General features: G+C 71.0%; 116 protein-coding genes (2 of these 116 cut by a window edge). 31 read left to right on the top strand and 85 right to left on the bottom strand.

The window, feature by feature from the left end:
* The 3 genes in view from AB0927_RS13045 to AB0927_RS13055 are tightly spaced (at most 54 nt apart) and all read right to left on the bottom strand, a layout consistent with a single transcriptional unit that may run on beyond the window.
* On the bottom strand, positions 1-756 hold the beginning of the coding sequence (locus tag AB0927_RS13045) for a succinic semialdehyde dehydrogenase (protein WP_366667649.1). Its footprint begins 858 nt before the window's first position; 756 of the gene's 1,614 nt are visible here — the first part of the coding sequence; it begins with the start codon at positions 754-756; the stop codon falls past the left edge of the window.
* 54 nt (positions 757-810) lie between these two features.
* Positions 811-1,797: a serine/threonine-protein kinase gene (locus AB0927_RS13050; protein ID WP_366667650.1), complete on the bottom strand. Its 987-nt coding sequence runs from the start codon at positions 1,795-1,797 to the stop codon at positions 811-813.
* A gap of 46 nt (positions 1,798-1,843) precedes the next feature.
* Positions 1,844-2,749: an MBL fold metallo-hydrolase gene (locus AB0927_RS13055; protein WP_366667651.1), complete on the bottom strand. Its 906-nt coding sequence runs from the start codon at positions 2,747-2,749 to the stop codon at positions 1,844-1,846.
* 103 nt (positions 2,750-2,852) lie between these two features.
* On the opposite strand from AB0927_RS13055, the gene AB0927_RS13060 reads away from it, so the two are divergent.
* Entirely contained in the window at positions 2,853-3,695 is an 843-nt protein-coding gene (locus AB0927_RS13060) for an AraC family transcriptional regulator (protein ID WP_366667652.1), read from the top strand.
* An 8-nt stretch (positions 3,696-3,703) separates the two neighbouring features.
* Here the strand turns inward: AB0927_RS13060 and AB0927_RS13065 are convergent, their stop codons facing one another.
* The 5 genes from AB0927_RS13065 to AB0927_RS13085 all read right to left on the bottom strand — a co-directional run bounded on the left by AB0927_RS13065 (position 3,704) and on the right by AB0927_RS13085 (position 14,042).
* Positions 3,704-5,371, bottom strand: a complete 1,668-nt coding sequence (locus AB0927_RS13065; protein ID WP_366667653.1) for a serine/threonine-protein kinase — start codon at positions 5,369-5,371, stop codon at positions 3,704-3,706.
* Between the two features lie 121 nt (positions 5,372-5,492).
* Positions 5,493-7,235, bottom strand: coding sequence for a serine/threonine-protein kinase (locus AB0927_RS13070; protein WP_366667654.1), 1,743 nt, complete (start codon positions 7,233-7,235; stop codon positions 5,493-5,495).
* A gap of 163 nt (positions 7,236-7,398) precedes the next feature.
* Complete coding sequence (locus AB0927_RS13075; RefSeq protein ID WP_366667655.1) at positions 7,399-9,933, bottom strand: protein kinase; 2,535 nt, start codon at positions 9,931-9,933, stop codon at positions 7,399-7,401.
* A gap of 197 nt (positions 9,934-10,130) precedes the next feature.
* Positions 10,131-12,101: a serine/threonine-protein kinase gene (locus AB0927_RS13080; RefSeq protein ID WP_366667656.1), complete on the bottom strand. Its 1,971-nt coding sequence runs from the start codon at positions 12,099-12,101 to the stop codon at positions 10,131-10,133.
* 231 nt (positions 12,102-12,332) lie between these two features.
* A complete protein-coding gene (locus AB0927_RS13085) occupies positions 12,333-14,042 on the bottom strand; it encodes a glycerol-3-phosphate dehydrogenase/oxidase (protein ID WP_366667657.1) in 1,710 nt (569 codons plus the stop codon).
* A gap of 281 nt (positions 14,043-14,323) precedes the next feature.
* Between AB0927_RS13085 and AB0927_RS13090 the strand changes: the two genes are divergently transcribed.
* The gene (locus tag AB0927_RS13090) at positions 14,324-15,532 is read left to right on the top strand and encodes a nucleotide sugar dehydrogenase (protein ID WP_366667658.1); all 1,209 of its coding nucleotides are present in this window, start codon (positions 14,324-14,326) and stop codon (positions 15,530-15,532) included.
* 159 nt (positions 15,533-15,691) lie between these two features.
* Positions 15,692-16,237 carry a hypothetical protein gene (locus AB0927_RS13095; protein ID WP_366667659.1) on the top strand — a complete coding sequence of 182 codons (546 nt, stop codon included), beginning with the start codon at positions 15,692-15,694 and terminating at the stop codon, positions 16,235-16,237.
* Positions 16,238-16,339: 102 nt separating this feature from the next.
* Here the strand turns inward: AB0927_RS13095 and AB0927_RS13100 are convergent, their stop codons facing one another.
* The 4 genes from AB0927_RS13100 to AB0927_RS13115 form a co-directional block, all read right to left on the bottom strand.
* Positions 16,340-17,464 (bottom strand): GuaB3 family IMP dehydrogenase-related protein, encoded by a 1,125-nt coding sequence (locus AB0927_RS13100; protein ID WP_366667661.1) that lies wholly within the window; start codon positions 17,462-17,464, stop codon positions 16,340-16,342.
* A gap of 107 nt (positions 17,465-17,571) precedes the next feature.
* Positions 17,572-19,074, bottom strand: a complete 1,503-nt coding sequence (gene guaB, locus AB0927_RS13105) for an IMP dehydrogenase (RefSeq protein ID WP_366667663.1) — start codon at positions 19,072-19,074, stop codon at positions 17,572-17,574.
* A gap of 139 nt (positions 19,075-19,213) precedes the next feature.
* Positions 19,214-19,801 carry a sigma-70 family RNA polymerase sigma factor gene (locus AB0927_RS13110; protein WP_037657637.1) on the bottom strand — a complete coding sequence of 196 codons (588 nt, stop codon included), beginning with the start codon at positions 19,799-19,801 and terminating at the stop codon, positions 19,214-19,216.
* A gap of 463 nt (positions 19,802-20,264) precedes the next feature.
* Entirely contained in the window at positions 20,265-20,876 is a 612-nt protein-coding gene (locus AB0927_RS13115; protein ID WP_003948568.1) for a response regulator transcription factor, read from the bottom strand.
* A 380-nt stretch (positions 20,877-21,256) separates the two neighbouring features.
* On the opposite strand from AB0927_RS13115, the gene AB0927_RS13120 reads away from it, so the two are divergent.
* The gene (locus tag AB0927_RS13120) at positions 21,257-21,586 is read left to right on the top strand and encodes a WhiB family transcriptional regulator (protein WP_366667664.1); all 330 of its coding nucleotides are present in this window, start codon (positions 21,257-21,259) and stop codon (positions 21,584-21,586) included.
* Between the two features lie 203 nt (positions 21,587-21,789).
* Here the strand turns inward: AB0927_RS13120 and AB0927_RS13125 are convergent, their stop codons facing one another.
* Entirely contained in the window at positions 21,790-22,695 is a 906-nt protein-coding gene (locus AB0927_RS13125) for a LysR family transcriptional regulator (RefSeq protein WP_366667665.1), read from the bottom strand.
* Between the two features lie 81 nt (positions 22,696-22,776).
* Between AB0927_RS13125 and AB0927_RS13130 the strand changes: the two genes are divergently transcribed.
* The 4 genes from AB0927_RS13130 (at position 22,777) to AB0927_RS13145 (ending at position 25,786) form a co-directional block, all read left to right on the top strand.
* Positions 22,777-23,445: an MOSC domain-containing protein gene (locus AB0927_RS13130; protein WP_366667666.1), complete on the top strand. Its 669-nt coding sequence runs from the start codon at positions 22,777-22,779 to the stop codon at positions 23,443-23,445.
* A 63-nt stretch (positions 23,446-23,508) separates the two neighbouring features.
* Positions 23,509-24,282 (top strand): SDR family oxidoreductase, encoded by a 774-nt coding sequence (locus AB0927_RS13135; RefSeq protein ID WP_366667667.1) that lies wholly within the window; start codon positions 23,509-23,511, stop codon positions 24,280-24,282.
* Positions 24,283-24,458: 176 nt separating this feature from the next.
* Entirely contained in the window at positions 24,459-25,166 is a 708-nt protein-coding gene (locus tag AB0927_RS13140) for an ester cyclase (RefSeq protein ID WP_366667668.1), read from the top strand.
* A gap of 89 nt (positions 25,167-25,255) precedes the next feature.
* A complete protein-coding gene (locus AB0927_RS13145) occupies positions 25,256-25,786 on the top strand; it encodes a DUF3293 domain-containing protein (RefSeq protein WP_366667798.1) in 531 nt (176 codons plus the stop codon).
* Here the strand turns inward: AB0927_RS13145 and AB0927_RS13150 are convergent.
* The 5 genes from AB0927_RS13150 to AB0927_RS13170 form a co-directional block, all read right to left on the bottom strand.
* On the bottom strand, positions 25,704-26,126 hold the full coding sequence (locus AB0927_RS13150; protein ID WP_366667799.1) for a VanZ family protein: 423 nt from the start codon (positions 26,124-26,126) through the stop codon (positions 25,704-25,706). The two genes, AB0927_RS13145 and AB0927_RS13150, sit on opposite strands and share 83 nt — an antisense overlap.
* Positions 26,127-26,478: 352 nt before the next feature.
* On the bottom strand, positions 26,479-28,101 hold the full coding sequence (gene groL, locus AB0927_RS13155) for a chaperonin GroEL (RefSeq protein ID WP_366667669.1): 1,623 nt from the start codon (positions 28,099-28,101) through the stop codon (positions 26,479-26,481).
* 121 nt (positions 28,102-28,222) lie between these two features.
* Complete coding sequence (gene groES, locus AB0927_RS13160; protein WP_039652762.1) at positions 28,223-28,531, bottom strand: co-chaperone GroES; 309 nt, start codon at positions 28,529-28,531, stop codon at positions 28,223-28,225.
* A 242-nt stretch (positions 28,532-28,773) separates the two neighbouring features.
* On the bottom strand, positions 28,774-29,394 hold the full coding sequence (locus AB0927_RS13165) for a hypothetical protein (RefSeq protein ID WP_366667670.1): 621 nt from the start codon (positions 29,392-29,394) through the stop codon (positions 28,774-28,776).
* Positions 29,395-29,592: 198 nt separating this feature from the next.
* A complete protein-coding gene (locus AB0927_RS13170; RefSeq protein ID WP_366667671.1) occupies positions 29,593-30,531 on the bottom strand; it encodes a polysaccharide deacetylase family protein in 939 nt (312 codons plus the stop codon).
* Positions 30,532-30,622: 91 nt separating this feature from the next.
* Between AB0927_RS13170 and AB0927_RS13175 the strand changes: the two genes are divergently transcribed.
* Positions 30,623-31,804: a methyltransferase domain-containing protein gene (locus AB0927_RS13175; RefSeq protein WP_366667800.1), complete on the top strand. Its 1,182-nt coding sequence runs from the start codon at positions 30,623-30,625 to the stop codon at positions 31,802-31,804.
* A gap of 13 nt (positions 31,805-31,817) precedes the next feature.
* Here AB0927_RS13175 and AB0927_RS13180 read toward each other — a convergent pair whose 3' ends face one another.
* Positions 31,818-32,819 (bottom strand): LCP family protein, encoded by a 1,002-nt coding sequence (locus tag AB0927_RS13180; RefSeq protein ID WP_366667801.1) that lies wholly within the window; start codon positions 32,817-32,819, stop codon positions 31,818-31,820.
* A gap of 150 nt (positions 32,820-32,969) precedes the next feature.
* Entirely contained in the window at positions 32,970-34,007 is a 1,038-nt protein-coding gene (locus AB0927_RS13185; protein ID WP_366667672.1) for a LacI family DNA-binding transcriptional regulator, read from the bottom strand.
* Positions 34,008-34,110: 103 nt separating this feature from the next.
* On the opposite strand from AB0927_RS13185, the gene AB0927_RS13190 reads away from it, so the two are divergent.
* From AB0927_RS13190 to AB0927_RS13210, 5 genes are all read left to right on the top strand, one after another.
* Positions 34,111-35,448 carry an extracellular solute-binding protein gene (locus tag AB0927_RS13190; RefSeq protein WP_366667673.1) on the top strand — a complete coding sequence of 446 codons (1,338 nt, stop codon included), beginning with the start codon at positions 34,111-34,113 and terminating at the stop codon, positions 35,446-35,448.
* 2 nt (positions 35,449-35,450) lie between these two features.
* Complete coding sequence (locus AB0927_RS13195) at positions 35,451-36,359, top strand: sugar ABC transporter permease (protein WP_366667802.1); 909 nt, start codon at positions 35,451-35,453, stop codon at positions 36,357-36,359.
* A 19-nt stretch (positions 36,360-36,378) separates the two neighbouring features.
* Positions 36,379-37,266 (top strand): carbohydrate ABC transporter permease, encoded by an 888-nt coding sequence (locus tag AB0927_RS13200; RefSeq protein ID WP_366667803.1) that lies wholly within the window; start codon positions 36,379-36,381, stop codon positions 37,264-37,266.
* Positions 37,267-37,300: 34 nt separating this feature from the next.
* Complete coding sequence (locus AB0927_RS13205) at positions 37,301-39,604, top strand: glycoside hydrolase family 3 N-terminal domain-containing protein (protein ID WP_366667674.1); 2,304 nt, start codon at positions 37,301-37,303, stop codon at positions 39,602-39,604.
* A 136-nt stretch (positions 39,605-39,740) separates the two neighbouring features.
* Complete coding sequence (locus AB0927_RS13210; protein WP_366667675.1) at positions 39,741-40,571, top strand: hypothetical protein; 831 nt, start codon at positions 39,741-39,743, stop codon at positions 40,569-40,571.
* A 190-nt stretch (positions 40,572-40,761) separates the two neighbouring features.
* On the opposite strand, the gene AB0927_RS13215 is transcribed toward AB0927_RS13210, so the two are convergent.
* Genes AB0927_RS13215 through tsaB form a run of 4 tightly spaced genes read right to left on the bottom strand, consistent with a single transcriptional unit; the run spans position 40,762 to position 43,247 of the window.
* Positions 40,762-41,019, bottom strand: a complete 258-nt coding sequence (locus AB0927_RS13215; protein WP_366667676.1) for a hypothetical protein — start codon at positions 41,017-41,019, stop codon at positions 40,762-40,764.
* A complete protein-coding gene (gene tsaD, locus AB0927_RS13220; RefSeq protein ID WP_366667677.1) occupies positions 41,016-42,104 on the bottom strand; it encodes a tRNA (adenosine(37)-N6)-threonylcarbamoyltransferase complex transferase subunit TsaD in 1,089 nt (362 codons plus the stop codon). Before tsaD ends, AB0927_RS13215 begins: the two co-directional genes overlap by 4 nt.
* Positions 42,097-42,573, bottom strand: coding sequence for a ribosomal protein S18-alanine N-acetyltransferase (rimI, locus tag AB0927_RS13225; RefSeq protein WP_366667804.1), 477 nt, complete (start codon positions 42,571-42,573; stop codon positions 42,097-42,099). The genes tsaD and rimI overlap by 8 nt, the downstream gene beginning before the upstream one ends.
* Positions 42,574-42,590: 17 nt before the next feature.
* Complete coding sequence (gene tsaB / locus AB0927_RS13230; RefSeq protein WP_366667678.1) at positions 42,591-43,247, bottom strand: tRNA (adenosine(37)-N6)-threonylcarbamoyltransferase complex dimerization subunit type 1 TsaB; 657 nt, start codon at positions 43,245-43,247, stop codon at positions 42,591-42,593.
* Between the two features lie 113 nt (positions 43,248-43,360).
* On the opposite strand from tsaB, the gene AB0927_RS13235 reads away from it, so the two are divergent.
* Positions 43,361-43,921 carry a hypothetical protein gene (locus tag AB0927_RS13235; protein ID WP_366667679.1) on the top strand — a complete coding sequence of 187 codons (561 nt, stop codon included), beginning with the start codon at positions 43,361-43,363 and terminating at the stop codon, positions 43,919-43,921.
* 26 nt (positions 43,922-43,947) lie between these two features.
* On the opposite strand, the gene AB0927_RS13240 is transcribed toward AB0927_RS13235, so the two are convergent.
* The 6 genes from AB0927_RS13240 to AB0927_RS13265 all read right to left on the bottom strand — a co-directional run bounded on the left by AB0927_RS13240 (position 43,948) and on the right by AB0927_RS13265 (position 49,259).
* On the bottom strand, positions 43,948-44,100 hold the full coding sequence (locus AB0927_RS13240) for a hypothetical protein (RefSeq protein ID WP_366667680.1): 153 nt from the start codon (positions 44,098-44,100) through the stop codon (positions 43,948-43,950).
* A 127-nt stretch (positions 44,101-44,227) separates the two neighbouring features.
* Entirely contained in the window at positions 44,228-44,773 is a 546-nt protein-coding gene (gene tsaE, locus AB0927_RS13245; RefSeq protein WP_366667681.1) for a tRNA (adenosine(37)-N6)-threonylcarbamoyltransferase complex ATPase subunit type 1 TsaE, read from the bottom strand.
* The gene (locus AB0927_RS13250) at positions 44,736-45,998 is read right to left on the bottom strand and encodes an alpha/beta hydrolase (RefSeq protein ID WP_366667682.1); all 1,263 of its coding nucleotides are present in this window, start codon (positions 45,996-45,998) and stop codon (positions 44,736-44,738) included. The genes tsaE and AB0927_RS13250 overlap by 38 nt, the downstream gene beginning before the upstream one ends.
* A gap of 118 nt (positions 45,999-46,116) precedes the next feature.
* The gene (alr, locus tag AB0927_RS13255; RefSeq protein WP_366667683.1) at positions 46,117-47,331 is read right to left on the bottom strand and encodes an alanine racemase; all 1,215 of its coding nucleotides are present in this window, start codon (positions 47,329-47,331) and stop codon (positions 46,117-46,119) included.
* A 74-nt stretch (positions 47,332-47,405) separates the two neighbouring features.
* A complete protein-coding gene (locus AB0927_RS13260) occupies positions 47,406-48,836 on the bottom strand; it encodes an NAD(P)H-hydrate dehydratase (RefSeq protein WP_366667684.1) in 1,431 nt (476 codons plus the stop codon).
* 51 nt (positions 48,837-48,887) lie between these two features.
* Positions 48,888-49,259, bottom strand: coding sequence for a holo-ACP synthase (locus tag AB0927_RS13265; RefSeq protein WP_366667685.1), 372 nt, complete (start codon positions 49,257-49,259; stop codon positions 48,888-48,890).
* 49 nt (positions 49,260-49,308) lie between these two features.
* Here AB0927_RS13265 and AB0927_RS13270 point away from each other — a divergent pair, with 49 nt between their 5' ends.
* The gene (locus tag AB0927_RS13270) at positions 49,309-50,100 is read left to right on the top strand and encodes an SDR family oxidoreductase (protein ID WP_366667686.1); all 792 of its coding nucleotides are present in this window, start codon (positions 49,309-49,311) and stop codon (positions 50,098-50,100) included.
* A gap of 26 nt (positions 50,101-50,126) precedes the next feature.
* On the opposite strand, the gene glmS is transcribed toward AB0927_RS13270, so the two are convergent.
* The gene (gene glmS / locus AB0927_RS13275) at positions 50,127-51,974 is read right to left on the bottom strand and encodes a glutamine--fructose-6-phosphate transaminase (isomerizing) (RefSeq protein ID WP_366667687.1); all 1,848 of its coding nucleotides are present in this window, start codon (positions 51,972-51,974) and stop codon (positions 50,127-50,129) included.
* A 163-nt stretch (positions 51,975-52,137) separates the two neighbouring features.
* Here glmS and AB0927_RS13280 point away from each other — a divergent pair, with 163 nt between their 5' ends.
* The 3 genes from AB0927_RS13280 to AB0927_RS13290 all read left to right on the top strand — a co-directional run bounded on the left by AB0927_RS13280 (position 52,138) and on the right by AB0927_RS13290 (position 55,760).
* Entirely contained in the window at positions 52,138-53,664 is a 1,527-nt protein-coding gene (locus AB0927_RS13280) for an FG-GAP-like repeat-containing protein (protein ID WP_366667688.1), read from the top strand.
* A gap of 142 nt (positions 53,665-53,806) precedes the next feature.
* Positions 53,807-54,775 carry a type I pantothenate kinase gene (gene coaA / locus AB0927_RS13285; RefSeq protein WP_366667805.1) on the top strand — a complete coding sequence of 323 codons (969 nt, stop codon included), beginning with the start codon at positions 53,807-53,809 and terminating at the stop codon, positions 54,773-54,775.
* A 55-nt stretch (positions 54,776-54,830) separates the two neighbouring features.
* On the top strand, positions 54,831-55,760 hold the full coding sequence (locus tag AB0927_RS13290; protein WP_366667689.1) for a DUF389 domain-containing protein: 930 nt from the start codon (positions 54,831-54,833) through the stop codon (positions 55,758-55,760).
* A gap of 37 nt (positions 55,761-55,797) precedes the next feature.
* Here the strand turns inward: AB0927_RS13290 and glmM are convergent, their stop codons facing one another.
* From glmM to rplM, 3 genes are all read right to left on the bottom strand, one after another.
* Entirely contained in the window at positions 55,798-57,156 is a 1,359-nt protein-coding gene (glmM, locus tag AB0927_RS13295; RefSeq protein ID WP_366667690.1) for a phosphoglucosamine mutase, read from the bottom strand.
* Positions 57,157-57,358: 202 nt separating this feature from the next.
* On the bottom strand, positions 57,359-57,871 hold the full coding sequence (gene rpsI / locus AB0927_RS13300) for a 30S ribosomal protein S9 (protein ID WP_010036632.1): 513 nt from the start codon (positions 57,869-57,871) through the stop codon (positions 57,359-57,361).
* Positions 57,872-57,912: 41 nt separating this feature from the next.
* Complete coding sequence (rplM, locus tag AB0927_RS13305; RefSeq protein ID WP_366667691.1) at positions 57,913-58,356, bottom strand: 50S ribosomal protein L13; 444 nt, start codon at positions 58,354-58,356, stop codon at positions 57,913-57,915.
* 276 nt (positions 58,357-58,632) lie between these two features.
* Here rplM and AB0927_RS13310 point away from each other — a divergent pair, with 276 nt between their 5' ends.
* Positions 58,633-59,526 carry a hypothetical protein gene (locus tag AB0927_RS13310; RefSeq protein ID WP_366667692.1) on the top strand — a complete coding sequence of 298 codons (894 nt, stop codon included), beginning with the start codon at positions 58,633-58,635 and terminating at the stop codon, positions 59,524-59,526.
* A 4-nt stretch (positions 59,527-59,530) separates the two neighbouring features.
* Here the strand turns inward: AB0927_RS13310 and truA are convergent, their stop codons facing one another.
* The 35 genes from truA to AB0927_RS13485 form a co-directional block, all read right to left on the bottom strand.
* The gene (gene truA, locus AB0927_RS13315; protein WP_366667693.1) at positions 59,531-60,382 is read right to left on the bottom strand and encodes a tRNA pseudouridine(38-40) synthase TruA; all 852 of its coding nucleotides are present in this window, start codon (positions 60,380-60,382) and stop codon (positions 59,531-59,533) included.
* Positions 60,383-60,457: 75 nt separating this feature from the next.
* Positions 60,458-60,952: a 50S ribosomal protein L17 gene (gene rplQ, locus AB0927_RS13320; protein WP_366667694.1), complete on the bottom strand. Its 495-nt coding sequence runs from the start codon at positions 60,950-60,952 to the stop codon at positions 60,458-60,460.
* A gap of 129 nt (positions 60,953-61,081) precedes the next feature.
* Positions 61,082-62,104 (bottom strand): DNA-directed RNA polymerase subunit alpha, encoded by a 1,023-nt coding sequence (locus AB0927_RS13325; RefSeq protein ID WP_003966937.1) that lies wholly within the window; start codon positions 62,102-62,104, stop codon positions 61,082-61,084.
* A 129-nt stretch (positions 62,105-62,233) separates the two neighbouring features.
* A complete protein-coding gene (gene rpsK / locus AB0927_RS13330; RefSeq protein ID WP_003956432.1) occupies positions 62,234-62,638 on the bottom strand; it encodes a 30S ribosomal protein S11 in 405 nt (134 codons plus the stop codon).
* Between the two features lie 66 nt (positions 62,639-62,704).
* Entirely contained in the window at positions 62,705-63,085 is a 381-nt protein-coding gene (rpsM, locus tag AB0927_RS13335; protein WP_037657579.1) for a 30S ribosomal protein S13, read from the bottom strand.
* Between the two features lie 192 nt (positions 63,086-63,277).
* The gene (gene rpmJ, locus AB0927_RS13340) at positions 63,278-63,391 is read right to left on the bottom strand and encodes a 50S ribosomal protein L36 (RefSeq protein WP_003998809.1); all 114 of its coding nucleotides are present in this window, start codon (positions 63,389-63,391) and stop codon (positions 63,278-63,280) included.
* 60 nt (positions 63,392-63,451) lie between these two features.
* Positions 63,452-63,673 carry a translation initiation factor IF-1 gene (gene infA, locus AB0927_RS13345; RefSeq protein ID WP_004927214.1) on the bottom strand — a complete coding sequence of 74 codons (222 nt, stop codon included), beginning with the start codon at positions 63,671-63,673 and terminating at the stop codon, positions 63,452-63,454.
* A 171-nt stretch (positions 63,674-63,844) separates the two neighbouring features.
* On the bottom strand, positions 63,845-64,681 hold the full coding sequence (map, locus tag AB0927_RS13350) for a type I methionyl aminopeptidase (RefSeq protein ID WP_366667695.1): 837 nt from the start codon (positions 64,679-64,681) through the stop codon (positions 63,845-63,847).
* 103 nt (positions 64,682-64,784) lie between these two features.
* Positions 64,785-65,450, bottom strand: a complete 666-nt coding sequence (locus AB0927_RS13355) for an adenylate kinase (protein WP_366667696.1) — start codon at positions 65,448-65,450, stop codon at positions 64,785-64,787.
* Positions 65,450-66,763 carry a preprotein translocase subunit SecY gene (gene secY / locus AB0927_RS13360; protein WP_366667697.1) on the bottom strand — a complete coding sequence of 438 codons (1,314 nt, stop codon included), beginning with the start codon at positions 66,761-66,763 and terminating at the stop codon, positions 65,450-65,452. The genes AB0927_RS13355 and secY overlap by 1 nt, the downstream gene beginning before the upstream one ends.
* 189 nt (positions 66,764-66,952) lie before the next feature.
* Complete coding sequence (gene rplO, locus AB0927_RS13365; RefSeq protein WP_366667698.1) at positions 66,953-67,408, bottom strand: 50S ribosomal protein L15; 456 nt, start codon at positions 67,406-67,408, stop codon at positions 66,953-66,955.
* A gap of 2 nt (positions 67,409-67,410) precedes the next feature.
* Positions 67,411-67,593: a 50S ribosomal protein L30 gene (rpmD, locus tag AB0927_RS13370; protein ID WP_003974250.1), complete on the bottom strand. Its 183-nt coding sequence runs from the start codon at positions 67,591-67,593 to the stop codon at positions 67,411-67,413.
* Positions 67,594-67,595: 2 nt separating this feature from the next.
* The gene (gene rpsE / locus AB0927_RS13375) at positions 67,596-68,201 is read right to left on the bottom strand and encodes a 30S ribosomal protein S5 (RefSeq protein ID WP_009190144.1); all 606 of its coding nucleotides are present in this window, start codon (positions 68,199-68,201) and stop codon (positions 67,596-67,598) included.
* 43 nt (positions 68,202-68,244) lie between these two features.
* Complete coding sequence (rplR, locus tag AB0927_RS13380; RefSeq protein WP_366667699.1) at positions 68,245-68,628, bottom strand: 50S ribosomal protein L18; 384 nt, start codon at positions 68,626-68,628, stop codon at positions 68,245-68,247.
* Positions 68,629-68,631: 3 nt separating this feature from the next.
* The gene (gene rplF / locus AB0927_RS13385) at positions 68,632-69,171 is read right to left on the bottom strand and encodes a 50S ribosomal protein L6 (protein ID WP_366667700.1); all 540 of its coding nucleotides are present in this window, start codon (positions 69,169-69,171) and stop codon (positions 68,632-68,634) included.
* Positions 69,172-69,195: 24 nt separating this feature from the next.
* Positions 69,196-69,594, bottom strand: coding sequence for a 30S ribosomal protein S8 (rpsH, locus tag AB0927_RS13390; protein ID WP_014674378.1), 399 nt, complete (start codon positions 69,592-69,594; stop codon positions 69,196-69,198).
* Positions 69,595-69,806: 212 nt separating this feature from the next.
* Entirely contained in the window at positions 69,807-69,992 is a 186-nt protein-coding gene (locus AB0927_RS13395; protein WP_003948630.1) for a type Z 30S ribosomal protein S14, read from the bottom strand.
* A 5-nt stretch (positions 69,993-69,997) separates the two neighbouring features.
* A complete protein-coding gene (gene rplE, locus AB0927_RS13400) occupies positions 69,998-70,555 on the bottom strand; it encodes a 50S ribosomal protein L5 (RefSeq protein WP_366667701.1) in 558 nt (185 codons plus the stop codon).
* Positions 70,555-70,878, bottom strand: a complete 324-nt coding sequence (gene rplX / locus AB0927_RS13405) for a 50S ribosomal protein L24 (protein WP_366667702.1) — start codon at positions 70,876-70,878, stop codon at positions 70,555-70,557. Before rplX ends, rplE begins: the two co-directional genes overlap by 1 nt.
* A gap of 2 nt (positions 70,879-70,880) precedes the next feature.
* Positions 70,881-71,249 carry a 50S ribosomal protein L14 gene (gene rplN / locus AB0927_RS13410; RefSeq protein WP_003998823.1) on the bottom strand — a complete coding sequence of 123 codons (369 nt, stop codon included), beginning with the start codon at positions 71,247-71,249 and terminating at the stop codon, positions 70,881-70,883.
* A 99-nt stretch (positions 71,250-71,348) separates the two neighbouring features.
* Positions 71,349-71,633 carry a 30S ribosomal protein S17 gene (rpsQ, locus tag AB0927_RS13415; protein ID WP_018543912.1) on the bottom strand — a complete coding sequence of 95 codons (285 nt, stop codon included), beginning with the start codon at positions 71,631-71,633 and terminating at the stop codon, positions 71,349-71,351.
* Positions 71,633-71,857: a 50S ribosomal protein L29 gene (rpmC, locus tag AB0927_RS13420; protein ID WP_007494763.1), complete on the bottom strand. Its 225-nt coding sequence runs from the start codon at positions 71,855-71,857 to the stop codon at positions 71,633-71,635. Before rpmC ends, rpsQ begins: the two co-directional genes overlap by 1 nt.
* The gene (rplP, locus tag AB0927_RS13425; protein ID WP_046418010.1) at positions 71,857-72,276 is read right to left on the bottom strand and encodes a 50S ribosomal protein L16; all 420 of its coding nucleotides are present in this window, start codon (positions 72,274-72,276) and stop codon (positions 71,857-71,859) included. Before rplP ends, rpmC begins: the two co-directional genes overlap by 1 nt.
* A 5-nt stretch (positions 72,277-72,281) precedes the next feature.
* Positions 72,282-73,103 carry a 30S ribosomal protein S3 gene (gene rpsC / locus AB0927_RS13430; protein WP_366667703.1) on the bottom strand — a complete coding sequence of 274 codons (822 nt, stop codon included), beginning with the start codon at positions 73,101-73,103 and terminating at the stop codon, positions 72,282-72,284.
* Entirely contained in the window at positions 73,103-73,450 is a 348-nt protein-coding gene (gene rplV, locus AB0927_RS13435) for a 50S ribosomal protein L22 (protein ID WP_026252021.1), read from the bottom strand. The genes rpsC and rplV overlap by 1 nt, the downstream gene beginning before the upstream one ends.
* Before the next feature lie 45 nt (positions 73,451-73,495).
* On the bottom strand, positions 73,496-73,777 hold the full coding sequence (gene rpsS / locus AB0927_RS13440; protein ID WP_003974263.1) for a 30S ribosomal protein S19: 282 nt from the start codon (positions 73,775-73,777) through the stop codon (positions 73,496-73,498).
* A 12-nt stretch (positions 73,778-73,789) separates the two neighbouring features.
* Positions 73,790-74,626, bottom strand: a complete 837-nt coding sequence (gene rplB, locus AB0927_RS13445) for a 50S ribosomal protein L2 (RefSeq protein ID WP_153539282.1) — start codon at positions 74,624-74,626, stop codon at positions 73,790-73,792.
* A gap of 40 nt (positions 74,627-74,666) precedes the next feature.
* Complete coding sequence (gene rplW / locus AB0927_RS13450) at positions 74,667-75,086, bottom strand: 50S ribosomal protein L23 (protein ID WP_366667704.1); 420 nt, start codon at positions 75,084-75,086, stop codon at positions 74,667-74,669.
* A complete protein-coding gene (gene rplD / locus AB0927_RS13455; protein WP_366667705.1) occupies positions 75,086-75,736 on the bottom strand; it encodes a 50S ribosomal protein L4 in 651 nt (216 codons plus the stop codon). Before rplD ends, rplW begins: the two co-directional genes overlap by 1 nt.
* An 8-nt stretch (positions 75,737-75,744) precedes the next feature.
* Positions 75,745-76,389 (bottom strand): 50S ribosomal protein L3, encoded by a 645-nt coding sequence (gene rplC, locus AB0927_RS13460; protein WP_285561826.1) that lies wholly within the window; start codon positions 76,387-76,389, stop codon positions 75,745-75,747.
* Between the two features lie 16 nt (positions 76,390-76,405).
* A complete protein-coding gene (rpsJ, locus tag AB0927_RS13465) occupies positions 76,406-76,714 on the bottom strand; it encodes a 30S ribosomal protein S10 (protein WP_003948644.1) in 309 nt (102 codons plus the stop codon).
* A gap of 462 nt (positions 76,715-77,176) precedes the next feature.
* On the bottom strand, positions 77,177-78,277 hold the full coding sequence (locus AB0927_RS13470; protein ID WP_366667706.1) for a hypothetical protein: 1,101 nt from the start codon (positions 78,275-78,277) through the stop codon (positions 77,177-77,179).
* A gap of 34 nt (positions 78,278-78,311) precedes the next feature.
* Entirely contained in the window at positions 78,312-80,540 is a 2,229-nt protein-coding gene (locus AB0927_RS13475) for a hypothetical protein (RefSeq protein WP_366667707.1), read from the bottom strand.
* 172 nt (positions 80,541-80,712) lie between these two features.
* Positions 80,713-80,964, bottom strand: coding sequence for a DUF397 domain-containing protein (locus AB0927_RS13480; RefSeq protein WP_366667708.1), 252 nt, complete (start codon positions 80,962-80,964; stop codon positions 80,713-80,715).
* Entirely contained in the window at positions 80,961-81,806 is an 846-nt protein-coding gene (locus tag AB0927_RS13485) for a helix-turn-helix transcriptional regulator (RefSeq protein WP_366667709.1), read from the bottom strand. Before AB0927_RS13485 ends, AB0927_RS13480 begins: the two co-directional genes overlap by 4 nt.
* A 129-nt stretch (positions 81,807-81,935) precedes the next feature.
* On the opposite strand from AB0927_RS13485, the gene AB0927_RS13490 reads away from it, so the two are divergent.
* Positions 81,936-82,400, top strand: a complete 465-nt coding sequence (locus tag AB0927_RS13490) for an ATP-binding protein (protein ID WP_366667806.1) — start codon at positions 81,936-81,938, stop codon at positions 82,398-82,400.
* Positions 82,401-82,448: 48 nt separating this feature from the next.
* On the opposite strand, the gene AB0927_RS13495 is transcribed toward AB0927_RS13490, so the two are convergent.
* Complete coding sequence (locus AB0927_RS13495) at positions 82,449-83,045, bottom strand: DUF3592 domain-containing protein (protein ID WP_366667710.1); 597 nt, start codon at positions 83,043-83,045, stop codon at positions 82,449-82,451.
* Between the two features lie 107 nt (positions 83,046-83,152).
* Here AB0927_RS13495 and AB0927_RS13500 point away from each other — a divergent pair, with 107 nt between their 5' ends.
* Positions 83,153-83,617: a GNAT family N-acetyltransferase gene (locus AB0927_RS13500; RefSeq protein ID WP_366667711.1), complete on the top strand. Its 465-nt coding sequence runs from the start codon at positions 83,153-83,155 to the stop codon at positions 83,615-83,617.
* A 76-nt stretch (positions 83,618-83,693) separates the two neighbouring features.
* On the opposite strand, the gene AB0927_RS13505 is transcribed toward AB0927_RS13500, so the two are convergent.
* Positions 83,694-84,566, bottom strand: a complete 873-nt coding sequence (locus tag AB0927_RS13505) for an aldo/keto reductase family oxidoreductase (RefSeq protein ID WP_366667712.1) — start codon at positions 84,564-84,566, stop codon at positions 83,694-83,696.
* A 128-nt stretch (positions 84,567-84,694) separates the two neighbouring features.
* Between AB0927_RS13505 and AB0927_RS13510 the strand changes: the two genes are divergently transcribed.
* Positions 84,695-85,138, top strand: a complete 444-nt coding sequence (locus AB0927_RS13510; RefSeq protein ID WP_366667713.1) for a helix-turn-helix domain-containing protein — start codon at positions 84,695-84,697, stop codon at positions 85,136-85,138.
* 677 nt (positions 85,139-85,815) lie between these two features.
* Here the strand turns inward: AB0927_RS13510 and AB0927_RS13515 are convergent.
* Genes AB0927_RS13515 through AB0927_RS13530 form a run of 4 tightly spaced genes read right to left on the bottom strand, consistent with a single transcriptional unit; the run spans position 85,816 to position 89,939 of the window.
* Positions 85,816-86,847, bottom strand: a complete 1,032-nt coding sequence (locus AB0927_RS13515) for a UDP-N-acetylmuramate dehydrogenase (protein ID WP_366667714.1) — start codon at positions 86,845-86,847, stop codon at positions 85,816-85,818.
* 10 nt (positions 86,848-86,857) lie between these two features.
* Positions 86,858-87,892, bottom strand: coding sequence for a serine hydrolase domain-containing protein (locus AB0927_RS13520; protein WP_366667715.1), 1,035 nt, complete (start codon positions 87,890-87,892; stop codon positions 86,858-86,860).
* Complete coding sequence (locus tag AB0927_RS13525) at positions 87,883-89,160, bottom strand: UDP-N-acetylglucosamine 1-carboxyvinyltransferase (protein ID WP_366667716.1); 1,278 nt, start codon at positions 89,158-89,160, stop codon at positions 87,883-87,885. The genes AB0927_RS13520 and AB0927_RS13525 overlap by 10 nt, the downstream gene beginning before the upstream one ends.
* Before the next feature lie 47 nt (positions 89,161-89,207).
* Positions 89,208-89,939, bottom strand: a complete 732-nt coding sequence (locus AB0927_RS13530; RefSeq protein WP_366667717.1) for a hypothetical protein — start codon at positions 89,937-89,939, stop codon at positions 89,208-89,210.
* 242 nt (positions 89,940-90,181) lie between these two features.
* Here AB0927_RS13530 and AB0927_RS13535 point away from each other — a divergent pair, with 242 nt between their 5' ends.
* Positions 90,182-91,519, top strand: coding sequence for a helix-turn-helix transcriptional regulator (locus tag AB0927_RS13535; RefSeq protein ID WP_366667718.1), 1,338 nt, complete (start codon positions 90,182-90,184; stop codon positions 91,517-91,519).
* A 49-nt stretch (positions 91,520-91,568) separates the two neighbouring features.
* Here the strand turns inward: AB0927_RS13535 and AB0927_RS13540 are convergent, their stop codons facing one another.
* The 5 genes from AB0927_RS13540 to AB0927_RS13560 all read right to left on the bottom strand — a co-directional run bounded on the left by AB0927_RS13540 (position 91,569) and on the right by AB0927_RS13560 (position 95,810).
* Complete coding sequence (locus tag AB0927_RS13540) at positions 91,569-92,030, bottom strand: hypothetical protein (protein ID WP_366667719.1); 462 nt, start codon at positions 92,028-92,030, stop codon at positions 91,569-91,571.
* A 94-nt stretch (positions 92,031-92,124) separates the two neighbouring features.
* Positions 92,125-93,948: an alpha/beta hydrolase gene (locus AB0927_RS13545; RefSeq protein ID WP_366667720.1), complete on the bottom strand. Its 1,824-nt coding sequence runs from the start codon at positions 93,946-93,948 to the stop codon at positions 92,125-92,127.
* A 7-nt stretch (positions 93,949-93,955) separates the two neighbouring features.
* Complete coding sequence (locus tag AB0927_RS13550) at positions 93,956-94,414, bottom strand: hypothetical protein (RefSeq protein ID WP_366667721.1); 459 nt, start codon at positions 94,412-94,414, stop codon at positions 93,956-93,958.
* A 215-nt stretch (positions 94,415-94,629) separates the two neighbouring features.
* Positions 94,630-95,016, bottom strand: coding sequence for a hypothetical protein (locus AB0927_RS13555; RefSeq protein WP_366667722.1), 387 nt, complete (start codon positions 95,014-95,016; stop codon positions 94,630-94,632).
* Between the two features lie 134 nt (positions 95,017-95,150).
* The gene (locus tag AB0927_RS13560) at positions 95,151-95,810 is read right to left on the bottom strand and encodes a serine/arginine repetitive matrix protein 2 (protein ID WP_366667723.1); all 660 of its coding nucleotides are present in this window, start codon (positions 95,808-95,810) and stop codon (positions 95,151-95,153) included.
* 61 nt (positions 95,811-95,871) lie between these two features.
* On the opposite strand from AB0927_RS13560, the gene AB0927_RS13565 reads away from it, so the two are divergent.
* Entirely contained in the window at positions 95,872-96,828 is a 957-nt protein-coding gene (locus AB0927_RS13565) for a toxin glutamine deamidase domain-containing protein (RefSeq protein WP_366667724.1), read from the top strand.
* Positions 96,829-96,832: 4 nt separating this feature from the next.
* On the opposite strand, the gene AB0927_RS13570 is transcribed toward AB0927_RS13565, so the two are convergent.
* From AB0927_RS13570 to rpsL, 5 genes are all read right to left on the bottom strand, one after another.
* Complete coding sequence (locus tag AB0927_RS13570) at positions 96,833-97,762, bottom strand: hypothetical protein (RefSeq protein WP_366667725.1); 930 nt, start codon at positions 97,760-97,762, stop codon at positions 96,833-96,835.
* A gap of 127 nt (positions 97,763-97,889) precedes the next feature.
* Positions 97,890-99,083, bottom strand: a complete 1,194-nt coding sequence (tuf, locus tag AB0927_RS13575) for an elongation factor Tu (protein WP_366667726.1) — start codon at positions 99,081-99,083, stop codon at positions 97,890-97,892.
* A gap of 155 nt (positions 99,084-99,238) precedes the next feature.
* Positions 99,239-101,365: an elongation factor G gene (gene fusA, locus AB0927_RS13580; RefSeq protein ID WP_366667727.1), complete on the bottom strand. Its 2,127-nt coding sequence runs from the start codon at positions 101,363-101,365 to the stop codon at positions 99,239-99,241.
* A 39-nt stretch (positions 101,366-101,404) separates the two neighbouring features.
* Positions 101,405-101,875 (bottom strand): 30S ribosomal protein S7, encoded by a 471-nt coding sequence (rpsG, locus tag AB0927_RS13585; protein WP_003992340.1) that lies wholly within the window; start codon positions 101,873-101,875, stop codon positions 101,405-101,407.
* 2 nt (positions 101,876-101,877) lie between these two features.
* Positions 101,878-102,249: a 30S ribosomal protein S12 gene (rpsL, locus tag AB0927_RS13590; protein ID WP_003948652.1), complete on the bottom strand. Its 372-nt coding sequence runs from the start codon at positions 102,247-102,249 to the stop codon at positions 101,878-101,880.
* 455 nt (positions 102,250-102,704) lie between these two features.
* Here rpsL and AB0927_RS13595 point away from each other — a divergent pair, with 455 nt between their 5' ends.
* The 6 genes from AB0927_RS13595 to AB0927_RS13620 form a co-directional block, all read left to right on the top strand.
* The gene (locus AB0927_RS13595; RefSeq protein ID WP_366667728.1) at positions 102,705-103,427 is read left to right on the top strand and encodes a Crp/Fnr family transcriptional regulator; all 723 of its coding nucleotides are present in this window, start codon (positions 102,705-102,707) and stop codon (positions 103,425-103,427) included.
* Between the two features lie 169 nt (positions 103,428-103,596).
* On the top strand, positions 103,597-104,451 hold the full coding sequence (locus tag AB0927_RS13600) for a hypothetical protein (RefSeq protein WP_366667729.1): 855 nt from the start codon (positions 103,597-103,599) through the stop codon (positions 104,449-104,451).
* Positions 104,448-106,610 carry a hypothetical protein gene (locus AB0927_RS13605; protein ID WP_366667730.1) on the top strand — a complete coding sequence of 721 codons (2,163 nt, stop codon included), beginning with the start codon at positions 104,448-104,450 and terminating at the stop codon, positions 106,608-106,610. The genes AB0927_RS13600 and AB0927_RS13605 overlap by 4 nt, the downstream gene beginning before the upstream one ends.
* Positions 106,611-106,626: 16 nt before the next feature.
* Positions 106,627-107,805 (top strand): PE-PGRS family protein, encoded by a 1,179-nt coding sequence (locus AB0927_RS13610; protein WP_366667731.1) that lies wholly within the window; start codon positions 106,627-106,629, stop codon positions 107,803-107,805.
* Complete coding sequence (locus tag AB0927_RS13615) at positions 107,802-108,326, top strand: Pycsar system effector family protein (RefSeq protein ID WP_366667732.1); 525 nt, start codon at positions 107,802-107,804, stop codon at positions 108,324-108,326. The genes AB0927_RS13610 and AB0927_RS13615 overlap by 4 nt, the downstream gene beginning before the upstream one ends.
* 459 nt (positions 108,327-108,785) lie before the next feature.
* Positions 108,786-109,753 carry the 5' portion of a M48 family metalloprotease gene (locus AB0927_RS13620; RefSeq protein WP_366667733.1) on the top strand. It continues 37 nt past the right edge of the window, so only the first 968 of its 1,005 coding nucleotides appear in the window; its start codon is at positions 108,786-108,788; its stop codon lies off the right edge, out of view.

Genomic DNA, 109,753 nt, shown 5'->3' on the forward strand with positions numbered 1-109,753 from the left:
GCCGGTGAAGGAGACGTAGTCCGCGTACTTCACCAACTCCGGCCCCACGACCGGGCCTTCGCCGATGACGACCTGGAAGACGCCCGCGGGCAGCCCGGCCTCGATCAGCAGGTCACGGGCCCACAGCGCGGTGAGGCAGGTCTCGGTGTCCGGCTTCATCACCACGGCGTTGCCCGCGACGAAGGCGGGCAGCGCGTCGCCGACGGACAGCTCCAGGGGGTAGTTCCAGGGCGCGATCTGGCCCACGACCCCGCGCGGGTGGCGCAGTTCGGTGACCTTCGTCAGGGTCGGCACGGCGCCGGTGTGCCGCTTCGCCCGCAGGTAGGCGGGGGCCTTGCGGCCGTAGTGGCGGGCCGCGACGGCGACGGCCAGCACCTCCTCGTGCGCGTGCAGCCGGGCCTTGCCGGTCTCCAGTTGCACGAGGTCGAGGACCTCGGCCTGGCGTTCCAGGATCAGGTCGTGGAAGCGGAGCAGGACGGCGGCCCGCTGCCGTACCGGGGTGCGTGCCCAGACGGCCTGCGCGGCACGGGCCGCCTCGAAGGCCCTGGCCACGTCCTCGGGGGTGGACTCGGGTAGGTCGGCCAGCTTCTCGCCGGTGAAGGGCATGTGGTTGGCGGTCCGGCCGGAGCCGGTGACGCCCTTGGTCAGCCGGGCCACCAGTTCCGGGGTGACCACGTCGGCGGCGGTGCGGGCACCCTCGGGAGAGGGCGCGAGAGGGTTGGTACCGGCGATGTCCGGGGCCTGCGTGTCCGTCATGAGGCGCAGGGTATGCCGCGGCGAACACTTTGTGTACCCGTCGGTAACGGGGATTCACCGAGTACTCACACCCTGCCAGTGATCACTGGCAATAAATGGCCTGATCAGCGGGTTGCCGGTTCGAACACCCGCCCGATCAGTCGCCCGCGGGTTTTTTCCCGAGGAAGAGGCCGAGGGCGGTGAAGTGGGTGCGGCGGCGGGGCGCCGGCCGGGGGGGGAAGACCACCCCTCCGGACCCGGCTGCGGCCGTACGTCCGGTACGCCGCCGGAGTGCCGGACGTCGGCCGGTTCCCCTACGTCCGGCACCCCCAGGTACTCCCGGAGCGCCGCCGCCACCTGGTCCGCCCCCGGCCGGGCCCCGGCCCCCTCGGCGCACAGCCGGTCCAGGAGGGCGCCGAGGGGGCCGGGGCCCGGGCCGCCGAGGGCGGTGCGCAGCAGGGCGCCCAGGGACCACAGGTCGGAGGCGGGACCGGCACCGGGACCGGCCGCGCGCTCGGGCGCGGCGAATGGGGCGTCCCCGCCGGGCCCGTCCCCGGTACCGAAGTCGGTGAGCACGACCCGCCCGGTGCCGGACTCCAGCAGGACGTTGGCCGGTTTGAGGTCGCGGTGCACGATGCCGACGGCGTGGGCGGCGCCCAGGGCGCCGAGGACGGCGAGCCCGACGCGGGCGGCCTCGGCGGGCGGCAGCGGCCCGCGGCGCAGCGCCTCGCCCAGGGACTCGCCCGTCACCAGCTCCCGCACGATCCAGGGGACGCCGGCCTCGGTGACGACGTCGTACACGGTGACGGCGGACGGGTGCCGCACCCGGGCGGCGGCGCGGGCCTCCCGGTACAGCCGGTGGGCGAGCCGCCGGCTCTCCTCGTCCTCGGCCGGATCGCCGGGCAGCGACGGCTCCTTGACCGCGACCCGGCCGTACCCTCCGACGCACTCGTCCCGGGCGCGCCAGACGGTTCCGGCGGGGCCGGTGCCGAGGCGGCCGGTCAGCCGGTAGCGGCCGCCGATCAGCCGTGCGCCGGGCGGGAGTTCGCCGTCTTCAGCCATGTCCCATCAGTACCGCGCGCACCGCGCCGGTGTCGAAGCCCCGGGCTCAGACGGCCCGGTCCCGCAGCGCGAACCTCCCTCCTTCCTCGCGCACTTCGACGGCACCGGCACCCGCGAAGTGCGCCGGGATCACCAACGCCCGCTCGTCCGCCGCCTGTTGGAGCACCCGCCGCCTGGTGGCCGCCGCCCCCGACGGGTCGAGGCAGAAGCAACTGCTGCACTCGGGCCGCAGGATCTGCACCGGGCTGTGCAGCAGGTCTCCGACGAACACGGCGTGTTCACCCCGGGAGGAGACCCGCAGCACGGACGATCCCGGGGTGTGCCCGGGTGCGGCCTCCAGCCGGAGATGCTCGTCGACGCGGTACCCGTCCTCCCATACGACGGCCTGCCCGGCCCGGTGCACGGGCGCGACGCTGTCCTCGTACAGCAGCCGGTCGTCCACCCGCGCGCCGCCCGCGTAGCCGCCCTCGGGTCCGAAGTAGCGGTCGTCGGCGGCCGGCAGCAGATAGCGGGCGCGCGGGAAGGTGGGCACCCATTCGCCGTCGACGTCGTGGGTGTTCCAGCCGACGTGGTCGCCGTGGATGTGCGTGTTCACGACGACGTCGACCTCCGCCGGGTCCACCCCGGCCCGCCGCAGCCGCCCCGGCAGATCACCGGGCTGCCGGTGGAACAGCGGATTGCCCGGCCGCTCCCGGTCCCGGCCCACCCCGGTGTCCACGAGCACCGTCCGGCCGCCGCTGCGCACCACCCAGGTCTGCACCGCCAGCATCGCCATGTCCCGCTCCGGCTCCCAGTACCGGGGCGCCAGCTCCCCCGCGTGCTCCCGCCACACCTCCTCCCCGCATTCCGGGACCAGCCGCCGGGCCGGCACGAGGGGCCCCTGCCGCTCGACGATCCGCAGCACCTCGACATCGCCGATCACGAATGTCCGTACGTTCTCCTCGTCCGTCATGACTCCGAGCCTAGGAACGCCGTGTGAGCGTCCCAATGCTCTTCTCGCTCATCAGGATGCGCCGTTGTCTCATGGGGTGCCTCATGGGTGTCTCATGGGTGGCATGGACGTGGTGAGCGACGCGATCGGCGCGGTCCGGGTGGGCAGCCCCTCCTCGGACCGGCTCCGGGTGAGCGGCGAGTGGGCGGTGCGCCTGCCGCCGTACGAGGGGGCGGGCTTCCATGTCGTCCTCGGCGGCACCTGCCGCCTCCTGCGGGACGGCGACGGCGATCCGGTGCTGCTGGGGCCGGGTGACGTGGCGCTGCTGCCGCACGGGGCGGGGCACGCGCTCATGAGCGTGCGGGACGGCGGCGAGGTCGAGCTGCTGTGCGGCAAGTACCGGCTCGACCGCAGCCGGGCGCACCCGCTGATGGCGGAGCTGCCGCAGGTGGTGCATCTGCCCCACCGGATCGGGGAGCAGCCGGAACTGCGCGCCGCCGTCGACCTGCTGGCCCGGGAACTGGAGGAGCAGCGGCCCGGCGGCCCGCTCGCGCTGCCTAGTCTGCTGGATTTGCTGCTGGTCTACATGGTGCGCGCCTGGATGGGCCGGGCGCGCACGGGGGCGTGGCCGGCGGTGCTGAACGACCCGGTGACGACGGCCGCGCTGCGGGCCCTGCACTCCGAGCCGGCGGCGCCCTGGACGGCCGAGCGGCTGGCCGCCGAGGCGGGGGTCTCCCGGGCCACCCTCGCCCGCCGCTTCACCGCCCTGGTCGGCCGGTCGCCGATGGCGTACCTCACCTGGTGGCGGCTGACCCTGGCGGCGGCCCGGCTGCGCGACTCCGACGCACCGCTCGCGACAGTGGCGCGCGAGACGGGGTACGGCAGTCCGTACGCCCTCTCGCACGCCTTCCGCCGGGAGTTCGGGATCACGCCCGGCCGGTACCGGAACCGCCACGCGGCCTCCTGATCCGCCGGTCAGGAGGCCGTCGCCGCGAACGTGTCCAGCGCGACGTCGAAGTACTCCCGCGCCTCCCGCACCTTCCCCACCGGCGCCGACACCCACACGTCGTACAACCGCCCGGACTCCTCCCAGCACAGGTCGTACGTGTGCCGCGGCCCCTCCGCCGCGCTGTACCCGTTCCAGGTGAACTCCCAGAGCGCGGCGGGGTGTCCGGCGTGCGTGGTGCGGGTGACCCGGCCGTCGTGGTAACCGGGGTTCGAGACGGGCCCGTTGGCCGCCTGTCCCCGCATCACCGCCTGCGGGCCACCGGGTTGGGCGGCCGCGACCTTGACGCCGAGGCGGTACGTCCCCTCCGGCGAGAGGTAGAACACCCGCTCCCCCTGCGGACTGCGGGTGAAGTCGTCGGGCACGGCGAGCGAGAACCCGGCCGGGTCCCGGGCCGTGCGGTAACCGGAGGGCGCGCCGCTCGGGCCGGGGACCGGGGAACCCGGCCGGGACGGAGCCGCCGTGGGGGGCGACGGCGCGGGACCCGTGCCGCTCCCGCCCCGGGTCGCCGGCGTCGTCGCCGTGCCCCCCGGGCTCCCGCCGCCCCCGCTCTCGTCCCGGTTGAGCAGCAGCGTCGCGGCCGACCCGACCGCCCCCGCCAGCGCCGCGATCAGCAGCGCCGCCACCAGCACCGCGCGCGTCGAGGACCGTACGGGCGGCACCTCCGCCGTGACCGCGGGCGCGCCAGGCAGCGGCTCGGACCCGCCCGGCGGGGCGGGTGGCTGCGGCACGGCCCGCGCCGGGCGTCCCGCGCCGAGCCGGTGCCCGCGCGCCGTGCCCGGCGCGTCCGGCACCGCGGGGGTCCGCCCGGTCTCCAGATAGGCGCGCAGCATCCGCTCGGCGTCCACCGCGCCGAGCCGCCGGTCCGGGTCGCGCTCCAGCAGTCCCCGTACGACGGGCAGCAGCGGCTCGGCCTCGACGGGCGGCCGGATCTCGGCCGCGACCACGGCGTGCAGGATGCCGCCGAGCGAGTCGCGGCGGAACGGCGACTCGCCGCTGAGCACCGTGCACAGCAGCGCGCCCAGCGACCACAGGTCGGACTCCGGACCGGTGCGCACCCCGGACATCCGCTCCGGCGCGGTGTACTCGGGCGAGCCGACGAAGGAGCCGGTCTCGGTGAGCGTGGTGGCGCCCGCGACCTGCGCGATGCCGAAGTCGGTGAGCACGATCCGCTCGGTGCCGGACTCGACCAGCACGTTCGCGGGCTTGACGTCCCGGTGCAGCACCCCGGCCTCGTGCGCGGTGTCCAGCGCGCCGAGCAGGGCGATGCCGATCCGCGCGGCCTCGGCCGGGGTCACCGGACCGTGCCGGGCGATCCGGTCGGCGAGCGAGCAGCCGTCGATCAACTCCATGACCAAGTAGGGCCGTTCGTCCTGCTCCACCACGTCGTGCACCACGATGATGTGCGGGTGCCGCAGCTGTGCGACCGCGCGCGCCTCCCGGAACGTACGGTCGCGGCGCCGCCGTGCGTCGTCCTCCGGGAGGGAGTCGTCCGCGAGGATCTCCTTGACCGCGACGAGCCGGCCCAGCAGCTCGTCGCTCGCCCGCCACACGACGCCCATACCGCCGCGCCCGATCCGCGTCTGGAGGCGGTAACGGCCGGCGATCACCCGGAAGTCGGCGCCCTCGGTCCCCATGCGCCCATCATGCCGCAACGGACCCATCCGCTCCGGGGCCCCGATCGGCCAAGCCGCGCTGTTCAGTGACTCGTTTTCAGCCGTTTCAGTCGCAAAGCCCATCCGTTCGGCTCAGGGGCCGTCATCTTGTCTGACCGGGCTGCCGCCAGCTCTGGAGCACCCACTTGAACTGTTTGCCGGTCTTCGGCCAGTCGGCGGCGGGCCCGGACATGTAGATGGCGTACTCGGTGCCCTCACGGGAGTAGTACGTCTCCTCGACGGCGTGCCGCGGGCCCGCCACGTACGGCGGATCCTTCGCCAGCGCGTTCCAGGTGTACTCCCACAGCGAGCCGTCGCGGTCGCGGTAGACGTTCTGCCGGAGGGTCACCCGCTGGTAGCCGACCAGTCGCTGGAGCTGCTGTTCCAGGTCCTGCTGGTGGGAGTAGGCGTCGGCGAAGTCCGGTGAGCCGTCGATGGATATGCGCACGAAGTGCTTGCCGCCGTCGGGGGTGTAGTCGATCTGCTTCAGGGGGCCGTCGATGCCGTAGACCTGGCGCTTCCAGCCTTGGGGCAGGGAGATGCTGAAGCCCAGCGGGTCGTGGTGGGTCTCCCAGTTGGCCGGGATGGTGCCGGTGCCGCTGCCGTCCTGGCCGTGGTCGCCGCCGGGGCTCGCCGAGGAGGCCGGGCCGGGGGCCGTGCTGTCGTGCGTCGCGGTGTCGTGCCGGGTGCTGTTCCACTCCTGGAAGCCCACCGCGGCACCGCCGCCGAGCACGGCCGCGACGGCGACGACGAGCGCGAGCGTGCGCAGCTTGCGGCGGGGGCGGGCCGGACGTCCGCCGCCGTGCCCCGGCACCGGCCCCACGGTGGTGGGCCCGACGCCGGAGGGGCCGGTCATGGAGGGGCCTGCCATGGGCGTGCCGGTCATCGACGGCCCGCTGATCGACGGGCCGGTCATCGAGGGGCCGGTCATCGAGGGGCCGGTCATGGCCGGGGCGCCGTAGCCCGCGGTGTCGCCCGGACCGTACAGGCCCGTGCTCTGGGTCGGCACGAACGCCTGGGCCGCGCTGGGCCGGCGGCCCTCCGCGGCCTCGGCGAGCATCTGCTCGGCCTCCTCCGCGCCCGGCCGCCGGTCCGGTTCCTTGCGCAGCAGCGCGCAGATGACCGGACCGAGCGCCCCGGCGCTGCGCGGCTCCTCGGCCTCCTCCTCGACGACCGCCTGCATGGTGCTCAGCGGCGAGGTACGGCGGAACGGCGAGCGCCCCTCGACCGCCGTGTACAGCGTCGCGCCCAGCGCCCACAGGTCGGAGGCGGGACCGGGGTCGTGGCCGCGCACCCGCTCGGGCGCGAGGTAGTCGACCGAGCCGACGACCTCGCCGGTGCGGGTGATGGTCGAGTCGCCCTCGATCTGGGCGATGCCGAAGTCGGTGAGCAGCACCCGCCCGTCACGGCCGAGGAGAACGTTGCCGGGCTTGACGTCGCGGTGCAGTACGCCGGCCGAGTGCGCGGCGCGCAGCGCCCGCAGCACCCACAGGCCGATCCGCGCGGCCTCCCGCGGCTCGATGCGGCCCCGCTCCTTGACCGCGTCGGCCAGCGAGGCGCCCTCCACCAGCTCCATCACGATCCAGGGACGGCCGTCGTGTTCGAGGACGTCGTGCACGGTGACGACGGCGGAGTGGTTGATGCGCGCCGCGGCCCGCGCCTCGGCCCGGGTGCGGGCGAGCAGAACGGCCTGGTCGCTGCCTGAGGCGTAGAGCGCGGCGGTCAACTCCTTGACGGCGACCGCTCGGTGGAGGACTTCGTCGTGCGCGCGCCACACCCGTCCCATGCCGCCGCTGCCGATGGATTCGGCAAGCCGGTAGCGGCCGGCTATGAGCTGGCCCTGCATCTGATTCACGTTGCCCCGCAATGCTCTTGTCAGGGTCAGACTAAGGACCGGCTCGTTCGCAGGGAACAAGCGGGGTCCCAAGGAAACCGCACTGTGACGATGGTCATTTCCGCTCGGAAACGGGAACCGGCGCGCCGGGCAAGGGCCGTTGCGTACGCCGCGCTCAACCGGTGTAGCGGTACGTCGCGGTAGCTTCCTCGTACAGCCGTGTCACCTCGTCCCGGTCGGCGTCCGGGCCGCGGACCTGCAGGATGTGGTACCTCCCGGCCAGCAGGATCGCCATGTTGCGCACGAACAGACCGCGGCCCCGGTCGTCGGTCCAGGTGAACTGCCCCTCGGCCATGGTCCGTCCGCCCACCTCGATGGTGCGCAGCCCGGTGGCGGTGGCCCAGCTGGAGTCCCGGTACGGCTGGAGTTCGCGCTCCTTGTCCCGCTGATAGGCCATCGGATCGCTGCCGTAGCCGGCCGCGCCGTCCCGTCCGGGTACGACCAGCAGCTCGAAGTCGCCGTGGGAGTAGACGACTTCGCCGCTGCCGTTCTTCGGGGTGCGGCTCCAGCCCTTGGCGACGGCGATCTCGAAGCCCTCGGGGTCCTTGCGCAGGGCGAAGCCGTCGGGGACGGCGGAGGTGCCGCCGGCCTGGGTCTCGGAGGCGGAGGGGCTGTGCTGGGTGCGGGAGGGGGCGGGGCTCGTCTGGCCGGTGGAACGGCTCGCGCCGGTCCCGCTCCGATCGTCACGGGCATGCTGTTTCGGCATGAACAGCATCGCGTACGCCACCGCTCCCGCCAGCAGGAGCAGGACCAGCAGAAGCAGGGTCCGGCCGAGGCGGCTCGGTGAACTGCCGCCCTCCCGGCCGCGCTTGTGCCGGGCGTGTGCCTCGGGCAGCCGGGGGCGCCGCCGCCGCACCAGCTCGCCCCGGCGCCTGACGATCGGCAGCCGTCGAGGGTCGGCGGGCGGTACGGGCACCACGCGCGTACCGGCCTCCGGCTCGGGCGCGGACCGCACCAGCGAGCGCAGCCAGCCGCCCAGTTCCTCGAAGTCCGGCCGCTCGGTGGGGTCCTGACGCAGCAGCGACTCCACCACCGGCCGCAGCGGCCCGCACTCCTCGGCGTAGGCGGGCGGCTCCGCGCACACCAACTGCACCAGTTCGGCGGTGGATTCCTCGGGATACGGCGCATGCCCCTGGACCGCGCGGAACAACAACGCGCCCAGCGCCCACAGATCGGTGGCGGGTCCGACCGGTGCCGCAAGCTGCCAGTTCTCGTGCACGGGCCCGGCCTGCTCCGGCGCCCATCGCTCGGTCACCGGCCCCACCACCGCCATCCGCGCCTGCCGTGCCCGCTCGGCGGCGAGCGCCCCGGCGGGCTGCCGCGCACCGGTACTGGGGGCGGCGGCGTCCCAGCCGGCGTGCTGCTGCGGTGGCACGGCGGCGACCGGGGCCGGGGTGTCGTGCCGGGCGGGTTCGAGGCCACGCGGGGCGGGGGCCGGCGCGCCGTGCGCCCCGTAGGGGTCGACGGTCCGGCCGGGCGGGGTGCCGGGACGGGGGGCGGGTACGGGAGGCGGGTACGGCGCCTGTGCGGGCGAGCCCGGCGGGGGCTGGTGGGACGACGGGTCCGCGGGGTGGGGCGACGGCCCCTGGGGGTACGGCGACGGCGCCTGGGGGTGCGGCGACGGCGCCTCGCTCCCGGCGGGCCGGCCGGTGCTCACGTCTCCCTCGGTGGCCCGCCGGGCCCCGGGCAGCGCGGCGCGTTCGCCCTGCTGGGCCTCCTGCACCCGGGCCGCGGCACGGGCCCCCGCCCGGTACGCGGCGATGGCCCCGGCCCGCGCGGCACGGATGTCGGTCCCGCTGTCCACCGCCCGCTGCCCCGCCGCACCGGGCGCCCCGGGCCCGCCGCTCGCCCCCGGCAGCGCGGGGCCGCCGGACGCCCGCGCCTGGATGGCGGCCCGCCGCGCGGCCTCGGGGTCCACGGCATCGGACCCGACGACGCCCGCGGCTCCCCCGGTGCCCGGCACGGCCCCGCCGGTGCTCACCGCACCGGGCGCGAGCTCCACGGCACCACCGACGCCTCCGTCGTCCTCCGCCCCCGGCACCGGGTCGTACCCGCACAGCGCCTCCTCGGCGGCACCGGAGGCGAGGCCGGTCAGCATCACGCGGCCGTCGTCGCAGACGAGGACCGTGCGCGCGGTGACATTGCGGTGGACCCAGCCGTGGGCGTGCAGGACGCGCAGGGCCATGAGGACGTCGGAGGCGACCTCGGCGGCCCGGTAGGGGGTGAGGGGGCGCTCGGCGAGGAACGCGGACAGCGGGCGGGCGGCGACCCACTCGCTGACGATCCACAGCGATCCGCCCTCGGCGAAGACGTCGAAGACCTGGTCCAGGCGCGGATGGTCGGGGATGCCGGCCGCCGCCTGCGCGGCCTCGATGGCGCGCCGCACCACGGGGTCGGCGGGCTGCCGCGTCGCGGCCCGCGCGGCCGGCACCGGACGCGCCCCGCGCCCGCGCGCGGTGAACCCCTCGGGCAGCCCGTCCGCGTCGAGCACCTCGGCCTCGACGACCTCGGGCAGCGGCACCTGACGGACCCGCACCTCCTGGCCGCTGTAGGTGTCGAAGGCGCGGGTCTCGGTCAGCTCGTACTCGTCGGACGGCGGCAGCGGCAGGCGGTAGCGGTCGGCCAGTACCCGGCCCGCGTAGTCGTCCATTCCGCTCCCCACCCCCGGCCGCCCGGTTTGGTCACATCCGTTCGTCTCGCGGCCCGTTTCGCACCCGCATCCGGCTCCGTACGGTCCTCAACCATTCACGATACGTGCCGGAGGCAACCCGCACCGCGCTGATGCCGGATTCCGCCGCCGGGGAACCGCCGCCGGGGAATCGCCGCCGGGGAATCGCCGCCGGGACCCTACGACTTGGGCCGGAACGACGCCGTCAGCGTCCGCCAGGTGTCCTTGCGCAGGTCGTCGTGCCAGTCATCGGCCTTCGCGGTGTACATCAGCGCGTACCCGAGGTGGCTGTTGACCACGAAGCCGCGGTCGATGGTGCGGTAGCCGGTGCCGCCGTCGACGTAGGTGAACTCCCAGTCGGCCGTGTTCCAGCCGCGGTAGCCCACCTTCTCGATACGGATCCGGTGGTACTGCGAGCGCACCATGTAGTGCTCCTGGTTCTTCCAGTCCGCCACCGGGTCGTCCTTGGGCGTGCCGGTCCAGGCGACGAGCAGCTTCTGCCCGTCGGGACCGGTGTAGCGGTCGCCGGCGGAGCTGTGGGTCTGGTACGACCATCCCTTGGGCAGCCCGATCGAGTACCCCTGCCCGCCCGTGCGGGTGGAGACGACCGGCGCGCTCCCGCCGTCGGCGGACGCGCTCGCGCCGGCGTCCGTACCGGTCGCGGTCCCGGTCCCCGTGGCGGTGGCGGTGGGCGTCGGGCTCCCGCCGTCCGTGCGCGTGGCGCCGCCCGGTCCCTTGCTCCGGCCGTCCTCGGCGGAGGCGCTCGCGCCGGCCGTGGTCCGGGCGGCGCCCTTGCCGTCGGTGTCGTCGCCGCCGCCGAGGGCGACGACCAGCACGGTGCCGATCACCGCGAGGGCCACCACCACGGCCGCGATCAGCAGCGTGCGCCGGGGCACCACGTCCGTGACCGAGGCGCGCGGCGCCGGCCGCGGCGGCAGGTCCAGGTCCGGCGGCGGCATGACGGGCCAGCCCGAAGCGGGCTTCGCCTGCCCAGCGGCGCCCGCCCTGTTCCCGGGAGGGTTCCCGGCGGAGTTCGACGCGACGGCCGGCCCCTGGGCCGCACCACCGGCCGCGCCGCCGGACGCCGGCGTGCCACCGCCGCTCTTCGGACCCGCCGAAGCCGCCGCGGCGCCGGACCCGGCACCGGCCGCCCCCGCCGCCTTGCGCACCGAGCGCAGCGCGCCGCGCAGCTTCTCCGCGGCCTCCTCGCCCCGCTTGCCCTCGCCGTCGCCCGGCTGCGCCGGCAGCGGTACGACCCGGGTGGCGTCCAGCGGTTCCGGCTCCCGCGCGTGGATGACCTTGCCGAGCAGCGCCCGCGCCCCGGCGTCGTCGAGCCGCTCGGCCGGGTCCTTGGTGAGCAGGCCGTAGATGACGTCCCGCAGCGGGCCCGCGTTCTTGGGCTCCTCCAGCGGCTCGGTCATCACCGCGGTGAGCGTGGCGATCGCCGAGCCCTTGTCGTACGGCGGCACGCCCTCGACCGCCGCGTACAGCAGCCCGCCGAGCGACCACAGGTCGGCCGCGGGGCCCGGCTTGCGGCCGCGGGCGCGCTCCGGGGCGATGTAGGAGGGGGCGCCGACGAGCATGCCGGTGGAGGTGATGGACGGGTCGCCCTCGACCTGGGCGATGCCGAAGTCGGTGAGGACGACGCGGCCGTCGTCGGCGATGAGCACGTTGGACGGCTTCACGTCCCGGTGCAGGATGCCCTCGCGGTGGGCGGAGCGCAGCACGTCGAGGACGGCGAGGCCCACCTCGGCGGCGCGCTTGGGGGTCAGCACGCCGTCCTCACGGATGACCTCGGCGAGGGACTTGCCCTCCACCAGCTCCATGACGATCCAGGGCCGGTCGTCCTCGTCGACCACGTCGAAGACCGTCACCGCGCTGTTGTTGCGGATCCGGGCGATCGCCTTGGCCTCGCGCAGGGTGCGCGTGATCAGGCGCCGCTTCTCCTCCTCGTCGATGTTCGTCGGGAACCGCAGCTCCTTGACGGCGACGGTGCGGCCGAGGGTCTCGTCCTCGGCACGCCAGACCGTGCCCATGCCGCCGCGGCCCAGCACGTCTCCCAGCCGGTACCGCCCGGCGAGGAGACGCCGTCCGCTCTTGTCCTGCCGAGTCTCCTGACGAGATGTCCCCGCCCGCTCCGCCTCCGACATGCGTCCCCTCATGCAACCCGCCCTGACAGAGCCTTCATTGTCTCTCACCCGACAAGTGCTCGACGCCCTGGGGGCCCTCCCCGGACCCGTCCGTCACGCACCGCGAGCCTCTCCGAAGCCCCCTTCGCCCCGGCGGCATGACGGGCCGTGAGAACCCGGCGACCCGCGGTGCCGACCCTTCGGTCAGACCCGGCCAAACCACTGCACCCGGGGGGCCGGGCCGACGCCCCCTCAGCTCAGCGGCACGATGTCCGGCGCCCCCAGGCGCGCCGCGTCGGCCGTCTGGTCGTCGGGCTGGAGCTGCGACTCCCGTTCGGCCTCCACCCGCTTCTCGTAGTGCGCCACCTCGCGATCGATCCGGTCCTTGTCCCAGCCGAGGACCGGCGCCATCAGTTCGGCGGCCTCGCGGGCGCTGCGGGTGCCGCGGTCGAAGGTCTCGATGGAGATGCGGGTGCGCCGGGTGAGGACGTCGTCCAGGTGCCGGGCGCCCTCGTGCGAGGCGGCGTAGACGACCTCGGCGCGCAGGTAGTCGTCGGCGGCCCGCAGCGGTTGGCCGAGCGCGGGGTCGGCTTCCACGAGTTCGAAGATCTCCTCGGCCATCGAGCCGTACCGGTTCAGCAGGTGTTCCACGCGGACCGTGTGCAGTCCGGTGCGGGCGGCGATGCGGGCCCGCGCGTTCCACAGTGCCTGGTAGCCCTCCGCGCCGAGCAGCGGGGTCTCCTCGGTCACGCAGTCGGCGACGCGCTGGTCCAGGCCGTGCACCGCCTCGTCGACGGCGTCCTTCGCCATCACCCGGTACGTGGTGTACTTGCCGCCCGCCACGACCACCAGGCCCGGCGCCGGATGGGCCACCGTGTGCTCGCGGGACAGCTTGCTGGTGGCGTCGGATTCGCCGGCCAGCAGCGGCCGCAGTCCCGCGTACACCCCCTGCACGTCGTCGCGGCCGAGCGGCACGGCCAGCACCGAGTTGACGTGTTCCAGCAGGTAGTCGATGTCGGCGCTGGATGCGGCCGGGTGGGCCTTGTCGAGGTCCCAGTCGGTGTCGGTGGTGCCGACGATCCAGTGCCGGCCCCACGGGATGACGAAGAGCACGGACTTCTCGGTGCGCAGGATCAGGCCGGTGGTGGAGTGGATGCGGTCCTTGGGCACGACCAGGTGGATGCCCTTGGAGGCGCGGACGTGGAACTGGCCGCGCTCGCCCACCATGCCCTGGGTGTCGTCGGTCCACACCCCGGTGGCGTTGACGATCTGCCGGGCGCGCACCTCGTACTCCCCGCCGCCCTCGACGTCCTGCACCCGGGCGCCGACGACCCGCTCGCCCTCCCGTATGAACCCGGTGACGCGGGCCCGGTTGGCCGCTTTCGCGCCGTACGACGCCGCCGTGCGCACCAGGGTGGCCACGAAGCGGGCGTCGTCCATCTGGGCGTCGTAGTACTGGAGGGCGCCGACGAGGGCGTCCTTGCGCAGGCAGGGGGCCACGCGCAGGGCCTGACCGCGGCTCAGGTGACGGTGCAGCGGCAGGCCTCGGCCGTGGCCGCGGGCCATGGACATCGCGTCGTAGAGCGCGACGCCCGAGCCCGCGTAGAGCCGCTCCCAGCCGCGGTGCTGCAACGGGTAGAGGAAGGGCACCGGTTTGACCAGGTGCGGGGCGAGCCGCTCCAGGAGCAGGCCGCGCTCCTTCAACGCCTCGCGGACGAGCGCGAAGTCGAGCATCTCCAGATAGCGCAGCCCGCCGTGGATGAGCTTGCTGGAGCGGCTGGAGGTGCCGGACGCCCAGTCCCGGGCCTCCACCAGGCCGGTGGACAGTCCGCGGGTGACCGCGTCCAGCGCGGTGCCCGCGCCGACCACTCCGCCGCCGATCACCAGTACGTCCAGTTCGCGTTCGGTCATCGCGGCCAGTGCCGCCGCGCGCTGCACCGGACCCAGAGTCGCTGTCCTCACCGCTGCCTCCCGCTGTCGCTGACCCGCTCGCGTCGGCCGCACCCGGAGGGCGAGGCCCGGTTCACCACCACCTCATGCCCAAATTCTGACCGGCTTGCCCGACTTCAGCCACCACGCGCCCGCGGCCTGTGGATAACCAGCGCACATCCCCCGGGAGACACACGAACAGAATCCCACATCACGGTCATATTTACTCCTAGTGTGACAGTGCGCTCGCTCATCCTGTCCACAGAGGTTGCGCATCCGTTCCGCTTCGGCTACTGGGAAGGACGGCCCACGCCATGCCCGCAGACCTCGCCGTCATCGGACTCGGCCCCTACGGTTTGCCGCTCGCCCAGGCCGCGGTGGCCGCCGGCATCCCCACCCTCGGCTATGCCACCGGACCCGAGGCGGGGCCGCTGAGCCCCGCCGAACTGCGCCGGATGCACGCGTCCGGGTTCCGGCGCGCCACCGACCCGGCCCAGCTCGGCCGGGTGCGCACGGCGGTGATCTGCGCACCCACCCCGCGCGGCGCCGACGGCGCCCCGGACCTCGGCCAGGTCGAGGCCGGCGCCCGCGCCCTGGCCGGACGGCTGCGCCCGAACACCACCGTCATCCTGGAGTCGCCGGTGCCCCCGGGGACGACCGAGGAGTTCCTGCGCCCCCTCCTGGAGGAGGGCTCCGGACTGCGCGCGGGCCGGGACTTCCACCTCGCCTACTCCCCCAGCCGGGTCGACCCCGGCAACCGGGCGCACACCCCGGCCGGCACCCCCAAGGTCATCGGCGGCCTCACCCCCGCCTGCACCGAGTCGGCCGCCGCCTTCTACGGCCGGCTCACCGACAAGGTGGTCCGCGCGCGCGGGCTGCGCGAGGCGGAGGCGGTGCAACTGCTGGAGACCAACTTCAGGCACGTCAACATCGCGTTGGTCAACGAGATGGCCGTGCTCTGCCACGAACTCGGCGTCGACCTGTGGGACGTCATCCGCTGCGCCGAGACCAAGCCGTTCGGCTTCCACGCCTTCCGGCCGGGCCCCGGCGTCGGCGGCCACGCCGTCCCGCAGGACCTCACCGGACACGCGAGCCGCGCGCTGCGCATGGTGGAACTGGCCCAGCAGGTCAACAGCCGGATGCCCGGGTACGTCGTGCAGCGCGCCGCGACCCTGCTCAACGAGCACGGCAAGTCCGCCCGGGGCGCGCGCGTGCTGCTGCTCGGCGTGACCTACAAGGCGGACCTCGCCGACCAGCAGGGTGCCCCGGCCCGGGAGATCGCCGTACGCCTGATGGAACTCGGCGCGTCCGTGAGCTACCACGACCCCTACGTGCCCGCCTGGAGCGTGCTGGACCGCCCGGTCCCGCGCGTGGACACCCTCTACGAGGCCGCCGCGGGCGCCGATCTGACGATCCTGCTCCAGCAGCACCGCACCTACGACCTCCAGGGCCTGTCGGTGAAGGCGCAACTGCTCCTGGACACCCGGGGTGCCACCCCTACGGGGGCGGCGCACCGGCTCTGAGGGACAACCGGCCGAAACCTCGCGCAAGATCACGATAGGAAAACAAACGGGGCGTTGTCGGCCGTGCCTGTTAGTCTCCCCCGGAATTGCCGCACACAGGTGCGAGCAGTCTTCCGTTCACTTCATCCAGTTGTGCCACAGCACGGGGGGATTTCTGTCATGAGCCAGTCAGCACCACCGCCGCAGCCGCAGAGCGGCCCGGCCGACGGCAACCCGTACGCCCAGCAGGCCCAGGCGCCGTACCCGCCGCAGCCGGGCGTCGGCGCCCCCGTGCCGATGGCCCCCGTCGCGCCCGCGCCGGCCGGCGGCAACCTGGCCGTCGGCCTGATCGCCGCGGTCGTCGCCGCCGTGGTCGCCGCCGGGCTCTACGGCCTCATCATCGGCGCCACCAAGCACGAGATCGGCTACGCGGCCGTCGGCGTCGGCTTCGTCGTCGGTCTCGCGGCGGGCAAGGCGGGCGGCCGCAACGCCGTCCTGCCGATCGCCTCCGTGGTCCTGGCGCTGGCCTCGGTGTACTTCGGCCAGCTCGTGGGCGAGGCCATGATCGGCGCCAAGGCGCTCGGCGTGAACTTCACCGAGGTCTTCTTCGGCCACTTCAGCGTGGTGCAGGAGGCCTGGAAGTCGGACGCCGACCCGCTCACCTTCCTGTTCTTCGTGATCGCCGGTTTCGCCGCGTTCTCGGCCGCCAAGAAGGCCGCCCTGTAACCGGCGCCCACGCGCACAGGGGCCCGGCCACCGCATCGGTGGCCGGGCCCCTCGCGTCGTACGAAGCCGTCGTACGAAGCCGTCGTACGAGTGACCGCCGGGTCAGCGCTTGTGCTGGCTGTCCCCGACCGTCACCTCGACCCGCTGGAACTCCTTGAGCTCGCTGTAGCCGGTGGTGGACATGGCGCGGCGCAGGGCGCCGAAGAGGTTCATCGAGCCGTCCGGGGTGTGGGACGGGCCGGTGAGGACCTCCTCGATGGTGCCGACGGTGCCGAGGCCGACCTTCTTGCCGCGCGGCAGCTCCTCGTTGACCGCCTCCATGCCCCAGTGGTGGCCCTTGCCGGGGGCGTCCGTGGCGCGGGCCAGCGGGGAGCCCATCATCACCGCGTCGGCGCCGCAGGCGATCGCCTTGGGCAGGTCGCCGGACCAGCCGACGCCGCCGTCCGCGATCACGTGCACGTAGCGGCCGCCGGACTCGTCCATGTAGTCGCGGCGGGCCGCGGCCACGTCGGCGACGGCGGTGGCCATCGGGACCTGGATGCCCAGCACGTTGCGCGTGGTGTGCGCGGCGCCGCCGCCGAAGCCGACCAGCACGCCGGCCGCGCCGGTGCGCATCAGGTGCAGCGCGGCCGTGTAGGTGGCGCAGCCTCCGACGATCACCGGGACGTCCAGCTCGTAGATGAACTGCTTCAGGTTCAGCGGCTCGTGCGAGGACGACACGTGCTCCGCGGAGACCGTCGTACCGCGGATGACGAAGATGTCCACGCCCGCGTCCACGACCGCCTTGGAGAACTGGGCGGTGCGCTGCGGGGAGAGCGCGGCCGCCGTGACCACACCGGAGTCGCGCACCTCCTTGATGCGGGCGCCGATCAGCTCCTCCTTGATGGGCGCGGCGTAGATCTCCTGGAGGCGGCGGGTGGCGCGCTCGGCGGGCAGCCCGACGATCTCGTCCAGCAGCGGCTGCGGGTCCTCGTACCGCGTCCACAGGCCTTCGAGGTTGAGCACGCCGAGGCCGCCCAGCTCGCCGATGCGGATCGCGGTGGCCGGGGAGACCACGGAGTCCATGGGAGCCGCCAGGAAGGGCAGCTCGAAGCGGTAGGCGTCGATCTGCCAGGCGATCGAGACCTCCTTCGGGTCCCGCGTACGGCGGCTGGGGACGACGGCGATGTCGTCGAAGGCGTACGCCCGGCGGCCGCGCTTGCCGCGCCCGATCTCGATCTCAGTCACGTCTGTGGCCTTTCCCTGTTGCGTTTCAGCGCCTTCCAGTATCGCCGACGGGCACGGCAAAGGCGGCCCCGGATGTCCCGGGACCGCCTTCGGCGGGGGCCTGGTGGCTACTTGGCGCTGTAGTTCGGCGCCTCGACCGTCATCTGGATGTCGTGCGGGTGGCTCTCCTTGAGGCCCGCGGAGGTGATCCGCACGAAGCGGCCCTTGGACTCCATCTCGTCGATGGTGGCGGCGCCCACGTAGCCCATGGTCTGGCGCAGACCGCCGACCAGCTGGTGCAGCACGTTGGCCAGCGGGCCGCGGTAGGGCACCTGGCCCTCGACGCCCTCGGGCACGAGCTTGTCGTCGGAGGCCACCTCGGCCTGGAAGTAGCGGTCCTTCGAGTAGGACCTGGCCTGGCCGCGGGACTGCATCGCGCCCAGCGAACCCATGCCGCGGTACGACTTGAACTGCTTGCCGTTGATGAACAGCAGCTCGCCCGGCGACTCCTCGCAGCCGGCGAGGAGGCTGCCCAGCATCACGGTGTCGGCACCGGCGGCGAGCGCCTTGCCGATGTCGCCCGAGTACTGCAGGCCACCGTCGCCGATCAGCGGGATGCCCGCCGGACGGGCGGCGAGGGACGCCTCGTAGATGGCCGTGACCTGCGGAACGCCGATGCCGGCGACCACGCGCGTGGTGCAGATCGAGCCCGGGCCGACACCCACCTTGATGCCGTCGACACCGGCGTCGATGAGCGCCTGGGCGCCGTCGCGCGTGGCGACGTTGCCGCCGATCACGTCGACGTTCACGCTGGACTTGATCTTCGCCATCCAGCTCAGGGCGTTGCTGTTGTGGCCGTGCGAGGTGTCGACGACCAGGAAGTCCGCGCCGGCCTCGGCGAGCGCCTGGGCGCGCTCCAGCGCCTCGGGGCTGGCGCCGACCGCGGCACCGACGAGCAGGCGGCCCTCGGCGTCCTTGGCGGCGTTCGGGTACTTCTCGGCCTTGACGAAGTCCTTGACGGTGATCAGGCCCTTGAGGACACCCGCGTCGTCGACCAGCGGCAGCTTCTCGATCTTGTGCTTGCGCAGCAGCTGCATGGCCTCGGGACCGGAGATGCCCACCTTGCCCGTGACCAGCGGCATCGGGGTCATGACCTCGTGCACCTGGCGCGTGCGGTCGCTCTCGAAGGCCATGTCGCGGTTGGTGACGATGCCCAGCAGCCGGCCGGCCGGGTCGGTGACCGGGACACCGCTGATGCGGAACTTGGCGCACAGCGCGTCGGCCTCGGCGAGCGTGGCCTCCGGGTGCACCGTGATCGGGTCGGTGACCATGCCGGACTCGGACCGCTTCACCAGGTCGACCTGGTTGACCTGGTCCTCGACGGACAGGTTGCGGTGCAGGACGCCGACGCCGCCGAGGCGGGCCATGGCAATCGCCATGCGCGACTCGGTCACCTTGTCCATCGCCGCCGACAGCAGCGGGATGTTGACCCGGACGTTGCGGGAGATGCGGGACGAGGTGTCGACCGCGTTGGGGAGCACTTCGGAGGCCCCCGGCAGCAGCAGCACGTCGTCGTAGGTCAGCCCGAGTGTCGCGAATTTTCCGGGCACTCCGTCGACGTTTGCAGTCATGACACCTTCCCCAAATGGCCTTGCTCGGTGCGGATGTCCATGCTAACGGGAAGCACAGCCAGCAAATTCCACGGCGGAAGATCACCTTCGGCTTCGTATGTTCATACGGTGGGCCCTGGGGTGTCGTGGCCCGGTGCCGCTACTGCTCGGCCAGTGCCCTCAGGCGGCTCAGGGCCCGGTGCTGGGCGACCCGGACCGCTCCGGGTGACATTCCCAACATCTGTCCCGTTTCCTCCGCCGTGAGGCCCACCGCGATGCGCAGCAGCAGCAGTTCGCGCTGGTTCTCGGGGAGGTTGGCCAGCAGTTTCTTGGCCCACTCGGCGTCGCTGCTGAGCAGGGCGCGCTCCTCGGGGCCGAGCGAGTCGTCGGGCCGCTCGGGCATCTCGTCGGAGGGCACGGCGGTCGAACCCGGGTGGCGCATCGCGGCGCGCTGGAGGTCGGCGACCTTGTGCGAGGCGATGGCGAAGACGAACGCCTCGAAGGGGCGGCCGGTGTCCCGGTAGCGGGGCAGGGCGAGCAGGACCGCGACGCAGACCTCCTGGGCGAGGTCCTCCACGAAGTGGCGCGCGTCGCCGGGCAGCCGCGACAGCCGGGTGCGGCAGTACCGCAGCGCCAGCGGGTGCACGTGGGCGAGCAGGTCGTGCGTGGCCTGTTCGTCCCCGTCGACGGCACGAAGCACGAGAGCGCCGATCGCCCCCTGGGCCGTGCCCGCCTCGTCGTCGCGCATCGGTCCATGGTGCCTTGCGGCCGTCCGGTCCGTCGCATCGTGCTGGTGGTTGTGCACCGAAGCGTTATGAGCAGGTGCGCCGGCACTCATTCCCTGCGCCCTCCCCTTCCGCTCGACCGACTCGTCCCCGAGAGACTCCACACCCTCAAGGATGCGGCATCCGCGCCGAAACGAGCAGCGCCCGTGCGGCGGGGCCGCCTCGGGCGCCGCCGCACGGCACGTCCTGGCGGAGCGTACGCGGTCTCCGCCGACCGGCCCGGACGGACGCCGGCCTGCGGGAATCCGGCTCCGGGGGCGTACGGCGCGGACCGTGCCGCCGGGCGTGGGGCGCGCCGGGCCGAACGGGGGTGCACGGCGGTTTCACCCGCCGAGCCCACAAGGACCCGGGCGACCGGTCACCCACAGGGCCGCGCCCCGGGGTCGGCCCGGCCCCGCACGGCAGGCGCGCGGGGCCGCCGGGGTCCTACCTGACCAGGCCCCAGCGGAAGCCGAGGGCCACCGCGTGGGCGCGGTCCGAGGCGCCGAGCTTCTTGAACAGGCGCCGGGCGTGGGTCTTGACGGTGTCCTCGGAGAGGAACAGCTCACGCCCGATCTCGGCGTTCGAGCGGCCGTGGCTCATGCCCTCCAGGACCTGGATCTCGCGCGCGGTGAGCGTGGGCGCGGCGCCCATCTCGGCCGAGCGCAGCCGGCGCGGGGCCAGCCGCCAGGTCGGGTCGGCGAGGGCCTGTGTCACCGTGGCCCGCAGTTCGGCGCGCGAGGCGTCCTTGTGCAGATAGCCCCGGGCGCCGGCGGCGACCGCGAGGGCCACGCCGTCCAGGTCCTCGGCGACGGTCAGCATGATGATGCGCGCGCCGGGGTCGGCCGACAGCAGCCTGCGCACGGTCTCGACACCGCCCAGGCCGGGCATGCGGACATCCATCAAAATGAGGTCGGAGCGATCGGCGCCCCAGCGGCGGAGGACTTCCTCGCCGTTGGCCGCCGTCGTCACACGCTCGACACCGGGCACGGTCGCGACCGCGCGGCGGAGCGCTTCTCGGGCAAGCGGGGAGTCGTCGCAGACGAGGACGGATGTCATGACCGCCCTCCGCAGCTGATGCGCGTCACCTTGAGCCTCCAGGCTGGTACGGAATCTCACCTGTGCGGTCGACCGTCTCGGACGCCTGCCCGAGCGCTTGTGTTTTCAACCGCCTCCGCACTCTCAACGACGGTCACTCGAAAGAGTTACGGGACTGCACGCCGTCATCGGCACTCTATGTGAGGGCCCCGACACGGTGCAGACATGCCCAACGGACCCTCAACTTTTCATCACAACCTATGCCCCGTTTAGATGCTTTTCTTCCCGTTTCGCAGTGTTCGGGGCTAGATTCGCAATGAGTCATATTTACATCTCCTTAGACCGGACATGTACGGTCATTGGCACCGTATCCGCCCAGAACGGCTACAAGGGGTCACGCAATGGCAGATTTCTCCCGCCTTCCCGGACCGAACGCGGACCTGTGGGACTGGCAGCTGCTGGCTGCTTGCCGCGGGGTGGACAGCTCGCTCTTCTTCCACCCGGAGGGCGAGCGCGGGGCGGCTCGGAGCGCTCGCGAGAACTCGGCCAAGGAGGTCTGCATGAGGTGCCCGGTCCGCGCGGAGTGCGCGGCGCACGCGCTCGCCGTGCGCGAGCCGTACGGCGTCTGGGGCGGCCTGACCGAGGACGAGCGCGAGGAGCTGATGGGGCGGGCACGCAACCGCCTGGTGGCCGCCTCGACCACCAGCGGGGACACCGCCCAGGACCACTGATCTGAAGGAACGTTTCTGCACCGCACCCATGGCCCGTCGGGTGCGCCGATCCCCCCACCCACCGGGCACGCCGCGTGCGTGCCCGCGACTCTGCGCCCTTGAGCCTCGCGCGCCCGCGCCTTGTACGGCCCCCGCTCCCCCTGCGCCTCGCGCCCCCGCGCCTTGTACGCCGCCGCTCCCCCGGAATCTGATCCGTTAGGGCGTCACGCCGCCGCGCGACCGGCCGCCCGCGCGAGCTGCTCCAGCGTCGCCGCGACCGCCGGCACCTGGGCCAGATCGGGCAGGGTGAGCGCGACGATCTCCCGCCGCACCGCCGGTTCCAGCCGCACCGTGCGCACCCCGCGCGGCCGTACCGACTCCACCGCGAGCTGCGGCAGCACGGCCACGCCCAGACCCGCGCCCACCAGGCCCGCCACCGCCGGGTAGTCGTCGGTGGCGAAGTCGATGCGGGGCGCGAACCCGGCCCCCTGGCAGACCTCCACCAGCTGGCCGCGGCAGCGCGGGCAGCCCGCGATCCAGGGCTCCTCGGCCAGCTCCCCGATGGCGACGGCCTCGGCGCGCGCGAGCCGGTGCCGCTCGGGCACGAGGGCCACCAGCCGGTCGGTCAGCAGGGGGCGTACGACCAGGTCGTCCCAGTCCTCGGCGACCGCCGCGCCCTCGTAGCGGAAGGCCAGCGCGAGATCGCAGTCCCCCTCGCGCAGCAGTTCGACGGAGCGCGGGGGTTCGGCCTCCTCCAGGGAGACCCGGGTGCCGGGATGGGCCGCGCGCAGGGCGGCCAGCGCGGTGGGCACCAGGGTGGAGCTGCCGCTCGGGAAGGAGACCAGGCGGACCCGGCCGGCCCGCAGGCCCGCGATCGCGGCGACCTCCTCCTCGGCGGCGGTGAGCCCGGCGAGGATGCCGGAGGCGTGCCGGACCAGGGCCTCGCCGGCCTGGGTGAGCCGCATCTCACGGCCCGCGCGGATCAGCAGCGGGGTGCCGACGGAGGCCTCCAGGGCCTTCATCTGCTGGCTGACGGCGGGCTGGGTGCAGCCCAGTTCCCGCCCGGCCGCCGAGAAGGAGCCGGTGGCGGCGACGGCGCGCAGGACACGGAGATGACGGGCCTCGATCACCCGCCAAGCATAAGGCAGCCTTGGGGGCGGCACCATAAATCCAGTCGACGCTTTGGGGTGCCGTCGCGTACGGTCTCGGCCATGAAGCTTCTCTCGGTCAACATCGGGCAGGCCCGCCCGGTGCCGTACACAAGCCAGGCGGACGGTCTGACGGGCATCGACAAGAGGCCGGTCCAGGGGCCGGTGGCGGTGTCCGCGCCGGGCCCGAAGGGGAGCGCCGGGAGCGGGCTCGCCGGTGACGCGGTGTGCGACCTGAAGCATCACGGCGGTGACGACCAGGCGGTGTACGCGTTCGCGCGCGAGGACCTGGACCACTGGGAGCGCGAGCTGGGCCGCACCCTGGCCAACGGCTGCTTCGGGGAGAACATCACGACCAGCGGACTGGACGTCTCCGGGGCGCTGATCGGCGAGCGCTGGCGGATCGGTCCGACCGTGGTCCTCCAGGTGACCGCGGGCCGTATCCCGTGCCGCACCTTCCAGGGCCATATGGGCGAGCCGGGCTGGGTCCGAAGGTTCACACAGAAGGGCGCAACGGGTGCCTACCTCCGGGTGATCGAGCCGGGCGAGATACGCGCGGGCGACCGCGTCGAGATCCTCCACCGGCCGGAGCACGGGGTGACCGCGGCGATGGAGTTCCGCGCGACCACCACCGAGCGGGCCCTGCTGCCGCGGTTGCTCGACGCCGCCGACGACCTGCACCCGGAGGCCCTGGCGGCGGCCCGCAAGTACGTCGCCGCGCAGGCCCGCTGAGGCCCCGTCACCGCATGGCGGACACCACCTGTGGGTGTCCCCCGTGATCACTACCCTTGGGTCATGACAACGGCTCTGATTACGGGATCGACCGCGGGGATCGGTGCCGCCTTCGCGCGGCGGCTGGCGGCTGACGGGCATGACCTCGTCCTGGTGGCGCGGGACGCCAAGCGGCTGCGCGAACAGGCGACCGAGCTGCACGACCGGCACGGCATCGAGGCGGAGGTGCTGCCCGCCGACCTCTCCGAGGACAAGGGCATCGAAACCGTCGCCGCCCGGCTCGGCGACCGCAAGAACCCGGTCGACCTGCTGATCAACAACGCCGGTTTCGGCAACAAGGGCCGCTATCTGGAAGTCTCCATGGCGGACGAGCTGACGATGCTCAAGGTGCACTGCGAGGCGGTGCTGCGGCTGACCTCGGCGGCGGCCGGGGCGATGCGCGAGCGCGGCCGGGGCGGGGTGGTCAATGTCGCCTCGGTGGCGGCCTTCGTGCCCCGGGGCACCTACGGCGCGTCCAAGGCGTGGGTCGTGCAGTTCACCCAGGGCGCGGCGCGGGACCTGGCCGGGACCGGCGTCCGGCTGATGGCGCTGTGCCCCGGATTCGTGCGCACCGAGTTCCACCAGCGGGCCGGGATGGGCACGGACAACATCCCCGGCTGGATGTGGCTGGACGCCGACAAGCTGGTCGCGGCGGCCCTCGCCGACCTGGCGCGCGGCAAGTCGCTGTCCATCCCGGACCCCCGCTACAAGGCACTGATGGGCCTGGTGAAGGTCGCCCCGCGCGGGCTCCTCGGCGGGGTCGCGTCCCGCACCGGGCGCAAGTACGGCCCGCGGTAGGCGCCGGCGGGCGCGGTCGGCGGCAGGCAGGCGCGGGCGGCGGCAGGCCAGCGCGGTCGCTCTCCCGTGCGGTCGGCGGCGGGCCGGCACGGTCGGTACTTCCGGTGCGGTGCGGTCGGCGGTCCGGTGCGAAAATGGGGTGAGACGACCGGATCAGGGGGGCCGGAGGCGGCGCCATGACCTTCGTACAGCTCATCGAGTGCAGGACGAGCCGGCCGGACGAGATGAACCGGCTCATGGACGACTGGGTCGCGCGGACGAGCGGACGGCGGACGGCGACCCACACGCTGGTCGGCCAGGACCGCTCGGACGCCGCGCACCTGGTGGAGGTCGTGGAGTTCCCGTCGTACGAGGACGCGAAGCGCGGCTCCGGCCTCCCGGAGACCGACCGGATCTTCCGGGAGATGGCCGCCCTGTGCGACGAGCGGCCCGTGTTCATGGACCTGGACGTGGTGCGGGACGACCGGCTGGCCGAGGACACCGTCCGGCGGTTCTTCGCCACCCTCGCCGCCCCGGGCGAACTGCCCCCGCTCAACGACCTGCTGGACGAGGACATCCACAGCCACGACCCGGTGAACCCGCAGGACACCATCGGCCTGGACAACGCCCGTGCCGAGTACCGCATGTGGCGGGCCGCCTTCGATTCCGCCTTCACCGTCGAGGACGTCCTCACCCAGGAGGACCGTGCCTGCGCCCGCTGGACCTGGCGGGCCACCCACACCGGCGACTTCCTCGGCATCGCCGCCACCGGCCGCCGCGTCACCATGACCGGCATGACCCTCTTCCGCTTCGGCCCCGACGGCAAGGTCACCGAAACCTGGTGGCAGCACGACCAGCTTGGACTGATGCAGCAGCTGGGCGCGCTGGACGAGTTGGAGCAGTGAGGGACGCGGCGCGGGGAGCCGGGTGATACTGAACGGCTGAAAAGGCAGTTCCACAGGAGGCCCTTGTGCACGTCATCGGCGCAGCCGTCATGCCCCGCAACTGGGAGCGCTACCGGAGCGCGGTCGTCGAGATCCGCTTCCCGGACCGGACGGTTCACGTCGCGCCACGTCCCACCGGCACCGCCGAGGGTTCCTTCCCGGAAGCGGCCGGCGGCGCCACCGTCCATGTGATCACCGCCTGGAACCCCCGTGGCCGCACCGCGTCCCCCGACGCCAATGCCCGCGCTCACCGCCTGCTGCTCCGTGAGGTCCGTCGCCGTGGGCTCACCTGGTGGTCCGCCGAGGGCGGCGACACGAGCGGCACGCACCGCGAGGAGAGCGTCGCCGTCGTCGGTCTGGGCGACACCGCGGCGCGTGAGCTGGGCCGCCGCTTCGGGCAGGACGCGGTCTTCGCCTGGACTCCCGGCGCCTGGCGTGTCCTCGCGTGCGAAACCGACACCGTGTCGGTGAGCGGCTGGACGGCGTCCGAGAGGTGCGTCAGGAACTCCCGCGGCGCTTGTGCACCCGCCCCAGCCTGCGACCCATCAGCAGATGACCGACCAACGCGCCGCACGTGTTGAGGATGACGTCGTCCACGTCGAAGGCCCGCCCGGTGACCAGGGCGCCCTGGGCCGTCTCCACCAGCAGCATCACGGTCGCGGTCAGCAGCAGCACCCGCCACATCCCCCGGGCCCCCGGCGCGAGCACCGGCACCAGCACGCCGAACGGCACGCCCAGCAGGATGTTGCCGCCGATCTGCTTGACGGCGTCCCGCAGTTCGGGCTGGTCCAGATAGGCCTTCAGGGAGCGGCCGGGACGCAGGTTGGCGTGCGCCAGGGAGACGGAAGCCGGGGACGGTTCCAGAGTGATCTTGGCCAGTACGACGGCGAAGGCCACCATGAGGACGAAGGCGCACAGCATCGCCAGCAACCGGACGGGCAGCGGAAGCACGTGCGCCCCTGTCCCGCTCCGGCCCCGGCTCCCGCTCCGCTTCCGGTGCCGGCTCCGGTGCCGGCGGCCGAATCGGGCAAGGCGACTCGTCCAGGGCGCGCGGCCAAAAGAGGCCTCGCGTAAGTACGACGGGGTGCGGGCCATGTGGTCCTCCAGTCGTCAACGACTGCGGGAGACGACTCCTTCCTTCGCTCCGGTTTCCCCCGAAAGCCCGCGGCAGACAGCCGATTCGGTGAAAAGGCCGCCCCCGGACAGCACTTCGCCCCGTCGCACAGCGACGGGGCGAAGTGACGTACTGCTTACCGGGCCTTACCGACCTGCGTCAGTGGGCGTGGCCGTGGCTGTGGCCCGCGGCGGCCGGCTCTTCCTCTTCCTTCTTCTCGACGACCAGGGTCTCGGTCGTGAGCAGCAGGGAGGCGATGGAGGCGGCGTTCTCCAGGGCGGAACGGGTCACCTTGACCGGGTCGATGACGCCGGCCTTGACCAGGTCGCCGTACTCGCCGGTGGCGGCGTTGTAGCCCTGGCCCTTCTCCAGGTCCTTGACCTTGGAGACGATGACGTAGCCCTCCTGGCCGGCGTTCTCGCCGATCCAGCGCAGCGGCTCGACGACCGCGTTGCGGACCACGGCGACACCGGTGGCCTCGTCGCCGGTCTTGTCGAGGTTGCCCTCCAGGACCTTGGACGCGTGCACCAGGGCGGAGCCACCACCGGAGACGATGCCCTCCTCGACCGCGGCGCGGGTCGCGGAGATGGCGTCCTCCAGACGGTGCTTCTTCTCCTTCAGCTCCACCTCGGTGGCGGCGCCGACCTTGATCACGCACACGCCGCCGGCCAGCTTCGCGAGGCGCTCCTGGAGCTTCTCGCGGTCCCAGTCGGAGTCGGTGTTCTCGATCTCGGCCTTGATCTGCGCGACGCGGCCGGCCAGGTCCTCCTGCTTGCCCGCACCCTCGACGATCGTGGTGTCGTCCTTGGTGACGGTGACGCGGCGGGCGGAGCCGAGGACGTCGATGCCGACCTGGTCGACCTTGAGGCCGACCTCTTCGGAGATGACGGTGGCGCCGGTGAGGACGGCCATGTCCTGGAGCATCGCCTTGCGGCGGTCGCCGAAGCCGGGGGCCTTCACCGCGACGGCGTTGAAGGTGCCGCGGATCTTGTTGACGACCAGGGTCGACAGGGCCTCGCCCTCGACGTCCTCGGCGATGATCAGCAGCGGCTTGGAGCCGGCCTGGATGACCTTCTCCAGCAGCGGCAGCAGGTCCGCGATGGCGGCGATCTTGCCCTGGTGGATCAGGATGTACGGGTCGTCGAGGACGGCCTCCATGCGCTCCTGGTCCGTCACGAAGTACGGCGACAGGTAGCCCTTGTCGAAGGCCATGCCCTCGGTGAAGTCCAGCTCCAGACCGAAGGTGTTGGACTCCTCGACGGTGATGACACCGTCCTTGCCGACCTTGTCCATCGCCTCGGCGATCAGCTCGCCGACCTGCTGGTCCTGGGCGGACAGCGCGGCGACGGCGGCGATGTCGGACTTCTCGTCGATCGGACGGGCCGTGGCGAGCAGTTCCTCGGAGACGGCCTTGACGGCGGCGTCGATGCCCTTCTTCAGGGCGGCCGGGGAGGCGCCGGCGGCGACGTTCCGCAGGCCCTCGCGCACCAGCGCCTGGGCGAGCACGGTGGCGGTGGTGGTGCCGTCACCCGCGATGTCGTTGGTCTTGGTCGCCACCTCCTTCACCAGCTGCGCGCCGAGGTTCTCGTACGGGTCCTCGATCTCGACCTCGCGGGCGATCGTGACACCGTCGTTGGTGATGGTGGGGGCGCCGAACTTCTTGTCGATGACGACGTTGCGACCCTTGGGGCCGATCGTCACCTTCACCGTGTCGGCCAGCTTGTTGACGCCGCGCTCGAGGGCGCGACGGGCGTCCTCGTCGAACTTCAGGATCTTCGCCATGACAGCGGGAGCCCTCTCGAAATCTGTGGGTAAAAGACGAACTGCGCCCCGGGCGCCCGGCTTCGTTATCGGTCGCGGGGGCCAGGGGCGCAGCTCAGTGCAAAGGTTTGCTCGGGGTGAGTTACTTCTCGATGATCGCGAGAACGTCGCGAGCCGAGAGGACGAGGTACTCCTCGCCGTTGTACTTCACCTCGGTGCCGCCGTACTTGCTGTACAGGACGACGTCGCCGACCTTGACGTCGAGCGGAAGCCGCTCGCCGTTCTCGAAGCGACCCGGGCCCACGGCGAGGACGGCGCCCTCCTGGGGCTTCTCCTTCGCGGTGTCCGGGATGACCAGGCCAGAGGCCGTGGTCTGCTCGGCGTCCAGCGGCTGGACCACGATGCGGTCCTCGAGCGGCTTGATGGCAACCTTGGAGCTGGCGGTCGTCACGATCCGACCTCCCCCTTCGGAGATCTCACGGGGTTAACTGTCTGAGGTGGCGACCAGGTCGATCCGTCGTCGCGGGTGCCGGACCTGCCCGTCGCTTTGTTGGCACTCTCCAGTGGGGAGTGCCAGAGCCGAGACTATGACCGGGATTAGCACTCGGTCAAGCGGAGTGCCAATGACGCGTGGCGCGTCGGCCGGATCCCGGGTGCGCGCGGTCGTCCGGTGAGCGGTGTCGGCCGGTCGTTCTACAGGTAGTCCCGGAGGTTTCCGGCCGTCAGGTTCCGCTCCCGGATGGCCCGCAGGAGAGGGGCCGTGGCGGCTCCGGGGGTCAGCCGGACGATGTCGCCGGGGCGGAGGTGGCGGGGCCCTCGGGGGTAGGCGAGGCCCGCCGGGGTCAGGACGGCCCGCCAGAGCACGATGCCGGTGACGCCGCAGTCGGCGGCCGCGCGCAGGGTCGTCGCGTCGTACGCACCCCGGGGCGGGCGCAGGAGCCGGGTGCGGCGGGCGCAGAGCGCGGCGCGCTGGGCGGCGTACGAGGCTCCCGCGAGGGTCGTGCGTTCGGGGGTGAACCGGCTCACCGGGAGGCGGAGCCGGCGGACCGTGGCGGTGAAGCGGGGGTCGTGGTCGGGGGCGTCGTAGGTGAGGAAGACGACCCGGTCGCGGGTGGGGACGTGGTCCACGACCGGGGGCAGGGCGCGGCCCGACGGGGGCGCCGCCAGGGGATGGGCGCGCGGGCGTACGCCCTCCGCCGCCTTCTTGCCCAGGCGCTCGATGGGGGCGACGGACGGGGCGCAGCCGGTGAGGAACAGGGTGGGGGCGAGCACCCAGGCGCACACCACGGCCGCGCCCCGCACGCGCCGCCTCACGGGCGCCGCCCCGGGCGCCCGCTTCGCCACCGGCCGTCCGCCCGGCCGGCCGCCCGGACTCCCGACCGCCTCACCGAAGACCATCCGCCCACCCGGCCGAACGAAAGCCCTTCCGGCTTCCCCTCGACCACTCGCACTTCGAGCACCCGCTCCACCGACAGCCCACCCGACCCCGACCCCGCCGCGGAGGCGCCCACCTCACAGGTAGTCCTCCAGGCGCGCCACCGCGTACCCCTCACGCGTGACCTTGTTCAGGAAGCGGCGCATGTCGTCGACCATGGTGCCGTCCCAGTCGCTGCGGCCGCGGAAGTGGGTGAGGACGATGTCGCCCCGGCGCAGGCGCTGGTCGTCCTCGCGGTACTCCCAGTGGTCGACGTACACCTCCTCGTTCCAGATCGGGGCGTACTTGATGCCGCAGGACTTGGCGGCGACCAGGGTGTCCTGGTTGTAGTTGCCGTAGGGCGGCCGGAAGACGGTCGGGCGTCTGCCGTACTGCTTGAGCATGATGTCCTGCATGTCGCAGATCTCGTGCTTCTGCTCCTCGTAGGACAGCCCCGGCAGATAGGGGTGGGTGAGGGTGTGGTTGTCGACGGTGTTCCCGTAGGACTGCGCCGTGCGGAAGTAGCCGTAGTCGTCCTTGACCAGGTAGTTGCTGAGGAACGCGGTGTAGGGGATCTTCAGGTCCCGCATCATCCGCAGGAACCGGGGGTCCTTCTCCGAGCCGTCGTCGATGGTGAGGAAGACGACCTTGTTCCTGGTCGGGACCGTGGTGAAGACCGGCGGCAGGTCCCAGTCGTCCTGGTGGTCGACCTCGAAGCCGGCGCGCGCGGTGATGGTGGGTTTGACCGCGGGGGGCGGCGGGGGCGCGATCGGGACCTCGTCCAGGCCCCAGCGCCTGGCGGCGGCGACCATGCGGGTGTGTTCGGCGGCGCGGGGGTCCGGGGCCGCGTGGCCGGCCGCGCCCTGCCCGGCCGCCGGGCGGACGGCGTCCGGCCCGGACCCGGAACAGCCGGTGACGAGTGCGGTGGCGGCGAGGACGGCGGCGCCGCAGCCGAGGGCGACGCCACGCTTCCGGCGGCCGGGTGTCACCCCGGACCCGAACGCCCGGTTTTTGTCATTTTGTACTACTAGTCGCATGGTGCTGGATCTTCGCAGGCCCCGCCCGCGCGCCCCCGCCGACAACGCCGCCGTGACGCGCGCCATCCACCGACTGGCCCACAATGACCCGGTGAACGACCTCGCTCCTCTCCTCACCCCCGAAGGCCGGGCCCTCCTCGCGGAGGTCCGCGGCACCGCCCCGGCCGACGAGCTCGCCGTCGCCACCCGGCTGCGCCGCGACCACCCCGCCGAACTGGTGTCGGCCGCGCTCGGCCAGGCCCGGCTGCGGCAGCGCGCGGCGGCCAAGTTCGCGGCGGCGGACGCGGAGCGGATGTTCTTCACGCCGAACGGGGTCGAGCAGTCGACGCGGGCGAGCGTGGCGGCGTACCGGGCCCGGCGGCTGACCGATCTCGGGGTGTCCTCGGTGGCCGACCTGTGCTGCGGGATCGGCGGGGACGCCATCGCGCTGGCGCGGGCCGGGATCCGGGTGCTCGCCGTGGACCGGGACCCGCTGACGGCGGCCGTGGCGCGGGCGAACGCCGAGGCCCTCGGCCTGGGCGACCTGATCGAGGTGCGGGAGGCCGATGTCACGGAGGTGGACACCGCGGGGTACGACGCCGTGTTCGTGGACCCGGCCAGACGCGGCGGGCGGGGCAGGATCTTCGATCCCGAGGCGTACTCACCGCCGCTGTCCTGGGCCGTGGCCGCCGCCCGCCGGGCGCCGCGCGCCGCGCTGAAGATCGCCCCCGGCATCCCGCACGAGGCGGTGCCCGCCGAGGCCGAGGCGGAGTGGATCTCGGACGGCGGCGACGTGAAGGAGGCGGTGCTCTGGTTCGGCACCGGGGCGCCGGGCGCGGTGCGCGCCACCCTGCTGCCCGGCCCGCGCACCCTGCTCGGACGGGGGCTGCCGGATCCCGAAGTGCGGCCGGTGGGCCGGTACTTGTACGAGCCGGACGGCGCCGTGATCCGCGCGCACCTGGTCGCCGAGGTGGCCGAGGAGGTCGGCGGCGGGCTGATCGACGCGACGATCGCGTACGTCACCGCCGCGGAGCTGCACCCGACCCCGTACGCCACCCCCTACGAGATCACCGACCAACTCCCCTTCAACGTGAAGAAGTTGAAGGCGCTGCTGCGCGAGCGCGGGGTCGGGACGCTGACCGTGAAGAAGCGCGGGTCGGCGGTCGAGCCGGAGGAGCTGCGGCGCAAGGTCAGACCGCAGGGGCCGAACGCGGCGACCGTGTTCCTCACCCGGGTCGCGGGGGCGCCCACGATGCTGGTCGGCGGGCCCGCCCGGCCGCCGGCGGGCCCCTGAGCCGGCCGGGCGGTCAGCGCAGCGACGCCCACAGGTTCCCGGCGTCCGGCTCCTTCGCGATCACCCGGTTGGGGTCCGAGGGCGCCGTGACGACCGGCATCATCACGGTCCGTACCTGGTCCGCGCCGAGCCCCTTCAGGCTCTTGCCCAACTCGGTCAGCTCGTCCAGCGAGTCGAGGCCGGTGTCGGTGGTGAGGCTCTTGGTGACCGCGTCGGCGACCCGGTACAGCCTGGTCGGGTCGGTGAGCAGGTTCGTGCCGGATATCCGCTCCAACAGGGCCTTCACCAGGAGCTGTTGGAGACCTATGCGGCCGAGGTCGCTGCCGTCGCCGATGCCGTGCCGGGTGCGGGCGAGGGCCAGCGCCTGCTTGCCGTCGAGGTGATGCGATCCGGCCTTCAGATGCAGGTGGCTCTTGTCGTCGTCGATGTCCTGGCCCGTGGTGACGTCGACCCCGCCGAGCGCGTCGACCAGTTTGGCGAAGCCGGAGAAGTCGATCTCGATGAAGTGGTCCATGCGCACGCCGGTGACCGACTCGACCGTCTTGACCGCGCACACCGGACCGCCCACCGAGAAGGCGCTGTTGAACATCGAGCCGTACGCCACCGCCGTCGAACCCCCGGAGGGCAGCGGGCAGGAGGGGCGGGTGACGAGGGTGTCGCGCGGGATGCTGACCACGGTGGCGCGGGTGCGGCCCGCGTCGAGGTGCACCACCATCGCGGTGTCCGAGCGGGCGCCCGAACTGTCGCCGCCGCCCAGCTCCTTGTCGGCCTCGCCGCTGCGCGAATCCGAGCCGAGCACCAGGATGTTGAGGGAGCCGGCCGGGAGCGGGGCGGCCGCGGCCGTGGTGGCGCTCGGGGACGGGGCGATCATCGCGTGCGCGGGGCGGTCGTCGCCGAGCGCGCTGTCGATGTCGACGCCCTTGATGTTGTGGTCCAGGTGCCAATACGCATAGCCGGCGGTGGCCACGCCCAGCACCAGGGCCGCCGCCAGGGTGAGGCCGGCGATCCTCAGCACTCTCGAACGCCGCCCGTGCTCCTCGTGTCGCGTCACGACAGGAACGTAAGTCCGAATTATTAGGGGATTGTTAGCGGAGGCGGCACGGAAGGGTTTTCTTGGGGAATTCTCATCGGGGGCGGGCGGCCGACGCCCCGTCGAAACTTTCGATCATGCCGTCGGCCGGCGCACCTCCGCCGTGCTCGACCGCACCACCAGGCTGGTCGCCAGCTCCATCCGGGTGGCCACCCGGTCCTCGTGCGCGCTGCCCAGTTCGAGCACCATGCGGGCGGCGGCCTCGGCCATCTCGGTCAGCGGCTGCCGTACGGTCGTCAGCGGCGGGCCCACCCAGCGGGCCACCGGCAGATCGTCGAAGCCGACCACGCTGAGGTCCTCCGGGATGCGCAGCCCGAGTTCGCGCGCGGCCTCGTACAGGCCCACGGCCTGGAGGTCGTTGCCCGCGAAGACCGCGGTGGGCCGGTCGGGGCGGCGCAGCAGCTCCATGCCCAGGCGGTAGCCGGCGTCGTGATGGAAGTCCCCGGCCACCACGAGGGAGGGGTCGACGGGCAGCCCGGCCGTCTCCAGGGCGGCACGGTAGCCGTCGATGCGGGCGCGGCTGCACATCATCCGGGACGGGCCGCTGATCGCGCCGATCCGGGTGTGGCCCAGCTCGACCAGATGCCGGGTGGCCGCGAGCCCGCCCTGCCAGTTGGTGGCGCCGATGGACGGCACGTCAGGGCCCGGGTCGCCGGCCGGGTCCACCACCACGAACGGGATGGACCGGCTGGTGAGCAACGCCTGTTGGGCGATGTCCAGTTCGGACAGGACCAGCACCACTCCGTGCGGGCGGCGGGCGGCGACCTGGTCGGCCCAGGAGCGGCCGGGGGTGAGCCGCCCGGCGGACTCGGACAGCACCACGCTGAGCCCCGCCGACTGCGCCACGTTCTCCACGCCCCGGATGACCTCCATCGCCCAGGCGCTCTCCAGCTCGTGGAAGACCAGGTCTATCAGCGGCGAGCGGGAGGCCTCGGCGCGCCTGCGCCGGTAGCCGTGGGCGCGCAGCAGCTCCTCGACACGGGAACGGGTCGAGGGTGCGACGTCGGCTCGGCCGTTGAGGACCTTCGAAACAGTCGGAGCGGACACCCCCGCTTCTCGGGCGATCTCCGCGAGCGTCGCGGACTGCGTTTCCACGGGCTTCCCAGGCTTCATGCACGCGATCGTAATCCCTGCGCAACCTCTTGACGAAGCCCTTGTTACGCCATACGTTCCCGGAACATTCGGAACGCAACTCGAAACATTGCGAGAGGCCAGCATGGAGTCCTCCACGTCCAACGGCGGGCGCACGTTCAGCAGGCGCTGGATGCTCGGCGCCGGTGCCACCACACTTGTCGCCGCCGGCACCGCCGGACTCACGGCCTGCGGCTCCTCGGGAGGGTCCGGGGGCGGGGGTACGCTCACCGCTTTCGTATACGGCGACGGTGACGCCAAGGTCCAGGTCCAGGCGATCGACCGGTTCAACGCGTCGGCCGCCGCGAAGAAGGCCAAGGGCAAGATCAAGCTGGAGAAGGTGCCCGGCTCCGAGTACCCGACGAAGCTGCGCACCGCGATGGGTTCGCCCAACGCGCCCGACATCTTCTTCAACTGGGGCGGCGGCTCGATCAAGGCGTACCGGGACGCCAAGCAGCTGGTGGACCTCACCGACATCATCAAGTCGGACCCGGTTCTGCAGAACGGCTTCCTGCCCTCGGTGATCACGGCCGGCGGCCTCGGCGGGCGCGCCTACGGCATACCCATGCGCGGCATGCAGCCCGTGATCCTCTTCTACAACAAGACCCTCTTCGCCGAGCAGAAGCTCCAGCCGCCCACCACCTGGGACCAGCTGCTCGACATCAACAAGAAGCTGAAGAAGGCCGGAATCACCCCCTTCGCGCTGGGCGGCGCGGACATGTGGCCCGAGCTGATGTGGCTGGAGTACCTGGTCGACCGGATCGGCGGCCCCCAGGTCTTCGACAAGATCAAGAACGGCGACGCCTCCGGCTGGGGCGACCCGGCCGTCCTCAAGGCCGCCCAGACGGTCAAGCAGCTCATCGACGACGGCGCCTTCGGCAAGGGCTTCAACTCGGTCGCCTACACCAACGGCGGCGCCCCGGCCGTGTTCGCCAAGGGCAGGGCCGCGATGCACCTGATGGGCTCCTGGGAGTACAACACCCAGCTCGGCAAGTTCCCGGACTTCGCCCGCAAGGACCTCGGCTGGACCGCGTTCCCGACCATCGAGGGCGGTGCGGGCGACATCCGCAACGTCGTCGGCAACCCCACCAACTACTGGTCGGTCAACGCCCGCACGTCCAACAAGGACGCCGCGATCGCCTTCCTGCGCGACTGCGCCTCGGAGACGTACGCCAAGGAACTCGTCGCCATCGGCGCCATCCCGACCACGGCCAACGCCGACAAGCTGCTCGACGCCTCGCCGAACCCGGCGTTCGCGAAGTTCCAGTACAAGATGGTGCAGGAGGCCCCGGCGTTCACGCTGAGCTGGGACCAGGCCGTCGACCCGAACGTGTCGACGCCGATGCTCACCGAGGTCAACAAGCTGTTCGTCGGCAAGTCTTCGCCGAGCCAGTTCGTCTCGGCGCTCCAGGGGCTGAAGTGAGCATCACCGCAACAAAGGGCGACTCGCACACCAGTGCGGGTCGCCCGCGGCGGCGTGCCGGAGCGAACGCGGGCCGCCCGCACACCGCTCTGGCTCTGCCCGCCGTGCTGTTCTTCACGTTCTTCGCCGTCGTTCCCATGGTGCTGGCCTTCTGCCTCTCCTTCACCCAGTGGAACGGCCTCGGCAATCCCCGGCCTGTGGGCTTCGCCAACTGGCAGAAGCTGTTCGACGACGGCCGGCTCACCCAGTCCCTCACGGTCACCGTGCTGCTCACGGTGGTCAGCTGGGCCTTCCAGACGGTGCTCTCCCTGCTGCTCGGGGTCTGGGCGGCGGGCAAGCAGCGCAACCGCGCGATCCTGTCGGCGGTCTTCTTCGTGCCGTTCCTGCTGTCCTCGACGGCGATCTCGCTGCTGTTCTACGCCCTGCTCGACCCCAACTTCGGCATCATCCCCGGGGACACCCTCGGCTCCACGAACGGCGCCTTCCTCGCGATCGTGTTCGTCGGCGGCTGGCAGTTCATCCCCTTCCACACCCTGATCTACCAGGGCGGAGCGCGGCAGATTCCCGAGGTCCTCTACCAGGCGGCGGCCATCGACGGCGCGGGCCGCTACCGGCAGTTCTTCTCCATCACGCTGCCCCAGCTGCGGAACACCGCGACCACCTCCGGGGTGCTGATGGTGGTCGGTTCGCTGACCTATTTCGAGACCGTCCTGATCCTCACCCAGGGCGGCCCCGGCACCGACACGGCGATCCTGCCGTACCTGATGTACCAGGCCGGTTTCAAGAGCTACGACTTCGGCTACGCCAGCGCCATCGCCTCCTTCCTGGTGGTGGTCGCGACCGCGCTGTCGCTGCTGCTGGTGCGGCTGTCCGGCTTCGGCAACATGCGCAGTACCCGGGAAGGAATGTGACGAGGTGTCTCACGACACGCTGCCCCACGCCGTGAAGACCGGCGCCGCGCCCGCGGCCCGGCCGGACGGGCGCCGCCGCCGCCGGCACTGGACCCAGCGACGCAACCCACTGGCCGGCCTCGGCTCCTTCGTCTGGCTGATCGTCGTCATCGTCCCGATCTACGCGATGATCTCCGTTTCGCTCATGCCGCAGGACCAGGCGCTGGGCCACAACGCGCTGAAGCCGCCGAGCAGCCCGACGTTGTCCAACTACGACCTCGTGCTGCACAACTCCTTCTTCCACCTCCTGTGGAACACGGTGCTGGCGGCGGCGGCCGTCGTGGTGATCGTGCTGGTGCTGTGCATACCGCTCGCCTACGTCGCCGTACGCACCCGCGGCTTCTGGTCAGGGGCCGCCTTCCGGCTGTTCCTGCTCGGTGTGGCCATCCCGGCGCAGGCGGTCGTCGTGCCGCTGTACCTGATGATCGCCAAGCTGAACCTCTACGACAGCCTGCTCGCGATCATCCTGCCGACGGCCGCGTTCGCGATGCCGGTGGCCATCCTGGTCCTCACCGGCACCATGAGGGACATCTCCGAGGAGGTGTACGAGGCGATGGCCCTGGACGGCGCCTCGCCCATCCGGATGCTGTTCCAGCTGGTCATCCCGATGTCCAAGGGCGGCATCAGCACCGTCGTGATCTACTCGGCGCTCCAGGCGTGGAACGGCTTCCTCTTCCCGCTGATCTTCACCCAGTCCGAGGGACCGCGCGTGCTGACCCTCGGTCTGTTCACCTACATGAGCCAGTTCGGCGTGAACATCCCCGCCCTGCTCGCCTCGGTGGTCCTCTCCGGCATCCCGATCTTCGCCGTGTATCTGGTGGCCCGTCGCGCCCTGGTCGGCGGCCTGATGGGTGTGGGCGGCAAGTGACCGCCGCCCGGCCCCCCTTCTTGACAGGAGTTTCATGAGCACCACCCCCTGGCGCGACCCGGCCCTGCCCGCCGACACCCGTGTGGACGACCTCATCGCGCGGATGACCCTGGAGGAGAAGACCGCCCAGCTCTACGGCGTATGGGTGGGCGCGGCCACGGACGGCGAAGGGGTCGCGCCGCTCCAGAGCGAGATGTCCTCGGACTACGACTGGGACGAGCTGATCACCCACGGGCTCGGCCAGCTGACCCGCTCCTTCGGCACCGCCCCGGTGGAGCCGGCGCTCGGCGCGCAGGCACTGGCCCAGGCCCAGCGCCGGATCGTCGAGGCGAGCCGCTTCGGCATCCCGGCCGTCGCCCACGAGGAGTGCCTCGCGGGCTTCACCGCCTGGCAGGCGACCGCGTACCCGGTGCCGCTGGCCTGGGGCGCGGCCTTCGACCCCGCGCTCGTCGAGGAGCTGGGCGGGCGCATCGGCCGCGACCTGCGCGCGGCCGGCGTCCACCAGGGCCTCGCGCCCGTCCTGGACGTGGTCCGGGACCTGCGCTGGGGCCGGGTGGAGGAGACCATCGGCGAGGACCCGTACCTCGTCGGCACCATCGCCACGGCGTACGTCCGGGGCCTGGAGTCGGCCGGAATCGTGGCCACGCTCAAGCACTTCGCCGGGTACGCGTCCTCGGCGGGCGCCCGCAACCACGCGCCGGTGCGCGCGGGAGCGCGGGAGCTGGCGGAGGTGACGCTGCCGCCGTTCGAGATGGCGCTGCGCGAGGGCGGCGCCCGCTCGGTGATGGCCGCCTACACCGAGACGGACGGCGTCCCGGCCTCGGCCGACCCCCGGCTGCTGACCGGGCTGCTGCGCGAGGACTGGGGGTTCACCGGCACGGTCGTCTCCGACTACTTCGCCATCGGCTTCCTCCAGTCCCTGCACCGGGTGGCCGGGAGCCCCGCCGACGCCGCGCGGGTCGCGCTGGAGGCGGGCATCGACATCGAGCTGCCCACGCTGAACTGCTACGGCACGCCGCTCGTGGAGGCCGTGCGCGACGGGCGGATCCCCGAGGCACTGGTGGACCTGGCCCTGCGCCGGGTGCTGCTCCAGAAGTGCGAACTGGGCCTGCTGGACCCGGACTGGTCGCCGGAGACCGGTGCGGAGATCGACCTGGACTCGGCCGGGAACCGGGACCTGGCCCGGCGGCTCGCCGAGGAGTCGGTCGTGCTGCTGGACAACCCGGACGGCGCCCTGCCGCTGGCCCCGGACGCCCGGATCGCGGTCGTCGGGCCGCGCGCTGCGGACGCGATGGCCATGCTGGGCTGCTACTCCTTCCCGTCCCATGTGCTCACCCAGCACCCCGAGGTGCCGCTGGGCATCGACATCCCGACCCTCCTGGACGCCGTGAAGTCCGAACTCCCGGACGCCAAGGTCACGTTCGCGGAGGGTTGCGGGGTCTCGGACCCGGACACCTCCGGCTTCGCCGAGGCGGTGGCGCGGGCCGCCGAGTCGGACGTGTGCGTGGCCGTCCTCGGCGACCGGGCCGGGCTGTTCGGGCGCGGCACCTCCGGCGAGGGCTGCGACGCGGAGGACCTGCGACTGCCGGGCGTCCAGGCCGAGTTGCTGGACGCGCTGGTCGCGACCGGCGTCCCGGTGGTCCTGGTGCTGCTGACCGGCCGCCCGTACGCGCTGGGCCGCTGGCAGGACCAGCTCGCCGCGGTCGTCCAGGCGTTCTTCCCGGGCGAGGAGGGCGGTCCGGCGCTGGCCGGGGTGCTGTCCGGCCGGGTGAACCCCTCCGGGCGGCTCCCCGTGAGCGTGCCGAACCGGCCCGGCGGCCAGCCCTGGACCTACCTCCAGCCCCCGCTCGGCCAGGCCAGCGAGGTCAGCAACCTGGACCCGACCCCGCTCTACCCGTTCGGACACGGCGGCTCCTACACCACGTTCGCCTGGGAGGACTTCGCCGGACCCGAGGCGGAGATCCCGACGGACGGCTCGTACGACCTCTCGCTCACCGTCCGCAACACCGGTGAGCGCGCGGGCGCGGAGGTCGTCCAGCTCTACCTGCACGACCCGGTGGCCTCGGTGACCCGTCCGGACATCCGGCTGATCGGCTACCAGCGCGTGGAGCTGGCCGCCGGCGAGTCCCGCCGCCTCACCTTCCGCTTCCACACCGACCTGTCCTCCTTCCCCGACCGCGACGGCACCCGGATCGTGGAGCCGGGCGAGCTGGAGCTGCGGCTCGGCGCGTCGAGCACGGACGTACGGCACCGGGCGCGGCTGCGGCTGACGGGGCCGGTGCGGACGGTCGGCGCCGGGCGCAGGCTGCGGTGCGAGGCGGAGGTGGCGGAGGCCTGACCGCCGGGACCTGATCTTTGCCGGGGGTTCGAACCCCCGGCAAAGATCAGGTCCCGTGTGTTGCGCCTCCCGGAGGCGTCCGGGTCGTTCCTGGAAGGGTCGTCGCTGATCCGACACCCCTCACAGGAGCGGCACTTTGACGACCACGCAGTCCGTGACGAAGAAACTGCCCGAGGTCACGCTCGCGTTCTGGATCATGAAGATCGCGGCGACGACCCTCGGCGAGACCGCGGGCGACCTGTTCTCCCAGACCCTGCGGCTGGGCTACTTCCTCACCACCCTCGCCCTGTTCCTGGTCTTCGTGGTGACGCTGGTGGTCCAGCTCCGCTCGGCGCGCTACCAGCCGTTCTGCTACTGGACGGTGATCCTGTCGACCTCCATGGCCGGCACCACCCTGTCCGACTTCATGAACCGCGAGGCCGACCCCCGGTACCTCCCGGCCGGGGAGACGAGCCTGGGCTGGGGCCCGCAGGGCCTCGGCCTCGGCTATCCGCAGGGCGCCGCGATCCTGGTCTCGCTCCTGCTGCTGGTCTTCCTCTGCTGGAAGCTCAGCGGGATGACCTTCCGGATCACCGAGATCGTCACCTTGCGGGGCGAGGCGCTGTTCTGGACGGCGATCCTCGTCTCCAACACGCTCGGCACCTCGATGGGCGACTTCCTCTCGGACAGCTCGGGCCTCGGCTACCTGGGCGGCGCCGCCCTGGTGACCGCCCTGCTCCTGGTCCTGGTCACGCTGACACGGGTGCCCGCCGTGCCGAACGTGCTGCTGTTCTGGATCGCCTTCGTGCTGACCCGGCCGCTGGGCGCGACGGCCGGGGACCTGCTGACCAAGCCGGTCGCCAAGGGCGGGCTCGACCTGGGCACGGCCGGTTCCTCGGCGGTGCTGCTCACGGTGCTGCTCGGGCTGATGGCCTACCAGCAGGCAACGCGGACACCCCGCCTCCGGAACACCGGAGACGGGGTGTGAGTAGAGCGCCGGGCAGGCCTTGCACCTGCATCTCCCCGCAGGAAGCGGGACGTCTTTCCTTGGACCACCAACGCACTGCGTTCGTACCGGGTTTCCGGCCGTTCGCTGTGTGATGATCATAGACCGACGGAGGCGGGGACGGCAACTCGCCCGGAACAAAGGGGACTCGGCCACCTCTGATCGGCCGCCCCTAGTCGGACGCGACCGCCTCGAAGCGCCAGCGGTGCACCGCCCGGGTCACCAAACCCGGGTCCGGCTCCGGCAGTTCGGGCACCTCCGCGTCGTACGCCGCGTCCCACCACGTGATGACCAGGACCCGGTCGCCGGGCGCGCGGAAGGTCTCGCGGCGCGACGGCTCCGGGGCGAGCCGCTGTTCGCGGGCCCAGCGCAGCAGTTCCTCGCCCCGGCCCTCGGCGGCGCGCGCCTCCCACATCAGCGCGACCGTCATGAGTACAGGTTCTCCTTGCTGACCTCGTGCACATGGTCGTGGTTGCCCGGCACGTGCGGGTCGGTGACCGGCAGGGAGGAGTCGGCCGACAGGTCCCAGCTGGAGGCGGCCCGGTTGCGGGCGACCATCTCGGCGCCGAGCGCGGCCACCATCGCGCCGTTGTCCGTGCACAGCTTCGGACGCGGCACGCGCAGCCGGATGCCGGCGGCCTCGCAGCGCTCCAGGGCGACGGCGCGCAGCCGGGAGTTGGCCGCGACCCCGCCGCCGATCATCAGATGGTCGACGCCCTCGTCCTTGCAGGCGCGCACGGCCTTGCGGGTGAGCACGTCCACCACGGCCTCCTGGAAGGAGGCGGCCACGTCGCGCACCGGGACCTCCTCGCCGGCCGCGCGCCTGGCCTCGATCCAGCGGGCCACGGCGGTCTTGAGGCCGGAGAAGGAGAAGTCGTACGCCGGGTCCCGCGGGCCGGTCAGACCGCGCGGGAAGCTGATCGCCGCGGGGTCGCCCTCCTTCGCGTACCGGTCGATGACCGGGCCGCCGGGGAAGCCCAGGTTCAGCACGCGGGCGATCTTGTCGAAGGCCTCGCCGGCCGCGTCGTCGATCGTCGCGCCCATCGGCCGTACGTCGGAGGTGATGTCCGAGGACAGCAGCAGCGAGGAGTGGCCGCCGGAGACCAGCAGGGCCATCGTCGGCTCGGGCAGCGGGCCGTGCTCCAGCTGGTCGACGCAGATGTGGGAGGCGAGGTGGTTGACGCCGTAGAGGGGCTTGCCGAGCGCGTAGGCGTAGGCCTTGGCGGCGGAGACGCCGACGAGGAGGGCGCCGGCCAGGCCGGGTCCCGCGGTGACCGCGATGCCGTCGAGGTCCTTGGCGGTGACCCCGGCCTCCTTCAGGGCGCGGTCGATGGTCGGGACCATCGCCTCCAGGTGGGCCCGGGACGCGACTTCGGGGACGACACCGCCGAAGCGGGCGTGTTCGTCCACGCTGGAGGCGACGGCGTCGGCCAGCAGGGTGGTGCCGCGCACGATGCCGACGCCGGTCTCGTCGCAGGAGGTCTCGATGCCGAGGACGAGGGGTTCGTCAGCCATTGATCTCGGTTCCTTGAACAGATGCGGAAGGGTCGGTCAGGCGCATCACCAGGGCATCCACGTTCCCCGGCTGGTAGTAGCCGCGTCTGAACCCGATGGGGGCGAAGCCGAAGCGCTCGTAGAGCTTCTGCGCGCGGACGTTGTCCACCCGGCATTCGAGCATCACCTCGCGGCACTCGAACGTGGTCGCCGCCCGCAGCAGGTCGGTCAGCAGACGCCCGCCGAGCCCCGAACCCTGCTGGTCGCGGGCGACGGCGATGGTCTGGATGTCGGCCAGGTCGCCGGAGGCGACGAGGCCCGCGTAGCCGACGATCCGGCCGGTGGGGTCCTGGGCCACGACATAGCGGCGGGTGGCCGCGGGGCCCCGGGAGTGGGCCAGCTCGGACCAGAACATGCCCCGGGACCAGGCGTCCTCGGGGAACAGGTCCTTTTCGAGCCCCAGGACCGGGTCGATGTCCCACCAGCGCATCTCGCGCAGTTCCACGGTCACTTCGGGGTGACCACCTTGTAGTTCTTGGGGACCTGCGCGTCCGGGCGGCGCAGGTAGAGCGGCCGGGGCGCGGGCAGTTCCTCGCCCGCGGCCAGTCTCTCGGCGGCGAGCGCGGCCAGCGCGGCGGCGGACACGTGCTCGGGCTCGTGGGCGCGCGGGAACGTGTCCGGGTAGAGCAGGGCGCCGGCGCCGACGGCCGGGAGCCCGGCGACCTGGTCGGCGATGTCGGCGGGGCGGTCGACGGCCGGGCCGGTCAGCCGGGTGCGGGAGTCGGCGTACGTCGCCCAGTAGACCTCCTTGCGCCGGGCGTCGGTCGCCACGACGAAGGGGCCCGTCTCGATGTCGGCGGCGTAGGCGAGGCCGTCCAGGGTGCACACGCCGTACACGGGGACGCCGAGCGCCAGGCCGAAGGTGTCGGCGGTCATCAGACCGACGCGCAGTCCGGTGTAGGGGCCGGGTCCGGTGCCGACGACGATCCCGGTGACCGCCTCCAGCTTGAGGCCGGCCTCGGTGAGGACCCGGTCGACGGCCGGCAGCAGCAGCTCCCCGTGCCGGCGCGCGTCCACCTGTTTCGACGAGGCGATGACGTCCGTGCCGTCGTGCAGGGCGACGGTGACGGCGGGTGTTGCGGTATCCAGAGCGAGCAAGAGCACGCGAACAGCCTACGGCGCCCGCGCCTCGTGCACGGCCGCCCGGGGCGGACGGTCACCGACTGCTACGGTCGGTACGAAATACGACATATGACATGCGGCGGAGGTGGCAGCAGGTGACAGGGACCAGCTCGGGAGTCGTGGCCGGCCTCACCGCGGCGGCCCTCGCGGCGGTCGGCTTCCTGGCCTACGAGGCGAACGCGACCGTACCGGCGGGGCTCGGCGGCCGTCCCGCGGCGAACGGCCTGCCCGGCGGACAGGCCACGAAGGCGCCCCGCGACCGGCGTCACCCGACCGCCCTGCCGAACGCTTCCGGCAAGGGTGAACGGGTCGTGTACTCGGTGGACGACGACCGGGTCTGGCTGGTCGGCACCGGCGACCGGGTGCTGCGCACCTTCCGCGTCCGGCCGGGCACCGTGGACCCGCCGACCGGCATGTACTGGGTCGCCTCCCGCTCCCGCGCCGTCACCGGCACGGACGGCATCCCGATCGAGCACGTGGTCCGCTTCACCACGGTCGACGGCGTCACCATCGGCTTCAGCGCCCCCGTGACCGGCGACGCCGTGCCGGACGCGGGCGCGGGCGCCAGGACCGGCGGCATCCGCGAGACCCGCGCCGACGGCGACGCGATGTGGCGGTTCGCGACGATCGGCGAACGGGTGGTCGTGATCCGCTGAGGCCCCACCCGCGGTGCGGCCTCGGCTCAGGCGGCCTGGCGGGGGCTGTCCGGCTGCCGGGGAGCCCGGGGCTCCGGGGGGCGGGGCGGGCGGGAGATCACCGCAGCGGCGGCGCACGCCGCCAGGAGGTCGCGCATGGACACCGGGGCGGGGCGCTCCGGCGGGCGAGGAGCGGTCATGGACGCCTCCTGAGGTGCTGGGGGCGGCGTAGTTAGGTATGCCTGACTACGGGCTGGACACCATGTCATCACGCCCGGGGTGGCCATGCAACAGCTTGCCGACGGCCTGTCGGGAAACCGGCCGGGTTCAGGCCGTCAGGGTCTCCAGGCCGGCCTCGGCCCAGCGCTCCCCGAGCCCGGTGAGGGTCACGTGCCGTACCTCGTCCGTGGTGTCGCCGACGGCGCGGTGGATGACGAGCTGGAGCCGGTCCTCGGTCAGCTCCTCGACCTTGCCCTCGCCCCACTCCACGACGATCACGGAGTCGGACAGCGAGACGTCGAGGTCCAGGTCCTCCATCTCGTCCAGACCGCCGCCGAGCCGGTAGGCGTCCACGTGCACGAGCGGCGGGCCGTCGCCGAGGGAGGGGTGCACCCGGGCGATCACGAAGGTCGGCGAGGTGACCGCGCCCCGCACCCCGAGCCCCTCCCCGAGCCCCCGGGTCAGGGTGGTCTTGCCGGCGCCCAGTTCCCCGGAGAGCATCACCAGGTCCCCGGCGCGCAGCAGCTTGGCGAGGCGCCGGCCCAGCTCGCGCATCTGCTCGGGCGAGGTGATCGTCAGCCGGGTGCCGGCGGGGGCGTGCTCAGCGGGGTCGTGCTCAGCGGGGTCGTACGGTGCTGCTGCTGGACGTTCCATAGGAACTTACGGTAGCGGCTGCGGGCACCGCACCCGCGCGGGTGAGCAGGTCGGCGAGGCGGTCTATGACCACCTCCGGGTGCTCCAGCATCACCAGGTGCCCGGCGTCCGGCACCAGCACCAGCTCGGCGTCGGGCAGTTCGTCGGCTATGGCCTCGCTGTGCGCGCTCGGCGTCACCAGGTCCTGCACCCCCGCGAGGACCAGCACCGGCATGTCCCGGAAGCAGGCCAGCGCGCCCGTCTTGTCGTGGTCGGTGAAGGCCGGGTAGAACTCGGCGACCACGTCGATCGGCGTGGACTCGATCATCCGCTCGGCGAACCGCTCCACGGCCGGGTCGATGTCGCGCCCGGCGAACGAGTACCGCTTGATGATCCCCGCGAACAGCTCGGCCGTGGCCCGGCGCCCCTTCTCCACCAGCTCCGCCTGCTGCCCGAGCGCCCTGAGCACCCCGGGCAGGACCCGGCGTATCGCGTTGACGCCGGCCACCGGCAGCCCGAAGCTCACCTCGCCGAGCCGCCCGGAGGACGTGCCCACGAACGCGGTGGCCACCACCCGCTCCCGGATCAGCTCCGGGTACTCGGCGGCGAGCGCCATCACGGTCATCCCGCCCATCGAGTGGCCGACCAGCACGATCGGACCCTCCGGCACGGCCGCGTCGACGACCGCCTTCAGGTCGCGGCCGAGCCGGTCGATGGTGAGCGGCTCCCGGTCCCGGTGCTGGGCCACGCCCCGCCCGGAGCGGCCGTGGCTGCGCTGGTCCCAGTGCACGGTGCGGACGACCCCGCGCAGGGCCGCGCGCTGGAAGTGCCAGGAGTCCTGGTTGAGGCAGTAGCCGTGGCAGAAGACGACGGTGACCGGTGCGGGCGCCTTGCGGCCGAAGAGCCGGAGCCTGCGCGGGGAGGGCGGCGCGCCCGTGTCCGGCTCGACCTCGTCGACCTCGTAGTACAGCTCGGTGCCGTCGTCGGCGTAGGCCTTGCCCGGGGTGCCGCGCAGGGTGCCGTAGGGCCCCGCGGAGTCCAGCGCCAGCCGGGCCTTCCTGCGCACCGCGCGGCCCACCGTCATCCGCTCGACGGCGACGCCGGCCGCCGCGCTCGCGGCGAGGACGCCTATCGCGGCACCGGCGATGCCGGTCGCCCTGCGCCAGCTCCCGGCCGCCCCCGCGGCGGAGGCGGCGGCCGCCGCGGCGACGGCGTCCGTCATGACATCCGCCCTGCTCTCGCTCACGTGCCGCTCCTCCTCGCCGCGCCGGATGGCCGTACCGATGGTCGCCGAGACGGGTGGGCCGGGGGCGCCGATTGTGACCGTTGTTACACGTGATTTCGGATGGCCGTCCTCGAACGGGTTATCCGCGCGCTTCCTTGTTGACGGCATCGGCGTCGGCGACGTCATCGAGGCCAACGCCGCCGTCGACGTAGACGCGCGGCACCCGGGTCCCGATGCGCGTGACGATCTCGTACACGATCGTGCCGCAGGCCGCCGCCCAGTCCTCGGCGGTGGGCTCGCCCCGGTCGCCGGGTCCGAAGAGCACCGCCTCGGCGCCGGCGGGCGGTTCGTCGCCGCAGAGGTCCACCACGAACTGGTCCATGGCGACCCGCCCGGCGACCGTCCGCCACTTGCCCTCGACCAGCACCGGTCCGGCGCCGGAGGCGTGCCGCGGGATGCCGTCGCCGTAGCCGAGCGGGACGAGGCCGAGGGTGGTGTCGCCGGGGGTGACGTAGTGGTGGCCGTAACTGACCCCGTGCCCGCCCGGCACCCGCTTGACCAGTGCCAGCGAGGCGCCGAGCCGCATCACCGGGCGCAGCCCGAAGTCCGCCGGGGTGCCGACCTCGGGGCTGGGCGACAGGCCGTACATGGCGATACCGGGACGGACCAGGTCGAAGTGACTCTCGGGAAGGGTGAGCGTGGCGGGCGAGTTGGCGATGTGCCGCACCTCGGGGCGCACGCCCTGCCCCTCGGCGTACGCCACCATCTCCCGGAAGCGGGTGAGCTGCGCGTCGATGGAGGGGTGGCCCGGCTCGTCGGCGCAGGCGAAGTGCGACCACAGGCCGGTGACCCGGACCAGGCCGTCGGCCTCGGCGCGCAGGGCGGCGGCGACCAGTTCGGCCCAGTCGGCGCCGGGCTGGCAGCCGTTGCGGCCGAGCCCGGTGTCGGCCTTGAGCTGGACCCGCGCGGTCCGCCCGGCCGCGCGGGCTGCCTCGGTGACCTCCGTCAGCGCCCACATCCCGCTGAGCGAGACGTCGATGTCCGCCTCGATCGCCTGCCGCCAGGGCCCGCCGGGCACCCACAGCCAGCACAGGGCGCGCTGGGTCAGCCCGGCCGCGCGCAGCGCGAGGGCCTCCTCGGGGGTGGCGGTGCCGAGCCAGGTGGCCCCGGCCTCGACGGCCGCGCGGGCGCAGGGCAGGGCGCCGTGGCCGTATCCGTCGGCCTTGACGACGGCCATCACGGCCGCGTCCCCCACCCGGGCACGCAGGGTCCGCACATTGGCGCGCAGGGCGTCCAGATCGATCTCGGCCCGGGCGCGCAGGGGGGTGGTCGGCTCAGCTGCTGTCTCAGTCATGGCGCCCCCAGTCTCTCAGAGGGCGACGCCGGGGCCGGGTGCGGTGCCGGGAACCCCGGCACCGGGTCGCCGCCTCAGTCCCGCACGTCCCGCCAGGCCTGGGGCACGCGGTCCGCCACGTCGTGGGCGCCCGCCGGCGCGCCCTGCGCCGCGAACCGGCCCGCCAGACCGTGGAGATAGGCGGCGACGCTGCCCGCGTCCAGGGCGGACAGGCCCGCGGCGAGCAGGGACCCGCCGAGCCCGGACAGCACGTCGCCGCTGCCGGCGGTGGCCAGCCAGGGCGTGCCGGTGGCGTTCACCCGGACGGCCCCGCCCGCCGCGTCGGCGACCAGCGTCGTGGAGCCCTTGAGCAGCACCGTCGCCCGGTAGACGGCCGCCAGTTCGCGCACCGCGGCGAGCCGGGCGCCCTCGACCTCCTCGCGTGGCACGCCGAGGAGGGCCGCGGCCTCGCCCGCGTGCGGCGTCATCAGGGTGGGCGCGGCACGCCCGCGCACGGCGTCCCGCTCCGCGAGCCGCAGCCCGTCCGCGTCCAGCAGCACCGGCACCTCGGTGGCCAGCACCTCGGCGACGGTCGCCGCGTCGTCGCCCGCGCCCGGCCCGGTGACCCAGGCCTGCACCCGGCCCGCCTTGGCCGGGCCCCGGTCGGAGACCAGGGTCTCGGGGAAGCGGGCGATGACCGCGTCCGCGGCCGGGCCGACGTAGCGCACGGCCCCGGCACCGCCGCGCAGCGCCCCGGAGACGGCGAGCACCGCGGCGCCCGGATAGCGCGCGGATCCGGCGGCGATCCCGACCACGCCCCGCCGGTACTTGTCGCTCTCGGCGGCGGGCCGCGGCAGCAGCCGCGCCACGTCCCCGTGTTGCAGCGCCTCCAGCCCGGCCCCGTCGGGCAGCTCCAGGCCGATGTCCACGAGCCGCACCACCCCGGCGTACTCCCGCGCCGGGTCCACCAGCAGTCCGGGCTTGTACGTGCCGAAGGTGACGGTGAGGTCGGCCCGTACGGCCGCGCCCAGCACCTGACCGGTGTCCGCCTCGACCCCGCTGGGCAGGTCCACCGCGACCACCGCGGCCCGGGACCGCTCCACGGCCTCCGCCAGCCGCGCGGCGTCGGGCCGCAGCCCGCCCTTGCCGCCGATCCCGACGATGCCGTCCACCACGAGGTCGGCCCGCGCGATCACCGCCGCGGCCGACTCGGGTGCGACGGTCACGCCCCCGGCGCGCCGCAGCGCGGCCAGCCCCCCGCCGTGGACCCGCTCGGGCGACAGCGGTACGGCCGTCACCCCGGCCCCCCGGCGCGCCAGCCGGGCGCCCGCGTACAAGGCGTCGCCGCCGTTGTCGCCGCTGCCGACCAGCAGGACCACCCGGCTGCCGTACACCCGGCCCAGCAGATCGGCGCAGGCGGCACCCAGGCCGGCGGCCGCCCGTTGCATCAGCGCCCCCTCGGGCAGCCGCGCCATCAGGGCCCGTTCGGCCGCCCGTACCGTCTCCACACCGTACGCACTCCGCATGGCACCGAGTCTGCCCCGTCACCCCCACCGTCCACACCCGGGCCCGGCCGCTCAGGCCTCGGCGACCACCACGGCCGACGCGATGCCCGCGTCATGGCTGAGGGACACGTGCCAGCTCCGCACCCCCAGCTCGGCGGCGCGCGCGGCGACCGTGCCCCGCACCCGCAGCCGCGGCCGCCCGCTGTCCTCGACGTACACCTCGGCGTCCGTCCACAGCAGCCCCGGCGGCGCGCCGAGCGCCTTGGCCAGCGCCTCCTTCGCCGCGAACCGGGCCGCCAGCGAGGCGACCCCGCGCCGCTCCCCGCTGGGCAGCAGCAACTCCCCCGCCACGAACAGCCGGTCGGCCAGCTGCGGGGTCCGCTCCAGGGACGCCCGGAAGCGGTCGATCTCCGCCACGTCGATTCCGACTCCGATGATGCTCATGGGCAGCACCCTAGACAGGCCGGCCCGGTACGCCCTCTACGCTTCGGCCATGAACAGCACCGCGTCCCAACAGACCTATCTCTCCGACCTGTTCTCGCTCGACGGCCGTGTCGCCGTGGTGACCGGGGGCAGTTCCGGCATCGGCCGGGGCGTCGCCGGGGCGCTGGCACGGGCCGGGGCGAGCGTGGTGCTCGTGGCCCGAGGCGAGGAGCAACTGGCGGCCACCGCCGATGAGTTGGCGGCGGACGGCTGCCGGGCGGCCTGGGTCGCCGGGGACCTCGGCACCCGGGCGGGGGTCCGGGCGGCGGCCGAGGAGGCGGCGGGCGTGTTCGGGGAGCCGGACATCCTCGTGAACTCGGCCGGGATCAATCTGCGGCCCCCGATGAGCGAGCTGGGCGAGGACGTCTGGGACGCCACCATGGCCGTGAACCTGGAGGCGCCGTTCCTGCTGGGCCAGCGGTTCGGGCCCGGCATGGCGGAGCGCGGCTTCGGCCGGATCATCCACATCAGCTCCCAGCAGGCGCACCGGGCTTTCGTGAGCAGCGGCGCGTACGGCGTCTCCAAGGGCGCGCTGGAGTCGCTCGCCCGCTCGCAGGCGGAGGCGTGGTCGCCGTACGGGGTCACCTGCAACGCCCTGGTGCCGGGCTTCGTGATGACCCCGCTCAACGCGCGGCTGTCCGCCGACCCGGAGCGGGTGGCGGCGCTGGCCGCGCGCACCATGACCGGGCGCAACGGCCTCGCCGGGGACTTCGCGGGCGCCGCCGTCTTCCTCGCGAGCCGCGCCTCCGCCTACGTCACGGGCCAGTCGATCTGCGTCGACGGAGGCTTCTCGGTCCACTAGGACGGGCTCGGTCCACTAGGACGGGATCACTCCACGGTCACCGACTTCGCCAGGTTCCGCGGCTGGTCCACCTCGTTGCCCCGGGCCGCGGCCAGTTCGCAGGCGAAGACCTGGAGCGGCACCGTGGCCACCACCGGCTGGAGCAGGGTCGGCGTGACCGGGATGCGGATCAGGTGGTCGGCGTACGGCACGACCGCCTCGTCCCCCTCCTCGGCGATCACGATGGTGCGCGCCCCGCGCGCCCGGATCTCCTGGATGTTGGAGACGATCTTGTCGTGCAGCACCGAGCGGCCGCGCGGCGACGGTACGACGACCACCACCGGCATGTCCTCCTCGATCAGCGCGATCGGGCCGTGCTTCAGCTCGCCCGCCGCGAAGCCCTCGGCGTGCATGTAGGCGAGTTCCTTGAGCTTGAGCGCGCCTTCGAGGGCGACCGGGTAGCCCACGTGCCGGCCCAGGAAGAGCACCGTGTCCTTGGCGGCCAGCGTGCGCGCCAGCGCCCGTACCGGCTCCATGGTCTCCAGGACGCGCTCGACCTCGACCGAGATCCGGGACAGGTCCTTGATCACCGCCTGGATCTCGTCGCCCCACTTGGTGCCGCGCACCTGGCCCAGGTACAGCGCGACCAGGTAGCAGGCGACCAACTGGGTCAGGAACGCCTTGGTGGAGGCGACCGCGACCTCGGGCCCGGCGTGCGTGTACAGCACCGCGTCCGACTCGCGCGGGATCGTGGAGCCGTTGGTGTTGCAGATGGCGAGCACCTTGGAGCCCTGCTCCCGGGCGTGCCGCAGTGCCATCAGGGTGTCCATGGTCTCGCCCGACTGGGAGATCGCGATCACCAGGGAGCGGCCGCCCAGGATCGGGTCCCGGTAGCGGAACTCGCTGGCCAGCTCCACCTCGCAGGGGATCCGCGTCCAGTGCTCGATGGCGTACTTGGCGATCAGTCCGGCGTGGAAGGCCGTACCGCACGCCACGATCACGACCTTGTCGATCTCGCGCAGCTCGGAGGGGGTGATCCGCAGCTCGTCCAGGGTGAGCGAGCCGGACGGGTCGATCCGGCCGAGCAGGGTGTCCGCGACCGCCTTGGGCTGCTCGGCGATCTCCTTGAGCATGAAGTAGTCGTAGCCGTCCTTCTCGGCGGCCGAGGCGTCCCAGTCCACGTGGTAGGACCGCACCTCGGCGGGCAGGCCGTCGAAGCCGGTCACGGTCACGCCGTCGCGGCGCAGCTCCACCACCTGGTCCTGGCCCAGCTCGATCGCCGAGCGGGTGTGGGCGATGAACGCGGCGACGTCGGAGGCCAGGAACGCCTCGCCCTCGCCGACGCCGACCACCAGCGGCGAGTTGCGGCGCGCGCCGACCACCACGTCCGGGGCGTCCGCGTGCACCGCGACCAGCGTGAACGCGCCCTCCAGGCGGCGGCACACGAGCCGCATCGACTCGGCGAGGTCGCCGGTCACCGAGTACTCCTCGGCCAGCAGGTGGGCGACGACCTCGGTGTCCGTGTCGGAGTTCAGCTCATGGCCGCGTTCGGCGAGTTCGGCGCGGAGCAGCGCGAAGTTCTCGATGATGCCGTTGTGGACGACGGCGACCCGGCCCGCGTTGTCCAGGTGCGGGTGCGCGTTGTCGTCCGTGGGGCCGCCGTGCGTGGCCCAGCGGGTGTGTCCGATGCCCGTCGAGCCGGCCGGCAGCGGCCGTTCGACCAGTTCCTTCTCCAGGTTGACCAGTTTCCCGGCCTTCTTCGCGGCGGCCAGACCGCCGTCCGCCAGCAGGGCGACGCCCGCCGAGTCGTAACCCCGGTACTCCAGCCGCTTCAGCCCGGCCATCACGACATCGAGCGCCGACTGCGACCCTACGTATCCCACGATTCCGCACATGAGCCGCAGCCTACGGGCCGACGGGGCGTCAAAAGTGGCGCCGCGTGCCCGAATTCGGAAATCCTGGGCCCGTTCAGAGCACATCGACATCCCCGCACAACCGTGCGACCAGGTCGGAGGTCTACCGGCTGAACGCCGTAAGCGAACACCGGGAGACACACAGGTGAAGCGTAGATCTCGCACCGTCCTGGCCACGGCCGTCGCCGCGGCCCTGGCCGGGGGTCTGACCGTCGGGCTGACCGGACCCGCCGCCGCGGCCGGCACCACGACGGCGGCCAAGAAGACCCTGACCGACTTCAACGGCGACGGATACGGCGACTTCGCCGTCTCCGCCCCGGCCGTCTGGCTGAACGGCAAGTGGCGGGTGGGCGCGGTCACCGTCTTCTACGGGTCCGCCCAGGGCGCCGCCGCCGAGCGGCACACCACCATCACCCAGGACGCCTCCTGGGTGCCGGGCGCGGCCGAGAACGGGGATCTGTTCGGCGCGGCGACCACCGCGGGCGACTTCGACGGGGACGGCTACACCGACCTCGCCGTCGGCACCCCGCTGGAGGACGTGGACACGGACGTCAACGGCGGCCTGCTCCAGATCATGTGGGGCTCCGCGAAGGGCCTGACCTCGGCGTCCACGGTCCCCGACCCGGCCCCCGCCGCACACGACCGCTTCGGCGCCGCGCTCGCGGCCGGCGACTTCGACGGGGACGGCCGCACCGACCTGGCCGTCGGCACCAACGGGTCCACCCTCTACACCTTCCGCAAGGGCATCTCCCGCTCCGGCAAGGCCGGCGCCGTCGCCACCCGCTCCCTGTCGCTGCGCGTCGAGCCGGAGGGCGGGATCATCAACCTCACGGCCGGTGACGTCACGGGCGACGGTCGCGCGGACCTGATGGTCAACGGCCTGAACCCCACCAAGGGCGCCGACGGCACGTACTACAACATCAACTACTTCGTGCCGGGCACCTCCACGGGCCCCTCGACCACCAGCGCCAAGAAGATGCCCGGCGGCACCACGGCCATCGGCGACGTCGACGGCGACGGCCGCGGCGACATCGTCACCGGCGTCTACTGGGGCCGGGCCACCACCGGCGGCCCCATCGGCGGCAAGGTCGTCGTCACCTACGGCTCCTCCTCGGGCCCCTCCACCCGCACCCAGACCATCACCGAGGAGTCCGGCACCATCCCCGGCGACTCCGAGGACTGGGACAAGTTCGGCCAGGCGGTCGCCCTCGGCGACATCAACGGCGACGGCCTGCTCGACCTCGCCGTCGGTGCCCCGGGGGAGAACATGCGGCTGTGGGGGAACATGTACTACAACCTGGGCAGCGTCACCGTGCTGTACGGCTCGAAGACCGGCGTCGACACCAGCGTGGCACCGCAGTACTTCCACTACGGCATCCACGGCGTCCCCGGCGAACCGGGCGGCAACTTCGGCAGCGCCGTGCTGCTCAACGACCTCGACCACGACGGCGGGGCGGACCTGATCGTCGGCGTCCCCTGGCAGGACAACGGTGCCGGCGCCGTCACCGTCCTGCCCTCCGCGCCCGCGGCGGACGGCCAGCGGCGGATCACGTCCGTCAGCGGCACCCAGCAGTTCAAGCCCGGCCAGGTCGGGCTGGACACGCTCGGCATCCCCCAGTTCGGCAGCATCCTGCAGAACGCCCGCCGGGTGTCCGACATCAACCTCCGCTGAGGCACCGACAGGCGCGGGGCGGGACGGGGCGGGGCGGAACGGGGCGGGGCGTGACGCACACCACCGAAGGCGTGACGTACCCCACCCCGCCACCCCGTTCAAACTCCGTTAACAATGGAATGTGATCTCACCGGTCCCCTCGATGCCCCGGAGCGCCCACCGGCACAGGCCGGAGGCGACTCCTTACGTCGACCTCACCCGAGCCGAGTGGAGCGCGCTGCGCGACAAGACGCCGCTGCCGCTCACCGCCGAGGAGGTGGAGAAGCTGCGCGGTCTGGGCGACGTGATCGACCTGGACGAGGTGCGTGACATCTACCTCCCGCTGTCGCGCCTGCTCAACCTCTACGTCGGCGCGACCGACGGTCTGCGCGGCGCCCTGAACACCTTCCTCGGCGAGCAGGGCTCCCAGTCCGGCACGCCGTTCGTCATAGGCGTCGCCGGCTCCGTCGCCGTCGGCAAGTCCACCGTCGCCCGTCTCCTCCAGGCCCTGCTGTCCCGCTGGCCCGAGCATCCGCACGTGGAGCTGGTCACCACCGACGGCTTCCTGCTGCCCACCCGGGAACTGGAGGCCCGCGGCCTGATGTCCCGCAAGGGCTTCCCCGAGTCCTACGACCGCCGGGCCCTGACCCGCTTCGTCGCCGACATCAAGGCCGGAAAGAGCGAGGTGACGGCCCCGGTCTACTCCCACCTCATCTACGACATCGTCCCGGACCAGAAGCTCACGGTCCGCCGCCCCGACGTCCTGATCGTGGAGGGCCTGAACGTCCTCCAGCCCGCCCTGCCCGGCAAGGACGGCCGCACCCGCGTGGGCCTCGCCGACTACTTCGACTTCAGCGTGTACGTCGACGCGAGCGGCGAGGACATCGAGCGCTGGTACCTCGACCGCTTCCGCAAGCTGCGCCAGACGGCCTTCCAGGACCCCGACTCGTACTTCCGCAAGTACACCCAGGTCTCCGAGGATGAGGCCCTCGACTACGCCCGCACTCTGTGGCGCACGATCAACAAGCCCAACCTGACCGAGAACATCGCCCCGACCAGAGGCCGCGCCACCCTGATCCTCCGCAAGGGCCCGGACCACAAGGTCCAGCGTCTGCGCCTGCGCAAGCTGTAGGGCCGGGGTCGCAGGGCGGGGCCGGCGGCCGGGGCGCACCTGCTAGAAAGGCGCCATGCTGCATCTGCGCCTGATCACCCCGGCCGGGCAGACCGACGAGGTGGTGCGGCTGATCGAGAAGACGGTCGGCACCACACACCTCGCGGTGATACCGGGAGCCGCCCGCGACCCGGCCGGTGACCTGGTGATGAGCGACGTCGCGCGCGAGGCGGGCGACGCGCTCATCGCCGGGCTCCGGGAGCTGGGCCTGGACGACACCGGCTCCATCGCCGTCGACGACATCGGCCTGTCGCTGTCCCGGCGGGCCGAGAAGGCGGAGCGGGACGCCCCGGGCGAGGGCGCGGACGCGGTGCTGTGGGAGGGCCTGACCGAGGCCACCCACGAGGAGTCGACCCTGTCGGCCACCTACGTCGCCTTCATCACGCTGGCCACGATGATCGCGGCCTGCGGTGTGGTGCTGGACAACGCCATCCTGATCGTCGGCGCGATGGCCGTGGGCCCCGAGTTCGGCCCGCTGGCCGGCATCTGCACGGCCATGGTCCGGCGCCGGCCGCGCCTCGCGCTGCGCTCGCTGACCGCCCTGCTCGTGGGCTTCGCGGTGGCGATGGCGGTGACGGTCGGCTTCACCCTCTTCATGGACGCCGTCGGCCTGTTCCACCGCTCCGCCCTGGAGGGCAGGCGCCCCAACACCGCGTTCGTCTACGCCCCCGACGCCTTCTCCTTCATCGTGGCCCTGCTGGCAGGCGTGGCCGGCACCCTCTCCCTGACCTCCGCCAAGTCCGGCGCCCTGGTGGGCGTGGCCATCTCGGTCACCACGGTCCCGGCCGCGTCCAACGCGGCGGTGGCGCTGGCCTACGGCGACATGGACCAGACCCTGGGCTCGACGAACCAGCTCCTGCTGAACCTGCTGGGCATCATCGTGGCGGGGACGCTCACGCTGCTGGCACAGAAGTACTTCTGGCGGCGCCGGCGGCAACACCCTTAGGGGCGCCGGGGCTCGGCCCCCGCGCCCCCGAACCGCCTTATCCCAGGGCCGACTTCACGGCATCCGCGAGCCGTCCGGCGACCGACCGCGCGTGCTCGATGTCCGCGGCCTCGACCATGACCCGCACCAGCGGCTCGGTACCGGACGGACGCAGCAACACCCGTCCCGTCCCCCCGAGTTCCCGCTCCGCCTCCACGACCGCGGCGGCGAGGTCGGCCGACGTGCGCACCCGCGACTTGTCCACGTCCGGCACGTTGACGAGCACCTGCGGCAGCCGCTCCATCACGGACGCCAGTTCCCGCAGGCTCCGCCCGCTCTGCGCGACCCGCGCCGCCAGCAGCAGACCCGTCAGCGTCCCGTCACCCGTCGTCGCGTGGTCGAGGATGATCACGTGCCCGGACTGCTCGCCGCCGAGCGCGAACCCGTGCTGCTTCATCTCCTCCAGCACGTACCGGTCCCCGACCGCCGTCTGCACCAGCCGGATCCCGGCCTTCTCCATCGCCAGCTTGAAGCCGAGGTTGGACATCACGGTCGCCACCACGGTGTCGGCCCGCAGCTCGGAGCGCTCGCGCATCGCCAGCGCCAGCACGGAGAGGATCTGGTCGCCGTCCACCTCCTCGCCGGTGTGGTCCACCGCGAGGCACCGGTCGGCGTCACCGTCGTGCGCGATGCCGAGGTCCGCGCCGTGCTCGACCACGGCCGCCTTCAGCGGACCGAGATGGGTGGAGCCGCAGCCGTCGTTGATGTTGAGACCGTCCGGCTCGGCGCCGATCGTGACGACCTGCGCGCCGGCCCGGGTGAACGCCTCCGGCGAGACCCCCCAGGCCGCGCCGTTCGCCTCGTCCAGGACGATCTTCAGCCCGTCGAGCCGGTTGGGCAGCACCGACAGCAGATGGCCGACGTACTGCTCGAAACCCTCGTCGTAGGACCGCAGGCGCCCCACCCCGGCGCCCGTCGGCCGCTCCCACGGCTCGCCGTGCCGGTGGGACTCGTAGACCGCCTCGATCCGGTCCTCCAGCTCGTCGGCGAGCTTGTGGCCGCCGCGGGCGAAGAACTTGACGCCGTTGTCCGGCATGGCGTTGTGGCTCGCGGAGAGCATCACGCCGAGGTCGGCGCCGAGCGCGCCGGTGAGATGGGCCACGGCGGGCGTCGGCAGCACCCCGACCCGCAGGACGTCCACGCCCGCGCTCGCCAGGCCCGCGACCACCGCCGCTTCCAGGAACTCCCCGGACGCACGCGGGTCCCGCCCGACCACGGCCGTCGGCCGGTGGCCCGCGAAGGTCCCCGCCTCGGCCAGCACATGCGCCGCGGCCACGGAGAGGCCGAGGGCCATCTCGGCGGTCAGATCCGCGTTGGCGACACCGCGCACGCCGTCCGTGCCGAAGAGTCGTCCCACTTGTCCTCCTGAGGAAGCATCGATGGCGTAAGCGGACGGGCGCCGCGTCGAGATCGAGAGGGGAGCGCCTCGCCACCCGATCACACAAGCCTTTGAGCGTCTTGTGTCGTTATACGCCCTTGGTTGAGATAAACGAACGCCCCGACGGCACATGTGGCGTGCCGCCGGGGCGTTCGGAGTACGAGCAGGCAGCTCCTGCTGTTTAGCGCTTGCTGTACTGCGGAGCCTTGCGGGCCTTCTTCAGACCGGCCTTCTTCCGCTCGACCGCGCGGTCGTCGCGGCGCAGGAAGCCGGCCTTCTTCAGGGCACCACGGTTGTTGTCCACGTCCGCCTCGTTCAGCGCACGGGCGACACCGAGACGGAGCGCACCGGCCTGACCGGAGACACCGCCACCGGCGATGCGGGCGATGACGTCGTAACGGCCCTCGAGTTCGAGCACCTTGAAGGGCTCGTTGACCTCCTGCTGGTGCACCTTGTTCGGGAAGTAGTCCTCAAGGGTGCGGCCGTTGATCTTCCACTTGCCGGTGCCCGGAACGATCCGGACGCGGGCAATGGCGTTCTTGCGGCGGCCCAGGCCGGCGGCCGGCTGGGGCTCGCCGAAGCGGGAGGCCATCGACTCGGAGGTGTACTCGCCCTCGACGGGGACCTCGGACTCGGTGGTGTAGCTGTCGATGTCAAGCTCTTCGAGCGGCTGCTCGGCAGTGGTCTCGGCCACGATTCTCCTCAGATTCTCTTCAGCTTTGGGGGTGGCCGGAATTACTGCGCGACCTGGGTGATCTCGAACGGCACCGGCTGCTGGGCAGCGTGCGGGTGCTGGTCACCCTTGTAGACCTTCAGCTTCGAGAGCATCTGACGGCCCAGAGTGTTCTTGGGGAGCATGCCCTTGACGGCCTTCTCGACGGCCTTCTCGGGGTTGTTCGCCAGCAGGTCGTCGTAGCGGACCGAGCGCAGACCACCCGGGTAGCCGGAGTGGCGGTACGCCATCTTCTGGGTCCGCTTGTTGCCGGACAGGTGCACCTTGTCGGCGTTGATGATGATGACGAAGTCACCAGTGTCGACGTGCGGCGCGTAGATCGGCTTGTGCTTGCCCCGGAGGAGGGACGCGGCAGTGGTGGCGAGACGACCCAGGACAACGTCCTGAGCGTCGATGACGTGCCACTGGCGCGTCACATCGCCGGGCTTGGGGCTGTACGTACGCACGGTTCGTAGCCTTCGCTTCGAGTGAATGGTCCTGAACAGGTCACCGAAACGATCACGACAGCCTTGACCGCACCGCGGTGACGCAAACCGCGTGCTGATCGCTGGTCATCGGCCCGGTGGACCGGTGTAAGGGCCCGTCCCGTGAGAATGAGCAAGCCAATACACAACGAAGAAGCAGGTTACCCGGCGGCCCCCGGACGGGTCAAAACGAGGCAGGCCGCCCGGCGGGGCGCCGCGTTGTGTTCCCCGTCATGCCCCGCGTCTAAGATGCGCCCCATGAGTTACGGGCAGGGGGGACCCCAGTCTCAGTGGGATCCCTGGAAACCGCAATCAGAGCAGCCCCAGCAGCCTCAGCAGCCCTGGAGCGCCGGCGGCGACGAGGAGACACCCGACTGGGCGGCACTCGCGGAGGCCTCGGAGACCCGCGGCAAGCGGCGCAAGCTGCTGTTCATCGGCGGCGGCGCGCTCGCCACCGTCGCCATCGGCGCCGCGGTCGCCCTGGCCGTCGTCTCGGCGAACGGCCACGACGACGCCTCGGGCCACCCCACCCAGGTGCCCAGCGCCTCGCTGCCCCACGGCTCCCCCACCGCGCCGTCCTTCGCCCCCACCAGCGCCCCGCCGCCGCTGGACCCGAAGGACTTCATATCCAGCGCTCAGAAGGACACCGCCCCGCTGAGCCCCGCCACCCTGTTCCCGGGCACGCGGCTCACCATGGGCGGCACGGTGTACAAGAAGGGCGCCACCGGCGACACCACCAGTTGCGCCACGGCGACCGGCGGCTCCCTGCCCAAGATCCTCGCCGCCGACGGCTGCACCCGTGTGATCCGCGCCACGTACACCAGCGGCGATGTCGCGGTGACCGTCGGCGTCGCCCTGTTCGAGACCGAGGCCCAGGCCACCAAGGCCCGGCAGCAGACGGACGACCACAGCATCGTGCGCGCGCTGCCCGGCAAGGGCGTGGCGGCCTTCTGCTCCGGCGCGACCTGCCGCTCCACCCGCAACGCCTACGGCCGCTACGCCTACTTCACCCTCGCCGGCTTCACCACCGGCAAGAACGTCACCACCAAGGACACCGCGGTCTTCCGCGCCGGCGACGACGTGGCCGAGTTCACCTTCCAGCAGATCCACCGCCGCGGCCAGGCCCAGGCATCGGCGGCGGCGAACCGCTAGAACCTCAGCAGCACCCCGCCGACGGCAGCGAGCGCTTGTTGCGGGCCTCCTTGTTACGGGCGGCCAGCAGCTCGTCGGCGGGGTAGCCGACCTCTTCGAGGGTCAGCCCGTGCGGTCGTACGACGTGTACGGCGGAGTCGCGCACCCCCGCCGCCAGCACCTTCCCGGGCCACTCCGGGCCCCGGTGCCCGTCGCCGACGAACAGCAGCGCGCCGATCAGCGAGCGCACCATGTTGTGGCAGAACGCGTCCGCCCGGACGGTCGCCGTGATCACCCCGTCCGCGCCCCGCACCAGGCTCAGGTCCTGGAGCGTGCGGATGGTGGTCGCGCCCTCCCGCTTCTTGCAGTACGCGGCGAAGTCGTGCTCGCCGAGCAGCGCCCGCGCGGCCTCGTTCATGGCGTCCACGTCGAGCGGCCAGTCGTGCCAGAGCACATGGCCCCGCAGCAGCGGGTCCACTCCCCCGGGGTTGTCCGTCACCCGGTACGCGTACCGCCGCCAGATCGCCGAGAACCGGGCGTTGAACCCCTCGGGCGCCTCGGTCAGCCGCCAGATCCGCACGTCCTTCGGCAGCCGCCCGGCGAGCCGCTTGAGCAGCTTCTCGCGGTGCTCGGCCCACAGCTCGGCCGGCAGATCGACGTGCGCCACCTGCCCGCGCGCGTGCACCCCGGCATCGGTGCGCCCGGCCACGGTCAGCTCGTACGTCTCCTTCGACCGCGTCACCGTCCGCAACGCGTCCTCGATCTCCCCCTGCACGGTCCGCTTCCCCCCGGCCTGCTTGGCCCAGCCGTGGAAATCGCTGCCGTCGTAGGAGAGGTCGAGGCGGATGCGCACCTGACCCGGCTGTACTTCACTCACCCACAGATCCTCTCAAATGCCCGAAAGCGGGCCCGCCCCGAAGGGCGAACCCGCTTTCAGCGTTCAGGCAGAGCCTCAGGCGTCCTTCGACTCCTCGGCAGCGGCCTCCTCGGCCGGAGCCTCGGTGGTCTCGGCGGCCTTGGCCTCGTCCGACTCCTTGACCGCGCGCTTGGTGGCGGCCTCGGCCTCACCCACGGCCTTCTGCTGCACCGTCAGCGCCTCGACCAGCTCGATCACGGCCATGGGCGCGTTGTCGCCACGGCGGTTGCCGATCTTGGTGATGCGGGTGTAGCCACCCGGACGGTTCTCGTACCGCGGGCCGATCTCGGTGAAGAGCGTGTGCACGATGCTCTTGTCCGTGATGACCTGGAGCACCTGACGGCGGTTGTGAAGGTCGCCCTTCTTCGCCTTGGTGACCAGACGCTCGGCGTACGGGCGCAGGCGGCGGGCCTTCGCCTCGGTGGTGGTGATACGGCCGTGCTCGAAGAGGCTCTTCGCCAGGTTCGCGAGGAGCAGCTTCTCGTGCGCGGCGCTGCCGCCCAGACGGGCACCCTTGGTGGGCTTCGGCATTGTTCTTCTCCTGTGTGTCTGCCCCGGCCGTGTCAGGTACCGGAGTCAGTATCCGAGCAGACGGTTGTCTGTCGAAGATCCGGGGGTCCCGTGGGAACCCCCGGAGGGTGGAACACGGTCAGTACCGGATCAGTACTGCTCGGTCTCCACGAAGCCCGCGTCCGCGTCGTCGTCGGCACCGAAGGCGTCGGCGGCGGCGGTCGGGTCGAATCCGGGCGGGCTGTCCTTGAGGGCCAGGCCCATGCCGGCCAGCTTCGCCTTGACCTCGTCGATGGACTTCGCACCGAAGTTGCGGATGTCCAGGAGGTCGGCCTCGGAGCGGGCGACGAGCTCACCCACGGAGTGGATGCCCTCACGCTTGAGGCAGTTGTACGAGCGGACCGTGAGCTCCAGCTCCTCGATCGGCAGCGCGAGATCGGCGGCGAGCGCGGCGTCCGTCGGGGACGGACCCATGTCGATGCCCTCGGCGTCGATGTTCAGCTCGCGCGCGAGACCGAACAGCTCGACCAGCGTCTTGCCCGCGGAGGCCATGGCGTCACGCGGACGCATCGCCTGCTTGGTCTCGACGTCCACGATCAGCTTGTCGAAGTCGGTGCGCTGCTCGACACGCGTGGCCTCGACCTTGTAGGTGACCTTGAGAACCGGCGAGTAGATGGAGTCGACCGGGATACGGCCGATCTCCTGGCCCACCTGCTTGTTCTGCACGGCGGAGACGTAACCGCGACCGCGCTCGACGGTCAGCTCCATCTCCAGCTTGCCCTTGCCGTTGAGCGTGGCGAGGACGAGGTCGGGGTTGTGCACCTCGACACCGGCCGGGGGCGCGATGTCGGCGGCGGTGACCAGACCCGGGCCCTGCTTGCGCAGGTACATCACGACCGGCTCGTCGTGCTCCGAGGAGACGACGAGCTGCTTGATGTTGAGGATCAGGTCGGTGACGTCCTCCTTGACGCCCGGCACGGTGGTGAACTCGTGCAGCACGCCGTCGATCCGGATGCTGGTGACAGCGGCACCGGGGATCGAGGACAGGAGGGTACGGCGGAGCGAGTTGCCGAGGGTGTAGCCGAAGCCCGGCTCCAGCGGCTCGATCACGAACCGGGAGCGGAACTCGTCGACGACCTCTTCGGTCAACGAGGGACGCTGAGCGATCAGCATGGTGGAGATCCTTCAGTCAGGGGCGCCCGCTATTTGACGCCCGACTCTGTACTGCAAGGGTACGGGCGGTACGGAGTCCTCACAGAGGCCGTACCGCCCGTACCCGGGAAACCAGCGGAGCGCTGCGCGTCAGACGCGGCGGCGCTTCGGCGGGCGGCAGCCGTTGTGCGGGGTCGGGGTGACGTCCTGGATGGAGCCGACCTCAAGACCCGTGGCCTGCAGGGAGCGGATCGCGGTCTCACGGCCGGAGCCCGGACCCTTGACGAACACGTCGACCTTGCGCATGCCGTGCTCCTGGGCGCGGCGGGCAGCCGACTCGGCGGCCATCTGCGCGGCGAACGGCGTGGACTTCCGGGAGCCCTTGAAGCCGACGTGGCCGGCGGAGGCCCAGGAGATCACGTTGCCCGAGGGGTCCGTGATCGAGACGATCGTGTTGTTGAACGTGCTCTTGATGTGCGCGTGGCCGTGAGCGACGTTCTTCTTTTCCTTGCGGCGCACCTTCTTGGCAGCGCCCTGACGACCCTTGGGGGGCATCTACAAACTCCTAGAGGGAGGTGGTCGGTCCTACAGCGAAGACCGTGGACAGAGGTCCGCTGCGGACTACTTCTTGCCCGGCTTCTTCTTGCCGGCGATGGCGCGACGCGGGCCCTTGCGGGTACGGGCGTTGGTGCTGGTGCGCTGACCGCGGACGGGCAGACCGCGACGGTGACGGAGACCCTGGTAGCACCCGATCTCGACCTTGCGGCGGATGTCGGCCTGGATCTCGCGACGGAGGTCACCCTCGGTCTTGATGTTGCTGTCGACGTACTCGCGGATCGCGACCAGCTGCTCTTCGCTGAGGTCACGAACGCGGGTGTTCGGGTCGACGCCGGTCGCAGCCAGCGTCTCCTTCGAGAGGGTCCGGCCGATGCCGAACACGTAGGTGAGGGCGACCTCCACACGCTTTTCGCGCGGGATGTCAACACCGGAAACGCGTGCCATTCAATGGCTCCTGGTGAATCTTCGGAGGTCTTCCGCAGAACCGGCTCCCGGCCGCCGTACGAGGTACGAACCGGGTCCCCGGCCTCCGAACCGGGGGTGTCGAGCTGGTGGGCTCGGGTTCTGCGTATGAACAATTCAGCTCGCGTCGCGCGAAGACTCTGCGATAGAGGTGCAGAGAGGGGTGGTCGTGCGTCAGCCCTGGCGCTGCTTGTGGCGCGGGTTCTCGCAGATGACCATGACCCGACCGTGACGGCGGATCACCCTGCACTTGTCGCAGATCTTCTTGACGCTCGGCTTGACCTTCATGGGGTGAGGTTCTCCGGGTCAGTGCCATCGCACCGGGCGGGCCCGGTGCGCGGGCAAGATCTACTTGTACCGGTAGACGATCCGGCCACGCGTCAGGTCGTACGGAGACAGCTCCACCACGACCCGGTCGTCGGGCAGGATGCGGATGTAGTGCATGCGCATCTTGCCGCTGATGTGTGCCAGGACCTGGTGGCCGTTCTGGAGCTCGACCCTGAACATGGCGTTCGGCAGAGACTCGACGACAGTGCCCTCGATCTCGATGGCACCTTGCTTCTTGGCCACGCTTCGCCCTTCGAATCGACTACCTTGATCGACTCCCTTTGCGTCCCTTACGGGAGCATGCGGACATGCGGGTGCACGAGAGCCGACGAGTCAGTCTACGTCGGAGCGACCGGAAACGCGAATCGAGGGAGTCTTCCCCGCGAGCCCGGCCCCTATGCGGGCCTCTTGCCCTCAGGCGAGCGGGTCGGGCGCGGCCGTGACGCCGAACTCCGCCAGCTTCGCCTTGCCCCCGTCGACCGCCGTCAGCACCAGCGGACCCTCCTCGGTCAGCGCGACCGAGTGCTCCCAGTGGGAGGACCACGTGCCGTCGGTCGTGATGACCGTCCAGTCGTCCTCCAGGACCTCGGTCCTGGGCGTGCCCAGCGAGACCATCGGCTCGATCGCGAGGCAGAAGCCCGGCACCAGCTTCGGGCCCTTGCCCCGGCGCCGCTCGACGTAGTTCAGCAGGTGCGGGTCCATGTGCATCTCGGTGCCGATGCCGTGGCCGCCGTAGTCCTCGATGATCCCGTAGCGCCCGCCACCCGGCTTCGGCTGGCGGCGGATGTACGTCTCGATGGCCCGGGAGACGTCGACCAGCCGGTTGCCCTGCTTCATCGCCGCGATGCCGGCCCACATGGAGCCCTCGGTCACCCGGGACAGCTCGATCAGCTCGGGGGCGTGGCCGGAGCCGACGAAGGCGGTGTACGCCGCGTCGCCGTGCCAGCCGTCCACGATCGCGCCGCAGTCGATGGAGATGATGTCGCCGTCCTTGAGGACGACGTCGTCGGCGGGGATGCCGTGCACGACCACGTCGTTCACGGAGGTGCAGATGGTCGCGGGGAAGCCCCCGTAGCCCAGGAAGTTCGACGTGGCGCCGTGCTCCGCGAGCACCTTGCGGGCGACCTCGTCCAGGTCCTTCGTGGAGGCGCCGGGCACCGCGGCCTCCCGGGTGGCCGCGTGGATCGCGGCGACGACCAGGCCCGCCGCACGCATCTTGGCGATCTGCTCGGGCGTCTTGATCTGCACCATGGGGGGCCTGCGCTCTCCGTCACTCACGTCGGCTGGGTTTACCTGTACAACAGTACGGCCGCGGCGCCCCCGTAAGGGTGCCGCGGCCGGAAGGCGGCCGGACTCAGTGCTTCCCGGCCTGCTCGCTCTTCAGTGCCTCCAGCGCGCGCTCGGTGACCTGGTCCACCGGGCCCATCGCGGAGATCGTACGGACCAGGCCCTGCGACTTGTAGTAGTCGATGATGGGCTCGGTCTGCGTGTGGTAGACCTCCAGGCGCGTACGCACCGTCTCCTCGGAGTCGTCCTCACGCTGGTACAGCTCGCCGCCGCAGACGTCGCAGACGCCCTCCTGCTTCGGCACGTTGTACGCCACGTGGAAGACGTGCGAGGAGTCCTTGCGGCAGATCCGGCGGCCGGCGATGCGCTTGACCACCTCGTCCTCGGGAGCCTCCAGGTCCAGGACCGCGTCCAGCGTCATCTTCTCGGTGCGCAGCAGCTCGTCCAGCGCCTGGGCCTGTGCGACGTTGCGCGGGAAGCCGTCCAGCAGGAAGCCGTTCTCGGCGTCCGGCTGCTCCATGCGGTCCTTCGCCATCGCGATCGTGACCTCGTCGGGGACGAGGTTGCCGGCGTCCATGTAGGACTTCGCGAGCTTGCCGAGCTCGGTCTGCCGGCTGATGTTGGCCCGGAACAGGTCGCCCGTGGAGATGTGCGGGATGGCCAGCTTCTCGGCGAGCCGGACGGCCTGCGTTCCCTTACCGGCACCGGGTGGCCCGACGAGGACGATACGCATCAGCGGAGGAACCCTTCGTAATTGCGCTGCTGGAGCTGGCTCTCGATCTGCTTCACCGTCTCCAGACCGACACCCACGATGATGAGGATGCTGGTACCGCCGAAGGGGAAGTTCTGGCTCGCGCCGAAGCCGACCAACGCCATGGTCGGTACGAGAGCGATCAGACCCAGATACAGCGAACCCGGCCAGGTGATCCGGTTGAGCACGTACGAGAGATACTCAGCGGTCGGTCGGCCAGCCCGGATGCCCGGGATGAAGCCACCATACTTCTTCATGTTGTCGGCGACTTCTTCGGGGTTGAAGGAGATCGCCACGTAGAAGAACGCGAAGAAAACGATGAGCAAGAAGTACAGAGTGATGTAAAGCGGGTGATCGCCCTTGGTGAGGTTCTGCTGCACCCACTCCTTCCAGCCCGAGTTGCCGCCCGCGAACTGCGCCACGAGGGCCGGGATGTACAGGAGGGACGAGGCGAAGATGACGGGGATCACACCCGCCTGGTTCACCTTGAGCGGGATGTAGGTGGACGTACCGCCGTAGGACCGGCGGCCGATCATCCGCTTCGCGTACTGGACCGGGATGCGGCGCTGGGCCTGCTCGACGAAGACCACGAGCGCGACCATGACCAGGCCGACCAGGATCACGGTGCCGAACTCGATCCAGCCGCCGGCCAGGGTGCCCTGCTTCTTGATGGCCCACAGCGCGGACGGGAAGGTCGCGGCGATCGAGATGAACATCAGGATCGACATGCCGTTGCCGATGCCGCGGTCGGTGATCAGCTCGCCGAGCCACATCACGACCGTGGTGCCGGCGGTCATGCAGACGACCATGGTGATCGTGGTGAAGATCGCCTGGTCCGGAACGATGCTGGTGGACACGGAGCAGCCGCTGAACAGCGCGCCGCTGCGGGCCGTGGCGACCAGGCCGGTGCCCTGCAGGATCGCGAGGGCGAGGGTGAGGTAGCGGGTGTACTGCGTGATCTTCGTGGTGCCGGCCTGGCCCTCCTTCTTGAGGGCTTCCAGGCGCGGGATGACCACGGTCAGCAACTGGAGAATGATGCTGGCCGTGATGTACGGCATGATGCCGAGCGCGAAGACCGTGATCTGCAGCAGCGCACCGCCGCTGAACATGTTCACGAGGCCGAACAGGCCCTGGTTGGCCCCTGCCTCGCTCACGCACTGCTGGACGGCCTTGTAGTTGACGCCAGGGATCGGGATGTGGGTACCGACCCGGTAGACCACGATGATGCCCAGCGTGAAGAGCAGCTTCTTGCGCAGGTCGGGCGTCTTGAACGCCCGGGCGAACGCGGTGAGCACGGTGCCTCCTGCGACCCCCGCGCAACTGCGTCAAGGGTGACGGTCTGAGGTTCGACGAATACGAGTGAGAACAGCGTTGGTCACCTTACCGGCGACCATGCCTCCCTTGGAACGACCAACCGGGGATACCTCATTGTGAGGTATCCCCGGTCGGGATCGTTTACGTCATCGAGGCGTCGTCTGAGGGACTCAGACGAGCTCGGTGACCGTACCGCCGGCGGCGGTGATCTTCTCCTTGGCGGAGCCGGAGACGGCGTCGACCGTCACCTGCAGCGCCACGGAGATCTCGCCCTGGCCGAGGACCTTGACGAGGCTGTTCTTGCGAACGGCACCCTTGTCGACGAGGCCCTGGACGGTGACCTCTCCACCCTGCGGGTAGAGCTCGGCCAGCTTGTCCAGGTTCACGACCTGGTACTCGGTCTTGAACGGGTTCTTGAAGCCCTTCAGCTTCGGAAGACGCATGTGGAGGGGCATCTGGCCACCCTCGAAGCGCTCCGGAACCTGGTAACGGGCCTTCGTACCCTTGGTACCACGACCGGCCGTCTTACCCTTCGACGCCTCACCGCGACCGACACGGGTCTTCGCGGTCTTGGCGCCCGGGGCGGGACGGAGGTTGTGGATCTTGAGCGGGTTCTGCTCCGCCATGATCAGTCGACCTCCTCGACCGTCACGAGGTGGCGGACGGTGTGCACCATTCCGCGGAACTCGGGGCGGTCCTCCTTGACGACCTGCGTGTTGATGCCCTTGAGACCAAGGGACCGCAGGGTGTCGCGGTGGTTCTGCTTGCTGCCGATGTAGGACTTCACCTGCGTGATCTTGAGCTGCGCCATGATTACGCACCCGCCCCGGCACGCGCACGCAGCAGAGCCGCGGGAGCGACGTCCTCAAGGGGCAGACCACGGCGAGCCGCGATCTCCTCGGGACGCTGCAGGCCCTTCAGGGCCTCCACGGTCGCGTGCACGATGTTGATCGCGTTGTCGGAGCCGAGCGACTTCGACAGCACGTCGTGGATACCGGCGCACTCGAGCACGGCGCGCACCGGACCACCGGCGATAACACCGGTACCCGGGGACGCGGGCTTGAGCAGCACCACGCCGGCAGCCTTCTCACCCTGGATCGGGTGCGGGATGGTGCCCTGGATACGGGGGACCTTGAAGAAGTGCTTCTTGGCCTCCTCAACACCCTTGGCGATGGCGGCCGGCACCTCCTTGGCCTTGCCGTAACCGACACCCACGGTGCCGTCACCGTCGCCCACCACGACCAGCGCGGTGAAGCTGAAGCGACGACCACCCTTCACAACCTTGGCGACACGGTTGATCGCGACGACGCGCTCGACGTACGCGGTCTTCTCGGCGGCAGCAGCGCCGCCGTCACGGCCCTTCCGGTCCCGCCGCTCGCCGCCACCGGCACCGCCACCGCGGCGCTGGGGTCCAGCCATTGGAATTACCTCTCTCTGTTTCCGCTAGCTACGGAACCGTGGCTCAGAACTGGAGCCCGGCCTCGCGGGCGGCGTCCGCCAGAGCCGCGATGCGGCCGGCGTACTGGTTACCACCACGGTCGAACACGACAGCCTCGACACCGGCGGCCTTCGCGCGCTCGGCGACCAGGGCGCCGACCTGCTTGGCCAGCGTGGACTTGTCGCCCTCGCCACCGCGGATCGAAGCGTCCAGGGTGGACGCCGATGCCAGGGTGTGACCCTTCAGGTCGTCGATCACCTGCGCCACGATGTGGCGGTTGGAGCGGGTCACGACCAGACGGGGACGCTCCGCCGTACCGGACACCCGCTTACGGATCCGGATGTGACGGCGCTTGATCGCGGCGCGCTTGTAGGCGTCGCCCTTGAGGATCTTCTGCCCGTATGCCATGGCTTACTTACCCGCCTTTCCGACCTTGCGGCGGATGACTTCGCCCTCGTACTTGACGCCCTTGGCCTTGTACGGGTCGGGCTTGCGCAGCTTGCGGATGTTGGCCGCAACCTCGCCGACCTTCTGCTTGTCGATGCCCTCGACCGAGAAACGGGTCGGGGACTCCACCTTGAAGGCGATGCCTTCGGGGGCCTCGACCAGGATCGGGTGGCTGTAACCGAGAGCGAACTCCAGGTTGGAACCCTTGGCGGTCACTCGGTAACCGACACCGCTGATCTCGAGCTTCTTCACGTAACCCTGGGTCACGCCGGTGATCATGTTCGCCACCAGCGTGCGGGACAGGCCGTGCAGGGCCTTGCTCTGACGCTCGTCGTTGGGGCGGGTCACCTGCAGGGTGCCGTCTTCGCCCTTGGCGATGTCGATCGGTGCCACGACGGTGTGGGTCAGCTCGCCCTTGGGGCCCTTGACCTTGACCGTGCGGCCGTCGATGGTGACGTCCACGCCGGCGGGAACCGCGATGGGGAGCTTGCCGATACGCGACATAGCTGTTTCCTCCGTTCCCTTCTGCTACCAGACGTAGGCGAGGACTTCCCCACCCACGCCCTTCTTGCCGGCCTGCTTGTCGGTGAGGAGCCCGTGCGACGTGGAGATGATCGCCACGCCGAGGCCACCCAGCACCTTGGGCAGGTTGGTGGACTTCGCGTACACCCGGAGACCGGGCTTGGAGATCCGCTTGATGCCCGCGATGGAGCGCTCACGGTTCGGGCCGAACTTCAGCTCGAGAACGAGGTTCTTACCGACCTCGGCGTCCTCGACCTTCCAGCCCGTGATGAAGCCCTCCTGCTGGAGGATCTCCGCGATGTGCGACTTGATCTTGGAGTGCGGCATCGACACCGAGTCGTGGTAAGCCGAGTTCGCGTTCCGCAGACGCGTAAGCATGTCTGCGATCGGATCAGTCATGGTCATGAATTGGCCTGTGGCCTTTCTCGCCGGGGTTTCCTATATGCGCCATCCCTCTCCCCGTACAGGGACGGGACGGGTGCGGCGCGGGGACCTACGGCGTAGTAAGTCGTTCAGGGCGGCAGAGGCCCAACCCTCCTAGCCTAAGCCATGAGGATCGCAACCTCTGCCGTCCCGGTTGCTTACCGAGAGGTCCAGGTATCCCTAAAAAGCGGGGACTACCAGGAGCTCTTGGTCACGCCCGGCAGCTCGCCACGGTGAGCCATCTCACGAAGGCACACGCGGCACAGGCCGAACTTGCGGTAGACGGAGTGCGGGCGGCCGCAGCGCTGGCAGCGGGTGTAGCCACGCACACCGAACTTGGGCTTGCGAGCAGCCTTCGCGATGAGAGCCTTCTTCGCCATCTCGCTCACGCCTCCTTGAACGGGAAGCCGAGGTGACGGAGAAGGGAACGGCCCTCTTCGTCGTTGGTCGCCGTGGTGACCACGGTGATGTCCATACCCCGGACGCGGTCGATCTTGTCCTGGTCGATCTCGTGGAACATGACCTGCTCCGTGAGACCGAAGGTGTAGTTGCCACGGCCGTCGAACTGCTTGGGGGACAGGCCGCGGAAGTCGCGGATGCGCGGGAGCGCGAGCGACAGGGTGCGGTCCAGGAACTCCCACATGCGGTCGCCACGGAGCGTGACGTGGGCACCGATCGGCTGGCCCTCACGCAGCTTGAACTGCGCGATGGACTTGCGGGCCTTGGTGACGGCCGGCTTCTGACCGGTGATCGTGGTCAGGTCGCGGATCGCGCCCTCGATCAGCTTCGAGTCACGGGCGGCGTCGCCGACACCCATGTTGACCACGATCTTGACGAGGCCGGGAACCTGCATGACGTTCTCGTACTTGAACTCGTCACGCAGCTTGCCCGCGATCTCCTCGCGGTACTTCTGCTTCAGACGCGGAGTGGTGGTGGTAGCCATCAGATGTCCTCACCCGTCCGCTTGGCAACGCGGATCTTGTTGCCCTCTTCGTCGAAGCGGTAGCCGACACGCGTGACGACCTTCTTGCCGTCCTTCTCCACGACCAACTGGACGTTGGAGATGTGGATCGGCGCCTCGGTGGTCACGATGCCGCCGGCCTGCGAACCGCTGGCGGTCGGACCGGCCTTCGTGTGCTTCTTGACCCGGTTGACACCCTCGACCAGGACACGCTCGTCGCGCGGGTAAGCGGCAATGACCTTGCCCTGCTTGCCCTTGTCCTTGCCGGTGATGACCTGGACCAGGTCGCCCTTCTTGATCTTCATGCTTACAGCACCTCCGGCGCGAGCGAGATGATCTTCATGAACTTCTTCTCGCGCAGCTCACGGCCGACCGGGCCGAAGATGCGGGTGCCGCGAGGGTCGCCGTCGTTCTTCAGAATGACGGCGGCGTTCTCGTCGAAGCGGATGTACGAGCCGTCCGGACGGCGGCGCTCCTTGACGGTGCGAACGATGACCGCCTTGACGACGTCACCCTTCTTCACGTTGCCACCGGGGATCGCGTCCTTGACGGTGGCGACGATGACGTCACCGATGCCCGCGTAGCGGCGACCGGAGCCACCGAGCACACGGATGCAAAGGATCTCCTTCGCACCAGTGTTGTCGGCGACACGCAGTCGCGACTCCTGCTGGATCACGTCTATCTCCTGTTTGTCTGCCGGTTCCCGGCAGGGGATCCGTCACGGATCCCCTGCCGAGCCTGGCGGAACTGTCCTGCGGGTTTTTACCCGCAGGAATTACTTGGCCTTCTCGAGGATCTCGACGACGCGCCAGCGCTTCGTCGCGGACAGCGGCCGGGTCTCCATGAGGAGGACGCGGTCGCCGACACCCGCGGCGTTCTGCTCGTCGTGCGCCTTGAGCTTGTTCGTACGGCGGATGACCTTGCCGTACAGCGCGTGCTTGACGCGGTCCTCGACTGCGACGACGACGGTCTTGTCCATCTTGTCGCTGACGACGAGACCCTCACGGGTCTTGCGGAAGCCGCGGGCCTCTGCGTTCTCAGTCACGTTCTTCTCGCTCATCAGGCGTTCTCCACCGTTTCGATGCCCAGCTCACGCTCGCGCATCAGGGTGTAGATCCGCGCGATGTCCTTGCGGACCGCCTTGAGACGGCCATGGTTCTCAAGCTGTCCAGTCGCCGCCTGGAAGCGGAGGTTGAACAGCTCTTCCTTGGCCTCGCGGAGCTTAGCCAGAAGCTCCTCGTTGCCCAGCTCGCGCAGCTCGGACGCCTTGGTACCGGCCGACATCACGCTTCACCTGCCTCGCGCTTGACGATCCGGCACTTCATCGGCAGCTTGTGGGCCGCACGGGTCAGCGCCTCACGGGCGATCTTCTCGTTGGGGTACGACAGCTCGAACATGACGCGTCCGGGCTTGACGTTGGCGATCCACCACTCCGGAGAACCCTTACCGGAACCCATGCGGGTCTCGGCGGGCTTCTTGGTGAGCGGACGGTCCGGGTAGATGTTGATCCAGACCTTGCCGCCACGCTTGATGTGGCGGGTCATCGCGATACGAGCCGCCTCGATCTGGCGGTTCGTGACGTAGGCCGGGGTCAGCGCCTGGATGCCGTACTCGCCGAACGCAACCTGCGTGCCACCCTTGGACATACCGTCGCGCTTCGGGTGGTGCTGCTTGCGGTGCTTGACCCTACGGGGGATCAGCATTTCGGTCAGGCCTCCGTTCCGGTGCTCTCAGCCGAAGCGGCGGCGGGAGCCTCGGCCTTGGGGGCCTCGGCGCCGGCAGCCTGCTGCGGCTTGCGACCGCGCCGCTCGCCACCACGGCCACCACGGGCCGGGCGGTCGGCACCACCACGGGCCGGGCGGTTACCCGCACGGGCCGCAGCGTTCTCGGCGCGGACCTCGGCGATGTTCTTGACGTCGCCCTTGTAGATCCAGACCTTCACACCGATGCGGCCGAAGGTCGTCTTGGCCTCGAAGAAGCCGTAGTCCACGTTCGCGCGGAGCGTGTGCAGGGGCACACGGCCCTCGCGGTAGAACTCCGAGCGGGACATCTCGGCGCCACCGAGGCGGCCACCGCACTGGATCTTGATGCCCTTGGCGCCCGCCTTCATCGCCGACTGCATGCTCTTGCGCATGGCACGACGGAAGGAGACGCGGGAGGAGAGCTGCTCGGCGACGGCCTGGGCCACCAGCTGAGCGTCCGTCTCCGGGTTCTTGACCTCGAGGATGTTGAGCTGGACCTGCTTGCCGGTCAGCTTCTCCAGGTCACCGCGGATGCGGTCGGCCTCGGCGCCGCGGCGGCCGATGACGATGCCCGGACGAGCGGTGTGGATGTCCACGCGGACGCGGTCACGGGTGCGCTCGATCTCAACCTTCGAGATGCCGGCGCGCTCCATGCCGGACGTCATCATCCGACGGATGGCGACGTCTTCCTTGACGTAGTCCTTGTACAGCTTGTCGGCGTACCAACGCGACTTGAAGTCGGTCGTGACACCGAGCCGGAACCCATGCGGGTTAACCTTCTGGCCCATTACCGGGTTCCTTCCTTGCTGCTGACGACCACGGTGATGTGGCTGGTCCGCTTGCGGATCCGGTAGGCACGGCCCTGGGCACGCGGACGGAACCGCTTCAGGGTCGGGCCCTCGTCGACGTAGGCCTCGGAGATGACCAGGCTGTCGACATCGGTGTGGTCGTAGTTGTGCGCGGCATTGGCAATGGCGCTGTCCAGCACCTTGCCGACCGGAACCGAGGCTGCCTGCGGGGCGAATCGCAGAACAGCCTGGGCCTCCGTGGCGTCCATGCCACGGATGAGGTCCACCACACGGCGGGCCTTCATGGGCGTGACGCGGATGTACCGCGCCTGGGCCCTGGCTTCCATGGTTGTCCCTTCAGAGTTACTTACTTGTCTGAATGCGATCCGCGGTTAGCGGCGCTTCGACTTCCGGTCGTCCTTGACATGGCCGCGGAAGGTGCGCGTCGGCGAGAACTCGCCGAGCTTGTGGCCGACCATCGACTCGGTGACGAACACCGGGATGTGGGTCTTGCCGTTGTGCACCGCGATCGTGTGACCGAGCATGGCCGGGACGATCATCGAGCGACGGGACCAGGTCTTGATGACGTTCTTGGTGCCGGCTTCGTTCTGCGTGTCCACCTTCTTGATCAGGTGGTCGTCGACGAAGGGCCCCTTCTTCAAGCTACGAGGCATCTCAACCCGTCCTTAGCGCTTCTTGTTCGTCTTGCGGCGGCGGACGATGTACTTGTTCGACGCCTTCTTGGGCGAACGAGTACGGCCTTCCTTCTTGCCCCACGGGGACACAGGGTGGCGGCCACCGGAGGTCCGGCCCTCACCACCACCGTGCGGGTGGTCGACCGGGTTCATCACGACACCACGGACGGTCGGGCGAACGCCCAGCCACCGCTTACGGCCGGCCTTACCCCAGTTGATGTTGCTCTGCTCGGCGTTGCCGACCTCGCCGACGGTGGCGCGGCAGCGGACGTCGACCAGGCGGATCTCACCGGACGGCATGCGCAGGTGGGCCATCGAGCCCTCCTTCGCGAGCAGCTGCACGGAGGCACCGGCGGAACGGGCGAACTTGGCACCGCCACCGGGACGGAGCTCGATCGCGTGGATCGTGGTACCGACCGGGATGTTGCGGAGGGCCAGGTTGTTGCCCGGCTTGATGTCGGCCCCGGGACCGTTCTCCACGGTGTCGCCCTGCTGCAGGTTGCGCGGGGCGAGGATGTAGCGCTTCTCGCCGTCGGCGTAGTGCAGCAGCGCGATGCGCGCGGTGCGGTTGGGGTCGTACTCGATGTGCGCGACCTTCGCCGGCACGCCGTCCTTGTCGTGACGACGGAAGTCGATCACACGGTAGGCGCGCTTGTGTCCGCCACCCTGGTGGCGAACGGTCACACGACCGGCGTTGTTACGGCCGCCCTTGCTGTGCAGGGGACGGACCAGCGACTTCTCCGGCGTGGACCGCGTGACCTCGACGAAGTCGGCGACGCTGGCGCCACGACGGCCCGGCGTAGTCGGCTTGTACTTGCGGATTCCCATTTCTCAGTCCTCGTCCGATATCGGACGATCCGGACCGCCCTCAGGCGGTCGGACCGCCGAAGATGTCGATACGGTCGCCCTCGGCGAGGGTCACGATCGCGCGCTTGCTGCCGGCACGCTGACCGAAACCGGTCTTCGTGCGCTTGCGCTTGCCCTGGCGGTTGATCGTGTTGACCCCGGTGACCTTGACGTCGAAGACCGCCTGGACGGCCTGCTTGATCTGGGTCTTGTTGGCGCTCGGGTCGACGATGAACGTGTACTTGTTCTCGTCGAGGAGCGCGTAGCTCTTCTCGGACACGACCGGCTTGAGCAGGACGTCACGGGGGTCCGTGTACGACTTGCTCAGCGGGGTCTCGACCGTGTTCTTGCCCTCGGCGGCGTGGCGACGCGCCTTGGCGACGCGCGCGGCCTTGGCCGCCTTGGCGGCCTTCGAGGCGATAGCGGGGTGACGGATAGCCATCAGACCTCGCTCCCTTCGGTGTCATTGGCCTTCGGGCCGGACACGAAGGACTCGAACGCGGCCTGGGTGAAGACCACGTCGTCCGAGACGAGAACGTCGTACGTGTTCAGCTGGCCCGGCTCCAGGATGTGGACCTGGGGCAGGTTGCGGGCGGACAGCCACGCGGCCTCGTCGGAGCGCTCGACGATCAGGAGCAGGTTCTTGCGCTCCGAGATCTTGCCGAACAGGCTCTTCGCGGCCTTGGTGGAGACCTGGCCCTCGACCACGCCGGCGACGACGTGGATGCGGTTGTGACGCGCCCGGTCGGTGAGGGCACCGCGCAGGGCGGCGGCCTTCATCTTCTTCGGGGTGCGCTGCGAGTAGTCACGCGGCACGGGACCGTGCACGACGCCACCACCGGCGAACTGCGGCGCGCGGGTCGAACCCTGACGGGCGCGACCGGTGCCCTTCTGGCGGTACGGCTTCTTGCCACCGCCGCGGACCTCGCCACGAGTCTTGGTCTTGTGCGTGCCCTGACGGGCCGCGGCCAGCTGCGCGACGACGACCTGGTGGATCAGCGGGACGCTGACCTTGGCGTCGAAGATCTCCGCGGGGAGCTCGACGGAACCGGCCTTCTCGCCCGCCGGCGAAAGGATGTCAACAGTGCTCATCGGTTACCTCAGGCCCCCTTGGCCGCGGTGCGGACCAGGACGAGGCCGCCGTTCGGACCGGGAACCGCGCCCTTGATGAGCAGCAGACCCTTCTCCGCGTCAACGGCGTGGACGGTCAGGTTCTGGGTGGTGACCCGCTCGTTGCCCATGCGACCCGCCATGCGGAGGCCCTTGAACACGCGGCCCGGGGTGGCGCAGCCACCGATGGAACCGGGCGAGCGGTGCTTGCGCTGGGTGCCGTGTCCGGCGCCGAGGCCCTTGAAGTTGTGACGCTTCATGACACCGGCGAAGCCCTTGCCCTTGCTCTTGCCGGTCACGTCGACCTTCACGCCGGCCTCGAACACCTGCGCGGTGATCTCCTGGCCCAGCGTGTACTCGGAGGCGTCCGCGGTGCGGATCTCGACGAGGTGGCGACGGGGGGTGACGTCGGCCTTGGCGAAGTGGCCCTTGAGGGGCTTGTTCACCTTGCGCGGGTCGATCTCGCCGAAGGCGATCTGGACCGACTCGTAGCCGTCGACGTCGTTCGTACGGACCTGGGTCACGACGTTGGGGCCGGCCTTGACGACGGTGACCGGGACGACACGGTTGTTCTCGTCCCACACCTGCGTCATGCCGAGCTTCTCGCCCAGGATGCCCTTGATCTGCTTAGCCATTCTCAGCCCACCAGCCTCAGAGCTTGATCTCGATGTCGACACCGGCCGGGAGGTCGAGTCGCATCAGAGAGTCAACGGTCTTGGGGGTCGGGTCGAGAATGTCGATCAGGCGCTTGTGCGTGCGCATCTCGAAGTGCTCGCGCGAGTCCTTGTACTTGTGCGGCGACTTGATGACGCAGTACACGTTCTTCTCAGTGGGCAGCGGCACCGGGCCCGCGACCGACGCACCAGTGCGAGTCACCGTCTCGACGATCTTCTTCGCCGAGGAGTCGATGACCTCGTGGTCGTAGGCCTTGAGCCGGATGCGGATCTTCTGTCCCGCCATGGCTACTCAGTAGTCCTGTCTCTTCTAACGCTCTGGGACCCGGTGGTTTCCGGTACCCGCTTTCTCCGACCCACGCGGTCGGGCGTGTCGCGCTCCCGCTGACATGAATGTCCCTTGTGCGAACATCCCTGCGGGATTGCACACGGCCCTTCCGGAAACCGCGGACCGGGGACCTCGGGCCCACCGGGCGCCTGGCCGGTGTCGCGCTCACACTTCCCGGAAGATTCCCGTACGTCCGCCCCAGTGCTGCCCGTGGGCAGTTAGGACGACGAGTACTGTGGGACTCGCTTCCGGTCCTCCCGGCGGGAGGCGCGCAGCATCAACAACTCGACCGAGCAACTCGGACAGTCTGCCATACGGGGCGGGCAGACCGCCAATCGAGCCGTAGAGATTACCCCGAGAGTGACACAGGTCAAACCGGGGGCGCGGCGGGGCGGGGCCCCTCCCCTGCCGGGACCGGCTTCACGGCCGGGCCGTCATCCGTACGTCGGTGCAGCCGCGCTGCTTCGCCTCGTGGCCGGCGAAGACGCGCAGGGCGTCGCGGGCGAACGAGGCCGAGTAGTGCGGGACCGGGTAGGTATCGGTGTCCCCGTCGTACAGGTGGTACAGCACGAACACGGCCCGCTGCGCCGTCCGGGGGCACGTCGCGGTGGCCCAGGCGTAGTCACGGTCGCCGTGGGTGGGACCGTAGCCCTTTTCGAGCTGGTCGCCCTCGCTGGCCAGGAAGTCCTTGGCGGAGGCGCCGTAATAGGCGTAGAGGCCATAGCCGGGCTTCTTCGCCTTCGTGACCAGGTAGCAGTTGGTCTGGGGGGCGTCCGGGTCCGCCGGATACTCCATGATCTCGGGCGTGTCGCCTCGTGCCGCGTCCGTTCCGCGCAGCGCGGCGCATGACCCCTGGGCCCGCGGCAGCGGCTTCGCCGTCCCGGGCGCGCCCAGCCGCGCGGTGGACAGGCCGGTGAGCCGCTTGCCCGCCTTGACCTGGCAGCCGTGCTTCTCGGCCGTCTTCCGGGCGGTCTCGGTGACCACCCGGCCGAGACCGGTCAGGGTCGTGCCGTCGGACGTACCGAGCAGGTCACCGTAGGCGACCAGGGCCTTGTCCTGCTGGTTCACGCAGTCCAGCGCGGCCATGACCTGGTAGGTGCCGCCCGCGTACCTGAGGACACCGGACCAGCCGTGGCCGAGGGGTGCCGCCTGCTCGCGCACTCCGTCGTAGTCCGCGTTGTACCAGGTGAGCGTGGTGGACGGGGCCTTCGCCGTGCTCCAGCGCAGCTTCAGCTCAAGGGAACCGCTCTGCGCTCCGGACTCCGAGTCTCGGACACGGCAGGCGGCCAGGTAATCACCGTCGCCCTCGTCGTCGGCCCTGAGGTGTGACGAGTGCAGCGCCTCGCCGAGCCCGCCCTGGGCCAGGGTGCCGTCGCACGCCCGGTCCAGGGAGCCCTCGTCGCCCCCGGAGCCGAAGGTCCCGGTGCCCCAGAGCACCCCTGCCACCAGCGCGAGTACCAGCAGGCACGCCCCCACGTACCACCCGGCGTGCACGCGTCGGAACCCGGATTTGGTCTGCATCGTGCTCATTCCGTCGAAGGCCGTCGCGCGCCGGTCAGCGGTCGGCGCGGAGCGTGCTCAGGGTCCGGTCACGTCCGTGCGCGTAGTCGTCCTGACCCGCGTGGACGTAGTACTTCGTCCAGTCGCTGTCGACTGCATGACCGCGGCTGTCCGCCCACGACCTGACCAGCTTCTCGACGTCGTGCTGGCCGGCGTCGTAGGTCTTGGCGTTCTGCTCGGTCGCGGCGAGGTTCGCCTCCGCCACGTGCTCCTTGTTCGACTCGTACGCCCACACGTCGAGCGACTTCTGGCTGAGGTCTCCCACGGGGCTGAGGTCCGACACCGGGTTGAACATCAGCGCCGTGCTGAGGGAGGTGCCGAGGCCGTGGTTGAAGTCGGCGGCCCACTGCGTCTTCTTGAACCGCTCGTCGTAGATGATGTCCGACCGGACGCCGTCATAGGCGCCCATGGCGCGGGACGACTCCACGATGCGGTCCCGGATCGTCTTGTCGCCGGCGTCCGGCGGGATCGTGTCCAGGACGTGGTGCGCGTACTGCTGCTCGGACCCGTAAAGGTGCCCGAACGCCTCCGGGTCGTTGGCGATACCGCGCATGACGGCGGCGAGCCGCTGATGGCCCACGGCCAGGTGGGCGCCGTCCTTGTCGCTCCAGACGGAACCCGGGCTGTCCCAGTCGACGTCGTACTTCGAGGACGACTCCGCGTAGGTCTCGTGGGTGTCGGCGGTGTACGACGTCATGATGTGAGCCAGCGGCTGGACGAGGTTCGTCGGCAGGTTCTGGGCGTGCTTGTCGGTGTACAGCGTGTTGATCGTCTCCTGGAGGATGCGGGCCTGCGGCTCGCTGTGCTCGCCGATCGGGTGGTAGCCGCCGGGCGCCTGGCCGGTCGTCGCGGCCTCCAGGGCCGCGCCGAAGCCCTTGCGGACGTCGCCGTCCTCCCCCATGACCGGCATGCCCGTCGTGGAGCCACCGGGCGGGGTCGCGAAGTGGTCCACGACCGTGTCCCAGTCCCGGCCGTGGAGCAGGTACTTCAGGTTGTCGTTGTGGGCCGGGTCCAGGTAGTCGGTGCTCGTCTTCGGGTCGTGCGACATGATGCCGAGCACGCCGTCGAGCGGGTCGTTGGCGAACCAGCCCCGGTCATTGCCGCTGAACTTGTCCCGCAGACCCCAGATGGACTCGGTGTGGCCCTGGGCGGTGTAGGACTCCTCGGCGTGCCGGATGTCGTCGGCGGTGTCCTCCAGGAACTGCCCGTTGTAGCCGTGTCCCTGCTGCATCAGGGTGACGAGGCTCTGGTAGCCGCGGACCTTCTCGTCCGGGATGGGGCTGAGGCCGTCGACCTTGAACTGCTCGGTCCCGGCCTTCCGCATGTCCGCGCGAAAGTGCTGGTAGAAGGCCGAGTGCGGGTCCTGGGTCGCGGTCGCCAGCGTGGTGGCGAGCCCCTTCTGGATGTCCAGATACTGCCCGCTGTGCTGCTTGTCGTCGTGGTAGGCGAGACCGTCGAGGCTGTTGGAGAGCTGGAGGGTGTTCTTGGCGCCCAGCTCGTCCAGCAGGGTCTGGCTGAACGCCTTGTCGCCGGAGTTGTCGTGGAAGAGGCGCTGCAACTCCTTGTAGTCGGCCGGCGAGGCATCGCCCCTGTTGACGCGCTGCGCGATGTCCTTGGCCTCGTCGGCCTCGTACTTCTCGATGTCACCCTGGGCCTTGCCGTTGAACTCGGGGCCCTGGCCGTCGTTCCACACCGGGCCCTGGACCACGGCCGTGAAGGCGATCTCGACGCCCTTGTCGGCGTCGTCCACGTTCTGCACGCACTGGTCGATGCGGGCCTGCCAGGAGGCGACGGACTCGCGTACGGCCTTCTGCTCGTCGGGGTCGTGCAGATAGGCCATCCGCACGTCCTCGCTGAGCCTGCCGGTGTCGTACGAGACCACGCCCTGGTCCGACACCTTCATGCCCTTGGCGATCGCGTCGTCCCGGGCCGCCTCCAGCTTCTTGCGCAGGTCCACGAACTGGGTGTGGGCGTCCCGGAGGAGCGAGGCGATGGCCTTGGCCTCGGTCTGGGCGTCCTGGAACTCCGTGAGCCGGATCCCGAAGCGCGCGTTGGCGGCCTGCTGGCTCTCACCGACCCAGGTCGGGCGCAGGGTGACGCCGTGCACGTCCTTCCGGTAAGCGGTCTCCTGCTTGTTGAGCTCCGTCGCCATGCCGTCCCAGCGGGTGGCGGCCGTGGTGAGCGCGGACAGGTCTGTCGTCAGGATCTCGTGGTAGGTCGGCATAACTCCCCCGTTGCATGCGGTGGCGTAGGAGTGGGCCCGGCTGTGCGTCAGCGCGCCGACGGCGGCGGCGGCCCGGCGCCGCCCGGGTACTGGTTGAGCCGCACTCCAACGGCATGTCCGCACGGTAACAAATACCCCTACGCCATAGGGGAGTTGGAATGTCGCGGGTCTGTCAGCGTTCGGCGGCGTACGTAACGAAGGCGCTCCAGGTGCCGGGGCCGACGGTGAGGCAGGGACCCTCGGTGTTCTTGGAGTCGCGGATGTGGATGGTGGCGGGGGTGGGGGCGATCTCGACGCAGTCGTTGCCGTTGCTGCTGTCGCTGTAGCTGCTCTTGCGCCAGGCGAGGGCCAGTTCCACGCAGTCGTTGCCGTTGCTGCTGCTGCTGTAGCTGCTCTTGAACCAGTGGAGTTCCGGGGTGCTCATAGTTCTCCCAGTGCTTGCTCGATGAAGACCAGAGACTCCTCTGGTGTGAGCGCCTGAGCCCGGATGATGCCATAGCGCAGGTCGAGGAGCCTGAGTTGCCTGGGGTCCGAGACCGGACGCCCCGAGAAGTCGCCATCAGCACGACCCATTCCCGTACCATCGGCAAACTTCAGCACCTGGATCCGACCCCCCGTTCCAGGGTGATTGGGACGGCCGGTCGGCATCACCTGGAGGTCCACGAACGGCAACTGGGCGACCTCCAGCATGTGTTCGAGCTGTCGGCGCAGCACCATTGTGTCCCCGATCGGGCGGCGCAGCGTCACCTCTTCGTGGACGAAGCTCAACTCCGGCGAAGGTGACCGATCGAAGACGGACTTCCGGGCCATGCGGGCCCCCACCATGCGTTCCAACTGGTCGGTCGAGTAGGCGGGACGCCAGGTCCGCAGGAGCGCTCGCGAGTACTCCTCCGTCTGGAGCAGGCCGTGGATGTTGTGGTTGCTGTACAGCGACATCTCCACCGCCCGCCCCTCCAGCTCCGCCAGTTCCCGGATCTTCTTCGGGTACCGCGCCTTCCTCATGTCCTCCATGAAGGCCCGCAGATGCCCCTGCGCCTTCAGGAGCGTGTCCGCCCGGTCCAGGAACTCCGGCCGGGGAATCCTCGCCCCTCGCTCGATCTTGCGGATCATGTCCTCGCCGTACCCCATGGCCTCGGCCAGCTCGACCACGGTCAGTCCGGCCGCCTCCCGGCACACCCTGAGCAGGCGCCCCACCGCCTGCACTACCGGCTCGATCTCGTCGCCCGGCTCGACGTCCCAACCCGCCTCGTCCACACCCTCGTTCACGGCTCCTCCTCCGGTGCGTGCTCGTACTCGTGACAACGCCCGAGACAGCCGAGACAGCCGAGACAAAGCAGGGACGGTGACCGTACGTACAGGCGCTGTCGCTTACGTAGCGAAGCATGAGCGGGCACGCTGAGTGACGTGAACCAAGAAACCGTCGAGCCGCCGACCGAACACACCCGCCCCACCGGCCACTTCACGCTGCTGCTGTCCCCCACACCCCGCGGCGCCCGACTCGCCCGGCTGCTCGGCGCGGAGCAACTGCGCACCTGGGGGCTCCTCTCGGAGGCTGCCACGCACGTGATCGCCGAGCTCGCGGCGAACGCCGTGACCCATGGCCGGGTGCCCGGCAGATGCTTCCGGCTCACGTTGCGAGTCGCCGACGACACGCTGCGCATCGAGGTCACCGACACGCGCGGCGACCGGCTGCCGCGCTCCCGGCCCGCCGCCGCCGATGCCGAATCGGGTCGTGGTCTGCTCCTCGTGGAGGCACTCGCCGACCGCTGGGGAGCGACCGAGGGCCCGACCCCGCGCAAGACCATCTGGGCCGAACTGAAGACCGACCCCACCGGATCGCTGACGGTCCCGGCCCGGTGACCCGCTCGCCTTGCCGTTCGTCCGGCCCAGTCAGAGTCGGGGCATCCGTCACCCGGACGGAGGAGGCCACCCCATGTTGGTAATCACCGGACCGGGGTCCTGCCGCGGCTCCAGTTGCTGACTGATCAGCAGGAATATGGTGCCGCCCGCGATCAGGGCCGCGGCGAACAGCACGGCGAGGAACGTCAGGCAGGCGGCGCCATCGCTGTCGCCTTCCCGGCGCGCCCTGTCCGGCCGATCGGGCAGGTGGCGAATCGTCAGCCGGTCGCCCGTGACCAGGTCACCCGCCCGGACATGGGCCCGGTGCATGACGCCGTCCGCGGTCTGGAACTCGACGATCGCCTGACGGCTCGACGGCCCGTCCGAGCTCTGATGGACGTATGTCTCCAGACAGACCGCCTCGGCCGTCAGCGCTTTGGTGGCCCACCGGCGACGGCTGCGCACCGCCGCGAACACACCGCTCACCCCGAGGACGATGCCGCCCGGGATCATCACCAGACCCGCGACGAGCGCGGCCGTGTGGATGCCTGAAATCATGGTGTGCGTCCCTCCCCCACAGCGTGACGCCTCGATCCGCGGTTCACGACCACGGATCGGCACAAGCATGCGAGGGTCGGGCATCCGCACCAAGAGGCGGGCGGACACCGGGACGGTTCCATGACGCAACGGCCATACGGTCGCGACACAGCGGCTGGTCGGTTGGAGAAAGGGGGCTGCATCGGTGAATCGGCCCGTGCAAGTATGCCGATGTGATGACGAAGAACAACGGCCGCCTTCGTACCGCGACAGCACGAGATGGTGCCGCGTTGCTCCGGCTCTGGGGGTTGTTGTTCGACGACGACGCGGGCCGACAGGAGCCGTGGAGGCGTCACGCAGCCGAGTGGTTCACCCGTTTCGTGGATGATCGGGACAATGCCCGCTTCCCGGTGATCGAGGTCGAGGGCGTGATCGTCGCCACGGCGATCGGCACTCTCGAACTCGGCGTGCCCAACCCCCAGTGCGCCAAGGGGCGCACCGTGCGCCTCACGAACGTCGTCACCCTGACCGAACACCGTGGATACGGCTACGGAACGGCGCTCGTTCTCGACGTACTGAATTGGGCCAGGTCCATTGACGCCGACCGCGTCGACCTGAGCGCCACCGCGGAAGGCAAGCGCCTGTACGACAAGGTCGGCTTCACCCTGACTGCGGCCCCGCGGATGAAATTCGTCTTGTGAGCCTGCGCGGACAGGTGATCACGGGGGAGACCTGCGCCCGGTTTGTCCGGTCCACCCGCTGGGGAGCGGCGTGGGGTCAGTGGCCGATCTTTTCGAGCTCGGCGAGATCGTCGTCGGAGAGCGGGAGTCCCGCGCCGGCGACGTTCTCGCGCAGGTGTGTCACCGACGAGGTGCCGGGGATCAGCAGGATGTTCGGCGACCGCTGCAGCAGCCAGGCCAGGGCGACCGACATCGGCGTCGCGTCCAACCGGGTGGCCACGGCCGTGAGCGCCGAGGACTGCAGCGGGGTGAAGCCGCCGAGGGGGAAGAAGGGCACGTAGGCAATGCCCTGCTCGGCGAGTTCGTCGATCAGATCGTCGTCGTGGCGGTGGGCGAGGTTGTACATGTTCTGCACGCACACGATCGGTGCGATCGAGCGTGCCTCGGCGACCTGTTCCGCTGTCGCGTTGCTCACGCCGAGGTGCCGGATCAGGCCCTGCCGCTGGAGGTCGACGAGCGCCCCGAACGCCTCCGCGAGCGAACCGGGCAGGGGGCCTTGGGCGTCACCGAGCCGGAGGTTGACCACGTCCAGCGTGTCGAGGCCGAGGTTCTCCAGGTTCTCGGTGACGGCCCGGCGCAGCTCGTCGGGCTTGCGTGCCGGAGGCCAGCCTCCCTGCTCGTCCCGGGTCGCGCCGACCTTGGTCACGATGTGCAGCGAGTGGGAGTACGGGTGCAGCGCTTCCCGGATCAGCCGGTTGGTGATGTGCGGCCCGTAGGCGTCGGCGGTGTCGATGTGGGTGATGCCGAGGCCGGCGGCCTCGCGCAGGACGGCGAGTGCGCCGTCGCGGTCGGCCGGCGGACCCATGACCCAGGGGCCGGCGAGCTGCATGGCGCCGTAGCCGAACCGAGTGACGGTCAGGTCGCCCAGGGTCCAAGTGCCGCCGGGAAGCGAGGCGGAGGGGGTGTGCATGATGTGCCTTTCCTGTCGGCCAGGGATGATGTCTAGCGGCGCCTTGCACCACTATTGGTGCGTAGCTTCTACTTAGGAAGTAGGCACTTCGAAGTGCGTAAGGCACCCGCGAGTGAGAGGAACGGTCCATGGCGACGATGACGGCGGCCCAGCAAAGGGCACAGGCCAAGGTGGAGTACGACGCCTTCGTGGCGGCCTGTCCCAGCCGCAAGCTGCTCGACCGGATCTCCGACAAGTGGGTCACGCTGGTCCTGGCCGCGCTCGGTAGCGACAGCGCGCATCGGCCCGGTGCCGACTGCGCCGGCGGCCCCCGGACGATGCGTTACTCGGAACTGCAGCGCCTGCTGGCCGGCGTCAGCCAGAAGATGCTCACCCAGACGCTGCGCTCCCTGGAGCGCGACGGCCTGGTGTCCCGCACCGTGGTGCCGACCGTGCCGGTCACGGTCTCCTACGAGCTGACCGAGCTCGGCCTGTCGCTGTACGAGACGATGCGCGGCCTCAAGGCCTGGGCCGAGACGCACATGGACGACGTGCTGGCCAACCGCGAGACCTACGACACCCGCGTCGCCTGAACCACAGCAGGGTTGCCGATCAGCGCCGAACGGTCCGCGCGTAAGAGGCCGGGCAGATGGACGGGACTCAAGGACGCCGCTTCGGGCGGTCGTCCCAGCGGTGGGTGGCCCAGGCACGGCGGACCGCGGGGCGCTCGGGCAGCAGCGCCACGAATTGATCCCACAGCGGGTCGGTCATCCATGCTGGAAGAACGGGCACAGGTCTCCCCGTGATCACAGAGCATCGCAACTCATGATCACGGAGACCTGGGCGCGCCTCACTGCCCGGGACCCCACCCCGCCTATCCGCGCAGCCTCTGTAGCGCTTTCAAGTCGCCCGCCGGCGCCCGTGTCGACATCAAGGCCCTCGCAGCCCACTTCCCCGAGGGCGAGACGCGTATCGCCATTGCCTGCGCAGAGCACACGGCTACCTGGCGCGCACCCGCCCAACACCTCCCCAACGGCCGGATCGTCATGCACACGGTGGCGTACAACCAGCCCCTGACCGCCACCGGTCCGAAACCGCCCACTGCTCCCCGACGGCCTCGGCGGGTCCCCTCAACGTGTTCCCAAGGCCGTACGCCGCACCCTGGCCGCGAACCTGCCACCCAATCCGCTTTCCCCGATGGGCGTATGAGACTCGGCTCGGCCGGAACGGGTGCAGGCCCCTCACGGCTCGCTGTCTTCCCCAGCGGCAGTCACGTCCTCGCCCCCGCCTGCGGCCGCACAGGCTCCGGGCGCAGTGTGATCCCCGAAGCCTCCCGCACTGTCCCCGCCATACGGTGCAGGCCGGCAAGGAATGAGCTGGCTGTCGCCCCGTCCCGGGCGGTAACGGTCAGCGTGCGGCTCGTCGAGCAGTACACCCCCAGTCCGACGTGCGCATTGGGGCCGTAGCCACTCTGCTCCAGGAGCCAGCCGGCGCTCGCCCGCAGCACGCCGTCGCCGTCGCGATGCACGCGGCCGCCCGCCGCGCACACCTCCCTTGCCTGTGCGCTGTTGACAGGCGGGTTCAGGAACACGCTGCCGGCCTGCCGCGCGTCCGGTCCGCTCCCTGGCAGGGACAGTCCGCGTGCGTTGCGGTCAGCGATGACACCGGCCGCGGCTTCTTCAAGTGGCGGCCGGGAACCGAGCGGTACGTCGAGCGCCTGAGCCAAGTGCCCGTACATCACCGGGGCGGCCCGGTCGCTCCGCGTCAGACGCAGGGTGACGGCCAGGATCGCCCATCGGCCCGGCCGCGTCCTGAACACCGAGGAGCGGTAGCGGAACTGACAGGCCGCAGGATCGAGCAGCTCCGTGCGCTCACGCTCCCAGTCCCAGACGGCCACCGATGTGGAACAGTCCGCTATCTGCTGCCCGTACGCTCCAGTGTTCTGTACCGGGGCTGCCCCGACCGTGCCCGGGATGCCGCCCAGGTATTCGACACCGGACAAGCCTTCGGCTACGGCGTACGCCACCAGGCGGCCCAGCGGCTCGCCGGCCTGCACAGTCAGCTCCACCTGACCGTCGCCGACCGGGCGGGCAGTGATACCGCGGGTCGCCACACGGACCACCGCGGCCGGGTAACCGGCATCATCGGCAAGGATGTTGCTCCCTCCGCCGAGAACGAACGGCCGCCGCCCCGCCAAGGCCCGGACGACCTCGCCCCAGGAGGCGGGGTCGGTATGGGTGAGCCAGAGGTCGGCGGGGCCGCCGAAGCGGAGAGTCGTGTGATCGGCCAATAGCTCACCCATGAGTCTCTCCTCAGACGGCACCGATCGTTTTCAGTGCGAGGCCCCGCAACGGAGCGATCCGCTTACGGGCGGCCCCGCAGTAGACGGCATTCGTGGCGATCGCCAGGTAGCGGCCGGACTCAGGCGCCAGGTAGAGGCTGGTGCCGGTGAACCCGTGGTGGTACGCCACCGGACCCGCGAGGATCCACGACAAGCCACGGTCCAGGCCCGGCTCGATGGATGCCTGCGGAACGAGGCTCGCCCGCAGCCACACGCCGAGAGACCCGGTGCCGCCTTCCCGGGAGGCGGTCAGCAGCGCCTGCGCGTACCGGCCCAGGTCCCCGGCGGTGGAGAACACGCCGGCGTGTCCGGCCACGCCGCCCAGGAGCCCCGCGTTGTCGTCGTGCGGTGCGCCCCAGATCCGCGGCGCGCCGGGGATGCGCTGTTCGGTCGGCGCCACCGCGGGGCCGCGGCCGACCGGCCCGTACACCGTGTCGGTCAGCCCGAGGTCCCGCCACAATTCGGCGGCGAGCACGTCGAGCGGACGGCCGTGGACGTGGGTAAGCGCCAGGCCGAGCAGGATGTAGCCCCGGTTGATGTAACGGTGATGGCCGGGAGCTTCCTCCAACGGTTCGCGGCACAGCAGCTCGTGCAGCGGCGCCCGCGCGCCCCGGTAGGCATCGAGCCGGGTCACAGCCCGCAGCCCCGCGGTGTGCGTGATCAGTTCGCGTACCGTCGCCTCACCGCTCGGTGCCTCGCCACTGATCGCAGGCAGGTAGTTCCGTACCGGCTGGTCCAGGTCGAGGAGCCCGGCCTGCACGGCATGACCGACCAGCGGCCACGTGGCCAGGACCTTGGTGAGCGAGGCGACGTCGTACACCGTGGTCTCGGTCGGAGCGGTATCGCCCGTTTCCGGGGCGACTTGGCCGGCGGCCAGGACGTCGCGCCGCCCGTCGGCGGTGCCGCACACGATGACGCCGCCGGGGGTCGCGCCGTCGGCGATGACCTCGCCGAGTGTGTCGCGCAGTCGGGTCACGTCGTCGTCGGTGAACGGGATCACGGGCATGGGCGGGCCTCCGAGACGGTGGTGATGTCGGCCCCCAGCGTGGCCAGGTTGGACAGCAGGTGGCCGTAGCCGCGCCGGAGGTGGTACATGCCGCGGATCGTAGAAGTGCCGTCGGCCGCGAGCGCGGCGAGTAGCAGAGCTGTGACAGCGCGGATGTCCGCCGCCCCCACGTCCGCTGCCGTCAGCCGGGACGCACCGTGCACGAGGACCACCGGCCCCTGCGAGGACACCGCCGCGCCCAACGCGACCAGGCCAGGCAGGTGCGTTTTCCGCTGCGTGTATACCCGCTCGGCGATGTGCGACAGGCCGCGTGCCTGCGTGAGCATCGCCGCCAACTGCGGCGCGGTGTCCGTCGGCAGTCCCGGATGCGGACCGGTCTCCGTCTTCACCGCGCGCAGCGGATCCACCAACGCCATGTGTACGGCGCCGTCGGCCCCGTCCGCCAAGAGCACGCCGGCGTCGCTGAGCACGGTAGTGAGCCCAGCGGGGAGATCAGCGGTGGTGATGCCGCCCAGGGTGACGCTGCCGCCCGTCGCGGCAGCAGCCATGATCATGGTCGCTGCCTCGATCCGGTCCCCGGCCACGGTGAACTCCCCGCCGGTGATGCACTCCTGGCCCTCGATGTGCAGCCCGGACGCGTCCCGGAGCACCCCGACGCCACGTTCGGTGAGGAACCGGATGGTCTCGGTGACTTCCGGTTCGGTGGAGGGGCTGGTAATCAGGCTGGTGCCGGACGCCTTGGCGGCCAGCAGCAGCGCGGTCACCGTCGCCCCCAGACTCGGCCCGAACGGCGTGCCGACGTCCACCGTGAAGGGCTGCACCCCCTTCGGGCCGCACTGCGCGACCAACCCGCCGTCACTGTCCACGACCGTGGCACCAGCGGCCTCCATCGCCGCCAGGTGCCGGTCGATCAGCCGTGCACAGAACGCATCTCCGCCCGGACGGGGGAACTCCACCCTTCCGCACCGGGCGAGGACTGCTGCGGCCAGAACGCACGTCGTGCGGACCCGGCTCCCCAGCTCCGGATGGATCTCCGCCCGCAGCAAGGTGGCAGGGGCCACCCTGAACTCGTCGCCGACGACGGCCACCTGAGCACCGGTGTGGGCGAGAATCCGCGCGCACACATCTGTGTCGAGGATCGGCGGCGCGGCGCGCAGCACGACCGGGGCGTCCGCCAGGATCGCGGCAGCGTACAGGTGAAGCGCCACGTTCTTGCTGCCCTGCACGTCGATCCGCCCGGCCAGCGAGCGCCCGCCAGTGACCTGCACGACTAAGTCATCCGCTGCGATGAGGGCTGAACCGTTGACCACAGTGCTCACCGGACCCGGGAACCGGAGGGCAACACGCCACCGACCTGGTTGCGCGGATAGATGACCGTGCCGGGTCCGATCAGCGTTCCCGGCGAGAGGATCGTGCCCGCCGGGAGCGCCACACCGTCCCCGACGACCGCCCCGAGCTTGGTCTGTCCGGTCCGGATCCGCTGCCCGTCGAGGGTGATGGAAATCTCCTCCACGGCCGGTTCGGTGACCGGCCCGGTGCAGCGCAGCCCTGTCGTGGAGCAGAAAGCCCCGATGTTGACGCCCCTGCCGAGCACCGAATCTCCCACGAAGCTCTGGTGTTTCATGAAGCAGCCCCCGGCGAGCAGGCTGCGGGCGATCTCCGCCCCGCAGCCGATCCGGCAGTCGGGCCCGATCACGCTGTGGTCGCGCACCAGCGCTCCCCGGGCGACGACGGCCCCGGAGCAGACCAGGACCGGCCCGCACACGCGGGCTCCCGCCTCGATGCGAGCACCGGCCTGGACGATGACCGTGCCGTCCACGTCGGCGCCGGGGGCGATGACCCCCCGTGCATCGGCCGTCAGCCCGGCCGCGTCTGGAGCGTCCAGGGCCAGCGTCATTGCGGCCTTGATGTCGAACACCGTCCGGCAGGCCACCAACAAGTCCTCGATCACGGCCCCGAGCCCAGCCGGTTGGATGTAGTAGCCCGGGGTCAGCCGGACGTCCACGGACGAGGCCGCCGCGGTGAAGGCGGGGTTGGAGAGTCGCATCCAATGCCTCCCAGTTGCCCGAAAGAGGCGGCCCACGGATGCCGGCCGCCGGGCCTCCAGGGCATCGCATCCACGACTACGTCAACAGGCCACAGCCCTAGGACTGCAAAAGGCTTGCATGACATGCAAACCGGCTCCCATCACCCGTAACCGCCCTAGTCTGGGCGCAGCACAGCCTCGGCTGACACGGGGACGGGGTCATGGACGCGGTCGAAAACGCGCAGGCGAAACATGCTGCACAGATGTCACCTGGCGAGCGCGTGCGCAGGACACGCCGCGCCCAGGGCATGTCACTCGTACAGCTCGGGGTCCGCACCGGTTACTCCGCGGCGCAGGTTTCTCGCCTCGAACGAGGCAAGTCGCCGATGACCGACGTCGACGTCCTGCGGCGCTTCGCTCTCGCCCTCGGCATCCCGCCCCAGGAGCTCGGCCTGGCACCCATACCAGCTGCGCCGCCGCCCCGGCCCGGTATGCCGACCGGCCCGTATCCACGGCTCCCTGCCCCTACTGTGGACAACCCAGGGCGTGGGGACGGTGAGGACGCGGTGGACCGACGGAAGTTGCTCGCTGATCTGGCGGTCACCGCCGCGGCGGCCGTCGGCGCGCCCGTCATCGGCAGCGGCTCCGCGAAAGCCGACGGCGCCCGCCTCGGAGATCTCCTCGTCGCCGGTCTGCGCGACGCGATGCTCGGCCTTGGCGCCGACCCCGCGGACCCGGCCCCCGACCAGCTGGCCACAGAACTGAGCCGTGCCACCGCCAGCTACAACGCATCCGACTATTCCGGCCTCGCGGCGCGCCTGCCCCGCCTCCTGCGAGCAGGCCACCAAGCCGTCGGCAGCGACCACTACCCCGTGCTCGCCCACACCTACCTGCTGGCCACGCGCGCCCTCATCAAGCTCGATGCCTCCGATCTCGGCTGGATGGCAGCCGACCGGGCCCGCCAGCTCGCCCAGGCCACGGGCGCGCCCCTCGCCGTCGCCGAGGCCGCCCGCCAGCAGGCCGTGCTCGCCCGCCAAGCCGGATGGCGCGACCAGGCCCTCGCGCTCGCTCTCAACGCCGCTGCCGAACCGGCCCTCGCGGCGGCCGGGAAAGCCGGCGCCGCCCAGCGCGGCCTGCTGATCCAGTGCGCCGCGTACACCGTCGCCCACGAAGGCGACCAGAAGGGCATGCGGCAGCTCACCATGGAAGCCGCCGCCATTGCCAAGACCCTCGTCGCCGGCACTCATCTCAAGGACACTGCGGGCGGATTCAACAACGCCACCGTCCAGCTCCACCTCATCAGTGCCGAATACAAGGCCGGTGATCCGTCAGCGGCCATCGCCGCCGCAGACGCCCTCGATCCCAGGCTCCTGCCCACGGTCGAACGCCGGTCCCTCTACTACATGGACCGAGCGCGTGCCTACGCCCGGTGGGAGCGCCGCGACGAGTGCATCGCCGCCCTCCTCGAAGCCGAGCGCCTCGCTCCCGAGGAAACCCACGCTCGCCCCGCCGTCAAAGCGATGATCAACGGATTGCTCGTGTCGGGCCGCACCACCCCAGAACTCCGAGGTCTCGCAGCACGCGCCGGAGTCCTCGCCTGAGCCCCATGCCACTGACCTCAGGCTGATCTCGCCCAGAGGAACGAGCCGCTCAGAAGTGTTCGACCTCCTGGCCGTCCGGGACCTTGTAGCAGCCGGACACGACATGCAGGCTCAGCTTCGGTGGGTCGTTCTTGGACATCTGGACGATGTTGACGCCGGCCTTCTGCCCGTCGTTGTCGGCGGTCAGGTTGATGTTCCTGTTCTTGCTGGTGTCCGGGCCGTACGTGACGATCTTCCAGCCGTGCTTGGGCAGTTCGGTCTTGAGCCGCTCCATCGCCACGTCGAGGTCCTTCGCCGACGCGGGGTAGAAGCTCCACCAGTGGAAGATCCGGAAGTAGGTCTTCGTGTCCTTCCCCGAGCATTCCGCGACGAACGGGCGGCTGTCGGACGTCTTCCCCTTGACGCCGATCAGGTCGTAGATGCCGCTGGACAGCTTCTCCATCGTGTCGGAGGCGGCACGCGAGGTGCTCGTGCCGGCGAGCGGAGTCGTGTCGGAGTCTTTCTCAGTCATGCCGCATCCAGTGAGGGTGGTCATTACAAGAGGCAGGGCGAGCACACAGGCGCTCAGTCTGGTCTTCACGTCGGTGAGCCTTACGTCGTCGCGGCTACTTCACATGCGCCCACGGGTCGGGCGGCGGCTTCAGCGCCACGTCGTCGCCCTTCCCGACGACGACCAGGGCCTGGTTCTTCAGGCTCTGCGAGGGCCCGTGGGACGTCTCGTCCCAGTAACCGCTGTGTCCTTCGGTGTCCGTGGTCATCTGGTTGGCGCCGAACTCCGGATCGCTGGGGATGAGGAAGCGGTCCCCGCCGTGGCCCCATCGGCCGATGTCCGGAACCACGTCTCCGTCGGCCTCCTCGTTCCACACATGCCCCTTGGGCACGTCCAGCTCGTCCGCGCCGGACACCTTGACCCCGGGGCTGCCGGCGAAGACCAGATCATCGGCGCTGACATGCCCCGTCTGGGCCGCGGCGCCGACGAGTGTCGTCCCGTACGAGTGGGCGATGACCGTACGGTGCGGATCCGTGTCGCCGGTGTGGGAGGCGTCGAGCCCGTCCAGGAAGTTGTCGAACGCCGGTGCCCCGTCGTACGCGTAGTGTTCGAACGGCGCGTCCTTCCAGACGCTGTCCGGTGCGTCGTAGCCGAGCCAGGTGATGGTGGAAACGGACTTTCCGTCGGCCTCGTCGTGAGCCGCGTGCCACACCTTGGTCATCCGGTCGATGTTCCCACCGATGTTGCCCAGCTCCGCCGTCGTACCCGGCACGTAGACCGCCTGGTGATCCGCGGTGTCCGGGTTGCCGTTGGCGATGATCGCGCGGCCGTCGCCTTCCGTGCTGAACCCCAGCAGGTACGCCTCGGGCAGTCCGTTCCGGCCTGTCGCGTCGAAGCGCGTCTGGATCGCGTCCATGCCGTCGAGGGACTTGTGCGCGTTCTTCCGCGCCTCGTCCCAGTCCTTCCACGCCTGCGACTCGACGCTGAGGCCCTTCGGCATGCTCCCGGTGTACGGGTCGATGTAGGGCTGGAACCGCTCGGGCTCCGGATGCTTCTTCAGCCAGGCGTCGTAGTCCAGTTGGGCCTTCGCGTGCGCCTCGTCGAGCACGGTGCGGTTGGCCTGGTCCCGCACGGTGGCGGGGAGTCCGTCGAGCGCGCCGACCGCGTCGGGGTGGACCGACAGGTAGTCCGAGCGCTGCTCGTCGGAAAGGCCCTTCCACCAGGCGGCGTTGTCCTTCGGGCTGCCGTGCTGGGGCGGCTGGGGCAGGGAGCCGAGGTAGTTCTTGCCGGCGTCGCGCACCCCGTCCGTGTCCGACGTGACGTCGATCCAGTCCTTGTCGGAGACCACCAGATCGTCGTCGGCCTTCAGCGCGCGCAGCTTCGGGGCCCACTTCGTGTCCGCGTCCGTGGCCTCCTTCAGAGCGTCACCGATGCGGTCGGCGAACCCGACGGCCTTGCCGAAGTTCGGGTTCGGATGCATGTGGACGGCCTGCCGCTCCAGCGCCGCCGACGTCGGATCCGTCGGGCTGGTGCTCACCCGCACCGTGCCGCCCTCCGGCACCTTGCCGTCGACTTCCTTGCCCCCGGCCGGGAACGTCACCGACCCGTCCGCCCCGACCGTGCAGCCCGCCGCCTTCGCGTCCTCCAGCGCCGCCTCCAGCTTCCGCTTGGCCGCGGCCATGTCGAAAGCGAAGCCGTTCAGCGCGGTGCCCGCCAGCGCGCACTCGGTCTCGGCGTAGTGGAAGTCCTTCGACAGCTCCTTCAGCTCCCGCAGGGTGGCCTTCGCGGTCTCCCCCGAGAGCTGGTTGCGGATCCCCGCCGATATCCGGTTGTCGATCGCTTCCCTGGCCTTGCCCGCCATCTCGCTCGTGGCCCGGTAACCGTCCGCGGCCTCCTGGTACTCGGAGGGCTTGACGGCCTGCAACGCGGCAAGATCCATGACCCGCTCACTTGCCCTTCGCCTGGCCGCCGACGGCCTCGGTGTCCTGGTACTCCGTCTTGATCTTCTGCAGCCCGTCCCGGACGTCTCCGTCGGTCATCGACAGATCGCGCCCCGCGCGCTCCAGCAGGCCGCCCAACTTCCCGCAACGGCCGCTCACATCACCGACGTACTTCTTCCAGGACTCGTAGAGCTCCTTCTGCGCCGCGGCCGACTCGCACCCGGCACCGTCCCCCAGCCCCGCCTGCCCGTGGTCCAGCTTCCCCAGCGCCGTACTCACATCGGCCCGCAGCCCCGTGACATCCCCGCCGGCGGTCGACCACACCTTCCGCTCCGACTTCAGCGGGTCCCCACCACCGGAAGAACCGCCGCTCCCGGCGTCCGGCAGATGGTTCAACCGCATCCGAGTGCCACCGGAACGCGTGGCCGCGTCCGTCTTCAGCCGTTCCCATTCGTCCCAGGGCATGCCCGTGGTCCTCCCCCGTGACCCGCCACCCGCTCCCCGACCGGCTGCCACCGGCGTTCCTGTGCGCGGGCTGTGAACTCCTTCTGAACCCCCTAAATTAGCAGCGCGCAACTTACGGCACGTCCGTTACAGCGACTACGGCAGTTGAGTACCCGTACTCATTGCAGGTGGTTCCCCGCGTTCGCGCCCCCGGGTCTGGACGTCGATGAGGCCGTTCAGTCGGACGAGTACGTGTCCAGGATCGACGTCTTGCGCACCCCGGTGCCCACGTCGATGTCCGTCCCGGTCAGCAGATTGCCCGTGCCCCGCAGGGCCGACTCGTCCAGCATCAGCCGGTTCACCAGGCCCTGGACCTGCTCGCCCCACGTCGTGTGCGCCTTGCGGACGGCGGCGGAGGTGAGCCAGCCGTGCCCGTCCTTGGCGTCGAACGCCTTGATCACGGCGCCCGTCTCGTCGTCCGCCCAGCGTCCCGCCGACGCGGTGTCCGGCTCGATGTCCTTGCGGAGCGCGTCCGCGGCGCCCTTCTTGTCGCCGGGCGCGTGCGCGAGGTCCGGTCCCCCGCCGCCCACGTCGCCCGGCGCCTGGTCGAGCCGCGTTCCCACGGAACGCCCGCCGTCGTTTCCCGATACGGATCCTGACACCGAATAAACCCCCGTCCGCCGTTCCAGCGTGCTTGTACCACGCTAACAACGGCACGCTGAAACAGGGCGGTTCGGTTGCAGAGTCGGTCGCGCCCCTACCGGACCGGCGGCCCCCACTGCGGCGGCGGGGGAGCCCACGCGGTGGTGAGCCGGCGGCGGTGGCGGCCACGGCGGACCGCGGTCACGACGCAGATGCCCGGGACCACGACGGCCGCCGCGAGGAAGCAGCCGATCGCCGCGAAGATGCCGCCGACCATGCCGCCCACCCGGGGCTTGTCGCCGAGGGCGAACTCGGCGGGCACGTCCGAGGTGCAGCCGACCGGGTAGTCGCCGGTGGCCTTCGGGGTGAACTCGAAGACACGTTCCCAGGAGCGGGCTCCGAGAGTGACGCGGAAGGTGCCGTCCGGCGTGGTCAGCGAATCGGCCAGCGCCCGCGGGAGCCGGCAGTCGACGTGTCCCCGCGCGGACTGGGAGACGTAGATCGCCCGGGTCCTCCCCGCCGTGAAAGCGAACGTGCGCTGCGAGCCGCCGGCGAACGTGTGCGCCGTATCGACCGACTTCACCGTGTCCTTGACGGTCAGCACGATGAAGGTGACCCCGGCGCCGACCAGGACGAGGCCCAGCAGAGCCGCCACGACGTACCAGAGGCGCAGTGGCCGCAGGTCCCTCGCCGGGATGACGGGCGGCACGGGCGGCGGGCCGCCGTAGCCGCCGTAGCCGCCGTGCGGTGTTCCCCAGGTATTGGGTATGGACATGACGCCGCATCGTAGAGGAACCATCATGGTGTGTCCGGGGACTTGAGCGGAGGGGGCCCTGATGGTGACCCGAGAGGAAGCCGTGGCGACGGCCGAACGGTGGCTGCGGACGTCGGTGTACCCGCAGCGCGCGGCCTCCGTCGTCATGCTTCCGGAGACGGCGACGTGGTATCCGTACGCCTGGACGGTGGACTTCGACTTCCAGGAGCACCTGGACACCGGGGACCCGGCGCAGGCCCCGTTCTGCCGCCTCGTCGTCGTGCCGCACGACGGTACGGGGGCCCACTGGCCGCCCTCGCACATGCCGACGGAACAGTATCTGGCGACGCGGGCCGCGGAACCGCGGACGGACGACCCCTGGGTGCGCGCCGCCGCCTGGCTGCGCGAGACCTACGGCGCCCTGGTGGAGCTGACCGTGCCGCCGGACCGGCAGCCGGTGTACCAGACGCCCCACGCCTGGCTGATGGGCTGCCGGGCGGTCCCCCAGCCCGGCTTCCCCGACACGCCCATGCTCGCGGCCTCGGTCGTGGTGCCGAAGGACGGCGGCACCCCCTTCCACCCCTCCCCCAGCGACCCGCTCGCCGATCTGGAGGCGCTGGCGCCCGGCACGGCGGCCCACCGGGCGACCGGGCAGCACCTGCACGCCCGCGGCGCTCTCGCCGCCGTGCACTGCGGCATCGACGGCATACCGGTCTCCGCCCTGCCCTGGCGCGCCTTCCACGAGGCCCCCGGCTGGTGGGAGCGGCTCGGGCGGCGCTGCTTCCCGGAGTTCGAGCCGGTCGCCGTGCGCGACTGGGACGACGTGATCGGGGCGGTCGCGGCACCGGGGCCGGACACCCGGGGCGTCGTCTGGGTGCGCCGTCAGCTCCGCGGCCACGAGATCAGCGGGCACCTGCTCTACGTGCACAACAACCAGGGCCGCGTCGTCCTCCTCGACGGCCTGGCCGGCTCGCCGGCCCGGCTCGACCCGCCGCCCCTGCTGCGCGAGTTGGCCCTGCTGCGCGGTCTGCCCCGGTAGCCGGTCAGGAACCGTCGCCCATGGCCAGGTTGTTCGCGCTGAGCAGGTCGCCGTCCGCCGGGAGGCCGAGTGAGGCGCGCAGGGTGCCGACGGCCGGGTCGCGCAGGGAGACGATCAGGCGGTAGGGCGGCGGGCCGGTGATGGTGTTGTGGGAGTCGATGGGCGGTTGCATGGACTCCGCCACGGACTTGCCGTCGTGGCCGGGACACAGGGCCGTCGCGGGGACGGTGACCTCGCCGCCGCCCCCGTCGCTCACATCGATCAGGGCGCCCGCCTGTGCGGCGGAGGGCCAGGTGACGGGCAGGCCGTGGGCGCCGGCCACCAGGCCCTTCGGGCCCTCGATCTCCACCGCCACGCCCTGACCGCCCAGCGTCCGCGAGACCCGGAGCGGTTTCTTCGTGCCCGGGGTGGCGAAGAGCAGGCCGATGGTGAGACGGCCCCCGTCGTCGGGGTTCCATTCGTAGCCGTAGTGGCTCAGCACCAGCCGCGGGCCGGGCTCGGTGGTGCCGGAGGACGGCGGCTCCGGGGCGGACGCGCTCGCCGGGAGCGGGAAGTGGTGGTAGCCCTTGGTGCCGCACCGGTCGCCGTCGGAGGTGCCGCCGCCGGGCAGGGACACCGCCTTGGCCGGGCCGGAGGTGGGCGCCGAGGAGGCCGCGGAGGGCAGCGGGACCAGGCCCATCTCGAAGGCGCCGAAGACGACCACGACCCCGGCCGCGAGCCAGGGTGCCACGCCCGCCAGCCACGCGGTCGCCGGCCTGGTACGCCCCGGCCGGCGCGGGCGGCGGATCCGGGCGCCCCTCAGCCGTGCCCGCGCCCGTGCCGACCGTTCCTTCGGGGCGCTCGCACCGCCCTTCGCGGCGTCTCGCAGGAACGCCTCCCACTGCTCGTCGGACGGGGAATCGTCGGGGCCTTCGGCGGGCGGGACGGTGCTCACGGGCTCACTTTCGTCGGACGGCCGTACCGGAGCGGTGACACGCAGAGAGTATGACGAAGAGGCCCGTACGACCGAAGTCGTACGGGCCTCTCCAAAGGTCGGTCAGTGACCTTCAAGCAAGCGGAACTTACTTGACGATCTTGGTGACCTGGCCGGCGCCCACGGTGCGACCACCCTCACGGATGGCGAACTTCAGGCCCTCCTCCATGGCGACGGGCTGGATCAGCGAGACAGTCATCTCGGTGTTGTCGCCCGGCATGACCATCTCGGTGCCCTCGGGGAGGGTCACAACGCCCGTCACGTCCGTCGTACGGAAGTAGAACTGCGGACGGTAGTTGTTGAAGAACGGCGTGTGGCGGCCACCCTCGTCCTTGGACAGGATGTAGGCCTGCGCCTCGAACTCGGTGTGCGGGGTGACCGAACCCGGCTTGATGATGACCTGGCCGCGCTCGACGTCCTCGCGCTTGATGCCGCGGAGCAGCAGACCGACGTTCTCACCGGCCTGGCCCTCGTCGAGCAGCTTGCGGAACATCTCGATGCCGGTGACCGTGGTGGTGGTCTTCTCGGTCTTGATGCCGATGATGTCGACGGTCTCGTTGACCTTGAGGACACCACGCTCGATACGGCCGGTGACGACCGTACCGCGACCGGTGATCGTGAAGACGTCCTCGATCGGCATCAGGAACGGCTTGTCGACGTCGCGCTCCGGCTCCGGGATCGCGGTGTCGACGGCGTTCATGAGGTCCAGGACGGACTGGGTCCACTGCGCGTCGCCCTCGAGGGCCTTCAGCGCGGAGACACGGACGACCGGCAGGTCGTCGCCCGGGAACTCGTACTCGGAGAGAAGCTCACGGACCTCGAGCTCGACGAGCTCCATGATCTCCTCGTCGTCCACCATGTCGGCCTTGTTCAGGGCGACGACGATGTACGGAACGCCGACCTGGCGGGCCAGGAGCACGTGCTCCTTGGTCTGCGGCATCGGGCCGTCGGTGGCGGCGACCACCAGGATCGCGCCGTCCATCTGCGCGGCACCGGTGATCATGTTCTTGATGTAGTCCGCGTGACCCGGGCAGTCGACGTGGGCGTAGTGACGCGCCTCGGTCTGGTACTCGACGTGCGCGATGGAGATGGTGATACCGCGCTGGCGCTCCTCGGGCGCCTTGTCGATGTTGTCGAACGGGGTGGCCTCGTTCAGGTCCGGGTACGCGTCGTGCAGCACCTTGGTAATGGCGGCCGTGAGGGTCGTCTTACCGTGGTCGATGTGACCGATGGTGCCGATGTTGACGTGCGGCTTAGTCCGCTCGAACTTCGCCTTCGCCACTGGGGTCCTCCTGTGGAGTGGTTCTGTACGCCTTACTTCATCGGCGCCAGGTGATCTTTGCTGGATAGCCCGGAACCCGGGGCATTCATCCTGGTATTCGGCTGAATGCCCCTTGAGGCTCCGGAGTCAAGCCTAAAGCGTGCGAACGCGGTGCGTTACTCGCCCTTGGCCTTCGCGATGATCTCCTCGGCGACGTTCCGCGGAACCTCGGCGTAGGAGTCGAACTGCATCGAGTAGCTTGCGCGACCCGACGTCTTGCTGCGGAGGTCGCCGACGTAGCCGAACATCTCCGACAGGGGCACGAGGCCCTTCACGACGCGGGCACCAGCCCGCTCCTCCATGGCCTGGATCTGGCCACGGCGGGAGTTGATGTCGCCGATGACCTCACCCATGTAGTCCTCGGGCGTGGTGACCTCGACGGCCATCATCGGCTCAAGGAGCACGGGCGAAGCCTTGCGCGCGGCCTCCTTGAAGGCCTGCGAACCGGCGATCTTGAAGGCGAGCTCGGAGGAGTCGACCTCGTGGTAGGCGCCGTCGTGGAGGATGACACGGACACCGGTCATCTCGTAGCCGGCCAGGATGCCGAACTGCATGGCCTCCTGCGCACCGGCGTCGACCGAAGGGATGTACTCCTTCGGGATACGACCACCGGTCACCTTGTTCACGAACTCGTACGAGGTGTCGCCACCCTCGAGCGGCTCGATGCCGATCTGCACCTTCGCGAACTGACCGGTACCACCGGTCTGCTTCTTGTGGGTGTAGTCGACGCGCTCGACGGCCTTGCGGATCGTCTCGCGGTACGCCACCTGCGGCTTGCCGACGTTGGCCTCGACCTTGAACTCACGGCGCATACGGTCGACCAGCACCTCAAGGTGCAGCTCGCCCATACCACCGATGATGGTCTGGCCGGTCTCCTCGTCCGAGTGAACCTGGAAGGACGGGTCCTCCTCGGCGAGGCGCTGGATCGCGACGCCGAGCTTCTCCTGGTCGCCCTTCGACTTGGGCTCGATGGCGACCTGGATGACCGGCGCCGGGAAGTCCATGGACTCCAGGATGACCGGGGCCTTGTCGTCGGACAGCGTCTCACCGGTGGTGGTCTGCTTCAGGCCCATGACGGCGACGATGTCACCGGCGCCCACCGACTCGATCTCCTCACGCTTGTTGGCGTGCATGCGGTAGATCTTGCCGATGCGCTCCTTCTTGCCCTTGACGGAGTTCAGCACCGAGGTGCCGGACTCCAGGCGGCCCGAGTAGACCCGGACGAAGGTGAGCTTGCCGAGGTGCGGGTCGCTCATGATCTTGAACGCCAGCGCGGACAGCGGCTCGTCGTCGGACGGCTTGCGCTTGACGACGACCTCGGGGTCCTTGACGTCGTGGCCTTCGATGGCCTCGATGTCGACCGGCGAGGGCAGGTAGCGCACGACCGCGTCGAGCAGGGGCTGGACGCCCTTGTTCTTGAACGCGGTGCCACAGAACACCGGGGTGACGGTGGTGCCGTCGCTCTTGCCGGACGCGATGGTGATACGACGGATCGCGGCGTACAGCTGCTCCACGGAAGGCTCCTCGCCCTCCAGGTACAGCTCCATGATCTCTTCGTCGTTCTCGGCCACGGCCTCCAGCAGCTTGCCGCGGTACTCCTCGGCAGCCTCGGTGTGAGTGTCCGGGATGTCGACGACGTCGTACATCTCGCCCTTGGTGGCCTCGGCGGACCACACGAAGGCCTTCATCGTCACCAGGTCGACGACGCCCTTGAAGTCCGCCTCGGCACCGATCGGCAGCTGCATGACCAGCGGCTGCGCGCCCAGGCGGTCGACGATCATGTCGACGCAGCGGTGGAACTCGGCGCCGGTGCGGTCGAGCTTGTTGACGAAGCAGATACGCGGCACGCCGTAGCGGTCCGCCTGACGCCACACCGTCTCGGACTGGGGCTCCACGCCGGCGACGCCGTCGAACACCGTCACGGCACCGTCGAGCACACGCAGGGAGCGCTCCACCTCGACGGTGAAGTCGACGTGACCCGGGGTGTCGATGATGTTGATGGTGTGGTCGACGTCTTCCAGCGGCCAGTGACAGGTGGTGGCAGCAGAGGTGATCGTGATGCCACGCTCCTGCTCCTGCTCCATCCAGTCCATGGTGGCAGCGCCGTCGTGGACCTCACCGATCTTGTAGGACACACCGGTGTAGAACAGGATCCGCTCGGTGGTGGTCGTCTTGCCCGCGTCGATGTGGGCCATGATCCCGATGTTGCGGACCCTGGCCAGGTCAAGTGAAGTGGTAGCCATAAGGCTTCAGTCTTCTCTCGGTCTCGATGTGGGTAGCGACTACCAGCGGTAGTGCGCGAAGGCCTTGTTGGACTCGGCCATCTTGTGGGTGTCCTCGCGCTTCTTCACAGCGGCACCGAGGCCGTTGGAGGCGTCGAGAAGCTCGTTGAGCAGACGCTCGGTCATGGTCTTCTCGCGACGGGCGCGGGAGTAACCGACGAGCCAGCGCAGCGCGAGCGTGTTGGCACGACCGGGCTTGACCTCGATCGGAACCTGGTACGTCGCACCACCGACACGGCGGGACTTGACCTCGAGGGTCGGCTTGATGTTCTCAAGCGCGCGCTTCAGCGTGATGATCGGGTCGTTGCCCGTCTTCTCACGCAGACCCTCCATGGCACCGTAGACGATGCGCTCGGCGGTGGAGCGCTTGCCGTTCAGCAGCACCTTGTTGATGAGGGAGGTCACCAGAGGAGAGCCGTACACCGGGTCGATGATGACCGGGCGCTTCGGGGCGGGGCCCTTACGAGGCATTCTTACTTCTCCTTCTTGGCGCCGTAGCGGCTGCGGGCCTGCTTGCGGTTCTTGACACCCTGGGTGTCGAGGGAGCCGCGGATGATCTTGTAACGAACACCAGGCAGGTCCTTCACACGGCCGCCGCGCACGAGCACGATGGAGTGCTCCTGCAGGTTGTGTCCCTCACCCGGAATGTAAGCGGTGACCTCGATGCCGCTGGTCAGACGCACACGCGCGACCTTGCGGAGGGCCGAGTTCGGCTTCTTCGGGGTGGTCGTGAACACACGCGTGCAAACGCCACGACGCTGAGGGGAACCCTCAAGTGCGGGCGTCTTGTTCTTCTCGACCTTGTCCTGCCGGCCCTTGCGGACCAGCTGCTGGATCGTAGGCACTACTTCTCCGGTTTCTGTGTGCCGAATAGGTAAAGCTAACCTGGAACATCTCCGACCCACGCGGTCGGGTGTGTCGAATCCGCCAGACTTCCGCCGCAAGGCGAGAAGGGCGCGAATTACGGTGGCCGATTGCGGCTCGCCGTACGGTTTCAAGGCACGCACAGGAGCCAGGGCACACCCCAGGCACAAGGTCTGAGAGTACCTACCTCACGGACTTCGGTCAAAACAAATGGAGCAGCCCCGACACGCTGGACTTCTCACCGCACCAGCATGGTTTGTCCCCATCGTCCGCCGACTGACCGCAGGGCGCCACAGCACGGCGTCGCGGCTGGTCGCGGCCCCTGCTCCGCCCTTGTCCACCGCATGGCCGGATCGCGCTCCTTGCCGGGCTGGTACGGGATGCGCATTCAGTACGTTGAATCGTCCACCGCGGTGAACGATTCGGGAGAGCCGGCATGGCGAGCAAGTGGACCGCGTCCGCACCGGACGACGGCGGTCTCGACGACCGGGTGCCCTTCCTGGCCCGGCTGGAGACTCAAGACCGGTCGGCGCTGCTCGCCCTCGGCCGGGAGCTCGCCTTCACCGCCCGGACCATCCTCATCCACCACCACGAGCCGTCCTCCCACGTGCTGATCCTCCTGCAGGGCTGGTCCAAGGTGACCGCGGCGGCGGCCAACGGCTACGAAGCGCTGCTCGCGCTGCGTGGGCCGGGCGACATCATCGGCGAGTCGGCCGCGCTGACCGGCCGTACCCGCTCGGCCACCGTGACGGCGCTGGAGCAGGTGCGGGCGGTGGCCGTGCAGCGCGAGCTGTTCACGGAGTTCCTGGCGCACTCCCCCGCCGTCTCCTTCGCGCTGCTCGGGCTCACCTCGGACCGCACCCGCGCCGCCGACCAGCGCCGGCTGGAGTTCGCCTCCATGACCGTCAGGGAACGCTTCGCGACCCTGCTGCTCGACCTCGCACGCACCCACGGCCGCCGCACCGCCGAAGGCGTCGAACTCTCCGTGCCGCTGAGCAAGCAGGAGCTGGCCGGCTCGGTCGGCGCCTCGCGCGAGGCGGTGCAGCGCCTGCTGAAGGAGCTGAGGGAGCGCGATGTGGTGCGCACCGGCCGCCGGGCGCTGGTGATCGTACGACCGGACGTGCTGCGCCGGCTCGCGCGGGCCGACGCGTCCGGGTGAGCGCCCGCGCACACGGCGCACTCCCCGGCTGACGCGACCTGTGCCCACAGTATGTGCACACGGTCACAGTCCCAGTGGGTCATCCGTCCTCACGCCCCCGCAGCTCCGCACGCCACCCTGCTGACGGCGGCGCAGCCCCCATCAGCACGGCACCGACCGAGAGGCAAGCATGAGAGATCCCGTGAACCGGACGATCCTGCTGTTCGACATCGAGAAGTACAGCGACCGGGACGATGTCGAGCAGGCCTGGCTGCGGCGCGTGCTCTACGACATCACCGACCGCGCCCTGGAACGCTCCGGCATCGACGAGACACTGCGGCAGCGGGCCGACCGCGGCGACTCCGTCATGGAGCTGATCGACGCGGGCGCGTCTGTCCCGGCCCTGCTGCGGACCCTGCTCACCGAGGTGCCCGCCCTGCTGCACGGGTACAACCGGCTGGCGTCGAGCTCTGCCCAGGTCCGGCTGCGGGGCGTGGTCGCCACCGGGTACGTGGCCGTGGACGAGCACGGCGGCTGGGTCGGCTCCGACCTGAACCACGCCTGCCGGCTGCTGGACGCCCCGCTGCTGCGCGCCGCCCTGCGGGAGCGGGACAACGGCTTCGCGCTGTGCGTGTCGGAGGGCGTGCACACGGGGATCGTCCGCCACGACCACCAGGGAGTGCCGGCCGCCGACTTCCATCCAGTGACCCTGACCAGCAAGAACGGGCCGCTGCAGGCGTGGCTGCACGGGCCCGTGCCGAGCGGCACGGCAGACCTCGGTGAGACGGGGGCGGGGGAGACCCCGGTGCCGGGCGCGTCGGGGGACGTCCCGGCACCGGGGACGCCGGGTGCCAAGGCCCCGGCGACCTCGGTCCAGGCCCCGGCCGCGCCGGGGTCGCCGGGCAGGGGTGGCGTGGTGTTCGACTTCGGTGGCGGATCGCCCCGGTTCGGCGGCGGCCTGGTGGCCGGTGACCAGCACGGCGTCTCCGGTGGGCAGGTCACCGGGGACGTCTATCTCGGCGGCACGGTGGGGGAGGGGGCATGACGGCTTCGGCCGCCGCCTTCGGCGACCCGGTTTCCCCCGAGCAGTCCCCGCCGGGGCAGCCGGCGTCCGACGAAGGCCCGTGGCCCTCCGCCGGTCCGGACCCGGAGGGGGAGAACAGCCACGAGGCCCGGGCCGCCCAGCGCGAACTGTTCGCGCACACCCCGGGCTTCTTCCTCGGCGAGGACACCCGCGTCGGCGGCAGCATGGTCGGCGGCGCCCAGCACGGCGTGTCCGGCGGCCGGGTGGACGGCGACGTGTACCTGGGCGGCCGTATCGAGTACCACAGCCACGGCCCCGCGGAGGCCACACTCAAGGCCTCCGGCGAGGTGCCCCGCGAGTCGGTCGAGGAGCTTGCCGCCGTCTTCGCCGAGGGACCCGCCTTCGCGGCCGCGCTGGAACGGTTACGCAAGGAACGGGTGCTGGTCCTCGTCGGTGCCCACGCCACCGGCCGCAACGCCGCCGCGCTGATGCTGGTACACCGCCTGGGCGTCCCCGCCGTCCACGCGCTGAGCCCCGAGACCGCGCCCGCCGCGCTGAGCGGCGCGCTCACCGAGCCCGGCGGCTACGTCCTGCGCGATCTGCCGCTCAGCCGCAACCGCCCGCTGCGCGACACCCATCTGTTCGCGGCCCGGGACCAGCTGGCCAGAACCGGCGGCTGTCTCGTCGTGACCGCCGAGAACTCGCCCCATCTGCCCGGGGTCACCCCATGCCCATGGGCGCCACCGACCGCCGAGGACGTCGTACGGGCCCTGCTCCGCCGGCACCGGCCCGGTGACGCCGACGCCCTGTTCGCGCTGCCGCCCGTGGCCCGCTTCCTCGCGGACACCGACCGCCGTCCGGCCGAGGCCGCCGCGTTCGCCGGGGCGCTGGCGGCGTACGACGACAGTCCCCAGGCGCTCACGCGGCTCGCGGACTTCGGGCAGGCCGCCGTCGAGGAGCAGTGCCGCACCTGGCTCGGCGATCCGGAACTGGGGTTGCGCGAGAAGGCATTCATCATCGCGCTGGCCGTCTTCGACCAGGCGCCCTACGTCCTGGCCGCCGAACTCGCCGACAAGCTGTTCCTGCACTTCGAACGGTTGCAGCACCCCGAGCGGCCGCCCACCGTTCCGGTGTTCGGCCCGCCTGCCGAGGACCGCCTCGCCCTCGCACGGGCCGCCAGCGAGGTGCGTCAGGAGCAGACCGAATGGGGGCCGGTCCCGCAGTTCATGGCCGCCTTCCGCGACGAGCGCACCCCGCCCGTCCTGCTCACCGAGGTGTGGACCGGGCACCCCTCGGCCCGCCCGGCCCTGGTCGGGTGGCTGAGGGAGCTCGCCCGTGACGGCCGCCCCCTGGTCCGCACCCGCGCGGCCGCGGCCGCCGCGCTGCTCGCCGTCGCCGACCTGCCCTCGACGATCGCACTGCTCGTCGACGGCTGGGCCACCGCACAGGCCGTCGGCCCCCGCGTCACCGCCGCCAACACACTCGCGCTGGCCCAGCTCCTCGACGTGCCGATCGTCCTACGGCTGCTCACCCAGTGGTGCACCGACGGCCACCAGGGACGGCGGTGGACCGCCATCCGCGCCCTCGGCCTGCTCGCCCCGCTCCGCCCCGACCTCGCCGGTCCGGTCCTGGACGCGCTGGCCGCCCGCGCCCGGATCGACGCCAGCAGCCCGGCCGAGCAGGACCACCTCACCGAGTCCGCCGCCCTGTTGCTGTCCGCCGGCCCGCGCCGCGAGGAGGTGCTCGCCGAGTTCGTACGGCTGCTGCCCCGGGACGCGCCCGCGGTCCGCGATCTCGCCCTGGCTGCCTTCGCCCGAGCCTGCGACAACGACGAGGAGGGCGCGCTCGTCGGCTGGTATGCCGACATCGGCATGTACCAGCAGGACACCGCCCGGGACCTGGCCACCCTGTGGCGCGCCGCGCTCAACGACCGCACCCACACCAGGCCGGCGCTGACGGCCCTGCGGACCTGGGTGCACGTCGCCGCTCGCCGCGCGGACGCCGCCACGGCCCTGGAACTGCTGCTGCCCGCCCTGGTCATCACCGCGGAGGACCGCAACCGTCTCGACCACGAACTACGCACGATGCGCGCGGAGGACGGCGGCCCTCGCCCACCGCTGGCCGAGCACTTGCTCACGGTGCTGCACCTGGCGCCGATGGGCTCTGAACGACCCAGATAACCAGAGGAGTTGAGCCATGGCGGACTTCCGCCGCCCACCGGAGTGGTCGCAGAACGCCGACCGGCACACCGCACTGATCGACCCGGTCCTGACCGTGCGTCCGATCTCGCGGTTCGACTACACCGTGCGCCGACAGGTCAGCGCGATCGACCACGCCCTGGTCTTCGTCACCGCGGGCGGCTCGTACGACGTCTACCTGCCGCCGCACCGCCCGAGCCGCGCGGAGGCCACGACCCGCCGCTACACCTCCGTGTACGAGGTGGACATGGGCAGCCACCCGGTCCAGCTCGAACTCGAGCTGCCCAGCGCCGACGACGCGTTCTCCTTCGGCGGCACCGCCGACCTCACCTGGCGGGTGGCGGATCCGAAGGCCTTCGTGGCGAGCGGCGAACGCGACGTGCCGACCCGGCTCGCCCGAGAACTGCACCAGGTGGGCCGCCCTGTCACCCGGAGCTTCCCCGTCGAGGACAGCCCGGGTGCGGAACGAGCCGTGCAGCAGGCGGTCACGGCGGAGGGCAGCTTCGCCGTGGGTACCGGCCTGCACGTCACCTGTGTGGTGCGGCTGCGCCTGGACGACGAGGCGATCGCCCACCGGCGGCGCCTGCGCACGCTGCGCTACGAGTCGGAGATGCTCGACCCCGAACACGAGTTCCGGATGCGCCAGGCGCAGCTCGACCACCAGCTGGAGGTGCTGCGCGAACGGCAGTCCCAGGAGCTGGCCGCAAAGAAGATCGACTTCTATCAGTACTGGCTCCGGCACGGGGGCGTCGCCGCGTGGGCCCTGCACCTCGCGGAGCACCCCGGGGACACCGGGTTGGTCATCGGCAACCTTCGGAAGGAGCAGCTCGGCGCCATCCGGCAGGAGCTCGAACTGATCGCCGGCGACACCCTGGAGGACTACCAGAAGGCCGAGGCGGCCCGCTCCGTCCTGCGCTCTGTCGACGGCCTCATGCGCGAGCAGGCGGCACCGCCCCAGGCCCTGCCCCCGGCCGCACCGCATCCGTACGTCCCTCCGCAGCCCGGCACCCCTCCCCCACCGCCCGGCCCCCCGGCCCCGTACGACCCGGCTCCGGGCGCGGAGACCCCGCAGGACGGACCGGCCCCCGCCGCCGCGCCCCCGCCGGCCGTGCCACCGGCACCCGGTACGCCCCCGCGGAGCCCGGACCGGCAAGCCTTCGAGGCGGGACCGCAATGACCGCCCCCGGCACCGCCACGCCGCCGAGTGCGCCCGTACGGCACACCGCGGAACGGCTGCTCGGTGAGTTGCGCGACGAGATCTCGCGGGCCGACGCCAAGGCCTCCGTCCTGGTGGCGGCGCTGGGTCTGGCGGCCGGGCTGTTCACCGGGCTGGTCGCCGGACGGAACTGGTCGCCGGGCCGGCTCTCCGGTCCCGCGGCCACCCTGTGGTGGGCCGGAGTGGCAGGGCTGACCCTGTCGCTGCTCGCCCTGCTGCTCGCGGTACTGCCCCGTTACCGCGCCGGGTCCTGGGCGGCCGGACGCCCCCTGTGCTACTTCGGCGATATCCACCAGGCGGTCCGGCAGGGCCGCTTGGCCGACGCACTCGCCGACACCGAACGGGACCCCGGCGCCGCCCTGTTGGCGGCACTCGCCGAGAACAGCCGGATCGCGGCATCCAAGCACCGCTGGATCCGTACCGGCCTGGTCGCCTTCTCCGCCGGTGTCCTGCTGCTGCCCACCGCCGCGCTCGTCGGCTGACGTCCCCGCCCGTGAAGGAGCCCGCTCATGCCCCAGCCGCCGGACCCGTCCGCACCGCTTCCGTACCCCGAACCACCGGCCCCGGAGGCCATCCCCACCCCACCGGCCTATCCGGACACTGCCACCTCCGCACCACCGAACCCGGCCATACCCACCCCCGCACCGCCCCCATACCCGACCACACCCACGCACCCGGGTGAGCCCGCGAATCCCCCGGCCCCCGCTCAGTACCCGGCCACCGCCACAACCCGGCCCCCCGCACCCCCGGCCTACCCCGCCCCGGTCCCTCCCTACCTGGGGCAGCCTCCGGTCCATCCCCCGTCGACCCCACCCGCAACCCAGCCCCCGGCCCACCCCGTCTCCGGCCCGCCCCGCCCGGGACAGCCCCCGGCCCACCCCGTCCAGGCCCACCACGCCCCGACCTACGCAGTGCCCTCTCCCGTCGTCGCCGTGCCGCCGATGCCGCAGCTCCCCCCAGGCGTGGCCCCGCCCGTGCCCGAGTTCGCGCCGGACGACCTCGAATACCGTCACCGCGGTGCCCGCCTGCACGTGGCCGAGCACCAGCGGGGGGCCGACATAACGGCGATCGGACGGCTGGCCGTGCAGGTGCCGGGGGCCCTGGTGAGCCTCGCCCTTGTCACTACCATCGCCCTCGGTCTCCTCGGGGTCGGCGTGGGCGCACTCGTGGTCGTGGCCTGGGCCGCCTGCGGTCTGCTCGTCTTCCACCGCCCGACCGAGCTGGCCTTGGCCCGCTTCGTGCTCAAGCTCCGCCGGCCCACCGCGCAGGAGCGGGCCCGCCTGGAACCGGTCTGGAACGAGGTGACGGCGCGCGCGGGCATCGAACCCGGCACGTATCAGCTGATGGTGCAGAACAGCGACGAACTGAACGCTGCCGCGGTGGCCGGCCATGTCGTCGCCGTCACGACCTACTCGCTCCACCGGATCCCGAGCAGCAACCTGGCCGCCGTGCTCGCACACGAGCTGGGCCACCACACCGGCGGCCACGCCTGGGCCGGCCTGCTCGGCTACTGGTACTCCCTGCCCGGCCGGATCGCCTGGGCAGTGACCCGGACACTCGCACGGTTCGCGCTCCTGATCACCGGCTTCTTCTCCCTGGCGGCGACCGCCGCCCTGGGCCTGTTCATGGCGGTAGTGGTGATCGCCGCGTTCATCTTCGCCTGGTACATCGCGGTTCCGCTCGTGCTCGCCCCGTTCTTGCTGGCCTACGCCGGCCGGCGCGGGGAACTGCGCGCCGACCAGCAGGCGGCGGAGCTGGGCTTCGCCCGTGAGCTGGCCGAGGTCCTGTACCACCTGCAGTCCGAGGAGACCACGATGAAGGCCGCCCTGGCCGCGCAGGGCCACAAGCTCAAGGAACCCGGTCCCCTGGGCCGGCTGCTGTCCTCCCACCCGGATCACCACACCCGGCT

The organism is Streptomyces sp. NPDC048106, assembly GCF_040706415.1.
Taxonomy (GTDB): Bacteria; Actinomycetota; Actinomycetes; order Streptomycetales; family Streptomycetaceae; genus Streptomyces.

Coding starts and splice junctions, on each gene's coding strand:
- AB0927_RS13325 (WP_003966937.1), bottom strand. CDS start 62,104: ATGCTGATCGCTCAGCGTCCCTCGTTGACCGAAGAGGTCGTCGACGAG.
- rpsC (WP_366667703.1), bottom strand. CDS start 73,103: ATGGGCCAGAAGGTTAACCCGCATGGGTTCCGGCTCGGTGTCACGACC.
- glmS (WP_366667687.1), bottom strand. CDS start 51,974: ATGTGCGGAATCGTGGGATACGTAGGGTCGCAGTCGGCGCTCGATGTC.
- rplF (WP_366667700.1), bottom strand. CDS start 69,171: ATGTCGCGTATCGGCAAGCTCCCCATCGCGGTTCCCGCCGGCGTGGAC.
- AB0927_RS13270 (WP_366667686.1), top strand. CDS start 49,309: ATGAACAGCACCGCGTCCCAACAGACCTATCTCTCCGACCTGTTCTCG.
- rpsE (WP_009190144.1), bottom strand. CDS start 68,201: ATGGCTGGACCCCAGCGCCGCGGTGGCGGTGCCGGTGGCGGCGAGCGG.
- AB0927_RS13065 (WP_366667653.1), bottom strand. CDS start 5,371: ATGGGGACCGAGGGCGCCGACTTCCGGGTGATCGCCGGCCGTTACCGC.
- rimI (WP_366667804.1), bottom strand. CDS start 42,573: ATGCGCTGGTGGGACATCGACCCGGTCCTGGGGCTCGAAAAGGACCTG.
- rpsK (WP_003956432.1), bottom strand. CDS start 62,638: ATGCCCCCCAAGGGTCGTCAGGGCGCTGCCAAGAAGGTGCGCCGCAAG.
- rplD (WP_366667705.1), bottom strand. CDS start 75,736: ATGAGCACTGTTGACATCCTTTCGCCGGCGGGCGAGAAGGCCGGTTCC.
- AB0927_RS13520 (WP_366667715.1), bottom strand. CDS start 87,892: ATGCCCGTGATCCCGTTCACCGACGACGACGTGACCCGACTGCGCGAC.
- AB0927_RS13535 (WP_366667718.1), top strand. CDS start 90,182: ATGTCACCTGGCGAGCGCGTGCGCAGGACACGCCGCGCCCAGGGCATG.
- AB0927_RS13185 (WP_366667672.1), bottom strand. CDS start 34,007: ATGAAGCCTGGGAAGCCCGTGGAAACGCAGTCCGCGACGCTCGCGGAG.
- rplV (WP_026252021.1), bottom strand. CDS start 73,450: ATGGAAGCCAGGGCCCAGGCGCGGTACATCCGCGTCACGCCCATGAAG.
- guaB (WP_366667663.1), bottom strand. CDS start 19,074: ATGACTGCAAACGTCGACGGAGTGCCCGGAAAATTCGCGACACTCGGG.
- AB0927_RS13140 (WP_366667668.1), top strand. CDS start 24,459: ATGACCTTCGTACAGCTCATCGAGTGCAGGACGAGCCGGCCGGACGAG.
- AB0927_RS13075 (WP_366667655.1), bottom strand. CDS start 9,933: ATGGACGACTACGCGGGCCGGGTACTGGCCGACCGCTACCGCCTGCCG.
- AB0927_RS13190 (WP_366667673.1), top strand. CDS start 34,111: ATGGAGTCCTCCACGTCCAACGGCGGGCGCACGTTCAGCAGGCGCTGG.
- rpsS (WP_003974263.1), bottom strand. CDS start 73,777: ATGCCTCGTAGCTTGAAGAAGGGGCCCTTCGTCGACGACCACCTGATC.
- rplB (WP_153539282.1), bottom strand. CDS start 74,626: ATGGGAATCCGCAAGTACAAGCCGACTACGCCGGGCCGTCGTGGCGCC.
- AB0927_RS13470 (WP_366667706.1), bottom strand. CDS start 78,277: ATGCAGACCAAATCCGGGTTCCGACGCGTGCACGCCGGGTGGTACGTG.
- rpsM (WP_037657579.1), bottom strand. CDS start 63,085: ATGGCACGCGTTTCCGGTGTTGACATCCCGCGCGAAAAGCGTGTGGAG.
- tsaE (WP_366667681.1), bottom strand. CDS start 44,773: ATGGAACGTCCAGCAGCAGCACCGTACGACCCCGCTGAGCACGACCCC.
- tsaD (WP_366667677.1), bottom strand. CDS start 42,104: ATGGCTGACGAACCCCTCGTCCTCGGCATCGAGACCTCCTGCGACGAG.
- AB0927_RS13050 (WP_366667650.1), bottom strand. CDS start 1,797: ATGGCTGAAGACGGCGAACTCCCGCCCGGCGCACGGCTGATCGGCGGC.
- rpsH (WP_014674378.1), bottom strand. CDS start 69,594: ATGACCATGACTGATCCGATCGCAGACATGCTTACGCGTCTGCGGAAC.
- rplP (WP_046418010.1), bottom strand. CDS start 72,276: ATGCTGATCCCCCGTAGGGTCAAGCACCGCAAGCAGCACCACCCGAAG.
- AB0927_RS13475 (WP_366667707.1), bottom strand. CDS start 80,540: ATGCCGACCTACCACGAGATCCTGACGACAGACCTGTCCGCGCTCACC.
- AB0927_RS13595 (WP_366667728.1), top strand. CDS start 102,705: ATGGCGAGCAAGTGGACCGCGTCCGCACCGGACGACGGCGGTCTCGAC.
- AB0927_RS13110 (WP_037657637.1), bottom strand. CDS start 19,801: ATGCGCGACGACGAGGCGGGCACGGCCCAGGGGGCGATCGGCGCTCTC.
- AB0927_RS13265 (WP_366667685.1), bottom strand. CDS start 49,259: ATGAGCATCATCGGAGTCGGAATCGACGTGGCGGAGATCGACCGCTTC.
- AB0927_RS13115 (WP_003948568.1), bottom strand. CDS start 20,876: ATGACATCCGTCCTCGTCTGCGACGACTCCCCGCTTGCCCGAGAAGCG.
- AB0927_RS13395 (WP_003948630.1), bottom strand. CDS start 69,992: ATGGCGAAGAAGGCTCTCATCGCGAAGGCTGCTCGCAAGCCCAAGTTC.
- rpsG (WP_003992340.1), bottom strand. CDS start 101,875: ATGCCTCGTAAGGGCCCCGCCCCGAAGCGCCCGGTCATCATCGACCCG.
- AB0927_RS13095 (WP_366667659.1), top strand. CDS start 15,692: ATGAGCCAGTCAGCACCACCGCCGCAGCCGCAGAGCGGCCCGGCCGAC.
- AB0927_RS13615 (WP_366667732.1), top strand. CDS start 107,802: ATGACCGCCCCCGGCACCGCCACGCCGCCGAGTGCGCCCGTACGGCAC.
- AB0927_RS13565 (WP_366667724.1), top strand. CDS start 95,872: ATGGTGACCCGAGAGGAAGCCGTGGCGACGGCCGAACGGTGGCTGCGG.
- AB0927_RS13205 (WP_366667674.1), top strand. CDS start 37,301: ATGAGCACCACCCCCTGGCGCGACCCGGCCCTGCCCGCCGACACCCGT.
- AB0927_RS13545 (WP_366667720.1), bottom strand. CDS start 93,948: ATGGATCTTGCCGCGTTGCAGGCCGTCAAGCCCTCCGAGTACCAGGAG.
- AB0927_RS13560 (WP_366667723.1), bottom strand. CDS start 95,810: ATGTCCATACCCAATACCTGGGGAACACCGCACGGCGGCTACGGCGGC.
- rplX (WP_366667702.1), bottom strand. CDS start 70,878: ATGAAGATCAAGAAGGGCGACCTGGTCCAGGTCATCACCGGCAAGGAC.
- AB0927_RS13060 (WP_366667652.1), top strand. CDS start 2,853: ATGGACGTGGTGAGCGACGCGATCGGCGCGGTCCGGGTGGGCAGCCCC.
- AB0927_RS13215 (WP_366667676.1), bottom strand. CDS start 41,019: ATGACGGTCGCGCTGATGTGGGAGGCGCGCGCCGCCGAGGGCCGGGGC.
- AB0927_RS13505 (WP_366667712.1), bottom strand. CDS start 84,566: ATGCACACCCCCTCCGCCTCGCTTCCCGGCGGCACTTGGACCCTGGGC.
- rplQ (WP_366667694.1), bottom strand. CDS start 60,952: ATGCCGAAGCCCACCAAGGGTGCCCGTCTGGGCGGCAGCGCCGCGCAC.
- AB0927_RS13550 (WP_366667721.1), bottom strand. CDS start 94,414: ATGCCCTGGGACGAATGGGAACGGCTGAAGACGGACGCGGCCACGCGT.
- AB0927_RS13120 (WP_366667664.1), top strand. CDS start 21,257: ATGGCAGATTTCTCCCGCCTTCCCGGACCGAACGCGGACCTGTGGGAC.
- coaA (WP_366667805.1), top strand. CDS start 53,807: ATGCCCCGGAGCGCCCACCGGCACAGGCCGGAGGCGACTCCTTACGTC.
- rpmJ (WP_003998809.1), bottom strand. CDS start 63,391: ATGAAGGTCAAGCCGAGCGTCAAGAAGATCTGCGACAAGTGCAGGGTG.
- fusA (WP_366667727.1), bottom strand. CDS start 101,365: ATGGCTACCACTTCACTTGACCTGGCCAGGGTCCGCAACATCGGGATC.
- AB0927_RS13070 (WP_366667654.1), bottom strand. CDS start 7,235: ATGCAGGGCCAGCTCATAGCCGGCCGCTACCGGCTTGCCGAATCCATC.
- AB0927_RS13170 (WP_366667671.1), bottom strand. CDS start 30,531: ATGCGACTAGTAGTACAAAATGACAAAAACCGGGCGTTCGGGTCCGGG.
- AB0927_RS13130 (WP_366667666.1), top strand. CDS start 22,777: ATGAAGCTTCTCTCGGTCAACATCGGGCAGGCCCGCCCGGTGCCGTAC.
- AB0927_RS13240 (WP_366667680.1), bottom strand. CDS start 44,100: ATGACCGCTCCTCGCCCGCCGGAGCGCCCCGCCCCGGTGTCCATGCGC.
- AB0927_RS13260 (WP_366667684.1), bottom strand. CDS start 48,836: ATGCGGAGTGCGTACGGTGTGGAGACGGTACGGGCGGCCGAACGGGCC.
- AB0927_RS13310 (WP_366667692.1), top strand. CDS start 58,633: ATGAGTTACGGGCAGGGGGGACCCCAGTCTCAGTGGGATCCCTGGAAA.
- AB0927_RS13290 (WP_366667689.1), top strand. CDS start 54,831: ATGCTGCATCTGCGCCTGATCACCCCGGCCGGGCAGACCGACGAGGTG.
- AB0927_RS13055 (WP_366667651.1), bottom strand. CDS start 2,749: ATGACGGACGAGGAGAACGTACGGACATTCGTGATCGGCGATGTCGAG.
- AB0927_RS13480 (WP_366667708.1), bottom strand. CDS start 80,964: ATGAGCACCCCGGAACTCCACTGGTTCAAGAGCAGCTACAGCAGCAGC.
- AB0927_RS13530 (WP_366667717.1), bottom strand. CDS start 89,939: ATGCGACTCTCCAACCCCGCCTTCACCGCGGCGGCCTCGTCCGTGGAC.
- rplO (WP_366667698.1), bottom strand. CDS start 67,408: ATGGCGGAGCAGAACCCGCTCAAGATCCACAACCTCCGTCCCGCCCCG.
- rpsJ (WP_003948644.1), bottom strand. CDS start 76,714: ATGGCGGGACAGAAGATCCGCATCCGGCTCAAGGCCTACGACCACGAG.
- AB0927_RS13510 (WP_366667713.1), top strand. CDS start 84,695: ATGGCGACGATGACGGCGGCCCAGCAAAGGGCACAGGCCAAGGTGGAG.
- map (WP_366667695.1), bottom strand. CDS start 64,681: ATGGTGCAGATCAAGACGCCCGAGCAGATCGCCAAGATGCGTGCGGCG.
- AB0927_RS13515 (WP_366667714.1), bottom strand. CDS start 86,847: ATGGGTGAGCTATTGGCCGATCACACGACTCTCCGCTTCGGCGGCCCC.
- rpmD (WP_003974250.1), bottom strand. CDS start 67,593: ATGGCGCAGCTCAAGATCACGCAGGTGAAGTCCTACATCGGCAGCAAG.
- AB0927_RS13090 (WP_366667658.1), top strand. CDS start 14,324: ATGCCCGCAGACCTCGCCGTCATCGGACTCGGCCCCTACGGTTTGCCG.
- AB0927_RS13605 (WP_366667730.1), top strand. CDS start 104,448: ATGACGGCTTCGGCCGCCGCCTTCGGCGACCCGGTTTCCCCCGAGCAG.
- rpsQ (WP_018543912.1), bottom strand. CDS start 71,633: ATGAGCGAGAAGAACGTGACTGAGAACGCAGAGGCCCGCGGCTTCCGC.
- AB0927_RS13540 (WP_366667719.1), bottom strand. CDS start 92,030: ATGACTGAGAAAGACTCCGACACGACTCCGCTCGCCGGCACGAGCACC.
- groL (WP_366667669.1), bottom strand. CDS start 28,101: ATGGCGAAGATCCTGAAGTTCGACGAGGACGCCCGTCGCGCCCTCGAG.
- rpmC (WP_007494763.1), bottom strand. CDS start 71,857: ATGTCGGCCGGTACCAAGGCGTCCGAGCTGCGCGAGCTGGGCAACGAG.
- rplC (WP_285561826.1), bottom strand. CDS start 76,389: ATGGCTAAGCAGATCAAGGGCATCCTGGGCGAGAAGCTCGGCATGACG.
- AB0927_RS13610 (WP_366667731.1), top strand. CDS start 106,627: ATGGCGGACTTCCGCCGCCCACCGGAGTGGTCGCAGAACGCCGACCGG.
- AB0927_RS13135 (WP_366667667.1), top strand. CDS start 23,509: ATGACAACGGCTCTGATTACGGGATCGACCGCGGGGATCGGTGCCGCC.
- AB0927_RS13500 (WP_366667711.1), top strand. CDS start 83,153: ATGACGAAGAACAACGGCCGCCTTCGTACCGCGACAGCACGAGATGGT.
- alr (WP_366667683.1), bottom strand. CDS start 47,331: ATGACTGAGACAGCAGCTGAGCCGACCACCCCCCTGCGCGCCCGGGCC.
- AB0927_RS13600 (WP_366667729.1), top strand. CDS start 103,597: ATGAGAGATCCCGTGAACCGGACGATCCTGCTGTTCGACATCGAGAAG.
- AB0927_RS13150 (WP_366667799.1), bottom strand. CDS start 26,126: ATGCTGTGCGCCTTCGTCCTCATGGTGGCCTTCGCCGTCGTACTGGCC.
- rplE (WP_366667701.1), bottom strand. CDS start 70,555: ATGGCTACCACCACCACTCCGCGTCTGAAGCAGAAGTACCGCGAGGAG.
- rplR (WP_366667699.1), bottom strand. CDS start 68,628: ATGGCATACGGGCAGAAGATCCTCAAGGGCGACGCCTACAAGCGCGCC.
- AB0927_RS13145 (WP_366667798.1), top strand. CDS start 25,256: ATGCCCCGCAACTGGGAGCGCTACCGGAGCGCGGTCGTCGAGATCCGC.
- AB0927_RS13080 (WP_366667656.1), bottom strand. CDS start 12,101: ATGTCGGAGGCGGAGCGGGCGGGGACATCTCGTCAGGAGACTCGGCAG.
- AB0927_RS13355 (WP_366667696.1), bottom strand. CDS start 65,450: ATGCGTATCGTCCTCGTCGGGCCACCCGGTGCCGGTAAGGGAACGCAG.
- rplW (WP_366667704.1), bottom strand. CDS start 75,086: ATGGCTATCCGTCACCCCGCTATCGCCTCGAAGGCCGCCAAGGCGGCC.